The following is a 111640-nucleotide window of genomic DNA, read 5'->3' as shown; positions in this document are numbered from 1 at the left end:
GGCTAGGCGCGGGGTCGGGTCCGTGGTGCGGGCGGTGGTGGAGGTCATGCGACGAGGCTAGGGAGCCGGACCGGCGTCGTCCGCGAGGGTGCGGCCGGCTGAGACGGTGCGGGGACGCCGTCTCGACGCGCGGGCCGGCCTGGCGAACCCCATGCAGCACGGGCAGCGAGACCGCTACGGGGTGTGCGGGCGCTCCCGGAGCCGCCTGATCGGGCTCCGCAAGCGTGCCGGACGGGGCGCCGTCGCCCACACTGGAGGCCATGGACCTGCGACTCGCCCGCGTCTACGACGCACCGGGAGACAGTGACGGCTACCGGGTCCTGGTGGACCGGGTGTGGCCGCGCGGCGTGAGCAAGGAGGACGCGGACGTCGACGTGTGGCTGAAGGAGGCGGGCCCGTCGACGGAGCTGCGGAAGTGGTTCGGGCACGACCCGGAGAGGTTCGAGGAGTTCGCCCGCCGCTACCGGGCCGAGCTGGAGGGCAACCCCGCGCTCGCCGAGCTCAGGGACATCGTGGCGCAGCACCCCGTGGTGACGCTGCTGTACGGCGCGAAGGACACCGAGCACAACCAGGCGGTGGTGCTCGCCGAGGTGCTGCGCGGCTGACCGCCCGCTCCTCGGGCGCCCGTTCCACCGGACGGCCGGCGACGCTAACGTGCTGCCCCGGGAGGGGATGTGCGAGCTGGAACCATGACGCTGCGGCGTGCGCTCGGCACCCCGTGGGGGCGGGCCGGCCTGGTGGCCGTCGTCGTCCTCCTCGTGGCGATCGCCGTCGTGGCTGCGGCAGGAGGCTTCCGCACCGTCGAGGCGAGCGAGCTGCCCGACCGCGCGGCCGGCGAGCCGGTCGACCTCGGGCCCGTCACGGTCACCGTCCTCGACGCCGTCGTCACCGACCAGGTCCGGACCAGCCGCCTGGAGAACATCGACGGCGCCACGGCCTGGCTCGTCGTGCGCGCGCGGGTGGAGGTCACCGGCGACGAGACGCGGGACTCGCTGCCCACGACCGTCGTCCTGCCGCCCGGCGTCGCCCTCTCGTCGGACCCGGCCGCGCCGGGCGCGCCGGCCGACCGGGGCGATCCGCCGGCCCAGCCCGACCAGCAGCTCCTGCTGCGCGACGGCACCAGCCTGCCGCAGGGCCATCCCGGCCTGCCGGAGGAGGTGGCCTACCTGTGGGCCGTCGCGGACCCGTCCGACGTCCCCGACCCGCTCGAGCTCACCCTGCTGGGCTCGACGCCCTACTACAGCCCCATCTACCGGCGCGACACCTGGACGAGCCCCGAGCCGGTCGGGCGGGTGGCCGTCCCGCGCACGGAGCGGGTCCCCGAGATCCTGGTGGAGGAGCAGTGGTGAGCAGCCGCCTCACGGTCGCCGCCCTCACCGCCGTCGTGGTCGCGGGCGGACTGCTCGCCAACCACGCCGAGCGGGCCTGGCCGGCGACGCGCCCGTTCGTCACCCAGGGGGCGCCGGGCGACACGGTGCCCCTCGAGCCGGGCACCGTCACCGTCCACGGCGCCCGCGCCGCCCGCACCCTCGACGACGGCTACGGCGGCGAGCTGACCACCGCCGGGGTGTGGGTCGCCGTCGACCTCTCCGTCAGCGGCACCGAGAAGCCGCTCCGGGTCGGCAGGTTCTCGCTCGTGGACGACGACGGACGGGCCTTCGACGCGACCCGTCGCCTCAGCCCCAACCACCCCGGTGCGGCGCAGCCGGGCTCCCCGATCCGGACCGAGATCGTCTTCGAGATCCCCGAGGACGCGCTGGGCGGCCTGGCGCTGCGCGCGTCGGAGCTGAGCGTCCCGCAGCTGTCCGCCGTCGCGGAGGTGCCCGTGCCCGTCGGCCCGGTCGACGACACACCGCTGGCGCCCCGCGCGGCGACGCTGGAGGAGCCGGCCGAGGGGGACTTGCGATGAGGGCGCGGCGGATCGCGCTCGCCGCCGCGGTGGTGCCCGCGCTCGCCGTCGCCGCCTGGACCGTCAGCGGCCCGGACCGGGCCCGCTGGTGGAGCGCCGAGCCGCACGTCGCCGTCGCGCCCGACGTCGAGGGCTGGGCCCGCATCGACGGCACGGCGGTGCGTGTGGCCGCCCTCGACCCGGTGGAGCAGCTGGTCGACGACTACTCGGGAGAGCCGTGGCGGCCCCCGGCCGGGTACGACCTGTGGCGCGTGGACCTGGACGTGCGCTCCGACCTCACCGAGGCGCGGTACTGCGAGGTCCGCCTGCTCGACGGCGAGGGCCGCGTCTTCACCGCCCCCGACCGCGTCCCGGACCTGCCCGGCGCCGCCCCCTCCTCCGTCCCGTGCGGCGCGGCCGAGGAGGGCGAGACCCCGCACTACGAGACCTGGTTCCTCCTGCCCGAGGGGTCAGCGCCTGCGCGCCTGGACGTCTGGACCACCCGCACCGACGAGCTCGGCCTCGGCCCGGACTTCTTCGCCCTGCCGCTGCACCCGTGAGCCGAGGCGCAGGCCGCCCGGCAGGCCGAGCCCGCGCAGCAGCGAGTCGACGGCGGAGGCCACGAGCGCGAGGGTGAGGACCCGCACGAGCACCACGCCGAGCAGCTCGACGACGGGCAGCAGCGCCGCCCAGGCCACCGGTGTCTGCGGGCCGACCACCCAGCGGGCCACCCCGGTGACGAGGACGTCGGCGTTGTCCGCCACCAGGAACGCCAGGCAGAAGACCAGCACCGGGCTCCAGCCGGCGCGCAGCACGAGGGCCGTGCCACCCACCACGGCGCCGTAGCGGCGGCCGGGGTCGGTCACCATCGCGAGCGCCCGGTCGGTGCGCTCGTCGCCGAGGCGGCCGACGACGTGCCCCGCGACCCGCGCCCGGTGCAGGTCCCGTGCGGACAGCATCCGGGCAGCCTGGACGCCGTAGATGATGCCGGCCAGCGCCAGCCAGGCCACGGGCACGAGGAACGCGGTGGCCGCGGCGGCGAGGAGCAGCTTGAGGCCGGCGAGCAGCGTCCCTGCGAGGGCGCCGACCGCGGGCCACCCGACGACCACGCCCTCCCGCCAGTCCGCCAGCGCGGCGCCGGCGGCGCGGCTGCTCCACCAGCCGCCGGCGCCGTCGACGAGCACGGTGACGACGTACGCGCCCAGCACCAGCCAGACCACCTCGCAGTAGCCGGCGAGCAGCCGCAGCACCGAGGCCCGCACCTCGCGGTCCTGCCGGGCGGCGAGGCGGTCGAGCAGGCGGCGCAGGACGAGGGCGACGGCGACCGCGCCCAGGACGGCGGCCGACGTGCCGGCAGGCAACCGGCTGGCGACGTCGCCCGCCTGGGCGCCGAGGTCCCGGTTGACGATGTCGTCCGCGGTGCCGGCGCCGAAGGTGATGACGTCCTCGGCCAGGTAGCCGTAGTGCTGGTAGATGATCAGGAACGGCAGCATGACGGCCGCCGTGCCCACCACGAGCGAGACGACCGGCCGCTCGGTGCCGCTGCGGCGCCGCATGACGAGCAGCATCCCGACGACGGTGAGCAGCTGGACGAACGGGGCGAGGGCGACGACGAGCTGGCTGAGCAACGACGAGGCGCGGGAGGTCCAGACCGCGGCGTCGAGGGTCAGCTCTCGGGCCAGGGCGCCGGCGACGGCGAGCAGCACGAGCGCCGGCCAGTGCGTGGCGAGCAGCCGTCCGGCGTCGGCGACCACGGCACCGCCCGCGCGCAGCACGTCCGCGGGGGCCGCCGTCCCGCCGGGCGGCGCCGTCCTGCCGGGCGGCGTCGTGCTGCCGGGCGGCGTCGTGCTGCCGGGCGGCGTCGTGCTGACCGGCTGACGGGAGAAGGACGGCTGGCGCACGCCAGCCAGGGTAACGACGCGGCCGCGCGGGCCACGCCGGCGTCCGTGGTGGGGTCAGGGGATGTCTGACCCGCGCTGGGGCGGGTTCGGGTTGTCGCCGCGGTCGAGACGGTCGAGGAGGTCCTCCCGGCCGCGCGTCTCGGGGCCGGCGTACAGCGAGTCGAAGACGTCTCGGTTCGGCTCCGGCATGTCCATGACGGCCACCTCGGGGTGGTGCAGGTCGAACGCGGGACGCTCGGACCGGATCCGCGGCAGGGACGTGAAGTTGTGGCGCGGCACCGGGCACGGGGTGGCCCACTCGAGGGAGTTGCCGAAGCCCCACGGGTCGTCCACGAACACGGTGCGGGGCCCGCGCTGGGTGATGTAGACGTTCCACAGGAACGGCACCGTCGACAGCGCGATGAGGAAGGCGCCGACCGTGGAGATCTCGTTGTAGAGGGTGAACTGGTCCTCCACGAGGTACTCCGCGTACCGGCGGGGCATGCCCTGCACGCCGAGCCAGTGCTGGACGAGGAACGTGGTGTGGAAGCCGATGAACAGCATCCAGAAGCTGATCTTGCCGAGCCGTTCGTCCAGCATCCGGCCGGTCCACTTCGGCCACCAGAAGTGGAAGCCGGAGTACATCGCGAACACGACGGTGCCGAAGACGACGTAGTGGAAGTGGGCCACCACGAAGTAGGTGTCGTGGACGTGGAAGTCCATCGCGGGGCTGGACAGGATGATGCCCGTCAGACCGCCGAAGAGGAACGTCACGAGGAAGCCGAGCGCGAAGAGCATGCCGGCGTCGAAGGTGATCTGCCCGCGCCACATGGTGCCGATCCAGTTGAAGAACTTCACCCCGGTCGGCACGGCGATGAGCATGGTCATGAGCGAGAAGAACGGCAGCATCACACCGCCGGTGGTGAACATGTGGTGCGCCCACACCGACATGGACAGCGCGGCGATCGTGATGGTGGCGAAGACCAGGCCCTTGTAGCCGAAGATCGGCTTGCGGGAGAAGACCGGGAGCACCTCGGTGATGATCCCGAAGAACGGCAGGGCGATGACGTAGACCTCGGGGTGGCCGAAGAACCAGAACAGGTGCTGCCACAGCAGCACGCCGCCGAAGTTCGGGTTGTAGATCTGGCCGCCGATCATCCGGTCGATGATCAGGCCGAACAGCGCCGAGGCGAGCACCGGGAACGCCATGAGCACCAGCAGCGAGGTGATGAGGCTGTTCCAGGTGAAGATCGGCATCCGGAACATCGTCATGCCGGGGGCGCGCATCGTGATGATCGTGGCGATGAAGTTGACCGCGCCGAAGATCGTCGCGAAACCGGTCATCGCGAGCCCGAGCGCCCACAGGTCCCCGCCGAGGCCCGGTGAGAACATCGGGTCCGACAGCGGCGCGTAGGCCGTCCAGCCGAAGCTCGCCGCCCCCTTGGGGGTGAGGAAGCCGCCCACCACCAGGCACCCGCCGAGGAAGTACATCCAGTACGAGAGCATGTTCAGCCGCGGGAACGCGACGTCCGGAGCGCCGATCTGGAGCGGGACCATGACGTTCGCGAACCCGGTGAACAAGGACGTCGCGAACAGGAACATCATGATCGTGCCGTGCATGGTGAACAGCTGGTTGTACTGCTCGTTCGACCGCACGAGGTCCAGGGCCGGGGTGAACAGCTCGGTGCGGATCAGCATCGCGAGGATGCCGCCGATGAGGAAGAAGATGAACGAGGTCGTCAGGTACATGTACCCGATGACCTTGTGGTCCGTGGAGGTCACCCACTTGACGATGGTCTTGCCCCAGCTCTGCCGGTCCGGACGCAGTCCGGGCAGGGGGGCGCTCGCGGCGCGGGACGGCGTCGTCAGGGCCATGGTGCTCTCCAGAGGAAGCTGGACCGGATTACCCACTTCCGTCCAATGTCCTCCCGTTGGGTGGACGGCGCAACGGTTCCGGGCACCCTGAGGCCGGGCGGGCCCGTGCGCTCAGGCCGGGTAGATGGCCACCTCGGCCGTCTTGACCGTGAACAGCACGGCTGCCCCGGGCGTCAGGTCCAGGCCGGCCACCGACGCGGGCGTGATGTCCGCGGCGAGCCGGTGGCCGCCGGGCCCGGCCCCACGCACGCGGACGAGCTCACCCTGGTGCTCGAGCGCCTCCACCGTCACCGGCACGGTGTTGCGCGGGCTGCCGCCGGGCGGGGCCCGGTGCACCGAGACGGCCCTGGGGGAGAAGGCCGCGGCGACGGCGGAGCCGGGCTCGCAGGCGGGGTCCGGCAGGCCGTGCAGCTCCAGGCCGCCGTCGGCCTCCACCACCGCCTCCCCGCCCGTCCCGGCGAGGGACCCGGCGACGAGGTTGACCCCGGCCAGGCGCGCCGCGAACGCCGAGCGCGGCCGGGTCAGCACCTGCAGCGCCGGGCCTCGCTCGACGACCCGCCCGGCCTCGAGGACGACGACGGAGTCGGCCACCGCGAGGACGTCGAGGAGGTCGTGGGTCACCAGCACCGCGGCGCGCCCGGCCTCGCGCAGCACTCGGCGCAGGACCTGCCGGACCTCGGCGGCGGACCCGACGTCCAGGGCGGAAAGCGGCTCGTCCAGCAGCACCACCTCGGGGTCCGGCGCCAGGGCGCGGGCCAGCGCCACCCGCTGCGCCTGCCCGCCGGAGAGCTCCGCGGGGCGCCGGTGCGCCAGGTCGCCCGCCCCCACCCGGTCGAGCAGGTCGTGCGCCACGCGCGCGGCCTCCCGACGCGGGGCGCCCGCCGCGCGCGGGCCGAACGCGACGTTCCCGAGCGCGTCGAGGTGGGGGAAGAGGAGAGGCTCCTGGGCCAGGAGCGCCACCCGGCGCGCGTGCGGCGGCACCCACGTCGCGCCGTCGGCCACCGTCCGGCCGCCGACCGAAACGGTGCCGGCGCCCGGCCGGAGGGTTCCGGCGGCGAGCGCCAGCAGCGTCGACTTCCCGGCCCCGTTCGGGCCGAGGACGGCGACCACCTCACCGGCCGGCACCTCGACGTCGAGCTCGACGTCCCGCTCCGGGACGCCGGCGCGAACGGCCAGCGCGGGCGGGTGGATCGTTGCCGGCGTGGCGGCCGCGTCCGCCCCTCCCGCCCCTCCCGCCGTCCCCGGGGCTCCGGCGGCCCCCGCGGCTCCCGCCGCCGCGGCCGGGCCCCGGCGGGCCGCTCGGTGACCGCTCATCTCCGCCCCTTGCTGCGCCGTCGGGAACCGCCCTGGGTGAGCAGCACCATCACGGCCGCGACCGCCAGGAGGACGACGGCGAGCGCGACCGTGGCGTCCGGGTCGACCTCGCGCTGGAGGTAGATCTCCAGCGGCAGGGTCCGCGTGACGCCCTGGAGCGAGCCGGCGAACGTGAGGGTGGCCCCGAACTCGCCCAGGGACCGGGCGAAGGCCAGCGCGGTGCCGGTGCCCAGGGCGGGCAGGAGCAGCGGAAGGGTCACCCGGCGCAGCACCGTGGCCGGGCGGGCGCCGAGCGTGGCCGCGACGGCCTCGTACCGGGTGCCCGCGGTGCGCACCGCCCCCTCGATCGAGAGCACGAGGAACGGCAGGGAGACGAAGGTCTGCGCGAGGACCACCGCGGCGGTGGTGAACGCGACGGAGATCCCCGCCGCCTCGAGCCGTGCACCGAGCACCCCGGTGCGGCCGAGCGTGGTGAGCAGGGCGATGCCCGAGACCACGGGCGGCAGCACCAGGGGGAGCAGGACCACGGTCCGCAGCGCGCGCAGCCCCGGCAGCCTCGACCTGGCCAGCACCAGCGCCAGCGGGACGCCGAGCAGCACGCACAGCAGCGTCGCCGCGGCGGAGGTGCGCAGGCTGAGCACGAGGGCGGCGAGCGAGGCCGGGGAGGTGACGAGCTCGGGGAAGCGCGACCACGGCACCCGCAGCAGCAGCCCGAGGACCGGGACCGCGACCACGAGGACGCCTGCCGCCGCGACGACGAGGACCGGGCGGGGCAGGTTCCCGGTGCGTGAGGTCGCCGACGTCACGGCAGCACGAACCCGGCGTCGGCGAGGATCCGGCGGCCCTCGGCGCCGGTGAAGGTCGAGATCCACGCCTGGGCCGCCGCCGGTGCGGCCGTGCCCGTCACGACCGCGGCCGGGTAGCGGTTGGTGACCTGGTCGGCCCCCGCCACCGGGACGGTCTCGACGGCGTCCCCGGCCCGGCGGGCGTCGGTGGCGTAGACGATCCCGGCATCGGCCTGCCCGGAGGTCACCTTGCCGAGGACGTCGGTGACGCTCAGCTCCTCGCTCGCGGGGCTCAGCGTGACGCCCGCGCGCCCGGCCAGGTCGGCGGCCGCGGCGCCGCAGGGGACCTGGGGCGCGCAGACGACGAGCACGGCATCCTGGAGGGAGTCGTCGAGCCCCGTGACCCCCGCCGGGTTGCCAGCCGGGACCACGAGGACGGGGTGGTTGAGCGCCACGACGGTGGGCTCCTCCACCGCGCCGGCCTCCACGGCCCGTCCCATCGTCGTCTCGTCGGCGGTCACGAGGACGTCGGCCGGGGCGCCGGCGAGGATCTGGGCCACGAGGTCGGAGGAGCCGGCCGGCGAGATGCTCACCGTCACGCCCGGGTCCTGCTCCTCCACGACGGCGGAGACCTGCTCGGCGACGTCGGCGAGCGAGGCCGCGGCGAAGACGGTCAGCTCCGTGGCCCTCCCGTCGCGCGCGCCGCCGCCTCCCGTGCTGCCCGCCGCCGGTCCCGGAGGGCCGGCAGCGGAGCCGCACGCCGCCAACGACGTCGCGAGGAGGAACGCCGTCGTCACGCGCAGCGCTGTTGTCACCCGCATCGCTGCCGCGACCCGCAGCGCCGACGTCGCCCGCACGGCTGCCGCACGGGAACGGGAGCCCGTCACTCCGCCCCCTCCAGCGCGGCCAGCAGCGCCACGTGCTCGCCCAGCCGGCCCGAGGCGGTGACCGCCCGAACCACGGTCTCGTCGACGACGCTCGTGTACGGCGCGAGTCCCGCGCGCAGCTCCCCGCCCGCGGCAGCGAGCACCGCGGCGTCCAGCGGGGCGAACCCGAACCGGGCGAAGTTCGCCGCGTAGGACGGGATCCCGGCGTAGCGCTCGGCCTCCCGGCGGACGACGGCATGCGCGACCCCGCCCAGCGCGCAACGGACGTAGAGGGCCACCTCGGGGTCCGCGCCGGTCCCGGCGACGTCCCGGTCCTTCTCGGTCGCCGCCCGGCCCGCCGCCGACGGCGTCAGCCAGTTCAGCAGCAGGCCCGCGCTCTCGCGGGCGGCGAGCCGCCGCATGCGGGGGCCCAGCGCCCCGACGACCACGGGCGCGCCGAGCCTGTCGGTCAGCGTGGCGACCGCCTCGCGCACCGTGGTGATCGGGCTCGGCGGAGCACTGGCCCCGACGCCGAGCACGAGCCGGTCGGCGGGCAGGTCGAGGTCACTGACGCGGCGGACGATCTCGTCGGCGGGCAGCCGGTCCACCGGGAGGACCCCCGAGGCGATGCGGAGCGTGCTGGTGACCTCGGCGGCCGCCGCCATGACGGCGAGGGCGTCACCGTGGGCGGGCTGGTTGACCCAGAGCGTGCGCAGCCCGGCGCGCTCGACCTCCGGTGCGAGGCGGCGCACGATGTCCAGGTCGAGGTCGCCCGTGATGCCGTACCCCAGGCGGCCCGGCTCGATCGTCACGACCGCGCCCCGCTCCTGGCCGGCGGCGTCTCGACGATGACGTTCGTGGCCTTGACGACAGCGGTGGCCAGCGAGCCGGGCTCGAGGGCGAGCTCCTCCGCCGCCTCGCTGCTCATCAGCGAGACCACGCGGAAGGGGCCGCACTGCAGCTCCACCTGCGCCATCACGCCGTCGGCCACGACCCTGGTCACCAGGCCGGTGAAGCGGTTCCGGGCGGAGCGTCCGACGCCGTCCCCGGCCGGACCGGGCGCCCGGCCGGCGAGGTCCTGGGCGTGGCGGGCGAGGGACGCGCCGTCGACGACCTTGCGACCGGCGGCGTCCACGGAGGACGCCAGCTGCCCGTCGTCGACCCAGCGGCGCACCGTGTCGTCGCTGACGCCGAGCAGGCCGGCGGCCTCGCTGATCCGATAATGCGGCACAAGTCGCACGGTAACTGCGCAGGTGCGGCGTGACAAGGGGATTCGAAGCGTTTGTGCGACTGGCTCAGGCTGCCTCGCCGTACGCGGCGGTCAGGATCGCGCGCACCTCGTTCTTGCCGACGTGCCGGGGGTTCTCGACGGGCAGCGTCGCGCTCACCCGGTCGACCGCCTCGTCGAGCTGCCGGAGGAGCAGGCCCACCTGGGCGAGCGTCCGCGGTGCCCCGACGGAGGCGACCAGGGCGCGCAGCCCGCTCACCGCCTCCTCCACCTCCAGCGCCCGGGCGACCCGTGCGGCGGTCCGGGGCACCGCGGGAGCGTTGAACGCGAGCACGTGCGGCAGGACCACCGCGTGCAGCGCGGTCTGCGGGAGGTTGAACGAGCCTGTGAGCACGTGGCAGATGCGGTGGTGCAGGCCCGGTCCCGTTGACGCGAAGGTGGCGCCCGCCAGGTAGACGCCGTAGAGCAGCTGCTCGCCCGCGGTCGTGGGGGTGCCGGCCCAGACGGAGACGGGGTCGCTGAGCGCCTTCTCCGGCGCCTGCGCCTGGGCGAGGCTGTCTCGACCGATGCCGCGCAGCCCGGTGGCGAGCGCGTGCATGGCCTCGTCCGCCATCGCGGAGCCGATGGGGCTGGCGCCGGGCGCCCAGTGGGCCTCCACCGCACGGGCGAGGGCGACCAGGCCGGAGGCCACCGCGAGGTCGCGCGGCAGGCGGTCCGTCAGGTCGGGGTCGAGGACGACGGTGCGCGGACGCACCGCCGGGTCGGTGCCCGTCTCCGTACGGCCGTCCCGCGTGGTTCCCCAGACGGGCGTCGCCTCGGAGCCCGAGTACGTCGTCGGCACCGCGAGGATCGGCAGGTGCAGGTCGCGGGCGACGATCTTGGCGGTGCCGGTGGTGGAACCGCCGCCGATGCTCAGGAGCAGGTCGGCACGAGCGTCGCGGGCGCGGGCGACGGCCCGCCGCGCCACCGCTGCGGGCACGTGCTCCTCGACGTCGGTGAAGAACGAGACCACCGCGTCGGCGAAGGGAGCCACGGAGGTGTGCGCGAGCGCCTGGGTGGAGGGGCCGGTGATCACCATGACCCGGTCCGCGCCGAGTCGGGCAACCTCCTCCGGCAGCGCCCTCCGCACGGTCCCGCGGCCGAAGATGACGCGCCCGGGTGCAGTCTCGTACGTGAAATCCACGGTGCCTCCTCGTCCGTCGTGGCGTCGTCGGGGATTCGCGGCAGCGCGCCCCGTGCCCTCCATGATGACCGGTACCCCATGATGGCCGGTCCGGCCGTGAGGTGTGCGCGCCGCGGTGCGCCTGCACCGCAGAAGTGTGCCTCCGCGCCCGCCGACAGGTCCCGGGTCGGGTTCAGCCGCGCGGAGTCCGGTGCCGGGTTCGGCCGCGCGGAGTCCGGTGCCGGGTTGGGCCGCGCGAATTCCGGTGCCGGTTCAGCCGCGCGGAGCTGAGGGGTAGACGTCCAGGGCGCCGCACATGCCCAGACGCCCGCTCTCGACGGGGCCGGGCTGGGCCCGGACATCGGCCGCGAACAGGTGCGAGTGATCCCCCCGCGCGAGGGCGCCGAGCTGTTCGCCGGTGGCCTGGGCGGCGCGGTGCGCTCCCTCGAGCCACCTCCGTCTCCAGCTGTCGAGCAGCGGGGCCGTGAGCGCGGCTGCCGCGGCGTAGAACGGCTCCAGCGCCTCCGGTCCTCGCTCCCGCTGCGCGTCCACCAGGTCGAGGAAGCCCCTCACGGCCAGGTCCCGTCGGTGCCGCGCGGCCGTCTCGGCCTGGGCTCCTGGGGGGAGCGTCGCGGCCCTGCGGTACACCTCAGCGTCGTGCAGCAGCTCGGGCGGAAGCGTGAGCACCGCGTCGCCCGACTCGGGCAGCCCGCTGTTCTGCATGATGACGAGGATCTGGAGATCACCCTGGTTGATCAGTCGATGGATCGTGCCAGGTCCGAACTGCACCACGGCACCCGCCCGCAGCGGGGTCTCCCGGAAGCCGGAGGCCGTCAGGGTCTGCACCAGACCCTGCCCTCCGACGACGTAGTACGCCTCGCTGCAGACGAGGTGCACGTGCGGGCTGCCGCCGGCATGCCCGTCGGCGGCCTCCGTCCGGTACACGGACAGTGCGGAGATCCCCACCGCTCCCGGGAAGCCGGCCAGGGCTTCGCCGGTCGTCGCCGGCAGAGGGGCCGGTCCGCGCGCGGGGGAGTCCTCGGCAACGTCGGTCATCGTGGGCCCTTCCCCGGATCCGCTGACGGAGTTGCGGGAACCGTAGGGTTCTCGACCGGTCGAGTCAACCCTGGATAGCGATTTCCCGTCGACCGTGTCGGTGTGCCCGGGCAGTGCCGCCCGGCTGACGGGCCACCCCCGTCGCACCGTTCTCCGGTGCGCCGGCGCAAGGGGCGCCTCGGCGGACGTGGCGGTCGAGAGATCGGCGGCCCGCAGCACGGCACCGACCCGATCGCGGGGTCCGGAGGGCCGCTCCCAGGGCGCGGGCCCCTTCCTCGACGGTCCGTACCGCCCTGACAGGCCCCGCCGTCCGCGGAGAACCGCGAAATCTCGCGCCTCGGGACGATCGTCCGGAAATGGATGCAACAAATGGCAACTCATTGTCCGGGGGTGCGACGCTCCCTAACGTCGGCCGCAGCGCACTTGGTAAAGCGCTTTCCGCACGTCCCACCACATCCTCGACGGAGAGGCAGCCTGATGGTACGCAGCTCGATTCCCGCATCCACCACGAAGCGTCGGAGCAGGTGGCTCGCCGCCGCCGCGGCCGGCGCCCTGACCCTCCCGCTCATCCCGACCTCGGCGTCCGCAGCGGAGGCCGACGAGTGCACGTACGGCTACTCGGCCGACTCCTCGGTCTTCTTCGGGACCGGCAGCGGCGCTTCCGGCGTGCCCAACTACGACACGGGCAACGGGTGCACCGTGATGGACGAGATCATGGGCGACGCGCCGTTCGCGAGCCATGGACAGTTCGTCAGCAAGGTCGCCGTGACGGCCAGCAGCCTCGCCCGTGCCGGGGTCCTGACCGAGGCCGAGCGCTCGGCGGTCGTGAGCGCCGCCGCCGGTTCGGAGCTGGGCAGGCCGCACCCGGTCACCGGCACCCGCTCGGTCGACCTGAGCAGGATCGGCCTGGTGGCCTTCACAACCCGCACCCAGATGACGGCGGACGCAGAGGGGACTCTCGCCGCCCTCGCGAAGTGCGGCTTCCAGAACGCCGAGTTCTCCGGCAGTGCCGGAAACTTCTACGGCCGGACCGCCGCGGAACTGCAGCCGCTGAGCGACGCGGTGGGTATCGACGTTCCCTCCCTCGGCGTCAGCGTGAGCAACCTCCAGAACGACCTCGACCTCGTCATCGCCGAGGCGAAGGCGATCGGCGCCGAGTACGTGCGCATCTCGGGCAGCAGCCGCTGGACCATGGCGGACTACTCGGCGACGGCGGCCTTCCTCAACGAGGTGGGAGCGAAGCTCAAGGCCGAGGGGATCACGGTCGCGTACCACAACCACGGGTACGAGTTCGAGACCCAGGAGGACGGCGTCACGGGTTATGACGTGCTCGTCCGCGAGACGGACCCCGAGCTCGTCACGATGGAGCTCGACGTCTACTGGGCGGCCAGCGTCGGTCACGACGCCGTGCAGCTGTTCAACACCTACCCCGGTCGGTTCGAGCTGCTGCACCTGAAGGACCTCGCGGAGGACGGCTCCTTCGCCGACGTGGGCGAGGGCACCATCGACTTCGCGGAGATCTTCGCGAACGCGTCGCTCGCCGGGGTCGAGTACGGCTTCACCGAGCACGACCGGCCGACGCCGGACGGCATCACCTCCGCCTGCAACAGCCTCGGCAACCTCTCCGAGCTGCGGTACTGAGAGACGGCTGCCGGTCCGCCTCGGCGAGCGTGGACCGGCAGCCTCCCTCCTCCTCGCGCGACGCCCGTCACCGGTCGCGCGCACCGTCAATGTCGACACGCCAGGACAAGGGGGCATGAAGGTGTGGACGCTCTCGGGTTTCTCTGACGAGATCTCGCCCGACTTCGAGACGCAGTGCAGGGTCGCCGCCGAGCTCGGGCTGAAGTACATCGAGTTCCGCAGCGCCTGGGACACCAACGTCCTCGACCTCGACACGTCGCAGCTGGAGAAGGTGCTCCTGCTCCTGCGCCGGCACGGCCTCGAGGTCTCGAGCATCGGGTCGCCGATCGGGAAGATCCATCTCGACGACGACTTCGAGGCTCATGCCGACCGGATGCGCCACGCGGCGCGGGTGGCGACGTTCTTCCAGGCGCCCTACATCAGGATCTTCTCCTTCTTCATGCGGCCGGGCACCGACCCCGACGCCTGCCGGGACCAGGTCATGAGCCGCATGCTGGCCCTGACCGACGTGGCGGTCGACGCCGGCGTCGTGCTGCTGCACGAGAACGAGAAGGGCATCTACGGCGACATCCCCCGGCGCTGCCTCGACATCGTGGAGTCGGTGGGCTCGGACCATCTGCAGCTCGCGTGGGACGCCGCGAACTTCGTCCAGGTCGGCGTGCGGCCGTACACCGACGGGTACGAGCTGCTGCGCCCGTACCTGGAGTACGTGCAGATCAAGGACGCCCGCAGTGACACGGGCGCCGTCGTCCCCGCCGGTCACGGTGACGGTCAGGTCGTCGAGACCGTCCGTGCGCTCTGGGCGGACGGCTTCAACGGCTTCTTCTCGCTCGAGCCGCACCTCAGCGAGGCGCACAGTCTCGGAGGCTTCTCCGGGCCGGAGCTCTTCACCGAGGCCTGGGAAGCCTTCACCGGCATCCTCAGGGCCGAGGCGGTGCCGTTCCGATGACCGACGAGAACACCTCACCACCGGCCACCCGCCCCACCATCACCGAGGAACTCTCCATGACCACCACACAGGAAGTGCACCCCCAGACCCGGGTCGCCCCACCTACGACGAGGAGCGTTGGGCCACCGGCACGGCGCCCGGCCACGAGGAGGTCGCCCTGGGGTCATGCGGCCAACCTGGCCTCCGCCTCCTGGCGGCCCCTGGCGGTGCTCGCGGTGCTGTTCGCGGGATGGTGGTTCGTCACCTGGCGCGAGCTGGTCCCCGCGTACCTCGTCCCCGGCCCCGGGGCGGTGTGGGAGACCATGGTCGCCGACTGGGCGATGCTGCTCGAGCACACCTGGGTCACCACCATGGAGACCATCGTCGGCTTCCTGCTGGCGACGGTGATCGGCGTCGCGACGGCGGTCCTCCTCGTCTACTCCCGGACCGCCGAGAAGTCGCTGTACCCCCTGATCCTGTTCGCCCAGGTCATCCCGAAGATCGCCATCGCACCGATCCTCGTGGTGTGGTTCGGGTTCGGCCTGACGCCCAAGATCGTCCTTGCGGTGCTGATCGCGTTCTTCCCTGTCGTCGTCTCCGCCGTCGCCGGCCTGCGGTCGGTCGACCCCGAGCTGCTGGAGCTCTCGGCCACGATGGGTGCCTCGCGCTGGAAGACCTTCCGGAAGATCCGATTCCCCGGGGCGCTCCCGCACCTGATGTCGGGACTGAAGGTGGCCGTCACGCTCGCCGTGGTGGGCGCGGTCGTCGGGGAGTTCGTCGGCGCCGACCGTGGGCTGGGGTACGTCCTCCTGCTCGCCAGCGGGAACCTGAACTCTCCGCTGCTCTTCGCCGACCTTATTCTCATGTCTCTCATCGGAGTCATTCTTTTCGTCGCGGTCGAGCTTTCCGAGCGCCTTCTCATCCCGTGGCACGCCTCGCGGCGCGGGAATCTTGTCCTCGCCTCCTCCTGACCGATTGTCTGCTTTCTGCAGGGCCCTGCCGGCCCGGCCATCGCTCCTCATTCTGACCCACCCCTACGTAATGACGTTGCCGCCCCCGGGGCGGCGCCAGAAGAAAGGCTTCTCACGATGCGCGGAATCAAGTACGGAATCTCGTTCGCTGTCGCCGGTCTCGTTCTCGCCGGCTGCTCGGCCGGCAACCAGGCTGGGGCTGACCCGGCGGCGTCCGCCGGCGGCGGCGACGGCGGCGAGCTCACCGAGGTGACGATCACCCTCAACTGGGTGCCTTACGGCGAGCACGCCCCCTTCTACTACGGGGTCGAGCAGGGCATCTTCGAGGAGGAGGGCATCGACCTGACGATCCAGCCGGGCAACGGCTCGGGGAACACCATCCAGCAGGTCGCCCAGAACAACACCGACTTCGGCTGGGCCGACACGCCTCCGTTGGCCAACGCCATCAACTCGGGGATGCCGGTGAAGAGCGCGGGCGTGTTCCTGCAGACCGGCCCCAGCTCTGTCGAGTTCTTCGCCGACCAGGGCATCTCCGAGCCGGCCGACCTGGTGGGCAAGACGGTCGGCGGGACACCCGGTGACGCGATGTACGGCACGTTCCCGGCGTGGTTGGAGCTCAACGGCGTCGACCCGGCGGAGGTGACGGTCGTCAACGTCGATGCGGCCGGCAAGATCGCTGCCCTCATCGAGGGGCAGGTCGACGCGATCCAGGGCTTCCACCACGACCAGGCGCCCACGATCGCGAACCAGACCGGCAAGGAGGTCGAGGCGCTGCCCTTCGCGGACTTCGGCATGAACCTGCTGGGCACCGGCCTCGTCGTCAACGACAGGACGATCGCCGACGACCCTGAGCTCGTCGAGGCCATGGTGCGCGCCACGTCGCGCTCGTTCCTCGAGGCCGGGGAGAACCAGGAGGAGGCCGTCGCCGCGATGGCTGCCGGTGCCGAGCAGGCCCCGGAGGAGAGCGTTCTCGCTGCCCAGCTGGAGAAGACCATCGGGCTGCTCAACCTGGAGGAGGCGCCTGCCCCGGGCGTCAACACCGAGGACCAGTGGACGAAGACGCTCACCTTCCTCGTGGAGAACACCGACTTCGACGGCGACACCACGCCGGCGAAGTACTGGGACGGCAGCTTCGGCGAGGGTCTGTGATGGCATCGACGCAGCTGGCCGACGCGGGCGCGACCGTCGGCACCGACCCCATCATCGAGGTCAAGAACCTCACGATGCGGTTCAGCTCGAAGCGGTCCGAGACCGTGGCTCTGGACGACGTCTCGCTCAGCGTCGCAGCGGGGGAGTTCGTCACCATCGCCGGCCCGTCGGGCTGTGGCAAGTCGACCCTGCTGAAGATCATCGCCGGTCTCACTCTTGCCACCGACGGGGACGTACGCCTCTACGGCCAGCAGGTGACAAGCCCTCAGCGCCAGATCGGCTTCGCGTTCCAGCGCTCGGCGCTGCTCGAGTGGCGCGGGGTGCGCAAGAACATCCTGCTCCAGGCCGAGATGCGCGGGATGGACCGGCGTCGCGCCGAGCAGCGGGCGGACGAGCTCATCGAGCTGACCGGTCTGACCGGCTTCGAGAAGGCTCTCCCGCACGAGCTCTCCGGGGGGATGCAGCAACGCGTGGCCCTGTGCCGGGCGCTGCTGCACGAGCCCCGGGTGCTCCTCATGGACGAGCCGTTCGGTGCGCTGGACGCACTGACCCGCGAGCACATGAACATCGAGATGAACCGGATCTGGCGGGAGACCGGCACGACCATCGTCCTCGTCACGCACTCCGTGCCCGAGGCCGTCTACCTCGGCAGCCGGATCGTGGTGATGAGCCCGCGCCCGGGCCGCATCGTCGAGACGCTCACTCCTGGCCTCCCGGAAGAGCGGGACTACGGCGCCACGCTCACCGATCCGCGCTTCACGCGGGCCGCCGAGCGTATCCGCGACCTGCTCGGCGCCACCCACACACCCGACTGACCCCGACGCGCGCCGCCGGTCCGGATCTTGCCAGACCGGCCCGGCGGCGCGCCTCGTTCCACGCGGGACCGACCAGAACCAGCAGGGAGGACGACCATGACCTCACGCCGTATCGGCGCCGGCATCGTCGGCATGGGCAACATCGGCACGATGCACGCACGCGCGCTCCGCGACCTCGACGACCGGGTGGCGCTGGTGGCGTACAGCGGCGCCCACCGCGCGACGGAGGAGACGCTGGCGGGCTGGCCCGCCGCCTTCGTCACGCCGGAGGAGGTGATCGGCTCCGCCGAGGTCGACGTCGTCGCGATCTGCTCACCGAGCGGCTCCCACGCGGCACTGGCGCTCGCGGCGCTCGAGGCCGGCCGCCACGTGGTGGTCGAGAAGCCTCTCGCCGTCCGGGTGGAGGATGCCGTCCGCATCGCGGAGGTGGCACGTGAGCGCGGGCTGACCGTCTCGATGATCTCCCAGCGACGCTTCGAGCCGGAGCACGCGCGGCTGAAGGAGGCGGTGGACGCCGGGGCCCTCGGCGACATCCGCCTGGCCACCACCCACGTCCACTGGTTCCGTGACGATGACTACTACCGCGCCGCGAGGTGGCGGACCTCCATGGCGGAGGGCGGTGGCTCGCTGATGAACCAGGGCGTGCACAACGTCGATCTGCTGCGCTGGCTCTGCGGCCCCGTCGAGTCGGTGACCGCCCAGTACGGCACCCTCGCCCACGCGATGGATGCCGAGGACACGACTGTCGCCACCCTGCGGTTCGCATCCGGCGCCCTCGGTGTGATCACCACGACGACCGCGACGCCGCCGGGGTCGCCCGCGACGATCGCCCTGCACGGTTCACGGGGGTCGGTCGAGCTCGGCCAGGGCGAGGTGCTCCGTTGGGACGTGCCGGAGGTGTCGGCACCCGGCTCGGGGAGGGCCCCAGCGAGCGGCGCGGCCGACCCGCTCGCCATCGGGCACGTCGGCCACCTCACCCAGTGGCGCGAGATCCTCTCCGCGGTCGAGGGGAAGTCGCCGGCACCGGTCGACGCCGCCGACGCCGTGGAGACGGTCCGGCTGCTCTGCGCGATCTACGAGGCCGCCGCGACGGGACGCGCCGTCCGGCCGGCCGAGCTCGGTTGAGGCTTGCCGGCCACGCGGCCGGGGAGCCGGGGGAGCGACAGGCCCAGCCTCTCGGAAGAGCTCGGGAAAGACTGACCCATCATGCTGCGCGCGTAAATAGAGACTAAAGGCTAGGCGCGGTTTGTGAGAATGGGCGCGCGGGCAGGGGCGACGTCGTTCCCTGCCCGCTTTCAGGTGTGCCGGCGAAAAGCCTTGCAGTATTTCCGGCGACCCTGCTCGCAGGCCGTCCCGCCAAATAGGACGACTGTTGACGCGGTGACTTACTTCCCATTAGATGTCGAATGCGCCTTCTCCCCTCCAGAGGTCGCATATTTTCCGAACAGGCGCCCGTGACTCTCGACGCCAGCCGGCCGACGACGGCCGGTCCAGCGGCAAGGTCGGGACGAGGCATCCATGACGCACGAGGGAGTGTTGATGTCTTCACTACACCGCAGGGCGGTGACCGCGACGTTGGGTTGCGTCGTCGCGGTCGGAGCGCTGGTACCGGCAGCGATGTCGGCAGCGCACGACGGAGGTCCCGACCACCCGGAGTCCTCCAGCTTCGAGAAGGTCCCGCTGGTCACCGAGGGGCTCGCCGACCCGTTCGAGCTGGCCGTGGCCGAGGACGGCCGGGTCATCTTCATCCAGCGCACGGGGGAGGTGAAGGTCGTCGAGCAGGACACGCTCCGGGAGACGACCGCCCTGGACTTCGGCTACACGCTCGACCTCCTCACCCAGTCCGACGGGTTGCTCGGGCTCACGCTGGACAACGACTTCAGCGAGAACGGGTGGCTCTACCTGCTCTGGAGCGACCCGGACGTGCCGAAGATGAACCTCTCGCGGTTCACCATGGGCCCCGACAACATCATCGACAGGGCCTCGGAGAAGCGGCTCCTCGACTTCACGATCTGGCGGGGCGAGGGGCGCGCCAACTCCCACATGGCTGGGTCGCTCGCCATGGGACCGGACGGCAACCTCTACGTCGCCACCGGTGACAACGCCGACCCGTTCGACCAGCAGGGGTACACGCCGATCGACGAGCGCCCGGGCCGCCGTGCCTGGGACGCGCAGGCCACCTCCGGCAACACCAACGACCTGCGCGGCAAGATCTTGCGCATCACCCCGGAGGACGACGGGACCTACTCGATCCCCGAGGGAAACCTCTTCGCGCCCGGGACCGAGGGAACCAGGCCGGAGATCTACGGCATGGGCTTCCGCAACCCGTTCCGCATCACGGTCGACCCCGCGACGAACGCGGTGATGATCGGTGACTACGGGCCGGACGCACGCGTGGCCAACCCGCTGCGCGGACCGGAGGGCATGGTCGAGTTCATCCGCATGACGGAGCCGGGCAACCACGGCTGGCCGTACTGCCACGCGGACAACCAGCCCTACATCGACTACGACTTCGCCACGGGGATCTCCGGCGAGGCGTTCGACTGCGACAACCTCGTCAACGACTCCCCGAACAACACCGGGCTGCGCGAGCTGCCGCCGGCGCAGAAGCCGCTCATCTGGTACGGCTACGGCCTCTCGGAGCAGTTCCCCGAGCTCGCTACTGGCGGTGCGGCTCCGACGGCCGGCCCGGTCTACCGCTACGACGCCGACCTGGACGTGAAGACCAAGTTCCCCGAGTCCTTCGACGGGCACTGGTTCGTCTCCGAGTACTCCCGCAACTACTACAAGGTGCTCTCACTGGACGAGGCGACCGGCGAGCTGCTCTCCATCGACCCGTTCATGGAGCACGAGACGTTCGTGGCGCCCTTCGAGGCCGAGTTCGGCCCCGACGGGTCTCTCTACGTCATCGACTTCGGGCGCGGTCGAGGCGCCGGTCGGGGCAGCACCAACACCGACGCCGGGATCTACCGCATCGACTACGTCGCCGAGGGCAGGCGCCCCGTGTCGTCGTTCACGACGGACGCCGACTCCGGCGCCGCGCCCCTGACCGTCGCCTTCGACGGCACCGCGAGCCACAGCCCGGACGGGCTCGACGTCACGTACGAGTGGGACTTCGAGAACGACGGCGTCGTGGACTCCAACGAGGCCAGCCCGACCCACACCTACGAGGACCGCGGGCAGTTCAGCGCCCGCCTGACCGTCCGGGACAGCGACGGGCTCGCGGGTGTGTCGGTCCAGACCATCACCGTGGGCAACACGCGGCCGGAGGTCTCCTTCGGCTCGCCGACCACCGGCGGCTTCGCGGAGCTCGGTGACACCGTGCCGTACTCCGTCGACGTGGTCGACGCCGAGGACGGCTCCACCGCCGAGGGCACCATCGACTGCGAGAAGGTCGCAGTCAACACCCAGCTCGGCCACGACACCCACGCGCACCCGCTCGCCAACTACACCGGGTGCTCGGGCACGGTCTTCCTCGACCCCGCCGACCACGGACCGGGGCAGAACGTGTACCCGGTGCTCGGCGGCGGCTACCAGGACCAGGGCGCCGACGGCGTGCCGGCCCTGGCCGGGCAGGACATCGTCCGTCTGCAGGTCCGGGACAAGGAGGCCGAGTTCTACTCCGAGGGCTCCGGCGTGACGGTCACCGACGACGACTCCGCCCGCGGCGGCCGCCTCGTCAGCGACATCGACAACGGCGACTGGATCGCCTTCGGTCCCGTGAACCTCAGCGGCATCGAGGGGCTGACCGTGGGCGCCGTGCGCGGCGCGGCCGACGCCACTGTCGAGGTGCGGGTGGGCAGCCCGACCGGACGCAAGCTCGGGCAGGTCAAGGTGGCCGCAGCCACCGGGGCCGGGCAGGTCGTCTCGCCCAGCATCGACATCGCCGGTGAGCAGGGGGCCACGGACCTCTACCTGGTTGTCACCAGCAAGACGCAGCCTGCCGATGGCGCCGACCTGCTCGCGCTCGACTGGCTCGTCTTCCACGGGCGCGGCATCGCCGACGGCAACGCTCCCGTGGTGACCGCAGAGGCCAGCCGAGGTGGCGGCCCCGCTGCGCTCTCGGTGGACCTGTCCGGGTCCGCCGTCGCCCCCGAGGGCCGGGAGATCGTCTCCTACGCCTGGGACTTCGGTGACGGCACCACGGCCGAGGGGCAGAGTGCGACGCACGTGTACGCCGAGCCCGGCAGGTACACCGCGCGCCTGATCGCCACCGACAGCAACGGCACGCGCGACTGGACCACGGTCGAGCTGAACGTGGCCGACGCCAAGCGGTAGGAGCAGGTCCGACCCCATGGGGGTGGGAGAACCAGGTCCGACCCCATGGAGGGAGAACCAGGTCCGACCACAGGAGAAGGCTGGCCCGGAGGCGCCGTGAAGGGGCTTCCGGGCCAGCCCCTTTCGATGAAGCGGTGGTGCCCGTGCCCGGCCGCGTGAGCACCGTCGCTGGCGGCTGGCGGCTGGCGGCTGGCGGCTGGCGGGCGGTCACGGCGGAGACGGCGTGACCCTTTCGGCGACTTCCAGGTAGGCGCGAATTCTGCCAGCCGTGCTGGTACAGATTGCGCACTGAGCGAACCGGCCAGCGCAGCCCGCTTGCTGCCATCTGGGCGCGCGCGAGGTGACCTGGGCGCGCGAGATCGGGCGTGGGTGCATTCGTGAGCGCTGGGCTGTCACCGATCGCGCCGCGCTGGAGGTCGCCGAAAAGATCTTGTCGAGCAGACGCGGATGTCGATCGGAGGACACGCCGTCCCCGCGATGCTTCGCCCCCGTGGTTTCGCCACTCCTGACGGCGTCGGGGCTCAGGTGTTGGTGCTCGTCCGCCGTCGGCGCTCGCGCGGCGCCACGCTCGGCTCCCAGCCGCGCCGCGGCCCACGCGAGCCGCTGGCGCTCGTCTCCTCGCGCGATCGGTACACGATGTACGGCCGGGTCGAGTACTGCACGGGTGCGGAGAAGGCGTGCACCAGCCGGGTGAACGGCCAGATCATGAACAGCAGGAACGCGGCGGCGATGTGGAGCTTGAAGGCCAGCGGCACGTCCGTCATCAGCTCCGGCATCGGCTGGAAGTACAGCAGGGAACGCAGCCACGGCGAGATGGTCTCCCGGTAGTCGTAGCCGTGCGCCCCACCGAGCAGCTGGAGCTGGATCGTCGCCCACATGCCCAGGAGGATCGGGATCGCGAGCATGACGTACATGAACTTGTCCACGCGCGTCGTCGCCAGGAACACGGGACCGGTCACCCGCCGCCGGTAGATCAGCAGCGCCAGCCCGACCAGGGTCGCGACCCCGGCCACGGAACCCATGTAGGTGGCGATGAAGTGGTAGGCCGTCTCACGGAAGCCCACCGCCTCCGTCCAGTCCTTGGGGATGAGCAGGCCCATGAAGTGGCCCAGCCCGACGAAGATGATCCCGAAGTGGAACAGCGGCGACCCCAGGCGCAGCAGCGTCTTCTCGTACAGCTCGGACGAGCGGGTCGTCCAGCCGAACTTGTCGTACCGGTACCGCCAGACCAGCCCGACGACGAACACCGCGATCGCCACGTAGGGGAAGACGACCCAGAGCAGGACCTGACCCGCGCTCATACCCGGACCTCCTTGTCGGCGCCCCCACCGGGGGCGAAGGGCTCGAGCGGTCCCAGGGCGCTGAGACCGACCATCTCCGTCGGCGGCCCCGCCGTGATGAGCTGCAGCAGCCGGTCCTCGACGTCGGCACTCGCCCGCGGCAGCACCAGGCACACCGCCTCGACGACGGCGGCGTAGGGGCTGCCGGAGGACGTCAGGGCCGAGCGCAGCACCTCCACGCCCTCCCGGTGGGCGGCGAGCAGGGCAGTGCCGAGCTCGGTGTCGGCGACGGCGGTGAACTCGAGCACGATCGGCAGGAAGTCGGGCAGCTCCTGCCGGCCGACCTCCCACCCGGCCGCCCGGTACGCCTCCACGAACCGCACCAGCGCCGTGCCTCGCCGGCGGGTGTCACCGGTGAGGAAGTACGACAGGTACATCGTGCACTTCCGTCTCAGGTCGAACGTGTCGACGTAGTGCCGCGCGAGGGCCTGCGGGTCCTCGGCGAGGGCGTGGGCGACGAAGCCCTCCAGGCGCTCGCGGACCGGGCCCGGCAGGTTCGCGACGGCGCCGCCCACCGCGCGCACCCGCTCCAGCTGCTCCGCCGTCGGGTAGTCCAGGAGGACGGACGCGGCCATGCAGGTGACGGCGCGCTGGCGCTCGGTCACGGCCACCGGCGCCAGCGGCGTCAGCGACGGGACGCGGACGAAGGAGCTCATCGGGGCTCCTCCCCGTCGGGCGTCCCGTCGGGCGCGGGCCGGTCGGGCTCGCCGCTGCCGTCGTCGGCCGGGTGCTCACCGGGTGCGGCCGGCTCGTCGGGGGCCGAGCGCCCCTGGCTTCCGTGCGTGCGGGCGAGCCGCTCGACGTCGTCGGTCGGCCGCTCGCTGCCCGTGGCGACCCCGGGGAAGCCGCCGGGGTGCGGGTCGTCGGCGAAGGTGCCGGGTGCGGCGTCGGGGTCGGCGACAGCCAGGGAGGCGGGCGGCGTCTCCAGCGGCCGCTCGGGCGGGAAGAGCCCGTCGGTGGTGCCACCGCGGCCGTCCCAGTTGAGCAGGTTCACCCGCGCGGGCCCGCTGGGGACGTGGGGGCTGTCCGCCGTCTGCCGCTGCTTGAGCGCGTGGAAGGACTCCACGCTCGCCGGTGTCGGCTGCCCGGAGGAGGACCCGAACGGCCCCGCGCCACCCATGCCCGGGCCACCCTCGAAGTCGAGGGAGCAGGCCATCTCCTCCAGGTCGCGTGCGGTCTCGGCGTGCGCGGTGGGGATCACGTACCGGTCCTCGTACTTGGCGATCGCGAGGAGGCGGTACATCTCCTGCACCTGGGCGCCCGTCATGCCGACCGCCGCGGCGATCTCCTCCTGCGGCTCCTGGCCGAGGTTGAGGTCGCGCATGTACGAGCGCATCGCCGCCAGGCGGCGCAGGACCTTCTCCACCGGCGCGGTGTCGCCGGCGGTGAACAGCCCCGCCAGGTACTCCAGCGGGATCCGCATGGTCGAGATGGCGGTGTACAGGGTCTTGTGGTCCTCGCCGTCGTTCCCGGACGACGTCACCACGTCCACCACTGGGCTCAGCGGCGGGATGTACCAGACCATGGGCAGGGTCCGGTACTCCGGGTGGAGCGGCAGGGCCACCTCGTAGTCGCTGATGAGCCGCCAGATGGGGCTGGCCTGCGCGGCCTCGATCCAGTCCTCGGCGATGCCGTCGCGGCGTGCGGCCTCGATGACCTCGGGGTCGTGCGGGTCGAGGAACACGGAGCGCTGCGCGGCGAGGAGGTCGTGCTCGTCCTCCACGGCCGCGGCCTCGCCCACCCGGTCGGCGTCGTAGAGCACCAGGCCCAGGTAGCGCAGGCGGCCGACGCACGTCTCCGAGCACACCGTCGGCAGGCCCACCTCGATGCGCGGGTAGCACAGCGTGCACTTCTCGGCCTTGCCGGTCTTGTGGTTGAAGTAGACCTTCTTGTACGGGCAGCCGGTCACGCACATGCGCCAGCCGCGGCACTGCTCCTGGTCCACGAGGACGATGCCGTCCTCGGCGCGCTTGTACATCGCGCCGGAGGGGCAGGAGGCCACGCAGGACGGGTTGAGGCAGTGCTCGCAGATGCGCGGCAGGTAGAACATAAAGGTCTTCTCGAACTCCATGGCCACGTGCTCGCTCATGTGCTTGAGGACGGGGTCCTTCACGGCGATCTCCTGCGAGCCGCCGAGGTCGTCGTCCCAGTTGGCCGACCACTCGATCTTGTGGTCCTCGCCGGTGAGCAGCGACTTCGGCCGGGCCACCGGGGTGTGGCGGGAGTCGGCCGGCGCGGACAGGAGCATGTCGTACTCGTACGTCCACGGCTCGTAGTAGTCGTGGATCGTGGGGAGCTTGGGGTTGGAGAAGATCGTGGCGAGCTTCTTCAGCCGGCCGCCCGCGCGCAGCTTGAGCTTGCCGCGCCTGCTGCGGACCCAGCCGCCCTCCCAGGTGTCCTGGTCCTCGTACGTGCGCGGGTAGCCGAGCCCCGGACGGGTCTCGACGTTGTTGAACCAGACGTACTCCATGCCGGTGCGGTTGGTCCACGCCTGCTTGCACGTCACCGAGCACGTGTGGCAGCCGATGCACTTGTCGAGGTTCATCACCATCGACATCTGCGCCATGACCTTCATGTCAGTACTGCACCTCCTGGCTGCGACGGCGGATCACGGTGACCTCGTCCCGCTGGTTGCCGGTCGGGCCGATGTAGTTGAAGCCGTAGGAGAGCTGCGCGTACCCGCCGATGAGGTGGCTGGGCTTGAGCAGCACCCGGGTGAGGGAGTTGTGGATGCCGCCGCGCAGGCCCGACGTCTCCGTCCGCGGCACGTCGATGACGCGGTCGGTGGCGTGGTACATGTACACGGTCCCCTCGGGCATCCGGTGGGAGACCACCGCGCGCGCGACCACCACGCCGTTGCGGTTGTACGCCTCGATCCACTCGTTGTCCTTCACGCCGATCTTCCGCGCGTCGGCCGGGGACATCCACACGTTCGGCCCGCCGCGCGAGAGCGAGAGCATGAACAGGTTGTCCTGGTACTCGGAGTGGATGGACCACTTCGAGTGGGGGGTCAGGTAGCGCACCGCGACCTCCGCGTGCCCGTCGGAGCCCGGGGCACCGGTGGGGGTGGTGTCACCCGGGGTGGCGTCGCCGAACAGGCGGTGCATGTCCAGGGGCGGCCGGTAGACCGGCAGCGTCTCCCCGATCTCGCTCATCCAGTCGTGGTCGAGGTAGAAGTGCATCCGGCCGGTGAGGGTGTGCCAGGGCTTGAGCCGCTCGACGTTGACGACGAACGCCGAGTAGCGGCGCCCGCCGTGCTCCGAGCCCGACCACTCCGGCGAGGTGACCACCGGCTGCGGCCGGTACTGCGTGTCCGCGAAGGTGATCCGGGTGCCGGCGTGGTCCTCGGACAGGTCCGCCATCCGGGTCCCCGTGCGCTTCTCCGCGTTCCGGAAGCCCTGCGTGGCGAGGCGCCCGTTCGTGGTGCCGGAGAAGGCGAGAATCATCTCGCACGCCTTGACGTCCTTGTCGAGCAGCGGCCGTCCGGCGGCGACGCCGGAGCTCGCCCGCCCGTTCTTCTCGCCGAGCGCGTGGACCTCCTCCGTCGGGTCGAGCGCGACGCCCTTGACCGCCATGCCCACCTTGTCGGGCAGCGGGCCCAGCGCGTCGAACTTCTCCCCGATGGCGGCGTAGTCGCGCTCGACGACGGTCAGCCGCGGCATCGTCACCCCCGGGACCAGCGGCAGCTGGTCCAGCGCGGCGACGGAGCCGTGCGGGGTGGCGAGCTCGTCCGGGGTGTCGTGCTGCAGCGGGGTGGCGACGACGTCGCGCCGCACCCCCAGATGCTCCCGGCCGAGCTCGGAGACCCGCCGGGCGAGGGACCGGAAGATCGCGTAGTCGGACCGGGTCTGCCACGGCGGGTTGATCGCCGGGGTGAAGGCGTGCACGAAGGGGTGCATGTCGGTGCTGGACAGGTCGTACTTCTCGTACCAGGTCGCCGCCGGCAGCACGACGTCGGAGAAGAGCGTCGTCGACGTCATGCGGAAGTCGAGGCTCGTGAGCAGGTCGACCTTGCCGCGGGCGGCCTCCTCGCGCCACACCATGTCGCGGGGGCGGCGCCCGGGCGGGGACTCCTGGGCCCGGACCGACGCCTCGGTGCCGAGGAGGTGCTTGAGGAAGTACTCGTTGCCCTTGGAGGAGGACCCGAGCAGGTTCGAGCGCCACACGGTCAGCACCCGGGGGAAGTTGCGGGGGTCGTCCGGGTCCTCGACGGCGTAGCGCAGCCTGCCGGCCTGCAGCTGCTCGACGACGTGCTCGGGGACCTCCTTGCCGGCCGCCGCGGCCTCGTCGGTGAGGTCGAGCGGGTTGCGGTCGAACGTCGGGAAGGACGGCATCCAGCCGCGGCGGGTGGCCTCCACGAGAGTGTCGGCCGTGGTGCGCCCGGAGAAGGCGCCGCGGGCGAGCGGGGAGGCGAGGGCGTCCGCGGGCAGGCCGTCGTACCGCCACTGGTCGGTGGCGAGGTACCAGAACGCCGTGGCGATCATCTGCCGGGCCGGCCGCTGCCAGTCCAGGGCGAACGCGTACTGCTGGAAGCCGGTGATCGGCCGGACCTTCTCCTGTCCCACGTAGTGCGCCCACCCGCCGCCGTTGACGCCCTGGCACCCCGTCATCGTCACCAGCGCCAGGAACGTGCGGTAGATCGTGTCGGAGTGGAACCAGTGGTTCGCCCCGGCGCCCATGATGATCATGGACCGGCCCTGGGAGACGACGGCGTTGTGCGCGAACTCGCGGCCGATGCGGATCGCCGCGGCCGCGGGCGTCCCGGTGAGCTCCTCCTGCCAGGCGGGTGTGCCGGGGGAGGAGGCGTCGTCGTACCCGGTGGGCCACGTGCCGGGGAGGCCGGGACGGGCGACGCCGTACTGGGCCAGCAGCAGGTCGTAGACGGTGGTGACGAGACGGCCGCCGACCCGGCGGACCGGGACGCCGCGCCGCACGACGCCGGTGCCGCCGGTGTGCACGCGGGTCTCGTCGGCGGCCGGTCCCGGGGTGAGGTCGAAGCGGGGCAGGTCCACCTCCACCGCCTGGGCGTCCGGCAGGTCGAGGATGCTCAGGGCGGGGTCGACGTCGCCGAGGTCGAGGTTCCACCGGCCCTCGCCCTCGGGGCCGTACCGGTCCGCCAGGGTGCCGTTCGGGACCACCGGGGTGCCGGCGTCGTCGAGCAGGACGGTGCGGAAGGCGGGGTTGGCGCCGCGCGCGAGGTGGCCGTGGTCCGGGTCGTTCTCGAGGTCGGCGGCGGTGAGGAACTTGCCGGGCACCCAGGCGCCGTCGCGCTCCTCGAGGGCGACGAGGAACGGGGAGTCGGTGTAGCGCTTCATGTACTCCAGGAACCGCGGGGTGCGGTCGCGGACGTGGAACTCGCTGAGGATCACGTGCCCCATGGCCATCGCGAGGGCACCGTCGGTGCCCGGGTGCACGGCGAGCCACTCGTCGGCGAACTTGGTGTTGTCGGCGTAGTCGGGGGAGACCGTCACCACCTTCTGCCCGTGGTAGCGCGCCTCGGCCATGAAGTGCGCGTCGGGGGTGCGGGTGACCGGGATGTTCGAGCCCCACATGATGAGGTAGCCGGCGTTGAACCAGTCGGCCGACTCCGGGACGTCGGTCTGGTCGCCGAACACCTGCGGCGAGGCCACCGGCAGGTCCGCGTACCAGTCGTAGAAGGAGAGCATCTGCCCGCCCATGAGCGAGTAGAAGCGGGAGCCGGCGCCGTAGGAGACCATCGACATCGCGGGGATCACCGAGAAGCCCGCGAGCCGGTCGGGGCCGTACTGCTTGGTCGTGTACACGTGCGCGGCGGCGACCATCTCCTCGGTCTCCGCCCAGGTGGCCCGCACCAGGCCACCCTTGCCGCGCGCGGCCTTGTACTGCGCGGACCGCTCCGGGTCCTCGACGATGTCGGCCCACGCCAGCACGGGGTCACCCAGGCGGGACCTCGCCTCCCGGTAGAGGTTGAGGAGCGTGGCCCGCACGTACGGGTAGCGGATCCGGGTGGGGGAGTAGGTGTACCAGGAGAACGCGGCGCCGCGCGGGCAGCCGCGCGGCTCGTACTCGGGGGAGCTCGGCCCGGTGGAGGGGTAGTCCGTCTGCTGCGTCTCCCAGGTGATGATGCCGTCCTTGACGTACACCTTCCACGAGCACGAGCCCGTGCAGTTCACGCCGTGGGTCGAGCGGACCACCTTGTCGTGCGACCAGCGGTCGCGGTAGAACGCGTCGCCCTCGCGGCCGCCGGTGAGGAAGAGCTGGCGCAGGTCCGGCGACGCCTCGCCGCGGCGGAGGAACGTCCCGAGCTTCAGGAGGGCGTCCTCCGGCGCGCTCTCGCGGGTGGTGGGCGTTCCGTCGGGCCGGGTGGCCGTCATGGCGGGTCCTTCCGTGGAGAGTTGTGCGTCGGTCGGGCCGTGGCGGTCAGGCCGGGGCGGTCCGGGCGTCCGCCGCGGCACGGCGGACGGGCCACCAGCAGAAGGCGGCGAGAGCGAGGGCGGTGAGGGCGAGCAGGATGAGGCCGAGGAAGTAGCTGTCGGTCTGGGTGTAGACGGCGCCCATCACGAGCGGCGGGAAGAACCCGCCCAGGCCCCCGGCGGCGCCGACGATGCCCGTGACGGAGCCGACCTTGTCGGGCGGCGCGAGCTTGGCCACGAGGGCGAAGCACGCACCGGAGGCGGACCCGAGCATCATCGCCATGACCAGGAACGCCACCGTGCCGCCAGGCAGCAGCTCGAGCTCCAGGGCGGCCAGGACGGCCATCGCCGCGGTGACGAGGAAGTTGACCACCAGCACCGGGATCGGGTGGAACCGGTCCGAGAGCCAGCCGCCGACCGGGCGGGCGACGACCGCGAGGACGACGAAGCCGGCGGTGCGCAGGGCGGCGTCGGCGCGCTCGAGGCCGTAGGCGTTCACGAGGTAGGTGGGCAGGTACACGCTGAAGGCCACGAACCCGCCGAAGCCGAGCGCGTAGATGAGGGCCAGCTGCCCGGTGGCGCGCACCTTGAGGGTCGCCACGGTGCGCGCGACCAGGGAGCCCGCCGGGGCGGTCAGACCCGGGGCGTCCCGCACGAGCGCGCGGGCGAGGACGGCGTAGGCGGCGAGCAGCACCGCGACGAGGACGAACGGTGCCGGTCGCCCGAACGCCTCGGAGATCCCCACCGTGGTGAAGGAGGCGATGGCGGTACCCGCCGTGCCCATCCCGAAGATGCCGAGCGCCGTCCCGCGGTTCTCCGGCGCGAACCAGCGGTTCACGAACGGCACCCCGATCGCGAACGCCGTGCCGCCGAGGCCCAGGAAGAAGCCGCCGAGGACCAGCATGGCGAAGTTCGTGGCCACCAGGCCGGTGAACAGCACCGGGATGATCGTCAGGAGGCTCACCGCCGGGAACATGACCCGGGCCCCGAAGCGGTCGGTCAGGGCCCCGACCGGGATCCGCCCGAGCGACCCGACGATGACCGGCACCGCCACGATGACGGACACCTGGAACGCGCTGAGCGTGAACTCCTCGCCGTAGGTCGCGCCGAGCGGGCCGATGAGCGCCCACGCCCAGAAGTTGATGGCGAAACCCACCGTGGCCAGGGCGAGCATGAGGTTCGGCCTGCCACCCTCGGCGTTGCGGGTGGTGGCGGCACTTCTGCGGGCGTGCTCGTCGGTCATGGGACTCCCCGTGTCTGACGGTCGGGCACTGCCGCGCGCAGGCCCGGTGCGGCCGATTATGCACGCGGTGTCCCATTGGCAACAGTGGGAGAAATACGTCGGAAATATCGCGGCAATTACGCAACGACGAGCTCACGTAAAATTCGGCGCCAACGCGCGAGAACCGCTTTTTCACGGTATAGGCACGGTCTTGCTGAGGTTATGGCTGTGATTCCCGGCGAGCAGGCGGGCTCCCGCACCCCGTGAAGCAGCCTCGCCGGCCGCCGGTCGAGAGGAGTGTGCTGCGGGTTCCCGGAAATGCCGGGCGGTCGTCGACCGGGAATCTTGACGTCGAAATACTTCGGTGGTCCGGGAGGCGGTCCCGGAAGGCCGTAGAGGGGCGCTGACGGCCTCCCGGGCACGACCGCCAGAGGGTGTCCCGAATCGCTACGGTGAGGTCGTGACTTTCTCCCACGGCCAGGGGCCGGCCGTCGCCGGCGTGGTGATCACCGTGTCGGACCGCTGCGCCAGGGGGGAGGCGGAGGACCGGTCTGGTCCCCTCGCCGCCGAGCTGCTCGCCGCGGCCGGCGTGCGGGCCGAGGTGGTCGTCGTGCCGGACGGGGTGGACCCCGTGCGGCGGGCGGTGCGCGCCGCTCTCGGCCGGGGGGCCCGCGTGGTCCTGACCACGGGCGGCACCGGCATCTCGCCGCGGGACCTCACCCCCGAGGCCACCAGCACCTTGCTCACCCGCGAGCTGCCCGGCCTGGCGGAAGCGATCCGGGCGCGCGGCGCGGCCACCGTGCCGACCGCCGTGCTCTCCCGGGGCCTCGCCGGCGTCGCACCCGGGCGGGACGGTGAGGCCCTCGTCGTCAACGTGCCCGGGTCGACGGGCGCCGTCCGCGACGCCCTCGCCGTCCTGGCCCCGCTGCTGCCGCACGTCCTGGACCAGCTCGCCGGGGGTGACCACGACCGGGCGCTGCCGGTGTGACCCGCTCCCGTCACTCCTCCAGCGCCGCCAGGTCTGCCCACGTGTCGACGTCGGCCGCCTCCGTGGCGGCCGCCCGGACGTGCCGGAGGTCCAGGCCCGAGACGAGCGCGCGCACCGAGCCGCCCGGGTGCTCGCCGAGCCGTTCGTGCAGCGCGGCCGTCCGGTAGAGCGCCGCGAGCCACTGCGGGCGGTCCTCGGCGTCGACGAGCACGGCGCCGTCCGCGCCCTGCGCCCCCTCCGTCACCGCCGACCGGAGCCGCGGCACGGCGCTGCCGGCGTGCGGCACGTCGCAGGCGAGCACGAGCACCCACGGGGCGGCGCCGTCACCCAGGGTGGCGAGCCCGGCGGCGATACCCGCGACCGGGCCGCCGTAGGGCGGGTCCTCGAGGGTGTGCAGGACGCCGTCGGGCACGGCGACGTCCTCCGGGGCGACGACGACCACCCGCCTCCCGCCCGTCGTGGCGGCCAGGGCGTGGTCGAGCAGCCGGCGTCCTCCGAGGCGGACGTCGGGCTTGGAGGCACCGCCGAGCCGGCGCGCGGTGCCGCCGGCGAGGACGACCGCGTCGAACATGTCAGTCCGGCCGGCGCCAGTCGCCGGAGCGGCCCCCGGACTTGGCGACGACCTTCACCCCGGTGATCTCGGCCGAGCGGTCGACGCCCTTGACCATGTCGACCACGGCAAGGGCCGCGACGGAGACGGCGGTGAGGGCCTCCATCTCCACCCCGGTGCGGTCCGCGGTGCGCACGGTGGCGGTGACGACCACGCGGTCCTCGGCCAGCTCCAGGTCCACCACGGCGCCGTGCACACCGATGGTGTGCGCCAGCGGCAGCAGCTCGGGGGTGCGCTTGGCCGCCGCGATCCCAGCGATCCGGGCCACGGCGAGCACGTCGCCCTTGGGCACGGTCCCCTCGCGCAGCGCCGTCATGACGGCCGGCGAGCAGCGGACCTGCCCGGTGGCGACCGCCTCGCGGACGGTGGGCTGCTTGGCGGTGACGTCGACCATCCGGGCGTGCCCGGCGTCGTCGAGGTGGGTCAGGCGGATCTCGCTCACGGCACCATCATGACGGTCACGACGTCGCCCTCGGTGACGGCCTGGACCTCTGCGTCGACGATGGCGAGGGCGTCCGCCTCCGCCAGGGACGCCACCAGGTGGGAGCCGGAGCCGCCGCGGGAGGCGGGGCGGGCGAGCAGGTACGGTCCGCCGTCGTCCTCGGGCCGGTCGTCCAGGACCACGGGCATGTACTGCCGGCGGCCGGGCGGGCACCGCCAGCCCTCGCCGACGAGGGCGTCGACCAGGACCGGCTGCAGCGTCTGCGGCGCCTCCGCCGTCCCGCGGCCGGCCATGACGCGCAGCGCTGGCTCGACGAAGACGACGAAGCTGACGAAGACGCTGACCGGGTTGCCGGGCAGGCAGAAGATCGGCACGCCGCGGCCGTCCTCGTGCAGCACCCCGAAGCCCTGCGGCTTGCCGGGCTGCATGGCCACCGTGGTGAACGCGACCTCCCCGAGCGGCGCGAGGACCTCCTTGACCACGTCGTACGCCCCGGCGCTGACGCCGCCGGTCGTGACGATCGCGTCGACCCGGGCCAGGCTGTCCTGCAGACGACGGCGCAGGGCGTCCGGGTCGTCGTCGACGGCGCCGAGGGGCACGGGGGTCACACCGAGCGTCTCGGCCAGCGCCGCCACCATCGTCGTGTTGGAGTCGGGGATCTGCCCGTGGGCCAGGGGTGCCCCGGGGTCGACGAGCTCGGACCCCGTGGAGAGCACGCCGAGGCGCGCCCGCGGGTGGACGGGCAGGCTGCCGTGGCCGGTGGACGCCGCGGTCGAGAGGTCACGCGGGCGCAGCTCGATCCCGGCGGGGACGACGACGGTGCCGGGCGTGACGTCGTCGCCGGCGCGCCGGACGTGGGCGCCGGGGGCCGCCGGGGCCTGGATCGCCACGACGTCCGGCAGCGCGCTGCCCGCGCCGGGCCCGGCCGGCTGGTCGGTGCGCTCGACCGGGACCACCGCGTCCGCCCCGGGTGGCATGGGGGCGCCGGTCATGATCCGCACGGCGGTGCCGGGCAGGACCTCGGGCCGCTCGCCGGAGCCGGCGGGCAGGTCGGCTATCACGCGCAGGCGGACCGGCTCGGCCTCGGTGGCCGCGGCGACGTCCTCCGAGCGCACGGCGTAGCCGTCCATCGCGGAGTTGTCGAAGGGCGGGACGGACAGGACGGCGACGACGTCCTCGGCGAGGACGCAGCCGAGCGCCTCCGCCAGCGGGACGCGGCGGGCGGGCAGCCGCGAGACGGCGGCCAGCACCGCGGCGCGGTGCTCCTCGACGGTGATCATGCGGCCTCCGTAGGTCCTCAGCAGCTCGGCAGGGTCAGTAGCTCGGCAGGGTCAGTAGCTCGGCAGGGTCAGTAGCTCGGCAGTGTCGGGTCGACGTCGGTGACCCAGGCCAGGACGCCGCCCTCGACGTTCACGGCGCGCGCGCCGGCGTCGGTCAGTGCCCGGACCGCCTGGGCGGAGCGCTGCCCGCTGCGGCAGTGCACCACCAGCTCGCGCGCGACGCCGCCCGGGTGGCCGAGGTCGAGGCGGTGGACCACGCCGTCCGGGTCGGCCAGCACCTCGGCGAGCGGGACGCTCACCGCGCCGGGGATGGTGACGATGCCGCGCTCCGGGGTCTCCCGGACGTCGAGCAGGACGAAGTCGTCGGTGCCGCGCTCGCGCTCGCTCAGCCGCCTGGCAAGGTCGCGGGCGGTGATCGCGGGCAGGGCGCCGGCGGAGGTGCCGCCGTCGGGCGCCGCGGGGCCGTCCGCGCCGGGGGAGGGGTCGTACCCGAGCGCCTCGACGGTGCGGGGCAGGTCGTGACGGCCGGGGCGCGGCCGGACCGGCAGCTCGCTCCAGCGAGCGCCGAGCACGTCGAGGACGAGCACGCGGCCGAGCAGCGGGTCGCCGGTCCCCGTGATCAGCTTGACCGCCTCGGCGGCCATGATGGAGCCGACCTGGCCGCACATCGCGCCGAGGACCCCGGCCTGGCCGCACGAGGGGGTGGTGCCCTCTGGGGGTGGGGTGGGGAAGAGGTCGCGGAGGGTGACGGCGGGCTCGCCGCGGGACCAGAACACCGAGACCTGGGCGTCGAAGCGCAGGATCGACCCCCACACGAGCGGGATGCCGAGCTCGGCGCACACGTCGTTGACGAGGTAGCGGGTGGGGAAGTTGTCGGTGCCGTCGATGACGAGGTCGTGCCCGGCGAGGAGCTCGCGCGCGTTGGCGGCGTCCAGGCGCAGGTGGTGGGTGGTGACCTCCACGTCCGGGTTCAGCGCGCGGACGTGGGCGGCCGCGGAGTCGACCTTGGGGCGGCCGACGTCCGCGGTGGAGTGGATGACCTGGCGCTGGAGGTTCGAGGGGTCCACGACGTCGTCGTCGACGATCGTCACGTGCCCGACGCCGGCCGCGGCGAGGTACTGCAGCACCGGCGAGCCCAGGCCGCCGGCCCCCATGACGAGCACGCGGGCGGCGAGCAGACGGCGCTGGCCGGCCTCGCCGAGCTGCCCGAGCAGGAGGTGGCGGGAGTACCGCTGGACCTGCTCCCGGGTCAGCGGCGGCCCCGGCTCCACGAGTGCGGACGTGCGCATGGCCCCACTGTAAGGTCCTGGCCGGGACCGACCGTCCCAGGACCGCGCCGCCGGGAGGGGATATGGCCATCGAGCCGGACACCAAGGACTGGACGTGGGTGCTGCGGCGCCGCTGCGACGAGTGCGGCGCCGAGGTCGCGGCGCTGGCGCCTCCCGACGTCGCCCGGCTGGTGCGCGATGCGGTCCGGCGCTGGCAGGCGGTGCTGGCGCGGCCCGGTGCGGGGGAGCGGCCCGACGCGTCGACCTGGTCACCGCTGGAGTACGCCGCCCACGTGCGCGACGTCTGCCGCGTGTTCCGCGAGCGGCTGGCGCTCATGCTGGAGCAGGACGGGCCGACCTTCCCCGACTGGGACCAGGACGCCGCCGCGGTGGCCGACCGCTACGGCGAGCAGACCCCGACGGCGGTCGCGGCCGGGCTCGTCGAGGCGGGGTCCGCCGTCGCCGACGCCTTCGAAGCGGTTCCCGAGGGCGACTGGGAGCGGCCGGGGCTGCGGTCCAACGGGTCGGCGTTCACGGTGCGCACGCTCGGGCAGTACTTCGCCCACGACGTCCTGCACCACCTCCACGACGTCCGCGGCTGAGCCGCCCGGCCGGACCGCGGACCCGCCAGACCGCGGGCCGCGACCAGGCCGCAGCCGCCCCCGGTCGCTGCGAGGGTGAGCGAGACCACGCCCGACCCAGATAGATGCATGCTGCATGTAAGCGTACGGTTGGGGGCATGTCCGATTCCTCCCCTTCCCGGCTGGACGCGTCCTCGCGCGTGCTCGAGGAGCTCAGCGCGCTGGGCCGCCGCAGCCGCGGCTCGGGCGCTCTCGTCGCGCAGGCGTGCGGGCTGCAGGGTGCACAGGTCCAGCTGCTCTTCGCCCTGTGGCGCACGGAGGAGTGCCGGGTGGCCAGCCTCGCCACCCACCAGCTCGTCGACCCGTCGGTGGTCAGCCGCCAGGTCACGGCGCTGGAGAAGCTCGGGCTGATCGCCCGCCGCACCGACCCCGACGACGGACGCGCCTCGCTCATCTCGCTCACCGAGGCGGGCCGGGACAAGCTCACCGAGGTGCGCCGGATGCACCTGGAGGCGGTGATCGACTCGATGCAGGACTGGCCCGTCGAGCGGATCAGCCGCCTCGCCGACGACCTCGCCGATCTGGGCACCGCGTCCGCGGCCGCCTACGCCAAGCTCTCCGGCGCCGTGCCGGCTGACACCGAACCGAAGGACCAGGGTTGAAGAAGAAGGACCTGACCTCCCGGCGTGCCTACGCCGGGATGACGACCGAGCAGGCGGTCCTCGCGCACGAGGAGCACCGGCGGGTCCTCAAGATCCTCACCGGCCTGCTGATGGCGATGTTCGTCGCCAACCTCGCCGGCACGGTCGTGGGCAACGCCCTGCCGGTGATCGTCGCCGAGATCGGCGGCACCCAGCAGCAGTACACGTGGATCGTCACCTCGACGATCCTGGCGTCGACGGCGGTCACGCCGATCGCCGGCAAGCTGGCCGACCTCTTCGACAAGAAGAAGCTGCTGCTCGGCTCGATCGCGCTCTTCGCCCTCGGTTCGCTGCTGGCGGGACTGTCGACGTCGGCCGGCATGCTCATCGCCGTCCGCGTGCTCCAGGGGATCGGGATGGGCGCCAACATGGTGCTCACCCAGATCATCATCGCCACGATCATCCCGCCGCGGCAGCGCGGGCGGTACAACGGCTACATCGGCGCCGTCATCGCGGTCGCGACCGTCTCCGGGCCGCTCCTGGGCGGGCTCATCGTCGACGTGCCCTGGCTCGGCTGGCGCTGGTGCTTCTGGGTGGCGATCCCGTTCGTGGCCGCGGCGTTCGCGGTCCTGGTGAAGAACCTCAAGGTGCCCGGCGAGGGGCGCCCGGGCGCCAAGGTGGACTGGGCCGGGGCCGCGCTCATCTCCCTCGCGGCCACCCTGCTGCTGGTGTGGGTGTCCTTCGCCAACCACGAGTTCGACTGGGTCTCGTGGCAGACCTTCGCGATGGTCGGCGCCGCCCTGGTCGCCGCGATCGCCTTCGTCCTCGTCGAGCGGCGCGTGAGCGAGCCGGTGGTGCCGCTGCACATCCTCACCGAGCGGACGACGGCGCTGGCCATCGTCGCCAGCCTCGCGGTGGGCACGGTGATGTTCGGGACGAACATCTTCCTCGGCCAGTACTTCCAGATCGGCCGCGGCTACTCGCCGACGATCGCCGGCTGGCTGGGACTGCCGATCATGCTCGGCCTGCTGGTCTCCTCCACCGTCGCGGGCAACCTCGTCACGCGCAGCGGCCGGTGGAAGCCGTACGTGGTGGGCGGGCTCGCGCTGCTCACCGTCGGCATCGGCCTCATGGCCACGGTCGGGGCGACCACCCCGCTGTGGCTGATCAGCCTCTACCTCCTCCTCGCCGGCCTCGGGCTGGGCGCCTCCATGCAGAACCTCGTGCTGGCCGTGCAGAACACCGTGCAGCTGGCCAACGTCGGCGCGGCCACGTCCACCGTGACGTTCTTCCGCAGCCTGGGCGGCGCCGTCGGCATCCAGGTGCTCGGGGCGGTCTACGCCGCCCGCGTCACCTCCCTGACGGTCGCCGGCTACACGGAGCAGGGGCTCGACGTCGCGGGGCTCGACGCCTCGACGTCCTCCCTCGACCTCGGCGCCCTCCCCGCCGAGATGGCTCGGGTGGTGCACCAGGCCTACGGCGACGGCATCGGGACCGTCTTCGGCGTCGCCGCGCTCATCTCGGTCCTCGGCCTGCTCGCCGTGCTCTTCATGCGCGGGACGGAGCTGCGCAACTCGTGGGAGGTGCCGACCGAGGTCCGGGAGGTGCTGGAGACCGACGACGGCCCCGGGACGACGGCGGCCCCCGGCGACGTCACCCCGACGACCACCGCGATGGTGGACCAGACGGGAGAGCCAGGAACCCGGGACGGCGTCAGCGGCCGCTAGCGTCGCCGCCCGCCAGCCGGGCGTCCGCCCACTCGATCGCGCTGCGCGTGTAGTACTCCCGGCTCGTCGGGGCCGAGAGCGCGAGGTCGTGGACCCCGCCGGGGACCTGGAGGATCGTGACGTCCTCGCCGATCATCGGCGCGCGGCTGATCATCTGCCCGACGTCGAGCACGACGTCGGAGGTCGACAGATCCGCCGGCCCGGGGTGCCTGTTGTCGCCGGAGCGCGTCGAGCAGCACAGCAGCACAGGCACCGAGACCTCCAGGCCGCGGCCCACCTCCGCGTGGGCGCGGCGCACCGTGCGGACGAACCCGGCACGCGCGGGGAAGCCCTCGTGCGGCTTGAGGGTGAGGTCGTAGTCCCAGTCGCCCCCGGTCCCGGTGTGCAGGTAGCGGCCGTACGCCTGGTTCAGGCTCCCGACCGGGAGGCTGGGCAGCCAGCCCCCGAGCCGGTCGATGACGGCGGTCAGCGGCCCCCGCTGGAACCACCCGGCGTTGAGGTCGAGCCACGGGGAGTTGAGGACGACGGCGTCGATGCTGCCGGGGTGGTCGGCCGCCCAGAGCACGGCCTGCAGGCCGCCGGTCGAGTGCCCGAGCAGCACGACCGGGCGCGGGCCGCCCTCCTGGACGACGGCGAGCGCCTTGCCGATCTCCTCGTCGTGCACCCGGAGGTCCCGGACGTCGTCGGGGCGCGGGTGCCCGTTGGTCGAGCGGCCGGAGCGGCGCATGTCGAGGCCGTAGAAGTCGTAGCCGGCGTCGATCCAGGCCTGGGCGTGCTCGGCCTGGAAGAAGTAGTCGACGAAGCCGGGCAGGTAGAGGACGGCCCGCGGCGCGGAGCCCGCGTCCTCGTGGTGCACGAGGGTGGCGACGTCGGGGGCGGCAGGTTCCTCCCCGCCGTCGGAGATGTCTCCCAGCGGGATCGTGCGGGCCACCCACGGCGGACCGAGCAGGTCCTCGACGACGACGGGTGCTGGGGCCGCATGACGGCCTGAGGTGGTCATGGCACCCGATCATGTCAGGCGTGCCGCGGGGCGGCCCGGCGGCGGCGCCCGCTCCGTGCGCCCGGCCGGGGCCGGCGGGGGATGCGTCCACGTGGTGGACGGTGGCCGTCCGCAGTCTCAGGATCCGGCCCCGCCCCGGGCCGCGCGGTCGGGAGCCTGGGCCGGCTCGTTACCGTCGGATCAACGATCCGACGCGGCCGAGGGACCTGGCTCGACGACGCTGCGGCACCGGCCACCCTGTGGCGCGGGGCCACCCGCCAGGACAGATGAGGAGCCCGACATGTCCGACCTGCCGCACTGTCCGTCCGACCCTCTCTGTCCGCCCCCGCCCGAGAACGTCCGGCCGGTCCTCCAGCCCGTCCTGCCGCGGCCCGCGACCGACCCCACCGGGCTGCGCGCCGCCACCCTCGCCGTGCGGGGCGGGCAGTACCGCAGCGCCTTCCAGGAGACGGCGGAGGCGCTGTACCTCACCCAGGGATTCGTCTACGACCGCGCCGCCGAGGCCGAGGCCGCGTTCTCCGAGGAGATCGAGCGGTACACGTACTCGCGCTACACCAACCCCACGGTGACCACGTTCGAGGAGCGTCTGGCCCTGATCGAGGGGGCGGAGGACTGCTACGCGACGTCGACGGGGATGTCCGCCGTGTTCAGCGCCCTCGCCGCGCTGGTGAGCAACGGCTCGCGCATCGTGGCGGCCCGTGAGCTCTTCGGCTCCACGCTGTGCGTCTTCGACGACGTCCTGGCGCGCTGGGGGGTGCGCACCGACTACGTCACCGGGACGAACCTCGACGAGTGGGAGGCCGCTCTGGCCACCCCGGCCGACGTCGTCTTCCTCGAGTCGCCCTCCAACCCGATGCAGGACGTCCTCGACCTGCCGGCCATCGCGAGGCTGGCCCACGCGGCCGGCGCGACCGTCGTCGTCGACAACGTTTTCGCCACCCCGGTGCTGCAGCGTCCGCTGGAGCTCGGCGCCGACCTCGTCGTCTACTCCGCCACCAAGCACATCGACGGGCAGGGTCGTGTCATGGGCGGCGCGATCCTCGGTCCCCGCGACATCGTGCGCGGGCCGGTGCAGTCCCTGATCCGCAGCACCGGGCCGAACCTGGCCCCGTTCAACGCGTGGGTGCTCGCCAAGGGTCTGGAGACGCTGCCGCTGCGGGTGCGCGCCCAGACCGCCGCGGCCCTGGAGCTCGCCGGCTGGCTCGAGGAGCAACCGGGGGTCGCGTCCGTGCGCTACCCGTTCCTGCCGTCGCACCCCCAGTACGAGCTCGCCCGGGCGCAGATGAGCGGCGGCGGGACGGTGGTGACGTTCACGCTGGACGGCTCCGCGGCCGGGAGCGGGGGCCTGTCCGCCCGGGCCGACGTCGAGCGCACCTTCGCGTTCCTCGACGCCCTGCGCGTCATCGACATCTCCAACAACCTCGGCGACGCCAAGTCGATGGTCACCCACCCGGCCACGACGACGCACCGGCGCCTCGACCCCGTCACGCGTGACGCGCTCGGGATCGCGCCGACCACCGTGCGGTTCTCCGTGGGGCTGGAGGACGTCGAGGACCTCAAGGAGGACCTTGCGACCGCGCTCGGGGTGTTCCGCGGTTCCCGAGCGCCGGAGACCGTGCACGCCTGACGCCGGCGGTTCCCGGCGGCGTCGGGGCGGCGGGTTCCGGCGCCGCGCGGGAGCCTTAGCCGACGACGCCGTACAGGCGGTCCCCGGCGTCGCCGAGGCCGGGGACGATGTACTTCTGCTCGTTCAGGCGCTCGTCCACCGAGGCGGTGACGATGGTGACGTCGCCGCGCTCGCCGATGGCCTCGTCGAGCGTGCGCAGGCCCTCCGGGGCGGCCAGCAGGCAGATGGCGGTGACGTCGCGCGCGCCCTTCTCGAGCAGGTACTCGATCGCGGCGATGAGCGTGTGCCCGGTGGCGAGCATCGGGTCCAGCACGAAGCACTGGCGGCCCGAGAGGTCGTCCGGGAGACGGTTGGCGTAGGTGATCGCCTCGTACGTCGTCTCGTCGCGCTGCAGGCCGAGGAACCCGACCTCCGCCGTCGGCAGCAGGCGCGTCATGCCCTCGAGCATCCCGAGTCCGGCGCGCAGGATCGGCACCACGATCGGGCGCGGCGCGGCGAGGTGCGTCCCGGTCGTGGTCGCCACGGGGGTGGTGACCTGGACCTGGGTCACCCGCACGTCGCGCGTCGCCTCGTAGGCGAGCAGGGTGACGAGCTCGTCGACGAGGAGCCGGAACGTCGGGGACTCCGTGGTCTCGTCGCGCAGGACGGTGAGCTTGTGGGCGATCAGCGGGTGGTCCGCGACGTGCAGGCGCATGCGCCAAACGTACCGTCCGGCGCGTGCGGCACCACGTCGGCCGTCCGGGGGAGCGGGCGCCGGTGCGACATCATGACCCCATGACGTACGAGGCGGCCATGGACGAGGCCCTCACCCTCGCCCGTGAGGCCGTGCTCGACGGCGACGTCCCGGTCGGGGCGGTCGTCCTCGGCCCCGACGGCTCCGTCGTCGGACGGGGCCGCAACCGCCGGGAGGCCGACGGCGACCCCACGGCCCACGCCGAGATCCTCGCCCTGCGGGAGGCGTCCGCCGCGCTCGGGACCTGGCGGCTCGAGGGCTGCACGCTCGTCGTCACGCTCGAGCCCTGCACCATGTGCGCGGGGGCGGCGGTGCTGGCGCGGGTGGACCGGGTGGTGCTCGGAGCCTGGGACCCCAAGGCGGGGGCGACGGGGTCCGTGCGCGACGTCGTGCGGGACTCCCGGCTGAACCACCGGGTCGAGGTGGAGGCCGGGGTGCGCGGTGACGAGAGCGCCGCGCTGCTGCGGGAGTTCTTCGCGCAGCGGCGCTGACGGCGCCCGCCGCGGTGGCCCGGCCGCCGCGGCCGGACCAGACTGAACCGCATGATCCGCCGCCGTCTCGTGGTCCACGGCCGGGTGCAGGGCGTGGGCTACCGCTACTCCTGCGAGCTCCAGGCCGAGCGGCTGGGCGTGAGCGGATGGGTGCGCAACAACGACGACGGCACCGTCGAAGCGGTGGCGGAGGGCGCCGAGTCCGCCGTCGAGTCGCTGATCGAGTGGGCCCGCCAGGGGCCGCGGCACGCCGACGTGAGCCGGGTCGAGGTCCGCGAGGAGGAGCCCGAGGGACTGCGCGGGTTCACGTCCGGGTAGGGGGAACTAGGCGCCCAGCTCTCGCGCCAGCACGGGCAGCGCCTCGCTGGTGCCCACGTGGACGCGCACGCTGGCCAGGTCGTCCCCGCGCGTGGGGCCGCGGTTGACGACGGCGACCGGCTTGCCGGCCTTGTGCGCCCGGCGGACGAACCGCAGCCCGCTCATCACCGCGAGCGACGAGCCCGCGACCAGCAGCGCCTCGGCGTCGTCGACGAACGCGTACGCCCGGTCGACCCGCTCGCGCGGGGTGTTGTCGCCGAAGAAGACCACGTCCGGCTTGAGGACCCCGCCGCAGCGGGGGCAGTCGGCGACCCGGAAGTCCGCGGTGGAGTCGAGGACGACGTCGGCGTCGGGCGCGACCTCGAGGTCGGCGACGTGCTGGAACCGTTCGCGCCAGTGCGGGTTGAGCGCCACCAGGGCGGCGTCGTGCTCCTCGCGCGGCACGACCGCGCCGCAGTCCAGGCACACCACGCGGTCGTAGCGGCCGTGGAGGTGGATGACGCGGCGGGAGCCGGCCCGCAGGTGCAGCAGGTCGATGTTCTGCGTGATCAACCCGGACACGAGGCCGGCGTCCTCCATGCGGGCGAGCGCCCGGTGGCCCCGGTTCGGCCGGGCGGCGAGGAGGTGGCGCCAGCCGAGGTGGTTGCGGGCCCAGTAGTGGCGGCGGAACGCCGCGGAGGCGACGAACTGCTGGTGCGTCATCGGGTGCCGCGGCGGCGACCCGGGGGAGCGGTAGTCCGGGATGCCGGAGTCGGTGGAGAGTCCGGCGCCGGTGAGGACGGCGAGCTTCCGCCCCGCGAGGAGGGCGACCACGGGTGCCAGAGCGGCTCCGACGTCGTCCGGGTCGGGAACGTGGCCCGCGGCGGGAGGTGCGACAGGGGCCGGCTTGATCACCAGCCGCGGGGACGCCTCGGCATGGGTGCGCGGGAAGAGCTCGGCCACGCTGTGGTGGCCGTGCCGCGGCAGACGCACCTGATCCTCTGGCTCGCTCACGCGCTCCAGGCTACGTCGCGGTGGGCGTCGTCTGCGCGCGCGCCCCTGCCCCGCTACGGTGGGGACGAAGCTGCCGGGGGACGGCGGCTTTTCCGCTGCACGAAGGCGGATTTCGCGCGCCGCGCCGGGGTTTGCCCGGCGGGTGGCGGAGGGTCGTGCCGAGGCGATGGGTCGCTGAGGGGGCAGACGGCGCGCCGCTGGTGCGCGCTCCGGCGGGTCGGCCTACCGTCCTGTCATGGACACGGAGCGCAAGGCGCCGGAGGACCTCTACACGCGTGGCCGTGACCTGGTGACCTCCTACCTCGCCGGTGTGGACGTGACCTGGCCGGCCGAGGACGAGGATCTCGTGGAGATCCTCAACGAGGCGGGCGAGCACCGCCGGATCCGGGTGTCTGTCACCGACTCGGCCGGGTGGCTGGTGCCGTGGGCCTATGCGCGGCGTCCTCCGACCGTCTTCCCCGACGGCTGGTGGGCGTTCGTGCGCTTCGGCGGCGACCAGTCGAAGCAGCCGCAGGTCTATCTCGCCCGTGAGAATCAGGTGCGCGAGCTGCTCCACACGATCGTCACGGCGGACGACTTCGCCGAGGACGACGCCGAACGTGTGGAGGGTGAGGCCGTGCGGCTGTTCGACGACGACCTTAGGCCGCTGCTGCGGTCCTGGGGCGAGCTGACCCAGGGGTTCTGACCGCGCCCGACGGGCGAGGTCGACGGGAGGCGGAAACCTGGCCTGCGGGCGAAGCGGGCCCGAGGGACAACCCGGCCGTGGGGCTCCTGACAGGCGGCGACTAACCTCGCCGGTATGCGATGCATCGTGGTGGGGGCCGGAGCGTGGGGTCTGCCTGCGGCGGCCGAGCTGGTCGGGCGCGGGCACGATGTCGTCCTCCTGGACCGGTACGGCGTCGCGAACGCGCTCTCCTCGTCCTCCGGCCCGACGCGGATCTGGCGCCTGACCCATCCCGACCGGGTGCGCGTGCGGCTCGCCCGACGTGGCGTCGAGGCCATGGAGCGGCTCGCGAGCCGCTCGGGCACCGAGGTGTTCCTGCGGCGCGGCCTGCTGTGGCGCGACGACGCGAGCATCCCGGCCGTGGTGGAGGCGCTCGGCGCCGAGGGCGTCGCTCACGAGCTCGTCGAGCCGGACGACGTCGGACGGTACTTCCCGGGCCTGCGCCCGGACGGTCGCCGCGCGGTCTGGCAGGCCGACGCCGGGCCTGTCCTTGCTGCCGGGTCGATGCGGGCCCAGGCGGGGCTGCTCGAGGCGGCGGGCGGGACCGTGGTGACCGGGGCCGAGGTGCGTGAGGTGCGCACGACGCCGCACGGACCCGAGGTCGTGTGCGTGGACGGGACGACGTACGCGGGGGACGTCGTCGTCCTCGCGCCTGGGCCCGGGGCGCAGCCGCTGCTGGCAACGCTGGGACTGGACCTGCCGCTGCGGCCCCGGCTGGAGCAGGTCGTCCACGTGGGCGACCCCGCGGACCCGCATGCGGCGGACGGGATGCCGTGCCTGTTCGACGGACCGCGTCACGCCCGGGATGACGTGGCTGGTGCCGACGGGGCGTCAGGGGAAGGCGCCGACGCAGTTTCCGGGGCGGGTGCCGACGAGCCCGGCATGTACGCCATGGCCACGCCGGGCGTCGGCTACAAACTCGGCCTTGACCGCTCCTTGCGTGACCTGGTGCCCGGCGACGAGGACCGCACGCCCGAGGAGACGCTGACGGAACTGATCGTCGAACGGGTGCGCCGTGACCTCGGCGCGCTCACGCCGCGCGCGCTCGACGCGCAGGTGTGCTCGTGGACGATGTCGCCTGACGGCCGCTTCGTCATCGACCGCCTGCCCGGTGGGGTGGTCCTGGCGTGCGGGGACTCCGGCGAGGGCTTCAAGTTCTCCGCCCTCATGGGGATCGTCCTCGCCGACCTCGCCGAGGGACGGACCCCGGACGACGACGTCGCCTCGTTCTCGCTGCAGCGTTTCGCGGGCGGTATCGAGGTGCGGGAGCACGTGCTGGGACTCTGACTCACCAGGGCCCGGGGGACTCACCAGGGCCCGGGGGGACTCACCAGGGCCCGGGGGCGTACGGCCGTGTCCAGAGCGCGACCTGGAGGATGACCGCCTTCCGCCACGACTCCTGCATCGCGTCGACCTCGTCGGCGGTGCGGCCCGACTTCTCGAGGAAGGGGCGGACCGTCGCGGTGATGGGGTAGATCAGGGCGATGAGGTAGCGCAGCGGGACGTGGGTGGTCGACTCGACGCGGTCGGTGCGGTTCTTCTTGTACGGGGTGTGCCGCAGCCCGATCTCGTTCTGGTAGGCCAGCCACTGCTCGTCCCACGGGCGCTCGCAGGTGTCCCAGATCCACTGCCCGAACCTGCCGCGGACCGCGTCGAGGTACCGGCTGACCGGCTCGCCGTCCGGTCCGGAGAACTGGGCGCGCAGGTGGTGATGGGACCCGATGAAGCCGTACCAGACGTCGAGCACGTCCTCGATCTGGTTGGCGAGGACCTCGCCCGCCTGACGCAACGCCGCCTCGTCCGCCGGCCCGAACAGCACCGATGCCTTGAGGAGCTGGAGCTCCTCCGGCGTCACCGGCGACGTGGTGACGGTCTCGTACTCGTAGCCAGAGATGGTCGTCATGTCTCCTCCTTGAGCAGGACGTCCTCGACCCGGACGGTACGCCCGGTGTGCCGGGCAGGGAAGTGCCGGCACGGACGACCGACGGGCGGTGCGAGGAGTCTGAGCAGGTGAGGGTGACCGGTCGCACTCCGGCCGAGTTTGGGCGGCGACGACGGCACCGGTAGCATCGTCCGGCGAGGTAGCGTGTCCGAGCGGCCTAAGGAGCACGCCTCGAAAGCGTGTGAGGTTAACAGCCTCCGTGGGTTCAAATCCCACCGCTACCGCCAGCCGAAGGGCCCCGGATCCCGGGGCCCTTCGTCATTCCTGTGGTGCGTCCTCTTCCCGGACGTCCGGGCGACGCACATTCCTTCGGTGTCCCGCCCTCGGTTTCTGCCACGGACCCCGGTTCCCGCGCCAACCCGATTCATGGCATTCCCCGGTTCGTGACGCCCACCCGTTGGCCGACTGTGCCGGTGAGGAGCCGCCGTGCTTCGCACCGGCGCGAGCGGGAGATCTCTGCTCGGGGAGCGTGGCGTCGCACTGGCATCAGTGTGCTGCTGTGACTCTTCCGGACCGTCTAGAACGGCGGTGGGTCGTCGTGGTCGTGGTGCGTGGGCTCCGGACTGGCGTGACGGGGTGGGCCGATGGCGATGAGGGTGGTGGTGCCGTTGGTCTCGCGGCGGTAGGTGTGGCCGGAGGGGGTGGTCCAGACGAAGATGCCGGGTTCGGGCTGGGTGAACCGCCCCGGGTTCCGTGGAGGGTTCCTTCCTTGGAAGGATCGATCTCATGTCGAAGACGACGAAGCGGTACCCGGAGGAGCTCAAGCAGCGCGCTGTGCGCATGGTCCTGGAGCACCGGCAGGACTACACCAGCGAGTACGAGGCGATCAGGACGATCGCGGAAAGGCTGGGGGTCGGGCACGAGACGCTGCGTAAGTGGGTGCGCCGGGCCGAGGTCGACGCCGGCGCAAGACCCGGGGTGACCAGCGCCGAGGCGACGCGGATCAAGGAGCTGGAGAAGGAGAACCGCGAGCTGCGGCGGGCGAACGAGATCCTGAAGTCCGCGGCGTCTTTCTTCGCGCGGGAGCTCGACCCGCCACAGCGGTGATCTGCCGGTTCATCGACGAGAACCGGGCCAGGTTCGGGGTCGAGCCGATCTGCCGCGTGCTGACCGAGCACGGCTGCAAGATCGCCCCGAGCACCTACTACGCCTACCGCTCCCGCCGGCCCGCGGCGCGGACCGTCTCCGACGCCACCGTCCTGCACGAGCTGCGCCGGCTGCGCCTCGACGCCCACGGCCGCCCGACCCCGGAGAGCCTGTACGGGTACCGCAAGACCTGGCACGCCCTGCGCGCCCGCGGCGTGACGGTCGCCCGCTGCACTCTCGAGCGGCTCATGCGCGAGCACGGGATGCGCGGAGCGGTGCGCTCGGGGAAGGTCCGCACCACCGTCCCGGGCAAGGACGGCAGCCGGGCCGGGGACCGGCTCAACCGCGACTTCACCGCCGCGGCCCCCAACCTGGTCTGGGTCGCCGACTTCACCTACGTGCGGACCTGGGCCGGGTTCGTCTACGTCGCCTTCGCCGTCGACGTCTTCTCCCAGGCCGTCGTCGGCTGGCACGCGATGACGACCAGGCACACCGACCTGGTGCTGACCTGCCTGCGCATGGCCACCTGGGCCAGGAGCCACCAGGGACACCCCGTCACCACCGGGCTGATCCACCACTCCGACGCCGGCAGCCAGTACACCTCGCTGCGCTTCACCGAGCACCTCGACCTCGAGGGCATCGCACCCTCGATCGGCAGCGTCGGCGACGCCTACGACAACGCCCTGATGGAGTCGATCGTCGGCCTGTACAAGACCGAGTGCATCAAGCCCGACGTCTTCCACGCCGGCCCCTACCGGTCGATCGCCGACGTCGAGTACGCCACCATGGCCTGGGTCGAGTGGTACAACACCCGACGACTCCACTCCGCGCTCGGCTACCTCACCCCGACCCAGCACGAAGCCAACCACTACGCCAAGCACGACTCCGTCCAGCCGGTCGGAGCCAACAACTGAACTCTCCACGGAACCCGGGGCGGTTCACGGCGGGTTCGGGGCCGGTGTGGCCGGTGAGGAGGGCGGCGTGGGTCAGGGCGAGGAGGGCGTCGGCGCGGAGCTGGTCGATGGTGCGGGGGTCGCCGTCGTGCTTGGCGGTGTGGGCGATGGCGTCCAGGGTCAGGTCGACCTGGACGCAGTCCTGGGCGGGCAGGACGGCGTAGATCGAGCCCATCCCGTCGGGCAGGGCCCGGGTGTGGTTGACGTGCCGTTTCGCCCGGGCGCGGGCGTGACGGGCCTGGGCGTCGGCGGGGTCGACGGTGACCAGGGCCTTGGCCAGGTCCCGGCGGACCTGGGCCACGGTGCGCCCGTCGGCCTCCTCCAGCACGTCGTGCTCGACCTGGACGGCGACGGGGACGGGGGAGGTGGCCAGGGTGGTCACGATGGCCCGGGCCTTGGGGTAGTCCACCACCCCGGCGGCCACGGCGGCGGCGGTCTCGGTGAAGGTGCGGGTCAGGCCGTGCCCGACGGTGATGAGGGTGCGGGCCTCCTGGCGGGAGACGGCCAGGCGCATGGCGATCTCCTCGGCGGTGACGTCCACCGGTTTCTCGACCGCCGGGTGGGCGAAGAAGGTCGCCGCGTCGGACAGGCCGGCGGCGGCGCGGGCGACCTGCCCCGCGGCCCAGCTCTCGATGCGGCGGTGGGCGGCGAGGACCTCGATCCCGGCCGCCCGCCCCAGGGTGCGGGTCTGCGTGCCGGTCAGCACCGCGGCCAGGTCGGGCCCGGCGCGCATCCCGGCCAGGGCCGCGATCCCGACCCCGAGCACCGAGACGTCCTCCCCCGGGTCGAACACCGTCTCCATCCGCCGCCGCAACGCCCGCGACCACGCCGGCCCGACCTCCTCCGCGTCGACTGCATCGTCCGCGTCGGCGCCGGCAGCGTCGGGGGCGGCGTCGACTGCGTCGGCCGTGTCGGCCGTCTCGTCCGTCTCGTCCGCGCCGGGGGGAGTGTGGGGCGGGGCGGCCGCGTCGTCGTCCGGGAGGGGGCCGGTGCGGGTGAACCCGGCCGGGGCCAGGCCTGCCAGCACGGCCGCGCCCTCGCCGTCGCACGTCGGTGCCGCCGGGCCGGGGTCCTCGTCCGGGCCGATCAGGTCCGCCAGCACCTCCTGCGCCCACGGGTCCCCGGCCTCGAGCAGCACCCCCAGCCCCGCCAGCCCCACGGTCGACAGCTCCCGCGCCCGGGCCACGCGTTCCTCCGCGCCCGCCCGCCCTGCCAGGGCCCGCAGATGCTCGCACGGGCCACGCCACCCGTCCTGCGGGCAGCACCACCCGCCGACCTGCCGACCCCGCTCCGCATCCATGTATCGAACACTAGTACGACCCACCGACATCGGCCCCGACAAGGTGGTCCGCTGTGGAAACGGTGGCAGTCGGGGCCAGCTAGGAGCCATAGCTGGGAGGCGACCATAGCCAGAGACGGCCGGGGCCCTGGTGAACGCCGAGCTATCGGGCGGCTCGCGCCCCGAACGCCGAGCTATCGGGCGGCTCGCGCCCCGAGCGGCGAGTTACCGGGCGGCTCGCGCCGAGCGACGAGCTACCGGGCGGCGGCGCGTGCCCTGAGCAACGCCTCGACCAGTTCTGCCACGGCCTCGTCGGCGTGATGGCCGATCTCGAGCCGTGCCACCTCGCGGACCGGCTCGCGGGCGTTCCCCATGGCGACCGGGAAACCGACGCGAGAGAGCCACACGACGTCGTTCTCGCCGTCGCCGATCCCGGCGCAGCGCTCCGGCGGGATGCCGATCCGCTCGAGGATGGCGCTCAGCGCGACCCACTTGTCGGCGCCTGCGGCGCTCATCTCGAAGGCCGTGTCCATCGAACGGACCATCCGTGGGAACTTGGCGCGGATCTCGCCGTCGAGGGCGTCGAGGGTGGCGGGCTCACCGAAGATGCATGCCTTCGTCGCAGCGGTGAAGGGCAGCTCCCCAGGGGGGACGGCGCGGGTCGGCGCGGTGGGGTCGGCGCGGACGAGGAGGTCGTGCACCACGCTGCCCTCCTCGACGACCATGGTGTCGACCGTGAACAGCGACGGCTCCACCGCCCGGCCCTCGCAGAAGGCGACGACGGCCTGTGCCTCGTCGGGATCCATGACGGCGGCATGGAGGGGATCCGGGTCCCGGGTGTCGACGGCGACCGCCCCGTTGGACGCCACCGCGTAACCGTCGATCCCGGCGTCCGCGAGGATGGCGGTGGCCGATCCGACGATCCGGCCCGTCACGATGATCGGCTCGACGCCCGCTGCCCTGAGGTCGGCCAGCGCCTGCAGCGTCCGCGGGCTCACGCGGTGGTCGCCGCCGGCGAGTGTGCCGTCAACGTCGAAGGCGACGGCGCGCACGCCGAGCAGGTCGTCATGCAGGTTCATGGGCGTCCTCGGTAGAGATGGCTGCGGGCTGAGGCGGGGTCCTCCACGGTAGCTGCCACCGACAGGCGATCGGAAAGAGCCGAGGGAAGGCGGTCACCGGGGCAGGCCGTGCGACGGAAGTCGTGCGGCGGGACAGGCGATCCGAAGTAGCCGGGCATCAGGCAGCGATGAGGGCTTCGGTAGATCTCGTGGGCCTCGGCGTAGGCCATCGGCGGGCACACCACCGGAGACGGGGCACCGGTCCCTCACCCGACCCGGTCGCCCCCGCCCCCCTCCGCCGGGCTCCGCATCCGTTCGGCGAAGCCGCGGCGCAGGGTACGAAACGTCAGGGAGGAGCGGGGCTCGCGCACCGCGGGGATGTGGTGCTGCCACCGCGTCCGGACCGGGCCGGCGAGCACGTACGCCGACCGGGGCTCGAGCCACTGCTCCCACACCCGGCGCTCGTCCCCCTTGCCGAGCTGGAAACGCATGGGCGACGGCGAGCCGAGCGAGACCCCGACGACGTCGCCGAACGCCGGTGCGTCCCGGTGCCAGCCGATCGACGCGCCCGGCGGGTAGTAGGTCGCCAGGGCCTCGGCCAGGTCCGCCGTCGGCCTCTCGAGGAGAGCGGCGCAGCGTTCCCGGACCGGCTGGAGCCAGTCGGGGATCGGTTCGCCGGGCGTCACCGACCCCGTCTCGAAGTGGTAGCTCGCGCCGTAGTGGCGCACCACGCGGCGCGCGACCTGGCCGTGCATGCGCACCTCGCCGTACTCCAGCTCCGTCAGGCGCGCGAGGAGCCACTCCTCCTGGGCCTGCGTGAGGAAGTCGGGCACGTAGCGCAGCCCGGCCGGCTCCTCGACGACGCCCCGCATCCGTCCCATCGGACCTCCCCGGTCTGCCGGCCGACTCCCCTCCGGTCTACGCGCTGAGCTCGACGGCGTCCAGGACGTCCCAGACGTACGTGGGAGGCTCCATCCGCTGTGCGAGCAGAGAGACCCGCTGCACGGTGAGCGCCGGCGGCCCCGCCGGATCCTCCGCCGCGACGGCGAGCGCCTCCCGCGTCGATTCGCCGGTCGCCTCGGTGGTGGAGTAGGCGAGCGTGACGTGCGGCCACCAGTCGTCACCGTCAGAGATCTCCAGGCCGGCGTCGGCGACGCCGGCACGGATCGCGGCCCGCAGCTGCTGCAGCGCGGTGTCGTCGCGCACCCCGACCACCACGCCGTCCTCGACCACCTCCGGCCGGGTCAGCTCCACCGTGACCGGCCCCAGGCCGCGCAGTCGGTCCCGCACCGCCGACGCCACCCGTGCCGGAGCGTCCGCCGGCAGCGCGTCCAGAAGGCCCACAACCTGCATGGTCAGGTGGAGACCCTCGTCCGCCACCGGGGCCAGATGCTCCGCCCCGGCCAGGGAGCCGCGCCACCGGGCCAGCGTCCGGACGACCTCGGGGTCCTCGATCAGCAGGTGCCACGTGAGCTCGGCCTGGCCCGCGCGCAGGTCCGTACGGGCGAAGTGGTCCCGCATCTGAAGTTCTGCCGTGTGTCTGCCCATCGTCCGAGCGTATGGCCGGCCCCGCGCCGTCGCTCGCGTTGCACGTGCGCTTCGGCCGGTCCACGACAGAATCGAGAGCATGTGGACCGCCTACTGGACGACATCGCCACGCCACGGCGAGCTGCGCACCGAGCCGGGCCGCGAACCGGGGGAGGGCGAGGCCCTCGTGCGCACGCTGCACTCCGGCATCAGCCGTGGCACGGAGATGCTCGTGCACGGCGGCGCCGTCCCGGCCGAGGTGGCCGACAGAATGCGGGCGCCGTTCCAGGAGGGGTACCTGCCGGGTGCGGTGAAGTACGGCTACCTCTCGGTGGGCGTGGTCGAGAAGGGGCCCGAGGAGCTCGTCGGCCGCCGCGTGTTCTGCCTGTACCCCCACCAGGACCGGTACGTCGTCCCGGTGAACGCGCTCACCCTCGTTCCCAACGACGTCCCCTCCGACCGCGCCGTCCTCGCCGGCACCGTGGAGACCGCCGTCAACGCGCTGTGGGACGCCGCCCCGCGCCTCGGCGACCGGGTCGCCGTCGTCGGGGCCGGCATGGTGGGCGGCGCGGTGGCGGCGCTGCTGCGCGCCTTCCCCCTGGACCGGCTGCAGCTTGTCGACGTCGACCCCGCCCGCGAGCGGCTGGCGCAGGCGCTCGGGGTGGACTGGGTCCGTCCCGACGACGCCGCCGGCGAGTGCGACCTCGTCATCCACTGCTCGGCGTCCGAGCAGGGCCTGGCCCGGGGGCTGGAGCTGCTCGGCGACGAGGGCGAGCTGATCGAGATGTCCTGGTACGGCACCCGGGCTCCGCGCGTGCCGCTCGGCGGCCCGTTCCACTCCCGCAGGCTGAGCGTCCGTGCCAGCCAGGTCGGCGCCGTCGCCGCCGCCCGCCGTGCCCGGCGGACGACGGCGGACCGCCTGGATCTCGCGATGCGCCAGCTCGCCGACCCCGCGTTCGACGCGTTCCTCACCAGCCGCTCCGACCTCGCCGACCTCCCGGCCGCGATGGAGCGCCTCTACGCCGGGGAGGGATCCCCGTTGTGCCACGTCGTCGTCTACCCCGAAGGAGCCTGATGTTCGCCCTGACCGTCCGTGACCGCATGATGATCGCCCACTCCCTGCCGCACCCTGCGTTCGGGCCTGCGCAGGCCCTCCACGGCGCTACCTACGTCGTCGAGCTGACGATCCGGCGGGCGGAGCTGGGGGAGGAGGGCATCGTCATCGACATCGGCGAGGCGACGACGCTCCTCAAGGACGCCCTCGCGGACCTCGACTACACCAACCTCGACGAGCACCCCGAGCTCGCCGGGACGCTGACCACCACGGAGGCGCTGGCGAAGCTCGTCGCCGACCGCGTGGCGGACCGGCTGCCCGCCGGCCTCTACGCCGGGCTGGACGTCACCCTGCGCGAGCACCCCGACGCCTGGGCCACCTACACCCGCGAGCTCTGACCAGGACGACAGCGCGATGGCGGACGGGACGGCGGGCCGGGCGACGGCGGGAGGGAAGCCCGCGGACGGGACGGCCGGCCGGGCGACGGCGGACGCGGGGCCGGGCGCCGGTCACCTCGGCTTCGTGACGTGGGACCGCACCGGCCCGAGCGGCGGCAACACCTACAACCGCGAGCTGGTGGCGGCCCTGCGGGCGGGTGGCACCGGCGTCGTCGTCCATGCCCTGCCCGGGTCCTGGCCCGACCCGGCCGGCCCCGACCTCGACCGCCTCGCCGAGGCACTCGCAGCCCACCCGGTCTGCCTGGTCGACGGCATCGTCGCGAGCGGGGCACCCGGACCCGTGGCGGAGGCGGTGGCGGCCGGGCACCGCGTCGTCGTGCTGGTGCACATGGCGACCGCCGACGAGGTAGGTCTCCCGCCCGCCGTCGCCGCGCGCCGCGAGGAGGCCGAGGGACGGGCGCTGCGGGCGGCGTCGACCGTCGTCGCGACCAGCAGCACGGCGGCCCAGGACCTCGCCGCCCGTCACGGCCTGACCGACGTGCGCGTGGCCCGGCCGGGCGTACGCCGGGCCGCCCCCGCCCGAGGCTCGGCGCCGCCGCGCATCCTCGCCGTCGCGAACCTCACTCCCACCAAGGACCCGCTGACTCTCGTGCGCGCGCTCGCGGAGGTGCAGGACCTCGCGTGGACGGCCGTCCTCGTCGGCTCCCACGACGTCGACCCCGACTACGCGGGCACCGTCCGGCGCGCGGCCGATGCGCTGGGAGACAGAGTGAGGTTCGCCGGGGCGCTGATGGGCGACGCGCTGGAGGAGCAGTGGGCGGCGGCCGACCTGCTGGTGCTCACCTCCCGCACGGAGACGTTCGGCATGGTGGTCCTCGAGGCGCTCGCACACGGCGTGCCGGCCGTGGTGGGCGCGGGTACGGGCGCGGTCGAGGCCCTGACCCGCGGCGCCCCGGACGGCGGTGCGGGCGAACCGTCCGGGGTGGTGGTCCCCGCTCCGGGGATCCCCGGGACGGCGGTGCCCACCGGGGACCCCCACACCCTGGCGAGGGTGCTGCGGCGGTGGCTCACGGACCCGGCCCTGCGCAGCACCTGGCGCCGCACGGCCCAGGACCGACGCGCCCGGCTGCCCGGCTGGGACGTCACCGCAGCGATCGTCGGCCAGCTGCTCGACGACCAGCGCCGTCCCGGTCAGGTCTCGCTCAGGCGCGCACGGCCGCGAGGTTGAGCTCGGTGCAGATGTCGTCGCCGAGCACGAAGCGCCGCACCGGCGCCGACAGCGCGTCCGCGAGGCGGTCAGAGCCGTCGAACCGGATGCCGGGGACGCCGTCGCCGATGAGCAGCGGCGCCACGGTGAGGAACAGGCGGTCCAGAAGCCCGGCCGCGAGGAACGCCGAGACGATGCGCCCCCCGCCCTCCACGAGCACCCGCCCCAGCCCGCGCTCGCGCAGCGCGGCGAGCACGACCGCGGGCTCGAAGCCGGACGGTCCCACCGGGAGCCGCAGCACGCTGACGTGGGTGGCCACCTCCGGCGCGGCGGCGTCGGGGCCGACGACCCACAGGGTCGGCGCGTCGCCCGTCGTCAGGACGTGGGAGCTCCGCGGCGCCCGGGCGCTCGGGTCGAGCACCACCCGCACCGGCGAGGTGCCCGGCACCGCCCGCACGGTCAGGCGCGAGTTGTCGGCGACGATGCTCTGCACGCCGATCACGACGGCGTCGACCAGTGCGCGCAGGCGGTGCAGGTGCTCGCGGTCCTGCTCGCCGCTGACGTACTCGGCGTCCCCGGAGCGCGCCGCGATGAAGCCGTCCAGGCTCTGCGCCAGCTGGCCGACCACGAGCTCGCTCCCGGCCGCCACCAGCGGCCCGTAACGGTCGAGCAGCGCCGAGTCCGTGCCCGCGACGCCGTGCTCCGGCACGCGCCCCGCCACGAGCTCCGACCACGCGTCGGGCACGGCGCCGACCGAGTCGTGGCGCATGCGGCGCCGCTTGGTCTCCAGGTAGAAGGCGTTCTCCGGCCGGTCGGCGACGGGCAGCATCTGCCGGGCCACCACCTCGATGCCCAGCTCGCCCAGCCGCTCCGCCTTCTCGGGGTTGGCGGACATCAGGCGCACCCGCGTGGCGCCGAGGTCGTGGAGGATGTCGGCCACCTCGTCGTACGTGCGCGCGTCGGCGGGCAGCCCCAGCTCGAGGTTGGCGTCCACCGTGTCCAGGCCGGCGTCCTGAAGGGCGTACGCCTGCAGCTTCGCCAGGAGGCCGATGCCGCGCCCCTCGTGGCCGCGCACGTACACGACGGCACCGCGGCCCTCGCGGGCGATCGCGGCCAGCGCCGCGTCCAGCTGCTCGCCGCAGTCGCAGCGGCGGGAGCCGAACGCGTCACCCGTGAGGCACTCGGAGTGCACGCGGACGAGCGGTGCGACGTCGTCCACGCCCTCGCCGGCGATGTCGCCCATCACCAGTGCGACGTGGCCCAGGCCGCCGGCGCCGTCGTACCCGTGCATCGAGAAGGTCCCGTGCTCCGTCGGAAGCGTCGTCGACACCGTCCGGCGCACGGCCAGGCGTGGGAGGTCGGTCATCGCCAAAGACTGACACAGAACGGACACCGCTCGCGTGCGCATCGCCCGGCGCACGTGCGGATCGGCTCCCTCAGGAGGCGACGGCCTCGGTGGCGCGCGCCGGCTCGGGGGCGAGCGGACGACGCCGGAGCACGGCCGCCAGGATCGCGCCGGAGACGTTGTGCCACACCGAGAAGACGGCACCCGGTAGCGCGGCGAGCGGGCCGAAGTAGGTGGCGGCCAGGCCGGCCGCGAGCCCCGAGTTCTGCATGCCGACCTCGACGGCGACCGTGCGCCGCACCCGCTCGGGCTGCTTCGTCACCGCGGCGAAGCCGTAGCCGATCGCGTACCCGAGGCAGTTGTGCAGCACGACGGCCGCGAGGACGAGCAGGCCCGCCTCGACGATCTTGTCCGCGCTGCGGGAGACGACCGCGACGACCACGAGAGTGATCGCGATCACCGAGATCCACGGCAGCACCGGCAGCGCACGGGTCACCACGCGCGGGAGCAGCGCGCGCACCACCAGGCCCAGCGCCACCGGGACGAGAACGATCTGCAGGATGGACTTCGCCATGCCGACGCCGTCGACGGGCATGTACTGCCCGGCGAGCCACAGCGTGAGCACCGGGGTCAGGAGCGGGGCCAGCAGCGTCGAGACGGACGTCATCGTCACGGACAGCGCGGTGTCGCCCTTGGCCAGGTACGTCACGACGTTCGACGCCGTCCCGCCCGGCGCGCAGCCCACGAGGATCACGCCGGCGGCCAGCTCCGGCGGCAGCTGCAGCACCCAGGACACACCGAGCCCGAGCAGCGGCATGATCGAGTACTGGGCGACCACGCCGAGCAGCACGGGCACGGGGCGCGTGACCACGAGCCGGAAGTCCGGCAGCGTGAGGGTCAGCCCCATCCCGAACATGATCACGCCGAGGAGCGGGTTGATCGCGTCGCCCAGCGGCGTGAATGTTCCGGGCCTGAGGAACGCGATCCCCGCGCCCGCCAGGATCAGGAGTGGGAACAGCGTCACCGCGACGCGTGCGCTGCGGTCCTCGGCGTTCGGGCCGGAGGTCGTGCCTGCCGTGTGCGTCGTCATGGGCGCCGATGATGCCGGGCGCCCCGACGGCGTCGCGGGGCGGGTCAGGATACGGACGAATCGCCCAGGCCCGGCTGAGGGGCGCGGAGGGCCGCCGCCGATGGCGGCCCGGTCAGTCCCGCGCGTACCGGTTGACGAAGTTGGCGAGGATCCGCTGCGGGACGGTGATCTCGACGTCCCGCACGGACGCCTCCACCTGCGCCTGCTCGGCCGGGTCGAAGTACCCGGCGTCGCGGTAGATCCGGATGCGCTCGAGGATGCCGTGGACGTCGAGCTCCGGGTGGAACTGCGTGCCGTAGAGGTTGGTCCGCACCCGGAACATCTGCACGGGGCAGGCCTCGCCGCGGGCGAGGAGGACGGCGCCGTCGGGAAGGTGGCTGGCCGCCTCCTTGTGACCGACGAAGGCCTGGAAGCTGTCCGGGAAGCCCTCGAGCAGGGGGTCGGCCGCGCCCTCCGCGGTGACCTCGATCGTGGCGGCGGAGATCGGCTCCGAGTACGTGCCGTCGAGCGTCGCCCCGAGGTGCCGGGCCAGCGTGCCGACGCCGTAGCAGGCTCCCAGGAACGGGTAGTCGGCGGGAATGAGCACCTCGAGAAGGCGCCCGAGCTCGTGCTCCACCCGCAGCTGGGTGTCGGACTTGTGCTCCTCCGGGATGGAGCTGGTGAACGGGCTGCCGCCCAGCATGATCCCCGACCAGTCGTCGAGGTCCAGCGGCGGCAGCGGGGTCGACTCGAGGCGGATCCGGACGAGCTGGTCCTCGGTCAGGCCGCCGTAGCGCAGGAACGCCTCGTACTCGCTGTCGGCGGCGGCGTCCTCGGGGCGGGTGGCCACGAGCAGGAAGGGCTTCACGCAGCGATCCTAAGGTTCTGGACGACCGCTGCCGCGCGGCCCCCTCCCGGCGCGCGGCCTGCGCCAGGCTCTGCCACCGTGGGCGTTTCGGTCCGTACGTGGCGGAGGAGGAGACGTGAACGTTCTCTGGGGTCTGGGCGGCATGGTGGTGATCCTCGCCATCGCGGTCCTCTTCTCGGCCGACCGCCGGCGGATCAGCGTGCGGACGGTCGGGCTGGCGCTGGCGATCCAGGTGATCTTCGGCGTGCTGGTCCTCTACGTCCCGGTCGGCAAGACCGTCCTGGGGGCGATGACGCAGGCCGTCCAGGCGGTCATCAACTCCTCGCGCGCCGGCATCGACTTCCTCTTCGGCCCGATCCTGCCCGACGAGGGATCCGTGTTCGCCTTCCAGGTGCTGCCGGTCATCGTCTTCTTCGCGTCGCTCACCGCGGTGCTCTACCACCTCGGGATCCTGCAGTGGGTCGTGAAGATCATCGGCGGCGGACTCGCGAAGCTCCTCGGCACCACCCGGCCGGAGTCGATGAACGCGGCCGCGAACATCTTCGTCGGGCAGACCGAGGCACCCCTGGTCATCCGGCCCTACATCTCGGGCATGACGCGCTCCGAGCTGTTCGCCGTCATGGCCGGCGGACTCACCACGGTCGCGGGGTCGGTGCTCGTGGGCTACTCCCTTCTGGGCGCCAACCTCGACTACCTCATCGCCGCCAGCTTCATGGCGGCGCCGGCCGCGCTGATGATGGCCAAGATCCTCGTCCCGGCGGGGGCGCTCGAGGACGACGGACCGGCGGTGGAGGCCGCGGCTTCCGGGTCCGTCGAGCGTCGTGCCGCGACCGCCGCCGACGCGGATTCTCGCAGGGGCGCCAGGGGCGCCAGGGGCGCCAGGGGCGGGCTCGTGGCCCGGTTCGTCGCCGGCGGCAGCCGTGGGGCCTCCTCGGCGGCGACGGCGGAGCTTGCCCGCCGTCGGGGCGCTCAGGACCGCGCGGGCACGGTCTCGGGTGACGATGCCCGGTGGTCCGACGCCGACGCCGACGGCGGTGACGGCGACGACCTCGGCCCGACCGACCGCGGCCGCCCCGCCCGCGAGAGGCGGACGGTCATGACCGACACCGCAACGCCCGGCAGCGGCCCCGAGACCGACGACGCCGGTCCCGACGACGAGGACGACGGCCCCACGAACGTCATCGACGCTGCGGCGAAGGGCGCGTCGGACGGGCTGAGCCTCGCCCTCAACGTGGGCGCGATGCTGCTGGCCTTCATCGCCCTCATCGCGCTGGCGAACCTCGTCCTCGGCGCCGTCGGCGGCCTCTTCGGCGTCGAGCTGACGATCCAGCAGCTGCTCGGGTACGTCTTCGCCCCGATCATGTTCGTCGTCGGGGTGCCGTGGAACGAGGCGGTCGACGCGGGCAGCTTCCTGGGGCAGAAGGTGGTCCTCAACGAGTTCGTCGCCTTCTCCGACTTCGCGCCCCGCGCCGAGGACTTCTCCGCGAAGACCCAGGCGATCGTCACGTTCGCCCTCACCGGCTTCGCGAACCTCGGCTCGCTCGCGATCCTCATCGGCGGCCTCGGTGGCATCGCCCCGGACCGGCGTTCCGACATCGCACGGCTGGGCATGCTTGCCGTGCTCGCCGGCACGCTCGGCAACCTCATGAGCGCCGCCATCGCCGGCGTCCTCATCGGCTGACAGGCGAGCCTCAGGCTGCGAAGAGGTCCCGCACACCCCAGACGGCGAGCACGAGCAGCACCCACAGGGCCGTGAGCACGTAGCCGAGCACGAGGCCCGCCACGGCCAGCCCGCGGCCGCCCGCGTAGCCGTCGGCGAGGCGCCGCAGCGCGAGGTGCCCGCACACCACGGCGGCCACCCCCAGCCCGGGAACCACCGCGAGCACCCCGAGGATCAGGGCGGCGACGGCGAGGGGGTCGTTGCGTACCACGGCCGAGGTGTAGCCGGGCCCGGCGAGGACCGCGCCGCGGTCCACGAGCTCGCTGCCCGGGAAGGCGACGGGTGCGCCGTCGTCCATGGACGTTTCGGGCCCGGGAGAGGTCATGTAGGGCGACGGTCCGGCGCCCGGGAGCGGCGCGGCCGCGTAGTCGGGCAGGAAGGCCCGCGGTGGAGGGGCCGGCCGTGCGGAGGGCGAGGCGAACGGGTTGTCCGGCCGCGGGGCGCCCGCGGCGCCGCCGTGCTGGTTCTCGCCCCAGCTCATCCGTCCCCCTCGTGGCCCGGCCTGCACGCCAGCGCCCAGAATGGCACAGCGCGGAACGGGCCGAGGCTCATCGGCGTTAGCCTGTCCTCCCGAACCGGCCCCTCGACGATGCGGGAGCAGGCGCAACGGACAACGGGGAGGGCTGCGATGAACGCACGCAAGGGCTTCGGCAGATGGACGGTCCACGGGGACGGCCGGCACATCGGCCCCGGCGAGGTGGTGGCCCCGCAAGAGCGGCTGAGCTGGCCCGCCACCATCGGCATCGGCGCGCAGCACGTGGTCGCCATGTTCGGCGCGACGTTCCTCGTGCCGCTCCTGACCGGGTTCCCGCCGGCGACCACCCTGTTCTTCTCCGCCGTCGGCACGGTGCTGTTCCTGGTCGTCACGGCCGGGCGGGTGCCCAGCTACCTCGGCTCGAGCTTCGCCCTGATCGCCCCCATCACGGCCGCTACGGCGTCGCAGGGCAGGTCATCCGCGCTGGGCGGCGTCGTCGCCGTCGGCGTCCTGCTCGCGATCATCGGTCTCGTCGTGCACTTCGCCGGCTCGCGGTGGATCGACATCGTCATGCCGCCCACCGTCACCGGCGCCATCGTGGCCCTCATCGGCTTCAACCTCGCGCCGTCGGCGTGGGGCAACGTCCAGAAGGCACCGGTGACGGCTCTCGTCACCGTCGGAGCCATCCTGCTGTCCACCGTGCTGTTCCGGGGGCTGCTCGGCAGGCTCTCCATCCTCCTCGGCGTCCTCGTCGGCTACGCCACCGCGCAGCTGCGTGGCGAGGTCGACTTCAGCGGGGTGAGGGAGGCGGCCTGGGTCGGGCTCCCCGACTTCACCACCCCGACGTTCGACCTGGCCCTCATGGGCCTGTTCGTGCCGGTCGTGCTCGTCCTGGTTGCCGAGAACGTCGGCCACGTGAAGTCCGTGGCGGCGATGACGGGGGAGAATCTCGACGACGTCACCGGCCGGGCGCTCTTCGCCGACGGCGTCTCCACGATGCTCGCAGGCGCGGGCGGCGGGTCCGGCACCACGACGTACGCCGAGAACATCGGCGTCATGGCGGCCACCCGCGTGTACTCCACCGCCGCCTACCTGGTGGCCGCGGTGGTCGCGTTCCTGCTGAGCATGTCGCCGAAGTTCGGCGAGCTGATCGCGACGATCCCGGCCGGAGTGCTCGGCGGGGCGGCGACCGTCCTCTACGGGATGATCGGCATGCTCGGCGTGCGGATCTGGGTGCAGAACCGCGTCGACTTCTCCGACCCCGTCAACCTCAACACAGCGGCTGTCGCCCTCATCCTGGGCATCGCCAACTACACCTGGGTGGTAGGCGAGATGCGTTTCGAGGGCATCGCGATGGGGTCCGCCGCGGCGATCGTCGTCTACCACCTCATGCGGCAGATCTCCCGCGCCCGGGGCACGAGCCAGGAGGCGGCGACCCCCGCGTCGGCGCCCGCAGGGGCAGAGCTGAACCCCGGCGAGCTGCGGCGCGAGAGCTGACGAGCCGCCGGACCGGCCGTCGCGGAGGGCTGACCGCGAGGAGGTCAGCCCTCCGCGGGCTCCTCGGTGGGCGCTGAGACGGGCGTGCAGCCCTCGGGCGACGTCAGCGCCGCCTCCGGGTCGAGCGCGGCGATCTCGTCGGCGCTGATCATCTTGGTGTAGCCGGACCCGAGCACGACGTCGACCGACTCGTCGGAGCGGCCGTCCAGCGTGACGACGGCGTCCGGGAACAGCCGGGCGAGCGAGTAGCCGGCCGTCACCCCGAGCGGGCCCGTCACGATCTGCACCGTGCCCTCGTACGTGCCCTGCGGCCAGTTTGCCTGCTGGTTGACCAGCACCCCGGCGGCACCCAGCGCCTCGCCCGTGGTGGCGGCGAGGCCGGCGGTGTCCGTGCCGTTGTAGACGTTCGCGGTGATCGAGCCGAGCGGCACCGCCGTGGCGCCGTCGGGCAGGCACGGCTGGAGCACCTGTCCGTCGGAGCTGTCCTCGCGCGAGAAGTCCCGTGTGAACGGCGCCGGCAGCAGGCCGGACCAGACGGCGCCGGCGAGCAGGGCGGCGACGAGCAGGACGGTGATCAGACCGCCGAAGATGACGGTCTGGCGCTGCTGGAGCCGGCGGCGCCGGGCCGCACGTCGCAGGGCGGCGTCGTCGTCGAGGGTGGTTCGCTCCGTCACAGGAGGAACGGTAACGGAGTCAGACCTGCTCACGGATGCGACCCTCGGCGTCCAGCTCGAGAACGCGGGCGTGCAGCACGAGCCGCTGCTGCAGCGCGGCACGCAGGGCCCGGTGCAGGCCGTCCTCGAGGTAGAGGTTCCCGCGCCAGGACACCACGTGCGCGAAGAGGTCGCCGTAGAAGGTGGAGTCGGAGGAGAGGAGCGAGCGCAGGTCCAGGGTGCTCTTGGTGGTCACGAGCTGGTCCAGCCGGACCTGGCGCGGCGGGATGGCCGCCCAGTCGCGCGGGGTCGTCAAGCCGTGGTCCGGGTAGGGGCGCCCGTCCCCGACGGCCTTGAACATCACCCGAGGGATCCTAGACGGCCCGGCAGGATCCTCGGCGGAGGTGTCGGGGCGTGCCGGGCGGGACGAGAGCGGAATGCGTCGGACGAGAGCGATACGACTTCTCCTTGGACGGCGACGGCCCGCCCCCTCGAGGGGGCGGGCCGCCGGCGTGTGCGGTGGGCGGCCGTGGGCCGCGGGTCACCCGGGTGGGTGCGTCAGGCGACGCGGATGAAGACCGGGTTGGAGATGTAGATCGGGGACTCGTACAGCGCGGTGCCCGGGCTGCGGGCCGCGATGTGCTGCCCGTTGCCGGTGTAGATGCCCACGTGCCCCGGGCCCCAGACCAGGTCGCCCGGACGGGCCTCGGCCGCGGAGACCACGGTCCCGGCGTAGCGCTGCTCCCCGGAGGTGCGCGGGAGGCTGATGCCGACCTGGGCGAAGACGTACTGGGTGTACCCCGAGCAGTCGAACCCGGCCGGGGTCGTCCCGCCCGAGACGTACGGGGTGCCGACGTACTGGCGGGCGATGTTCACGATCGCCGACGCCGACGCCGAGGGGGCCGGCGCGGCCGGGGCGGCGGCGGGGGCCGCGGCCGCGGCGGGGGCGGCCGCCGCGGGCAGCGGGGCCCGCTCGGCCGTGCGGGCCGGCGCGGACGCACGCTCGACGACCGGGGCCGGCTCGGGCTCGGGCTCGGGGGCGGGGGTCGCCTCGGCGGCGACCTCCTCCACCGACCAGGTCACGTCCGCCGGCACGGACACCGACGGGGTCGTCACCATCGCCGAGAGCGCCTCGGAGGTCAGCGAGGTCACGTCGACCTGGGGCAGGGCCTGGGTGGACCCGGACTCCGGGGCCGCCGCGGCGGTGGTCGCGGCCATGGTGATCGCCAGCCCGGAGGACGCCACCGTCAGCAGCGAGCGGCGGGCCGTGGGACCGGAGACCAGGGACGACAGCGGGGTGGACGGGCGCCGGGCGGCGCGGTGCCGCGCACGCGCGGCGGAGGTCATGGCGGTGCTGGTCAAGACGAAGGCCTCTCCTGGCTGCCTACGAGGTGAGCTGTCGGGTTCGGGCGGGAGAACGCCCGGCACGCACCCGGCCCCGAAGGACCGGCCACGCACTTCACCCCAAGACCCGGACCAAGATCCGGGCCACGAACACTGGGTCCCCCGTCCCTGCCGCGGGATCTCGCACCGACCCCGGGCGGCGGCAGGGTTCGGCATCCCGCCCGGAGACTCCACGAGGAGGGTTCGTGAAGCGATGCAGACGTTAGCGCGTCGATACCGCCAATGTCACGTTTAGATCACGGACTGTGGACGGCGGGTTCGCGGCAGGCCCGGAAAGACGCCGGATCCGCGGCGGTGAAGTAGGTCACGGGAGCGCGCGGCGGCGTGTCGTCGACGGGCGAACCGGGGGGACCGTGGGTGGGTCGCTCCACCCACCCGTCCCGCTGGGTCGACAACCTGCTGGTCGCCGCCGAGTACTTCCGCCTGGCGTCGCTCGACGGCTCGGCGCCGGACCCTCGTACGGCCGACGACCACGGGCCCGGGCGCGCGCGGGAGGCGAGGGCGCGCACGCGGGCAGAAAGACGAATCGGGTGCCCGCCGGAGCGGGCACCCGATTCGATCGGCGGAGGATGGGGGATTCGAACCCCCGAGGGCGTTAACCCAACACGCTTTCCAAGCGTGCGCCATAGGCCACTAGGCGAATCCTCCTGGGGAAAGACGCCTTGCGGCGGACTTTCGAGTGTCGAGGATACCCGACAGGGCGCGGCGCCTCGACCACGGGGGTGCGGCCGCCAAGGTGGGCTTGGTCACCCGTGCACACACAGCCTCGACGGTCCGTTAGACTTGCTCGCGACCCCTCGTGCGGCGTCATCTTGCCGAACTCCCCCAGGGCCGGAAGGCAGCAAGGGTAGGTGAGCTCTGGCGGGTGCACGGGGGGTCCTTACATTCCCGGCCGGCCGTGCACAGCCCTGACGAGGGCGTGTGCCAGGTGTGGGTGCGCGCGGCTAACCTCGGTGCGTGAGCACAGCCCTGTACCGCCGCTACCGGCCGGAGACCTTCCAGGAGGTCATCGGCCAGGAGCACGTGACCGAACCGCTGATGGCGGCGCTGCGCGCGGACCGGGCCAACCACGCCTACCTCTTCTCCGGCCCGCGCGGCTGCGGGAAGACCACCTCCGCCCGCATCCTGGCCCGCTGCCTCAACTGTGAGCAGGGCCCCACCGACACCCCGTGCGGCACCTGCCCGTCCTGCGTCGAGCTGGCGCGCGGCGGCCCCGGCTCGCTCGACGTCGTCGAGATCGACGCGGCCTCGCACAACGGTGTCGACGACGCCCGCGAGCTGCGCGAGCGCGCCAGCTTCGCCCCGGCCCGGGACCGCTACAAGATCTTCATCCTCGACGAGGCCCACATGGTGACGGCGCAGGGCTTCAACGCCCTGCTCAAGCTCGTCGAGGAACCCCCCGCCCACATCAAGTTCATCTTCGCGACGACGGAGCCGGACAAGGTCATCGGCACCATCCGGTCCCGCACCCACCACTACCCGTTCCGGCTGGTTCCGCCGGAGCAGCTGCTCACCTACCTCGAGCAGCTGTGCGCGTCCGAGGGCGTCCACGTCGGCGGCGGAGTGCTCCCGATGGTGGTGCGGGCGGGCGGCGGCTCCGTCCGAGACACCCTCTCGGTGCTCGACCAGCTCATCGCCGGCGCGCAGGACACGGGCCTCGACTACGAGCGGGCCGTGGCGCTGCTCGGCTACACCGACTCGGCGTTGCTCGACGACGTCGTGGACTCCCTCGCCGCCCGTGACGGCGCGAGCCTGTTCCGGGTGGTCGACCGCGTCATCGAGACCGGTCACGACCCGCGGCGTTTCGTCGAGGACCTGCTCCAGCGTGTGCGTGACCTCGTGGTCATCGCCATGGCCGGCGACCACGCCGCCGCCGCGCTGCGAGGCGTGCCCGCGGACCAGCTCGAGCGGATGCGTGCCCAGGCGCGCCACCTCGGGCCCGCGCAGCTCTCCCGTTCCGCCGACCTCGTCAACGACGCCCTCACCGAGATGAGCGGCGCCACCTCCCCGCGCCTGCAGCTCGAGCTGCTCTGCGCCCGCCTCCTGCTGCCGGGTGCCGACGGGGGCGACGCCGGCTACGGGGCCCGCCTCGACCGTCTCGAGCGCCAGCTCGTCGACGGCGGAACCAGCCTGCCGCCCGCCGCGCCGCGGCCGATCCGGGAGGTCGCCGCACCGGTCACCCCGCCACAGGTCGCCCCGGCGCCGCCGGCCGCTGCGCAGAGCGTGCCCGCGCCCCCGGCCACGCCCGCCGAGCAGACGCCGGTGCCTCAGCCGACCCCTGCGGCCCAGACGCCTGTCGCGCAGGCGCCCGAGCCGCAGACCGCCCCGGTGGCCGCCGGGCCGGTGGGGGAGCCGGCGGGAGAGGTCGCTCCGGCGTCGTCTGCGGTATCGGCGTCGCAGGAAGCGCCGGAGGACCACGCGGCTCGCCCGCACGAGAACGCGCCGGGCGCGCAGGCCGGGCCGGGAGCGCCGAGCGCGCCCGCAGCCCAGGGCGCGCCGGCCGGGCGGGAGACGCCACCGCCGGCCGATCGGCCTGCCGCGCCTCGCGCAGCGGCAGCCCCGCCCGCGCCCGAGGCGGGGGCGGACGCCGAGATGATCCGGCACCGCTGGCCCGAGGTCATCGACATGCTGGCTCGGCTGAAGCGCTCCACGTGGGCGCTCGTGAAGCAGAACGCCCAGCCCGGCCCGGTGGCCAACGGCGCCCTGCGCCTCATCTTCAGCACGCCCGGTCTCGCGAGCACGTTCCGCAGCGGACCCCACGCCGAGTTCGTCCAGCGCGCCCTCGTCGAGACCCTCGGCGTGCAGCTCCGCGTGGAGGGCGTCGTCGACGACGGCGGGCCCGGCGGTGGCCAGTCACGGCCCTCGGCGGGTCCCGCCCCCGCGGGGGGCACGCCGGTGAGCGCACCCACGCCGTCCAGCGCGGTGGCCGACGCCCGCAGCAGCTGGGCGAGCCCCGCCCCGGCACAGGCGACGACGACCGGTCCGGCCACCCGGTACGCCGGGGCCCCCGTGGCCGGCGCCCCACGCCCCGGCACGGCGGCGCCCGCCGCCGCAGGTCGAGGCTCCGCGGTTCACGGCACGGCGCGCCCGAACCAGACAGGCCCCGGCCCGGCAGGCCCCGGCCCCGCGGACCCCGGCTCTGCTGCGCCCGGCTCCGCCGTCGGCCCGACCGCAGGCTCCGCCGCCTCGGCCCCGACGGGGGTGACAGCCGCGGCGGTCCCCGCGGGCCCGGGTGAGCCGGACTACCCGCTGCCGCCCGAGCCCGTGGACGACGACCCGGGCGAGCCGGGGTACGTCCGCTCGGCGCCGTCGGCTCCGGAGGCGTCCGTACGGCCCGCGCCGGAGCGTGTCCACCGGCCTACCGTCGCCCTCGCCGACGACACCCCGTCCCGCGACGACCCCGACGCCGAGGGATCGGGCATGGTCGGGGCGCCCCTCGTGGCGCAGGTTCTCGGCGGCACCGTGATCGAGGAGATCACCGTGTCCGCCGACGGCCCGGCCGCGCCGTAGGCTGGTACGCGTGTACGAAGGTGCGGTCCAGGACCTGATAGACGAGCTCGGCCGGCTGCCCGGCGTCGGCCCGAAGAGCGCGCAGCGCATCGCGTTCCACATCCTCTCGGCCGACGCCGAGGACGTCGGCCGGCTCGCGCACGCGCTCACCGAGGTCAAGGCCCGGGTCCGCTTCTGCGAGATCTGCGGCAACGTCTCCGAGCACGCCCAGTGCCGCATCTGCACCGACCCGCGCCGCAACCCCGCCGTGCTGTGCGTGGTGGAGGAGGCCAAGGACGTCGTCGCTATCGAGCGCACCCGCGAGTTCCGCGGCAAGTACCACGTGCTCGGCGGCGCCATCAACCCGATCGACGGCGTGGGCCCGGACGACCTGCGCATCCGCGAGCTGATGAGCCGGCTCGCCGACGGTGCCGTCGAGGAGGTCATCCTCGCCACCGACCCCAACATCGAGGGCGAGGCGACCGCCACCTATCTCGCGCGCATGCTGCGGGGCATGGACATCCCCGTGTCCAGGCTCGCCTCCGGGCTGCCCGTCGGCGGCGACCTGGAGTACGCCGACGAGGTGACGCTGGGCCGCGCGTTCGAGGGCCGCCGGCGCATCGAGGCCTGACCCCGGAAACCGGACGGCGGTCATCGGCGACCGCGTCGGCATGGTGGGATGGCCCACGTGCTCGAGATCGACGCCCTGACCATCATCCTGCTGGTGCTCGCCGGGCTGACCGCCGGCTGGGTCGACGCGGTGGTCGGCGGCGGCGGCCTCATCCAGCTGCCGGCCCTGCTGCTCGTCCCGGGCATCGCGCCCGTCCAGGCGCTCGCCACCAACAAGGTCGGCTCCATCATGGGCACCTCGATCAGCGCCCTGACGTACTACCGGCGGGTCGGCCCGGACCTGCGCACCGCCGCCCCGATGGCCGTCGCGGCCTTCGTCGCGGCGATCGCCGGGGCCGCCGTCGCCAGCCGTATCCCGGCCGAGGCGTTCACGCCGATCATCCTCGTGGCGTGCGTCGCCGTCGCCACCTGGACGCTGGCGCGGCCCTCCGTCGGCCGCACCACCGTGCTGCGTTGGGAGGGCAACCGGCACGTGGGGGCCGCGCTGGGGCTGGGGTTGCTCATCGGCGCCTACGACGGCCTGCTCGGCCCGGGCACCGGGAGCTTCCTCGTCATCTCCCTGGTCGGGGTCCTCGGCTACGCGTTCCTCCCCGCCTCCGCGATCGCGAAGATCGTCAACTTCGCCACCAACGCCGGCGCGCTCGTCTTCTTCGTCCCGCACGGCGCCGTGATCTGGTCGCTCGGGCTCGCCGTCGGGGCCGCGAACCTCGTGGGCGGCTACATCGGGGCCCGCATGGCCGTGGCGAAGGGGAGCGGGTTCGTCCGCGTCATCTTCATCGTCGTCGTCGGGGCGCTCGTGCTCCGCCTGGGCTACCAGACGGTCCAGCAGTACTGGGGGTGATCTTCGTCATCCCGGCCGACGACGGCGGAGCCTGGCCTGCGAAGGTCGTCGGCGGCGGGGCGAGATTCCCGCGGCTCCGGGCCGTTCCGGCCCTCCGGCGCTCCGCCGGCGGGGCGTACCCGTGCCGGGTCCGCCATGCGGGCGGACCTGGGCCCGCAAGATGAGACGTCACTACACTGGCCCAGTCCTCTCGGCCGCCCGGAGCGGCCCGCGTGTACCCCTCTTGAGTTCCGGAGATCCCCCCGTGGCCCTCGTCGTGCAGAAGTTCGGCGGCTCCTCCGTCGCCGACGCCGCCAGCATCCAGCGCGTCGCCCGCCGGATCGTCGAGACCAAGCGGGCCGGCGACGACGTCGTCGTGGTCGTCTCCGCCATGGGCGACACCACGGACGAGCTGCTCGACCTCGCGGGCCAGATCACCGCCGACGCGCCCGCGCGCGAGATGGACATCCTGCTGACCGCCGGCGAGCGGATCTCGATGTCGCTGCTCGCCATGGCCATCAACGAGCTCGGGGTCAAGGCCCGGTCCTACACCGGCCAGCAGGCCGGGCTGCGCACGGACACCCGCTACGGCAAGGCCTCGATCGTCGGCGTCGTCCCGGAGCGCATCCTCAAGGCGATCGACGCCGGCCAGGTGGCGATCGTCGCCGGGTTCCAGGGCGTCAACGAGCTCAACGACGTGACCACGCTCGGCCGCGGCGGGTCGGACACGACCGCCGTCGCCCTCGCCGCCGCCCTGCAGGCGGACGTCTGCGAGATCTACACCGACGTGGACGGCCTGTTCACCGCGGACCCGCGGATCGTGCCCGCGGCCCGCCGGGTCGACCGCATCACCTACGAGGAGACGCTCGAGCTCGCCGCCCACGGCGCGAAGATCCTGCACCTGCGGGCGGTGGAGTACGCCCGCCGCTACGGCGTCCCGCTGCACGTGCGCTCGTCGTTCTCGAACAAGGAAGGCACCTGGGTCACCGACAAGCCCGTCGGGACCGAGGCCGAGGAGGAAGCCATGGAAGACCCGATCATCTCCGGCGTCGCCCACGACCGCAGCCAGGGCAAGATCACCGTCGTCGGTGTCCCCGACGTCCCCGGCATCGCCGCCAAGCTGTTCGAGGTGGTCGCCGGCGCCGAGGCCAACGTCGACATGATCGTGCAGAACATCTCGACCCAGCGCACCGGCCGCACCGACATCTCCTTCACCCTGCCGGAGGCCGACGGCCGCGCCACCATGCGCGCGATCGAGGAGGCCGAGGACACGCTGCAGTTCACCGAGGTCCGCTACGACGACCAGATCGGCAAGCTCTCCCTCGTCGGCGCCGGGATGCGCTCGCACCCGGGCGTCTCGGCCAAGCTGTTCGGCGCCCTGTCGAAGGCCGGCATCAACATCGAGATGATCTCGACGTCGGAGATCCGCATCTCCGTCGTCACCAGGATCGAGGACCTCGACGCCGCCGTGCGCGCGGTCCACACCGCGTTCGACCTCGACTCGGACGAGTCCGAGGCAGTCGTGTACGGAGGGACGGGCCGATGAGCCAGAACAACGTCGGGATCACTGTCGCGCTGGTGGGAGCCACCGGCCAGGTCGGCCGGGTCATGCGCCAGCTGCTCGAGGAGCGCGACTTCCCTGCCCAGGCCGTGCGCTTCTTCGCCTCCGCCCGTTCGGCCGGCACCACCCTGCCCTTCCGCGGCCAGGACGTCGTCGTCGAGGACGTGGCGACGGCGGACCTCGCCGGGATCGACGTCGCCCTCTTCTCCGCCGGGGCCACCGCCTCGCGCGGGCACGCCCCCCGCTTCGCCGCGGCCGGCGCGGTCGTCGTCGACAACTCCTCCGCGTGGCGCAAGGACCCGGAGGTGCCCCTCGTGGTCTCCGAGGTCAACCCGCACGCCATGGCCGACCGCCCCAGGGGCATCATCGCGAACCCGAACTGCACCACCATGGCCGCGATGCCCACGCTCAAGGTGCTCGACGCCGAGGCCGGCCTGCAGCGCCTGGTGGTCTCCACCTACCAGGCCGTCTCGGGCTCGGGCGTCGCCGGGGTCGAGGAGCTGGAGGGGCAGGTCCGCGCCGCCGTCGACCAGGACATGACGAAGCTGGCGCTCGACGGCTCCGCAGTGACCTTCCCGGAGCCGAACAAGTACGTGGCGCCGATCGCGTTCGACGTCGTCGCCCTGGCCGGCTCGATCGTCGACGACGGCTCGGAGGAGACGGACGAGGAGCAGAAGCTCCGCAACGAGTCCCGGAAGATCCTCGAGCTGCCCGACCTCGCCGTGGCCGGCACCTGCGTGCGGGTGCCCGTCTTCACCGGCCACGCCCTCTCGATCAACGCCGAGTTTGCCCGGCCGATCAGCCCCGAGCGGGCGCGTGAGCTGCTCGCGGACGCCGCGGGCGTCGAGCTGGCCGACGTCCCGACGCCGCTCCAGGCCGCCGGGGCCGACGACACCTTCGTCGGACGCATCCGTACCGACCAGTCGGTGCCGGACGGCCGGGGTCTGGCGATGTTCGTCGTCGGGGACAACCTGCGCAAGGGCGCCGCGCTCAACGCCGTGCAGATCGCCGAGCTGCTTGCCAAGGAGCTCGTCGCCGCCTGAGCGATGGGGCAACGCCCCGTCGCGCCCTTCATCCGCCGAGGCAACGCCCCCGTCGCGTCCTCCGCCCGCCGCGGCGACGCCCCGGCGCGCCCTCCACCCGCCGCGGCAACGCCCTGCCGCGCCCTCCACCCGCGAGAACACCCTGACTGCTCATTTCCAGCTTGGAACGGGCAGTCAGGGCGTTCTCGTCACCTGAGGCAAGGGTGGCCCCGGCACGTGAGGAAGGCCGAACCACGCGAGCGGGTTGTACACAGGGACTGCGATGACCGCCGCTCCACAGCTGCCGCGAGGGTACGGCCTCCTGGCGGTGCGGAGATGGTCGTCTGGGGCGATGACGCGTTCCGTGCCGGCATCGCTGCACCACCTGGCTGAGCGGCAGAGCGGCCTCGTGTCGGCGAGGCAGGCCGAGGCGCACGGTCTGACCGCACCGGTCCGGACCCGCCTGTGCCGCTCCGGCACCTGGTCCCGGGTGTGCCGTGGCGTGTTCGACGTCGACCCGACGAAGCCTCGCGACTGGTCGGAGCGCGGGCGGAGGACGGCGCTCACCGGGCTCTTGCGTCATGGCCCCACGGCTGCGGCGGTGGGCACCACGGCACTCGCTCTGCTGGGCGCAGAAGGGCTTCCGTCGACCGACACGTCGCAGGTGGCGATCTATGGCACTCAATGGCGTAGGACGCCGGCACCTGTCGCGCGCGCGACCGTCGCGCCGGCCACGGACGTACCGTCACGAGACGTCGAGGGTTCTGTCAGCGTCGTCGTGAGGCAGTTCGACTCCGGTATGCGCACCGTGCTGGCGGGCGGGTTCCGCGTCGCAGCTCCGGAGTGGGCGCTGGCGCAGGCGGTGCCGGAGCTGCCGCATCGAAACGCTGTCGCGGTGATGGACTCCATGCTGCGTCGTCGTCTCATCGACGGACCGGGACTCGAACGCGCGCACGCACTTGCACGCGGCCGACGCGGAGTGGCGCGGACGCACGAGTGGTGGGCAGAGGCGGACGGCCGAGCAGAGTCACCGCTCGAGAGCTTCGGCCGTGTGGACTGCATCGAGCACGGGGTACCGCCCGACGACCTCCAGGTGGAGATTCTCGACGGCGACGGAATCCTGCTCGGACGAGGCGACATGGGGTGGCGTCTCGACGGCGGCATCTGGCTGCTGGGCGAGCTCGACGGGCGGGACTACCACGAGGCCCCCAAGGCGCTGCTGCACGACAGAAGTCGTCAGGACCTGCTCCTGCTGCACGGTGGGGCTCGCCTCCTGCGCTTCACGGCCCGTGAGGCTGCCGTACCTGGACTGATCGCCCGGACGGTCCGTCGCGCGCTGGACAGGTGGGCGTCCGCGCCGGCTCGGCACCTGTAGTGGCCTCTCACCGAGGGGGAACCGGCCGAGCTGCCCGGGGCTGCAGCTCTGCCGGCCGTGACTGCCACGACAACGCCCTAAGTGCCCGTCCGCGCTCGCCGATGAGCACTTAGGGCGTTCTCGCGAGGGGGCAGGGGCACAGCCGGTCGCGCCCAGGGAACGGTGCGCGCCCGTGGGGATGGGGCAGGGTCAGAGGTCAGCCGTCGCCCACGTGGAGGACGCCGTCGCAGTCGTGGGCGGGCTCCACCGGGGTGGTCGCGCGCAGCCCGAGTGCCGGGCTGAGCTGGACGACGGCGCTCCCCGGCACACCGAGCACGGTGGTGGCGAGCGCGATCTCAGCGCGCTCGACGCCCGAGCCGGCGGCGAAGGCGGCGCACCGCGGCCACTCGACCGTCACCCGCACCGCGACCTCTCCGCCCGCCGGGACGGTGCGCGACGGCACCGCCACCCCGGTGAGCAGGTCCGCATCGGTGACGGCCCCGTCGAGGACGTCTGCCGCTCCGCCGTCATCCAGAGGCCCGGAGTGGACGGTGACCGGCAGCAGCCCGGCGTTGCGCACGGAGTAGACGGCGGCCGCCTCGTCCGGGTCCGTGAACGTGTACGCGTCGGCCGTGGCGTCCAGCGTCGACCCGACGGCCCCGCTGGCCGGACCCGGCTCCAGGCGCGGGCGCACCAGCGCGACGGCAAGGACCACCACGGACAGCACCAGCGCGACGATGCCCAGCCGGACGGCGAGCCGTGCCAGTCCCGGGTCGTCGGGCCGGGGCACGAGTGCTCGCCACCTTGCTGACGCCGTCGTCGGCTGCGCGGACATGGCCGAAGCATGGCAGCACGCGTGCGGTTGTGTCTGCCCTCGGGCGTGCCGTTCCCGTGCCCTTGCCGACCGTCCCGCACGAACTGTGCAGGACGCTCAGCCGGTCGGCAGGTGGCGGGCCACGAAGTCCAGCTGACGGCGCAGCTGCGAGACCTCCTCGTCGTCCACGACCGAGCCGTGCCCGGCCCCGTACGTGTACAGCTCGACCGCGGCCCCGTGGTCGGGACGGGCCCGCAGCGCGCCCACGTAGGAGTCGATCTGCCCGAGCGGGCACCGAGGATCGTTGCGGCCCGCCGTGATCAGCACCGGCGCGCGGACGGCGTCGACGTAGGTCAGCGGGCTGGACTCCCGGTAGCGGTCCGGCACCTCCTCGGGTGAGCCGCCGAACAACGAGCGGTCGAACGCCTGCAGGTCCGGCATCTCCTCGTGGTACGCCGTCAGGTAGTCCGCCACCGGGACGTCCGCGAGCCCCAGCGCCCACCGGTCCGGCTGCGTGCCCAGCCCGAGCAGGGTGAGATACCCGCCCCACGACGCCCCGACGAGCACGGACCGCGCCGGGTCCACCACCCCCTCGGCCACCAGCGCGTCGTGCACCGCCGCGACGTCCTCCAGCTCCGTCAGCCCGACGCGGCCCTCGAGCGCGTCCCGCCACGCGGTGCCGTACCCCGTGGACCCGCGGTAGTTGACCGAGACGACGGCGAAGCCGTGGTCGACCCAGGCCGCCAGGTAGGGGGAGAAGGAGTCGGACCGGTGCCACGCCGGCCCCCCGTGCAGGTCGACGACGGTGGGGTACGGGGCGGAGCCGGCCTCCGGGACGCGCAGCAGCGCGTGCACCCGGCCGCCGGGCCCGTCGGCCCACACGTCGCGGACCGGCACCGAGGGGGCGGGACGGTGCCCGCCGGCGCTGACCACCTCGCGGCCGGTGCGGGCGGAGATGACCTGCCGCGGCTGGGCGGCGGAGGACCAACGCAGCCACACGTCGCCGTCGGGCCGCGGGCCGGCCTCGGCGACGGAGCCGTCCGGGGGGCCGAGCGGCGTCGTCGTGCCGGTCGCCAGGACGTGGCGGTACAGGCGCGTGCGCGCGAGGTGGTCGACGGCGACCAGCAGCTCCCGCCCGCCGGGGTACCACCACGCCTCGGTCACCTCGCCGGGCAGCGGGTCACCGGCACCGTCGGTCAGCCGCACGTCCTGCACCAGCGCGGTGCCCAGGTCCCACACGGCGAGCTCGGACCGGCCGCGCCGCTCGTGGCCCACCAGGAGCCGCAGGTCGCCGTCGAGCGGGGCGAAGTCGATGGCGCTGAGCGCCCGGCCCGGGCCGTCGTCCAGGTCGGCGACGACGGCACCCGTGTCGGAGCGCACCACCCGCAGCGCGGGGCGGCGGTTGTCGCCGCGCTCGGAGTGCTCGACCGCCACGAGGTTGCCGTCGTGCGACAGCGCCGCGGCGACGGCGTCGTTGGTGTGGCGGTACAGCAGCACCGGGGTGTCCGTGCCGTAGCCGGCACCGCCGACCACCACCTGGTGCACCGTGGTGCCGCGGTCGTCGGTCCGGCCGACGACGGCGGTGCCGTCCCGGGCGAGCAGCAGCCCCGCGGGGTAGGAGTCGGGCAGGTTGATCGGGTCCTGCACGCCCTGCCCCGGCGGGGAGCCGAACGGCTGGCGGCGCCACCGGCCGAACTCGTCGCCGTCGGTGTCGTCGAACCACCACACCCACGCGCCGCGCGGGTCGATGGCGCACGTGGTGGTGCCCTGCGGCCGGTCCGTGGCGGGGACGAGCCGGCCCGTGGAGACCTCGAACGAGTGCACCTGCAGCACGCCACGGTCGGTCGCGACCACGACCGCCCGGTCCGGGGCGTCCTCCGCCCACTCGGGCAGCTCGACCTCCCGGGCCCGCAGCCGCAGCTCCCACTGGGGCGGCGGCCACACGTTCGGGTCGGTGCGCGGGACGGGGGAGGTGGTGCTCATGGTCGAAGCGTAGGGCGCGGCACCGACGCCGGAGGCTGGGCCGACCTGCCTGCGCCCCGCGCCGTCGCCGTCACGCGGCCGCGCTCGCGGGCGGCACGTCCGGCGGTGCCGTGGCCGGCGGGGCCGTGGCCGGTGGAGCGGTGGCCGGTGGGGCGACCGGTGGGGCAGTGGGCGGTGGGGCGACCGGCGCCGGCGCGGAGACCGTCGGGCCCGCGCCCGGCCGACCGTCGCCCGCGGCGGTCGCGCGGGTGGGGTCGAGCGTGCGCAGGAACTCCATGGGGATGGGGAAGGCGATCGTGGAGTTCTGCTCCGACCCCACCTCCAGGAGGGTGCTCAGCACCCTCAGCTGCAGCGCGGCGGGGTGGGCCTCGAGCACGACGGCGGCCTCGCCGAGGTTCGTGGCAGCCTCCTTCTCGCCGAGCGCGTGGATGACCTTGGCGCGCCGGTCGCGCTCGGACTCGGCCTGCCGGGCCATCGCGCGCCGCATGCCCTCGGGCAGGATGACGTCCTTGACCTCGACGATGGTGACCTTCACGCCCCACGGGTCGGTGACGGAGTCGATGACCTGCTGCAGGCGCTGGTTGACCTCGTCACGCTTGGTCAGCAGGTCGTCCAGCGCCGTCTGGCCGAGGATCGAGCGCAGGGTGGTCTGCGCGATCTGCTGGGTGCCGAAGCGGTAGTCGTCGATGGACAGCACCGAGCGGATCGCGTCGATGACGTTGAAGTAGGTCACCGCGTTGACGCGGACCGTCACGTTGTCGCGCGTGATGATGTCCTGCGGCGGGATGTCGTAGGTCTGCGTGCGCAGGTTCACCCGGGTCAGGCGGTCGACGACCGGGACGATGACGATGAGGCCCGGCCCCTTCAGCGGCTGGATGCGCCCGAGGCGCAGGATCACGCCGCGCTCGTACTCGGGCAGCACGTGCACGGCCGCGGCGAGGAGGAGCAGGACGACGAGGGCGGCCACCCCGAGGCCGACGAGAAGTGCGGTGCTCATGCGGAGTCCTTCCTTTCGGTCCCCCAGGCCGTTCCGGTGGTGATCGGCTGCTGCGTCCCGGCCGGCCGGTCGACGACGGCGGGGCCCGGGACCACCCGCTCGTCGACGGCGACCGCCGGGTCGGGCACGACGCGCGGCTCGACGACGGTGGCTGCGTCGTCGTCGAGCGGTGCCCCGGGTTGGGCGCCTACCGGCGGCGCCGACGGCAGGACTTCGGCCGAGCCAGGGGCCGGGGACTCCGAGGCGCGGGTCTGCGGCTCCGGGGCGGACGCCTGCGGCTCGACGACCAGCGTGAGCCCGTCGAGCCCGACCACGGTGACGTCACCCCCGGGCACGAGGGTGGCACCGGTGCTGCGCACGGACCACCAGGTCCCCTCGGTGAACGCACGGCCCGTGGCGCCGTCGGCCTCGGCGAGCCGCACGGTGCGGCCCGTGAGCAGGTCGCCCCCGGTGGTGGTCGAGGGCAGGTGCCGCGTGCGCATGACGAGCCGGCCCGCGAGGACCGCGCCGACGAACAGCACGGCGGCCAGCGGCACGGCGACGGCCGGGTCGACCGAGACGCCCTCGGAGGAGTCGAAGAGGAAGAACGAGGAGAGCACGAGCACGACGGCACCTCCGAGGGCGAAACCGGCGGTCCCGGGCGCGAACGCCTCGGCGGCGAACAGCCCGACGGCGAGCAGGAGCAGCAGGACGCCGACGGCCGCGACCGGAAGGACGGAGAGGGAGAAGAGGGCGATGACGAGCGACACCGCGCCCACGGACCCGGCGATCCCGACCCCAGGGGTCGCCAGCTCGTAGATGAGGCCCAGGGCGCCGAGGACGAGCAGGAGGAACGTGAGGTCCGGGTCCACGAGGACCTGCAGGACGCGCCGGAACAGGCTCAGGTCCTGGCGGTCGACGGTGGCGTCGGCGGTGGCGACGGTGACCGTGCGGTCGCCCGCGACGGTGACCTCGCGGCCGTCCGCGACCCTCAGGGCCCCGGCCAGGTCGGTGGCGCGGCCGTCGGCCACGCCGAGCCGGAGCGCCTCCTCCACCGCGATGCTGCGCCCGTCGCGCACGGCCTCCTCGGCGAAGCCCGCGTCGCGCCCGCGCAGGTTCGCCAGGGCGCCGGCCTGGGCGGCGGCGTCGTTGACGATCTTTCCGGACACCTTCTCGCCCTGGGGCCCCACCGGTGTCGCGGCGCCGATGGTGGTGCCCGGGGCCATGACGAGCACGTGCGACGCGAGGGAGATGATCGCCCCGGCTGATCCTGCCCGGGCACCGGCGGGGGAGACGTAGACGATCACGGGTACGTCGCTGCCAAGGATGTCCCGGACGATGTCGCGCATGGCAGTGACGAGCCCGCCCGGGGTGTCGAGCTCGATGACGTACGCGGCGTAGCCCCCGTCGTGCGCCCGGCGGATCCCCTCGGCGACGTGCTCCGCGATCACGGGCGTGACGGGGGTGGCGAGGGTGGTCGCGAGCACCCGTGGGGCGGTGGCCGCGTTCCCGGGCGGTGGGGCGGCCGCGCTCGCGCCCAGCCCGGCCAGGAGCGCGAGCAGGCCCAGCAGCACGGCCACCAGCCGGCTCGCATCGTCGCGACGGGCACGCATCTCGGTCAGTCCCTCGCCACCCATGCTAAGGCTCCGTGACGCCGTCGTCCGCGGGGGTCGCGCAGCGGGCGCCGACCGCCTCTCGGTGCTGGAGGAAGCGGCCCTTTTGGGGCGGGGGACAAGTGATTTTCAAACGGGGGACGCGCCCTCACTCCCCATCTGATACTCGCTTCAGCCGGGGGGGAATGGGGCGACGGAATGGTTGCGTACACCTCGGAGCGGATGGGGCATGCCCCCTGGCCTGATGGGGACGGATACGTCCGCGTCGGGGGGCGGTGCGTCCCCGGGAAGGTCCGCTGACGTGGGGGCCACGGCGCGCAGGCGCGCCCTCGTGGCCGCGGCGCTCGTCGCGGTGCTCGCGGGCGTGGGGTGGGGTGTCTCCGCCTCGCGCGACGGCGGTGGGCCCGCCGGGGTCGACGACGCCGCGCCGTCGGCGGTCGCCACAGCGTCCGCCACCCCGTCGGCGACGGCGACGGCGACCGGGGCGCCACCGCAGCCTGCCCCGACCACGATGCCGGACGGCTCCACCATCCCGTCACCGAGCCCGGGTGCGCCCAGTACGCCCGGGCAGGGCAGAACCGTGCCGGTCGGGTCGGTGCGCACGCAGGCCCCGGTCGACCTGGACGGGACCGGCGACTTCGGCACCGGGCTGACCGTGCGGCTGGCCGGGGTCCGTGGGGTGCAGGGGGTCGCGCGTGCACCGGGTGAGGTCGCCGGTCCCGCGCTGGAGGTGACCGTCCGCGCCACCAACGGCTCGGACGCGCCGATCGCGCTGGACGGCGTGGTCGGCTACCTCTCCTACGGCGGGGACCGCACCCCCGCCACCGACTTCGGGCAGGGCAGCGCGCCTCTCCAGGGCGAGCTGGCGGCCGGCGCCTCGGCCACCGGGACGTACGTCTTCGCCGTTCCCGAGGACCAGCGTGACGACGTCCGCGTCGAGATCAGCTACACGGGCGAGGCGCCCACCGTGGCCTTCGAGGGCGCCGTCGACTGACAGGGGAGTCACGGACCGGAAGCTCTCTCCACCCGTGGCGGCCGCCACGGGCACCCCGCTCGCTCCACGCGACGCGGACCCTTACCACTCTCAGCGAATGTGGGGTTGATCGAGGTGATCAGTTCGAGCGCATTGCCGGCAGCACCCGGGAGGGTGCTGCGGCTCCTCCTCGCCGCGGTTCTGGCCGCGGCACTGTCCGTCACGGGTCTCAGCCTCGGTGGTGTGCCGAGGGCGCAGGCGGACACGGCGCCGGCCGACCCCGGCGACCCCGCGACGCCGGTCACGGTCTCCGCGGACGAGCTGCCCACGCCGCAGATCAACGGTGTCGTGTGGGCGATGGCGATGGTCGGGGACATCGTCTACGTGGGCGGGAACTTCACCGACGCCCGGCCGGCGGGGGCGGCGCCCGGGCAGAGCACCGTTCCCCGCGGCAACATGCTGGCCTTCAACGTCACCACGGGGCAGATGACGTCCTTCGCGCCGACGTTCAACCAGCAGGTGCGCTCGATCGCCGTCTCCCCGGACAAGAGCCGCATCTACGTCGGCGGCGAGTTCACGTCCGTCAACGGGCAGACGCGGCGCCGCGTCGCCGCCTTCGACGCGGCGACCGGAGCGCTCGTCGCGAACTTCGCGCCGCCGGTCAACTACGACGTGGCCGCCGTCGTGGCCACGAACGACAAGGTCTACGTCGGCGGGTCCTTCCTCGGGGTCGGCAGCGTCAACCGCCAGAACCTCGCGGCGTTCAACGCCTCGAACGGCGCGCTGCTCGACTGGGCGCCGCAGGCCACCGGCGGGACGGTCGCGGCGCTGACGATCAACCCCGAGGGCACCAAGGTCGCCGTCGGCGGTGGCTTCACCGCGCTCAACGGCTCGAGCAACCCCGGGTACGGCCTGGGGATGGTCGACGCCACCACCGGCGCGAGCCTGCCGTTCCAGACCAACCAGTACGTGCGCAACGGCACCGTCGACGGCGCGATCGACACCCTGGCCACCGACGGCGAGTACATCTACGGCGGCGGCTGGACCTACGGGCGCACGGGCGGCACCTGGGAAGGGGTGTTCGCGGCGAGCTGGAACGCCGGCGAGGTCCGCTGGCTCGACGACTGCCACGGGGACATGTACGGCGTCTACCCGATCGGCGACGTGGTGTACGGCGCCAGCCACACCCACTACTGCGAGAACATCGACGGCGTCCGGCAGGGGGCCGGCGGCGTCGGCGACTACCCCTACTACCGCGCCATCGCGCTCGGCAAGGAGCCGACGGGCACCGTGACGTGGGAGCCCGACCAGGGCCGGTACGCCAACTTCGAGGGCCAGCCCCGATCCTCGATGCTCGGCTGGTTCCCGAACATCAACGCCGGCACGTTCACCGGCCAGGCCCAGGGGCCGTGGAGCGTCGTCGGGAACGACGACTACGTCGTCCTGGGCGGGGAGTTCACCCGGGTCAACGGCACCAGCCAGCAGGGCCTCACCCGGTTCACGTTCAGCGGCAAGGCGCCCAACAGGAAGGGCCCGTCGCTGTTCAACGCGACCTACCCGCTCAACGTGCGCTCCACCGAGGCGGGCAAGGTGCGCGTCAACTGGCGCACCAACGAGGACATCGACAACGAGCACCTGACGTACCGGGTCTACCGGGACACGCAGAACGCGGCCGGGCTCATCCACACCCGCAGCACCACCGCGCGGTTCTGGAACCCGTTCACGATGGGCGTCACCGACACGGGGCTGGCCCCCGGGTCGACGCACCAGTACCGGGTCGTGGTGACGGACCCCTTCGGCAACGTCGCCAACTCTCCCTGGACGAGCGTGACGGTGGCGTCCAGCGGCGCGGACAGTGCGTACGTCAAGGCCGTCTACGACGACGAGCCCACCGACTACTGGCGGATGGGTGAGGCCTCCGGCACCGCGATGGGTGACACGGTCGGCTTCCTCCCGCTCACCGCGAGCACCGGGGTCACCCGCGGCACCCCGGGAGCGATCGGCGGCGACACCGACGGCGCAGCCACCTTCAACGGCACCACCGCCGGGTGGGCGGCCACCGGCACGCAGGGACACCCGCCGGACGAGTTCACGGTCGAGACCTGGTTCCGGACCACCACGACCACGGGCGGCCGCCTGGTCGGCTGGAGCAACCGCAACACGGCGGGCAGCTCGAGCCGGCACGACCGGCAGCTGTACATGGACAACGCCGGCCGGATCCACTTCGGGGTGCGGCCGAACGCCAGCAGGCTCGTGGTGAGCAGCACCGCCAGCTACAACGACGGGGCCTGGCACCACGCGGTGGCCACCCTCTCGCCGAGCGGCATGAGGCTCTACCTCGACGGCCGGCAGGTCGGCGCGCGCAGCGACGTCACCGTCGGCCAGCACCTGGCCATCGGGTACTGGCGCGTCGGCGGCGACACGGTGACCGGGTGGCCCTCGGCGCCGACGAGCGGCTACTTCGCCGGCAGCCTCGACGAGGTCGCCGTCTACAAGAAGGAGCTCCCGGCGGCTCGCGTCGCGGCGCACTACGCGGCCGGCTCGTCGACGACGGCGCCCAACGAGCCCCCGGTGGCGGCCTTCGGGTCCACCAGCGACGGGCTGACGGTCAACGTCGACGGATCGGCGTCCACCGACGACGGCACCATCGCCTCCTACGCCTGGACCTTCGGTGACGGCGGCACCGCGACGGGCGCGACGGCGTCGCACACCTACGCGGCGGGCGGCACCTACGACGTCACGCTGACGGTGACGGACGACCGCGGGGCGTCGAGCTCGGTGACGAAGACCGTGACGGTCGCCCTGGCGAACGCGGCGCCGACGGCCTCGTTCACGGCGGCTCCGGACGGCCTGTCGGTGGCCGTCGACGGTTCCGGCTCGAGCGACCCGGACGGCACGATCGCCTCGTACGCCTGGACCTTCGGCGACGGCGGCACCGCGACGGGCGCGACGGCGTCGCACACCTACGCGGCGGGCGGCACCTACGACGTCACGCTCACCGTCACGGACGACGCCGGTGCCACGGGCAGCACGACGAAGCAGGTCGCCGTGAGCACCACCGCGGGCCCGTTCGCGCTCGACACCTTCACCCGCTCGGTCACGGGCGGCTGGGGGAGCGCCGAGACGGGCGGGGCCTGGACGCGGATCGGCACGGCCACGAACTTCTCCGTGGCCGACGGCGTGGGCCGGATCCGCATGGGTACCGCCGGCAGCGGCCCGGGCATGCAGCTGCTCGGGGTGTCCGCCACGGACACGGACGTCCGGGTGCGGGTGGGCTCGGACAAGGCCGCGACCGGCGGCGGCACCTACCTGACGGTGCAGCCGCGGCTCGTGAGCACCGGTGACCGCTACTACGCCGACGTCAGGATGCTGTCGACCGGCGGCGTGTCGCTCATCCTCGGCCGCAACGTCGGTGGCACGGAGACGGCCCTGCAGACCCGCACGGTCACCGGGCTCACCGTCCAGCCGGGCCAGCTCGTGCAGGTACGGGCGCAGGCGTCCGGCACCTCGCCGACGACGTTCCGGGCGAAGGTGTGGGCCGACGGCACACCGGAGCCCGACGCGTGGACGGCGTCGGTCACCGACTCCACCGCCGCGCTGCAGGTGGCGGGCGGTGTGGGGCTGCGCACCTACCTGTCCGCCTCGTCGACGAGCGCGCCCGTGACCGGGCTGTTCGACGACCTCTCGGCCGGCCCCGCGCAGTGACGCCGACGGCGGTGCGCCCGGGTCAGACCAGGTCCGGGTGCACCGCCGTCAGCGTGAGCCAGCCGCCCGAGATCACGACGATGCGACGGGTCGGCTGCGTCACCGGCGGACCGCCCCGCCGGCGCGCTGCCAGGCGCCGATGCCGCCGGAGAGGCTGGCGGCGTCGAGGCCGAGGGACCTCAGGTGCTTGGCCCCGGTGCGTGAGCGCATGCCGGACGCGCACATGACGACCACCGGCCTGTCCTTCGTCAGCCGACCGGGCGCCTTGTCCAGGTCGGCGAGCGGGATGTGCACGGCCTGCGGTGCGTGGCCGGAGCGCCACTCGGAGCGCTCGCGCACGTCGACGAGGTTCGCGCCGTCTCGGACGAGCTCGACGGCCCTGGCTGCGCTCACGCTGGAGCCGAGCCGCTCGTCGGACCCGCCGCCGAGGAGCCCGCGCAGCCGGCTGAGGAGGGAGGGGGCCTGGGATGAGGTCATGCTGGTTCCTTCCATCGAGAAGTGATACCCCGTAGGGTATACCTCGAGGGCGGCGAGCGCGCCGCCACCGACGAAAGGAACGTCCATGACCTACGGGATCACCGTCACCCTCGACCAGCCGTTCGACGCCGCGGTCGCCGCGGTGCGGGCGGCCCTCGCCGGGCAGGGGTTCGGCGTCCTCACCGAGATCGACATGGCGGCCACCCTCAAGAGCAAGCTCGACGTTGACGTGCCCGCGCAGGTGATCCTCGGGGCGTGCAACCCGCCGCTCGCGCACCGGGCCCTCCAGGCCGAGGACTCGATCGGGCTGCTGCTGCCGTGCAACGTCGTCGTGCGAGCTGCCGACGACGCCGTCGTGGTGGAGGCGCTGGACCCGCAGGTCATGGTGGGCGTCACCGGCAACCAGGCGCTCACGGCGGTCGCGGACGAGGCCGCCGGGCGTCTGCGCGCCGCCCTCGACGAACTCTCGGCGTGAGTGCCGAGGTTGGACCGGGTACCCCGCCCGGTATCCTGACGGGCAGAGAGAACCGAGGAGGTCGCATGGAGCTCGATCCGGCCGACATGGGCAAGGTCGTCAACCGTCTCAAGCGCGCGCAGGGGCAGCTCTCCGGCGTGCTCCGCATGCTCGAGGAGGGCAAGGACTGCGCCGACGTCGTCACCCAGCTCTCGGCCGTGAGCAAGGCGCTCGACCGGGCCGGGTTCGCCATCATCGCCTCCGGCATGCGGCAGTGCCTGGTGGAGTCCGACGGCGAGGAGACGCTCGACGTCAAGAGGCTCGAGAAGCTGTTCCTCTCCCTGGCCTGAGATGGACCCTGCGGCCTGGGACGCCCGGTACGGCGAGGCGGGACGTGTCTGGTCCGCCGAGCCGAGCCGGTTCCTGGTGGAGACCTTCTCCGCCCTGCCGGCGGGCTCGGTCCTCGACGTCGGCACGGGGGAGGGGCGGCACGCGACCTGGTTGGCCTCGCGGGGCTGGACGGTGACCGCCGTCGACTTCTCCGCCGAGGCGATCCGCAAGGCTCGCGAGCTGCAGAGGGACCACGCGCCGGCGACCGTGGGTCGCATCGAGTGGGTCCGCGCGGACGTCGTCGCCGAACCGCCGCGGCCGGCCGCCTACGACGCCGTCGTCGTGCTGTACCTCCACCTGCCCGCCCAGCACCGCCGCCAGGTGCTGCGCGGGGCGGCGGAGGCACTGGCGCCGGGCGGGACCCTCCTCGTCGTCGGGCACGACTCCGCCAACCTGGCCGAAGGGGTCGGCGGCCCGCAGGACCCCGCCGTCCTCTTTACCGCGGGCGACGTGGTCGAGGACCTCGCCGGCGCGCACGTGCGCATCCTGCGGGCGGAGCGCGTCGCCCGACCCGTCGGCGACGACGGCGCGGCGGCGCTCGACGCGGTGGTCGTGGCGCGCCGCCCCTGAGCTGGCGCCGTCCTCGCCTCAGATACCCCCGGGGTAGGACGAACGGCCCTCGAGAGCACCCCGCCGCCGGTCGCACCATGGAGGTGATGCGACGGAGCGGAGAGACCGATGAAGCACGTGGTGATCCTCGGGGGCGGCACGGCCGGGACCATGGTGGCGAACAAGCTGCGGCGGCGCCTGCCGCGGAGCGAGTGGCGGATCACGGTCGTCGACCGCGACGACGTCCATCTCTACCAGCCGGGCCTGCTCCTGTTGCCTTTCGGCGTCTACGAGCCCAAGGACCTCATCAGGCCGCGCGACAGGTACCTGACCGACGGCATCGAGCTGGTGCTCGGTGAGATCGACCGGGTCGAGCCCGGCGGGAACCAGGTGCTGCTCGAGGACGGGCGCGTCCTGCCCTACGACCAGCTGGTCGTCGCGACCGGCACCTCTCCGCGGCCCGCGGAGACGACCGGCATGGCCGACGGTGAGTGGCGGCGCAGCATCTTCGACTTCTTCACCCTCGACGGCGCCCTCGCCCTGCGCGACCGGCTCGCCTCGTGGGAGGGCGGCCGGCTCGTGGTCCACGTGACCGAGATGCCGATCAAGTGTCCGGTCGCCCCGCTGGAGCTGACCTTCCTCGCCGACGCCTTCTTCGAGGAGAGGAAGATGCGCGACAAGGTGGAGATCGTCTACGTCACCCCGCTCGAGGGGCCCTTCACCAAGTCGGTCGCGTCGGCGCACCTGGGCACGATGTTCGAGGACCGGCACATCGCCATCGAGCCCGACTTCTACGTCGAGCACATCGACCCCGACGCCAGGACGCTGGTGTCGATGGACGAGCGCGAGGTCCCCTTCGACCTCCTCGTCACCGTCCCGCTCAACATGGGCGCGGACTACGTCGCGCGCTCCGGACTCGGCGACGAGTTCAACTACGTCCCCGTGGACCGCGGGACGCTGCTCTCCCGTGCCCACGACAACATCTTCGCGATCGGGGACGCCAACGACATCCCGGCCTCGAAGGCCGGCTCGGTGGCGCACTTCGAGTCCGACGGCTTCGTGAACAACTTCCTCGACCACGTCCACGGCCGACCGATGACGGACCTGTTCGACGGGCACGCCAACTGCTTCATCGAGTCCGGTCACGGCAAGGGCCTGCTCATCGACTTCAACTACGACACCGAGCCGCTGCCCGGCGTCTACCCCTACCCGAGAGTGGGGCCGCTCAGCCTGCTCCGGGAGACCCGCGCGAACCACTGGGGGAAGCTCGCCTTCCGCCACGTGTACTGGAACGTCCTCCTGCGCGGGCTGCCCATGCCTGTCCCGTCCCACATGTCCATGGCCGGCAAGGAGACCGCCGGCACGAGCGGAAGGTGACCACCATGCCCGTCGTCGAGATCGGGTCCAGGCCCGTCCACGTCAACGAGGAGGGCTTCCTCACCGAGTACGACGAGTGGGACGAGGACATCGCCCGCGCGCTCGCCCGGCAGATCGGCATCGAGATGACCGACGCCCACTGGAAGGTGATCCGGTTCCTGCGCGAGGACTTCCGTGCCCAGGGCGAGACCCCCACCACGCGGCGCGTCAACACCGTCGGCGGGGTCCCCGTCAAGGAGCAGTTCGCCCTCTTCCCCAAGAAGCCCGGCCGGAAGATGTCCTACATCGCCGGCCTGCCCAAGCCACACGGCTGCGTCTGAGAGGCACCGTCATGACCACCGAGACCGCACCGCTCATCGTCCCGAGCTTCGACGACGAGGAGACCGACCGCAAGCTCGCCATCATCTGCTCCAAGGGCACCCTCGACATGGCCTACCCCGGGCTCATCCTGGGCAACGCAGCCCTGGGTGAGGGCGTGGAGACGCACCTGTTCTTCACGTTCTGGGGCTTCGACATGATCATGACGTCCCGGGCCCGCGACCTCACCTTCTCACCGGTCGCCAACACCGCCATGCACCTCCCGCTCAAGGAGGTGCCGCGGCCGGGTCCCCTCTCCCGGATGAGACTGCCGGACGAGGTGCGGATGCCCCAGGCCCTGGCGCCCGCGCCGGGGGTGTCGGCGATGGCCACCCGGATGATGAAGAAGCAGCTGGCGGCCCTCGACGTGCCGGAGGTCCCCGAGTTCCTCGACCAGATCGTCGCCGCCGGCGGGCACCTGTGGGCGTGCCGGCTCTCCGCCGACATGTACGACCTCGACGCGTCCGACTTCCGCGACGACGTCGAGGGCATCATCTCCGCGGCGGACTTCATCGAGATGACCGCGGGGGCCCAGCTGCTGTTCATCTGAGCAGCGGCGGCCGACGCCCGGGCGCCAGGGGGGCGCTCGGGCGGCGGCTCGGTCTCGTGCGTCGGCTCGGTCTCGTGCGTCGGCTCGGGCTCCGCGCTCAGCGCGTGAAGGCGGGACCCGCCGTCGGGTCGTCACGGTAGGCCAGCGTGGCGGCCAGGCGGTGGCGCGAGCTCGCCGTCATCCTCTCCGGCAGCCTGTCCAGCCCGAACCAGCCGACCTCGGTGGACTCGTCGTCGGCCACGAAGGCCTCGCCGTCGACGTGGCGGCACAGGAACGTCAGGTCCAGGTACTGCGAGACGTCCCCGTTGGGGTAGGTGACACGGTCGCCAGAGCCGACGGAGGTGAGCGCGACCACCTCGGCCCGCACACCCGTCTCCTCGGCGATCTCCCGGACGAGACCCTGCGCGGGCTCCTCGCCGGGCTCCAGGATGCCGGAGATCAGCGCCCACAGCCCGTTGTCGGCGCGGCGGCCCAGCAGGAGGCGGTCGTCGTCGTCCAGGACGACGCCCGTCACGCCGGGCAGCCAGAGGAGGTCGTGGCCGATGCGGGCGCGCAGCGCGGTGATGAAGGGAGGGACGGGCACGTCCCCGACCCTACCGAGACGGCCGACGGCGGCGACGGGTCCCGGCGGGCGTCGGCGGCGCGACGGTCCCTGAGGTGCGACAGCGAGGGCCGCCGCCTCCCGGGGGAGGCGGCGGCCCTCGCGGCAGCTGTCGGCCGGGTCAGGCCTGGCCGACCTTCTTGCCGTCGGCGCGGTAGGCGACCACGATCGCCGGACGCGGGACGGAGGTGCCGCCGTCGGGCCAGTTCGACAGCGGGTTCTCGTAGGAGGCGCCGTCGATCTCGCCGGGGTGCTGGACCGCGACGAGCACGCGCTTGTCGGTGATCACCGGGCCGCAGGTCTCCCCGCCGCGCGGCACCGCGAGGAACTGCCGGACCTCCCCGCGGTTCTTCCCGCGCACGGCGACGCCGTAGAGCGCGTCGTTCGTGCCGAGGGTGCCGGGCTGGCCGTCGGTGCTGATCCACAGGTTGCCGTGGTCGTCGAACGCGAGGTTGTCCGGGCACGAGATCGCGGAGACCTGGGTCTTGTCGAAGCCGGCGAAGTAGGTGCTCGGGTCCTCGGGGTCGCCGCAGAGCAGCAGGATGCGCCACGCGAAGGTGGTCGCCGCGGCGTCCGCACCGGCCTCCTCGAGCTCGAGGACGTGCCCGTGCTTGTTGGAGCCGCGCGGGTTCGCCTCGTCCGCCTGCGCCGCGGTGCGGCGGGTGTTGTTCGTGAGCGCCACGTACACCGTGCCGGTCCTCGGGCTGGGCTCGACGTCCTCGGGGCGGTCCATCTTCGTGGCGCCGACGGCGTCGCCCGCCTGACGGGTGAAGATCAGGACCTCCTCGGCGCTCATGCCGGGCACGTGCGAGACGTTCCCGGTGACCAGCGGGATCCACTCGCCCGCGCCGTCGAACGCGCCGTCGGACGGGAGGACGCCGGTACCGTCGATCTCGGAGGCGGGGGAGTCGCCGGTGAGGCGGGCGACGTAGAGGGTGCCGTTGTCGAGCAGGGTGGCGTTGTGCGCGGCGTCGTTCTGCCGGTAGCGGTCGCGTGAGACGAACTTGTAGAGGTAGTCGAACCGCTCGTCGTCGCCCATGTAGGCCACCGCGCGGCCGTCGGCGGCGATGCGGATGGTCGCGGCCTCGTGCTTGAAGCGGCCCAGCGCGGTGCGCTTCCTCGGGGTCGACGTCGGGTCGAACGGGTCGACCTCGACGATCCAGCCGAAGCGGTTGGCCTCGTTCGGCTCCTGGGCGAGGTCGAAGCGGGAGTCGAAGCGCTCCCACCTGCGCTCCGACGTGCCGCCCGGCAGGCCGTAGCGGCGCATGCGCTCGCGCGCCACGGGGTCGGTGACCTGGTTCGCGTTGGCGAAGTACTGGTTGAAGTTCTCCTCGGCGGTGAGCCAGGTGCCCCACGGGGTCAGGCCGCCGGCGCAGTTGTTCAGGGTGCCGAGGACGTTGCGGCCCTCCGGGTCGGCGGAGGTGCGCAGGTGCTCCGAGCCGGCCGCCGGGCCGGTGAGCTCGAAGGGGGTGCCCACGTGGAGTCGGCGGTTCAGCGGGTGGTCGACGACGGGGTCGAGGGCGCCGGAGCGCGGGCCGCGGTGCTTGCCGGTGACGCCGACGACGGTGAGCCCATGTGCCGCCCAGGCGATCCGGACCTGCTCCTCCGTGGGGTTCTCCGGGTCGTAGTCGGGGAACATCATCGGCTCGGAGGTGTACTCGTGGTTGACGACCATGACCTGCTCGTCCTGGTTGTTCAGGGGCAGCAGACCGACGTGGTCGTTGTTGTAGCCGAACTGGCGCAGCTGGGCGGCCTCGGTCTGGTTCGCCGGGTCGAACGCGGGGGCGTCGGAGAAGAGGGGGTCGCCCCAGCTCAGGACGACGTCGTGGAGGTAGCCGGCCGGGACGGTCACGGCGTCGTCGGTCTGCTGGGCGATGGGGGTGAAGCGCAGGCCGACGGCGGCGCCGGTACCGGCACCGGGCGCGCCGGCCGCGGGGGCGGCGACGGCGTTCTGGCGGCCCAGGGCGGTGGTGGCGGCCCCGGCCAGGGCGACGACGGCGCCGGCCTTGAGCACGCTGCGGCGCGAGAACGCGCTCGCCGCGACGTCACCGAAGTAGGAGTTGTCCGAGGTGTTCGGCACCGCGTGGAAGCAGGCGTCACCGCAGCGGTAGCGGCACGTGAGGGCGGACCGGCCCGTGCCGTGGCCGGCGACGAGGGCGAGCAGGGGGCGACGCGAGGTCGGGTTGGGCATGACGGCTCCTCGAGGAAGGTGGGTGTCGCCTGCACGTTAGGGACCGCAGGTGTCCGGCAGGTGCGGCGGAGGGTGAACGCTGGGCGAACGAGCAGACGTCGTTGCGCGGTCCGCGCGCTCGGCCGAGACTGAGGCCACGCGAAGCTCGTGACCTGCTGCGGGAGGAGGAGTGATGTCCGAAGAACGGAGGACGGCCGACGACCCACGGCCCGTCCCGGAACCTCGACGCCCCCGGCCCGGGGTCGCGGTGGTCGTCGTGGTTCTCCTGGTCGTCGTCGTGGCGCTCGCACTGCTCCTGCTGCTGTAGCTCAAAACAGCCCGGGAGCGTCCGTCGCGGGGTAGTGTCCGGCCGAAAGCAGGCGAGCTGATGGGGGCAGCGCGGACACAAGGAACCGAGATGACTGAAGTGGTTGCGCTGCAGCCCACCGAGCAACGCCGTCGCGGACCGGGACGCCCCCGGCACGCCGACACCGAACCACGCGCCTACCGCGCGGCGCTGGAGCTGTTCGGGCGGCGCGGCTGGTCCGGTCTCACGCTCGACGGCGTCGCGTCCCAGGCGGGCATCGGCAAGTCGTCGATCTACCTGCGCTGGAACGACAAGAGCGAGCTGCTGCTCGACGCCCTGCGGGACCTGCAGGCGCGGGTGCCCCTCCCGCAGACCGACGGGCTCGGGATCCGGGACCAGCTGGTGGCGCACGCCCGGGCCCGCGCCGAGCTGCTGCTGGGCGAGTACGGCCCGACGATGGCCTCCCTGTGCACGGCGGCGGCCGCCAACCCGGAGGAGCTGCGGCAGCTGCGCCAGGTCGACCTCGCCCGCGGCGTGTGCGCGTTGGCGTCGCAGGTGGAGGACGCGGTGGCCGCCGGCGAGCTCCCGCCCGGCACCGCGGTGCGACCGCTCCTGGAGGCGATCGAGGGGGCCATCCTGGTGCACATCCTCGTCGCACCCACCCAGACGGTGCCGGAGATGCGGGCGGACCTGGACCGCTACGTCTGCGAACTGGTGGACACCCAGCTGCGCGCCCTGCGTCCGTAGCCGGCACCGGCCGGGGACCGGGATGCGAGAAGGGCCACCGCTCTGCACGTAGCAGGGCGGTGGCCCTTCCTTCCGTCGGGGTGGCGGGATTTGAACCCACGACCTCTTCGTCCCGAACGAAGCGCGCTACCAAGCTGCGCCACACCCCGGAAGCAACCGGTTCAGGATAGCGGAGCCGACCCCCGGTCGTGAAACCGGTCCGCTGTGATGCGGCGCACGCCGGGCGTGCGGGCGGTGCCGCGCGTCTCGACGCGGCACCCGGGCACCGTCACGACCCGCGCGCCACGAGCGTGAGCAGGGAGGCCTCGGGCCGGCACGTGAAGCGCACCGGCGCGTAGGGGCTCGTGCCCAGTCCCGCGGAGACGTTCAGCCACGTCGAGCCCTCGCCGCCGGCGGCGTCGGGCCGGGCGCCGGGCCAGCCGTGGAGACCGGACGCGCGCGAGCGGTCGAGATCGCAGTTGGTGACGAGGGCCCCGTAGAAGGGCACGCAGAGCTGACCGCCGTGGGTGTGCCCGGCCAGCACCAGGTCGCAGCCGTCGCGGTGCATGGCGTCGAGCACGCGCGTGTATGGCGCGTGCGAGACGCCGAGGTGCAGCGCGACGTCGGCAGGGGACGCCCCGGCGGCCCGCACGGCGGTGCGTGGCTCCCGGGCTGGGAAGCGGTCGCGGTCAAGGTGCGGGTCGTCCACCCCCACGAGAGTGATCCCGGTCCCGGCGACCTCCACCCGGTCCCGGCGGTTGGTCAGGTCCTTCCAGCCAGCCGAGCGGAACGCGTCGGTGAGCTCGTCCGACGGCAGGGGCGCATGGTTCGTCTCCGTGCGGGCGTCCGGCAGGAGGTACCGCGCGGGGTTCTTGGGCTTCGGGGCGTAGTAGTCGTTCGACCCGAGGACGAACGCGCCGGGCAGCTCGAGGAACGGTGCGTACGCCTCGAGGACGCCGGGCAGGGCGTCCGGGTGCGCCATGTTGTCCCCCGTGGTCACCACGAGGTCGGGCTCGTTCCTCGCGAGGTCACGGACCCAGGCGACCTTGTCCCGCTGGCTCGGCACGAGGTGCAGGTCGGACAGGTGCAGCAGCTTCAGCGGCCGGCTGCCGGCGGGGAGCAGCGGCACGGTGTGCCGGCGCAGGGTGAACATCGACGTCTCGGCGAGGGCCCACCCGAGCGCCCCGGCGCCCACGAGCGTGAGGGCGCCCAGGCCTCGGACCAGGCGCCGGGGGTCGGCGGCGCTCAGTCGTCGCCCCCGTCGTTCTGTCCGGGAGGACCGTCGCCGTTTGGTCCGCGGCCCGGGTTGCCGCCACCACCGCCGCCGCCGTCGCCGCCGCCGGAGGGCTGCTGGGCCGGCGGTGCGGGTGCGGGTGCCGGCGCGGGGCCGGCGCTGGGGATGATCGTGACGCGGGTCCCCGGCGAGACGCGGGTGCCGGCGGACGGGTTCGTCGCGACGGCGGCGCCGGCCCGCCAGCCGGAGCTCACCGGGGAGCCCAGCTGCACCTGGAAGCCGGCCTGCTCGAGGACGCTCTGCGCCGCCGACGCGCTCTGCCCGGCGACGTCCGGCACCGGGACCCGGTCGCCGAAGAGGGCACTGGCCGGCGCAGCCGCGAAGGGCTGGTGCGGGGTGCCCTCGAGCGCCTTGGCGACGTAGTCGCGCCACGTCGGGGCCGGGATCCTGCCGCCGTAGACCAGCTTGTGGAACTGACCGTTGATGGTCGAGTCGAACATCGACTTGGTGCCCTCCTGGTACCCCATCCACACCGCTGCGGCGAGCTCGCGGGTGTAGCCGACGAACCAGGCGGCGGAGTCGTCGTTCGCGGTACCGGTCTTGCCGGCGGCCGGGCGGCCGTCGGGCAGGACGGCGTTCGACCCGGTCGAGCCCGGCTGCTTGGACACCACGGTCTGGAGAGCGTGGGTGACGCCCTGCGCGACCTCGGGCGTGATCGCCTGCTTGCACGTCGGCTGCGGCGCGGCGATCTCGTTGCCGTTGCGGTCGGTGACCTTGGTGATCGACATCGGGTCGCACGCCTTGCCGTCCGCGGCGAGCGTCGCGAACGCGACGGCCTGGCTCAGCGGGGTGACGGTGTTCGAGCCGAGGACGGCGGCGGGGTTCGGCGTCAGGTGCTCGCCGGAGCCCGTCCGGACGCCCATCTTCTCGGCCGTGGCCACGATGTCGCACATGTCCATCTGGTTGGCCATCTCGACGAACGTGAGGTTGACGGAGCGGCGGGTGGCCTCGATGACCGGCAGCGGGCCGGAGACGTTGGAGCTCTCGAGGTTCTTGGGCTCGTAGTTGTCCTCGTACTTGCCGCAGGAGATGTTCCAGCTGGAGCGGGGGTAGGACCGCCGGGTGGACTCCACCATGTCGTTCAGGCTGTGGCCCGTCTCCAGCCACCGGACGAGCGTGAAGACCTTGAACGAGGAGCCCGACTGGAAGCCGTGGCCGCCGCCGTGCGTGAGGCCGACGTTGAGGTTGACCTTCGTGGCGCCAGGTTCCTCCGCCGACGGGGTGCCCCACTTGGTGTTCTGCACCATCGCCTGGATCTTCCCGCTCCCGGGCTCGACCGAGGACAGCGCCATCTTGATGTTGGACGGGTCGTTGACCGGGACGTTGGCGGTGACGGAGTCGTAGGCGGCCTGCTGCTTGGCGGGGTCGAGCGTCGTGTGGATGACCAGCCCGCCGCGGTACAGGGCCTGCTGCCGGTCTGCCCGGTCCTTGCCCCAGTTCTCCGACCGCAGAAGGTCGTCGACGACGTACTCGCAGAAGTACACCGAGATCCCGGCCGCTGCGCACCCGTTGGGGGTGGGGGAGACGTTGAGCATGTCCTCGATGGACAGGGCCACGGACTCGTCGTACTCGGCCTGGGTGATGTAGCCCTGGTTGAGCATCTGCCTGAGGACGACGTCGCGGCGCTTCTTGGCGTTCTCCGGGTTGCGGACCGGGTCGTGACGGGCCGGCGACTGGGTGATGCCGGCCAGCATCGCCGCCTCCGGGATGGTGAGGTCCTTGGCCGACTTGGAGAAGTAGTACTTCGACGCGGTCTCGACGCCGTACTGCGACGGACCGAACTGGGCGATGTTGAGGTAGCCCTCGAGGATGTCGTCCTTGCTGACCTTCTGCTCCAGCCCGATGGCGAGGCGTGCCTCCTCGAGCTTGCGGCCGACCGTCGTCTCGGTGGCCGCGTCGATGGCCTCGGGGTCGCCGGAGATGCGGCCCGCCTCGACGAGCACGTTCTTGACGTACTGCTGCGTCAGCGTGGAGGCCCCCTCGAGCGGTCCGCCCGAGAGGTTGTTCACCAGGGCACGGAGCATGCCCTCCGGGTCGACCCCGCGGTGGTCGTAGAAGCGCCGGTCCTCGATCGCGACGACGGCGTCGCGCACGTACGGCGACATCTCCTCCAGCGGCACGACGATGCGGTTGTCGGCGTAGATCGTCGCCAGCAGCGAGCCGTCGGCCGCCAGGATCTGGCTGCTCTGCGACGGCTCGGGGATGGCGAGCTCGCTCGGCAGGTCCTCGAACAGGTCGGTCGTGGACTGGCTGACCGCCCCCGCCGCCCCGACCGCGGGCATGACCAGCCCGGCGGTGAGCACGCCGCCGACCCCGGCGACCAGGAGGAAGGCGAGCAGCATGACGAGCAGCTGCATCGGCTTGACGGCGCGCCCCGGCGCCGACGAGGGAGACGACATAGGCATAGGGTACGTGGCCCCTCCGACGGCAGCCCTGCGTGGTGGCGCACGCCACGCCGGGCAGGAACCCACGCGCCCGCCTGCGCGACGACCTGCACCGTTGCTCCCGGCGGGGACCAAGGTCGCGTTTCGATCACGGCCCTTCCGTGTCAACTGCATCACGGATAACGTCACCGGTGGACGAATTCACCCGGCGGTCCCGCCGGGGCGGCGGGGGGCGTCGCAACGAGGAGGTCCGGTGATCAACGAGGATCAGACATGGGCGTCGGGCGCAGCGTGCGCGGGGCTCGAGCCTGACGCGCTGTTCGTCCGCGGGGCTGCGCAGCGGCAGGCCCGCCAGCTGTGCTTCACCTGCCCGGTGCGGATGCAGTGCCTGGCCGAGGCGCTCGGCTCCAACACCTCGTTCGGGGTGTGGGGAGGGCTCACCGAGCGGGAGCGGCGCGCCCTGGTGCGCCGGTACCCGGAGGTACGCGACTGGGAGGCGTGGCTGCGCCGCGAGGACGACGACCTCATCGCCGAGCTCCGCGCCCAGCGGCCGCCCCGCATCATCGCGCGCATCCGTGCCGCCAGCAGCGCCTGAGCCGCCCGGCGGCGGGGCCGGGGGCGGCCCCTAGGATGGCGCCATGACCACATGGGAGTACGCGACGATTCCGCTGCTGATCCACAACACCAAGGCCATCCTCGACCAGTGGGGCGAGGACGGCTGGGAGCTCGTCCAGGTGGTGCCGGGCCCCGCCGGCTCCAACAACCTGGTGGCGTACCTGAAGCGGCCGAAGGGGGAGCGGTGAGCGTCACCGAACGTCTGGCGGAGCTCGGGATCGAGCTGCCGGCCGTGGTCCCGCCCGTGGCGGCCTACGTGCCGGCGGTGCGCCACGGCGACCTCGTGCACACCTCCGGGCAGCTGCCGATGGTCGACGGCGCACTGCCCCTCACCGGCAAGGTCGGGGAGTCCGCCGGTGCGGTGACGCCGCAGCAGGCCAAGGACGCGGCCCGCACCTGCGCGCTGAACGCCCTCGCCGCCGTCGCCGCCGAGGTCGGCGGTCTCGAGAACGTCGTGCGCGTGGTCAAGGTGACCGGCTTCGTCGCCTCGGAGCCCTCCTTCACCGGTCAGCCCGGTGTGGTCAACGGGGCCTCCGAGCTGCTCGGCGAGGTCTTCGGTGACGCGGGCCGGCACGCCCGCTCCGCCGTCGGGGTGGCCGCCCTGCCCCTGGACGCACCGGTCGAGGTGGAGATCGTCGTCGCCGTCCGCTGACGACGCCACGGACCACGACGACGGCGCCCCCTCCCGCTCGGGAGGGGGCGCCGTCGTAGGGGCCGGGTGCCGCCGGGGTCAGCGGGCGCGGCGGCGCAGCCGGTCGAGGTCGATCAGCAGCACGGCGCGGCCCTCGAGGCGGATCCAGCCGCGGGAGACGAACTCCGCCAGGGACTTGTTCACGGTCTCGCGCGAGGCGCCCACGAGCTGGGCGAGCTCCTCCTGGGTGAGGTCGTGCGGGACGTGGACGCCCTCGTCGGTGGGCTGCCCGAACCGGTCCGCCAGGTCGAGCAGCGCCTTGGCGACGCGCCCGGGGACGTCGGAGAAGACCAGGTCCGCGAGCGACTCGTTCGTGCGGCGCAGCCGCTGGGCGAGCGCCTTGAGCATGTGCCGGGACAGTGCCGGCCGAGAGTCGGCGAAGTTCATCAGGGCGTCGTGCTCGAGGGCCAGCAGCCGCGTGGGGGCCACGGCGGTCGCGGTGGTCGAGCGGGGGCCCGGGTCGAAGAGGGTGAGCTCGCCGAGCAGCTCACCGGGGCCCAGCACGGCGAGCAGGTTCTCGCGGCCGTCGCTGGCCGTGTGACCGAGCTTCACCTTGCCGTCGACGACGAGGTAGAGCCGGTCGCCCGGGTCGCCCTCGTTGAAGAGGATCTCGCCACGACGCAGCGTGGTCTCGGACATCAGGGAGCGCAGCTCGGCCTGGTCCTGCTCGTCGAGCGCGTCGAAGAGTGGCACGGTGCCGATCACGTTCTGTTCCACAGTGGGCTCCCATCTGCCGCCGGTCATCGTCCTGCGGCCCGCTGACGAGCCGCGACATCGGCTACATCCTGCCACCACCGGTGAGTACGGGCACGGGCGCGTCCGCCACGGGCGCAACTACCCTGACCGCATGAGCCCCGCGACGCCACGCACGCGCCCGGCCCGCGCGCCGCGCCCCCGGTCCAGGAAGGCGGCCCGTGAGCAGGCGCTCGCGGTCGACGAGCTCCTCGCCGCCGCGTGGCCGGACGCGCGCTGCGAGCTCGACTTCACCAGCCCGCTGGAGCTGCTGATGGCGACGGTGCTCTCCGCGCAGACCACCGACAAACGGGTCAACCAGGTCACGCCCGCCCTGTTCGCGCGGTACCCCGACGCCGCCGCCTACGCCGGCGCCCGTCGGGAGGAGCTGGAGGAGATCCTCCGCCCGCTCGGGTTCTTCCGCGCCAAGGCCGCCTCGGTGCAGGGGATCGGCGCCGCCCTCGTCGCCGAGCACGGCGGCGAGGTGCCCGCGACCCTCGAGGAGCTGGTCAAGCTGCCCGGCGTCGGCCGCAAGACCGCCAACGTCGTGCTCGGCAACGCGTTCGGCGTCCCGGGCATCACGGTGGACACGCACGTCGGCCGGCTCGCGCGGCGGCTCGGGTGGACGAGGGAGAAGGACCCGGTGAAGGTGGAGAAGGCCGTCGCCGAGCTGCTCCCGCCCGAGGAGTGGACGATGGCGTGCCACCGGCTGATCTTCCACGGGCGGCGCGTGTGCCACTCCCGCCGCCCCGCGTGCGGGGCCTGCGTGCTCGCCGAGCTGTGCCCGTCCTACGGCGAGGGCGAGACCGACCCCGAGAAGGCGCGCGCCCTCGTCACGGTGTGAGTGCCGGCCCGAGGCGGGTCAGGGGCGGCCGGTCCCGGTCGGGTCGAGGTCGGCGAGAAAGTCCAGCAGCAGCGCCGTGACCCGGTCGGGGGCCTCCTCGGGCAGGAAGTGCCCCGCGCCGTCGACCACCTCGTGGCGCAGCGGGCCGGTGACGTATGCGGCGTCGTGGGCGAACATCCGGGCGGGCAGCAACGGGTCCTGGGCGCCCCGCACGGTCAGCGTGGGCACGGTGACGGGGGCGCTCACCTGCGCCAGGTACCGGCGCCCGTCGGCGCGCGGGGTGGACCGGACGAGCCAGCGGAAGTGCTCCATCGTCGAGTGCGCGGCGAACGGCAGCCCCATCGCCTCGGTGTAGAGGCCGGCCTGGGAGGTGGCGCCGTCGTTGCCGGGCGCGGACCAGGCACGCAGCAGCCGGGCGACGAGATCGCCCTTGCGCAGCGCCTGCTCCGGGAACCACGGGAGCTGGAAGCGCAGCAGCGTGCCGACCGCCCGTGCGGGGAGGAGGTTGCGCAGCCGGTGCAGCGGCACGGGGTGCGGGTTCGCCAGAGCCGCGACGGCGCGGGTCAGGTCCGGGGCCACGTGCGGCATCGCCCATGCCACCGTGCCGCCGAACCCGTGCCCGACGACGACGGCGCTCGCGGCCCCGAGGGAGCGGACGACGCCGGCGACGTCGCGGGCGAGGACGGCGGTCTCGTGCCGGTGCGGCGGCTTGTCGGAGCCGGCGAAGCCCCGCAGGTCCATGGCGGCGACGGCGTGGCCCGCCTCGGCGAGCGCAGGGATCTGGTGGCGCCACGCCCACCAGAACTGGGGGAAGGCGTGCAGCAGCAGCACCACCGGCCGGTCCGGGCGGAACTCGCCCGCCGTCACGACGTGGAACTGGGCGCCGTTCGCCGGGACGTCACGGTGCTCCCAGGGACCTGGGACCAGCACGCAGCTCGAGTCGGCGACCACGGACGGCACGCTACCGGCTGCCCGGCCGGCCCCGGACGGTATCGCCCGGTAACGTTCGCCACCCTCACAGGACGGCGACCAGGGCCATGTACGTCCCGGTGCCGCCGATGATGCTCAGCATCGCGTTGCGCCGCCACAGGTGCAGGGCGGCGGTGACGCCCACGCCGGCGAGCTCCGGGAGCCCGTGCGGCGCGGCCGTCAGGTCCACCGTCGAGAGGGTGTACACCACGAGGATCGCCATCACGCCCAGCGGCATGGTGCGGGCGAGGTGGTCGACGACGGCGGAGTCCCGCACCCGCCGCAGCGCGACGAACGGCGCCAGCCGCAGGGCGTAGGTGACGGCGAAGATCACCAGCAGGGTCAGCAGGACCTGGCCGGCGTCAGGCATCGGTGCCTCCCACGTGGTGGCCGAGGTCGCCGGCCGGGGCGGCCCCGTCCCGGCGGCGCAGGAGCAGGCGGGCCACGAGGACGACGACGAAGGCGGTCAGCGCCAGCACCAGCATCCCTCCGGGCGCGACGGCGAGGGCGAGGCCGGCGCACGCGAGGGCCATGAGCAGCGTCGGCAGGTCGGGTGCGGCGCGGTAGGCGTCGATGGTCAGGACCACGAACAGCGCGGTGAGCGTGAAGCCGAGCCCCTCGGCGTCGAGGCCGAGGCGCGCGCCGAGAAGCGCCCCGACGGTGGAGCCGGTCAGCCAGTACAGGTGGCACAGGATCTGTGTCGCCAGCACCCGGGTGCCGGTGAGCCCCTGCTGGGGGCGCGTGGCGAGCAGGGCGTACGCCTCGTCGGTCAGGGCGTGCACGCCGTAGAGCCGGCCGATGCCGGAGCGCACCTTGCGCAGCGGGAAGCTCAGCCCGTAGAAGACGTGCCGGAAGTTGACGAAGAACGTCGTGGCCGCGACCTGCGCGAGGCCGACGCCGCCGGTGACCAGGCCGATCGCGAGGAACTCCATCGAACCGGCGTAGATGAGCACGGAGAACACCGGCGCCCACCACCACTGCAGCCCGCTGGCGGACAGCAGCACGCCGAACGCGGCGCCGAGCGGGAGGTACCCCATGCCGACGCCGACGGTGTCCCTGGCGGCCAGGGCCACCTGGTGCCGCCGGTAGGCGCGGCGGTCGTGCCCGGTCCCTGCGTCGCCGTCGTGCGACCCGTCAGGTCCCAGGCCGGCCTGGTGCGTCCCGTCGTCGCCCTCTGAGGTGGGGAAGGCGGGCGTGGACATGCCGCCAGGTTAGGTCGGCCCCTCGGGGTGAGGCGGTTGCTGCCCATGCTTCGGGAGGACACCTCCGCGCCCCGGCACCGACCGCGCCTCGACACGTCGACCGCTACTGGTGTGCCAGTAGCGGTCGACGTGTCGGGCAGCGATCGTGCCGGCCCACCGCGCTGGGGTGCCGGCCGCCGGCGGCGGAACCAGCGGGTGCTGCTAGCGCTGCATGCCGCGGCTGATCTGGTCCATGACGGAGGAGTCGGCCAGCGTGGTGACGTCGCCGGCCTCGCGACCCTCGGCGATGTCCTTGAGCAGGCGGCGCATGATCTTGCCCGAGCGGGTCTTGGGCAGCTCGGCGACCACCAGGATGGAGCGCGGCTTGGCGATCGGGCCGATCTCCTTGGCGACGTGGTTGCGCAGCTCGGCGACGACGTCGGCCCCCTCGCCCTCCTCGTCGGCACGCTCGACGGCGTCGGAGCGCAGGATGACGAACGCGACGACGGCCTGGCCGGTGGTGTCGTCCTTGGCGCCGACCACCGCCGCCTCGGCGACGATCGGGTGGGAGACGAGCGCGGACTCGATCTCCGTCGTCGAGAGGCGGTGCCCGGAGACGTTCATGACGTCGTCGACGCGGCCGAGGAGCCAGATGTCGCCGTCCTCGTCCTTCTTGGCGCCGTCGCCGGCGAAGTACATGCCCTCGAAGCGCGACCAGTAGGTGTCCTGGAAGCGCTGCGGGTCGCCCCAGATGCCGCGCAGCATCGACGGCCACGGCTCGGTGAGCACGAGGTACCCACCGCCCCCGTCCGGCACGGACTCCCCGCGCTCGTTGAGGACGTCGGCGGCGATCCCGGGCAGCGGGGTCTGGGCCGAGCCCGGCTTGGCGGCGGTGACGCCCGGCAGCGGGGAGATCATGATGGCGCCGGTCTCGGTCTGCCACCAGGTGTCGACCACGGGGGTCTTCCCGCCGCCGATGTTGTCGCGGTACCAGATCCACGCCTCGGGGTTGATCGGCTCGCCCACGGAGCCCAGCACCCGGAGGGAGGACAGGTCGTGGCGGCCGGGGTACTCCGTGCCCCACTTCATGCACGTGCGGATCGCGGTCGGCGCCGTGTAGAGGATGGAGACCTTGTACTTCTCCACGATCTCCCACCACCGGTCCTTGTCCGGGGTGTCGGGCGTGCCCTCGTAGATGACCTGGGTGGCCCCGTTGACCAGCGGCCCGTAGGTGACGTAGCTGTGCCCGGTGACCCAGCCGATGTCGGCGGTGCACCAGTACACGTCGGTCTCCGGCTTGAGGTCGAAGACGTTCCTGTGCGTGAACGCGGACTGGGTGAGGTACCCGCCGGTGGTGTGCAGGATGCCCTTCGGCTTCCCGGTGGTCCCGGAGGTGTAGAGGATGTACAGCGGGTGCTCGGCCTCCACGGCCACGGGCGTGTGCTCCGGCGAGGCGGCCGCGAGCGCGTCGGCCCACTTCTTGTCCCGGCCCTCGGTCCAGGCGACCTCCTGGCCGGTGCGCTCGACGACGAGCACGTGCTCGACGGGGGTGCCCTTGGCCAGCGCCTCGTCCACGGCGGGCTTGAGCGCGCTGGGCTTGCCGCGGCGGTAGCCGCCGTCGGCCGTGATGACCACGCGGGCGTCGGCGTCGTTGATGCGGCTGTGCAGCGCCTCGGCGGAGAAGCCGCCGAAGACCACGGAGTGGGGGGCGCCGATCCGGGCGCAGGCCAGCATCGCGACGATCGCCTCGGGGATCATCGGCAGGTAGATGGCCACGCGGTCGCCGGTCCGCACGCCGAGCTCGGTCAGGGCGTTGGCCGCCCGGGACGTCTGCTCCTTCAGGTCGGCGTAGGTGATCGTGCGGGTGTCGCCCGGCTCACCCTCGAAGTGGATGGCCACCCGGTCGCCCAGGCCCGCCTCCACGTGCCGGTCGACCGCGTTGTAGGTGGCGTTGAGCTGGCCGTCGGCGAACCAGCGCGCGACCGGGGCGCCCGAGAAGTCGAGGACCTCGGTGAAGTCCTTCGACCAGGTCAGCAGCTCACGCGCCTGCTCCGCCCAGAACCCCTCGCGGTCCGCCGCCGCCCGCTCGTACATCTCGGCGGTGGCGTTGGCCTGCGCCGCGAACTCGGGGCTCGGCGGGAACGCCCGGGTCTCGCGGAGAAGATTCTCGAGGTCCGCCTCGGCGGCCTGGGGTGTGGTGGTGGCGTCCTGCTGGGACATCTGCGTCCTCCTGGGGCGAGGGTCTTCGTGCGTCGCTGCAGTGCTGCGGGTCACACAAACTGTCGCATGCAACATAGCGAACTCGCCCGGGCCCGACAGCCCCGGGGTGCCTGCCGGGACGGCCGGCGTGACGTCGGGGGTTCAGCCCCGGCCGTTGCCGTGGCGTGCCGAGCGGCCCGTGCTGCGGGCGTAGGCCTCCCGTGTGCGCTCCTCGGCGCGCCCGCGCCGGCGGGCGCCGCGCGCGACGACGCCCGTCAGGAGCAGGCCGAGACCGTAGAGCGCCAGGCGCCCGGACGGCCCGTCGACCATCAGGTGGTGCGCGACGTTGCCGCCCAGGGCGTTGAGGTTCCACAGCCAGGTGGTCACCGGCTCGAGGAAGGCCGCGGTCTCCGCGGGCACCACCACGAACGTGAGCCCGGCGAGCAGCACGAGCGTGCCCGTGACCAGTGCGCCCAGGGAGGACCAGCGGGCGGTCAGCAGCACCACGGCGGTGACGAGGAAGCCGGCGGCGAGCTCGGCGACGGCGGCCGGGTTCAGCTCCCCGCGGGCCCACGGGCTGTTGTCGCCGAGCGTGAGGCGGGCACCGGCGTCGGCCACGAGGTACCAGGCGACGGGCGACAGGAGGAGCGTGAGGAGCAGGCCCCACCAGTGGGCGGCCGCGCGCGAGCGTGGGGTGGCCTGGGTGGCGCCGTCGAGCAGTGCGTCACCGGTCGGTGCGGGCCGCTCGCGCCAGCGGTCGCGCAGGGCGGCGTCCTCGGGGCTGGGCGCGGACCTCGTCGGGGTGCGGGTGCCGGTGGCCGGCACGTCGGTGGAGGTCGGAGTGCCGGCGGCCGGCGCGTCGGGGGAGGTGGCGGCGCCGGCGTCGCGGGCACCTGCCGTCGCGTCCGTGGCGTCGCTCCGCGGCGTGGGGGCGTCGCCGCGCACCCCCAGGAAGCCCTGCCGGCGCACGGCCGTCGTCTCCAGGTCCGAGGTGTCGTCCCACCCGGCACGGCGGCCGGTCCTGCCGTCCTCGGGCGCTCCGACGGCGGAGCGGTCGTCTGCGGAGCCGTCCCGGCGGGTGCGGGCGTCGTCGGAGCTGGGCGTGGTCACGAGGGCCTCCTGGATCGGTCGCCGGTCCCGGGTCGATCGCCGTCACGGTAACGGACGGGGACCGCCCCGCACGCGGGGCGCGCCGCCGTGGCCACCGGGCGTGGCGGCTGCTCGCCGACGGCGCGGCCGGCCGGGGAGGAAGCTGAGTTACGCGTCCGCGGAGGTCAGCCCGAGGTCGGTGCGCTCGTAACGGCGCCCCGAGCGCCGCGCCCAGTGGGCGGCGCCGCCGCAGACCACGAGGACCGCCCCCAGCAGCAGCCACGCGCCGGACACGAGCAGCTGGAACCCACCGGGCAGGGCGCTGAGCGCCTGGAGCAGGGGGGCGAGCCACTGCCAGCCGTGCGCGTGGAGCACCGGGAGCGCGCCGACGACGAGCAGCAGCCACCCGGCCAGCTGGGGCCCGAGCGAGGACAGCGCAGCGAGCAGGACGACGACGGCCAGCAGGCCGGCGCCGGCGAGGAGGCTGGGTTCCCGCCAGGGCTGGCTGGTCATGCTCATGCCGAAGACGAGGGCCGCCGTCGTCCCGCGTCCCAGCAGGACCGCGATCGGCGGGAGGAGCACGAGGGAGAAGAAGACGCTGACCAGGTGCCCCCACATCCGGGAGCGGGGCGGCACCGGGGCGTCGGGCGTGCCCGTCCCGGCGCCGAGGGAGGTGCTGAGGCGGCCGGTGCCGGTGCCCGCCAGGGTGGCCTCCTCGCGCTCCTGGACCCGCCCCGCGCGACGGGCGAGGTGGCACGCCGCACCGCCCGCCGCGAGCGCGGCGCCGGCCACCAGCAGCACCCCGGAGGCGAGGGGCCGTAGGAGCGGGTCCACGAGGGCGGCGGGGGTGCCGGTGCCGAGGAGGGGCCCGAGCACGGGCAGCCCGACAAGCCCGGGCAGCACGCCCCACACGAGCCCTCCCACGCCGAGGGCGAGACTCGAGCCCCAGGCCGCCACCGCGGCGAGCGCGGCGAGCAGCAGCGCCCCGAGCAGGAAAGGACCGGCGCCGGCGAGGTTCGACGGGCCCTCCAGCGGCAGCATCGTCCCGATGCCGTACAGCGCCAGGTAGAGGGCGACCGGGGTGACCACGAGGCCGGCAACGACGGCGAGCACGTGGGCGCGCATCCGGGACCGGGGCGGCGCGGGCGGCCCGCCGGGACCGGCCGGGGAGTCCGGGGACCCGTCGGACTGCTGTCTGTGCTCGCTGCTCACACGGTCCTCCATCGCCTGGCAGCCTACGCGTCCGGCCCGGCGGGGATGGCCGCGGACCGGCGCGCGCAGACCCGGGCGCGCCTAACCTGGGCCGGTGAGTACCGACGTCGCCGCAGCCCTCGACTCCCTCGCGCACCTCGACGGCGTGGCGGAGGCGGCGGACCGCGCCCGCGAGGCGACGACCCGGCTGCGCTGGCACGAGGGTCTGCGACGCCGGTGGCGGGAGGCGCGTGCGGAGGCGGCGGTGCGCTCCGCCGTCGCGACCGTCGCCCCGGAGGGGGTGCGGGCGGACGCGGCCCGGCTGCGCGGACTGGTGGCCGCGGGCGAGACGGCGCAGCCGGCCGGCGCCGGGGCGAGCGCCGGCGGGGCCGAGGAGGCGCTGGTGCTGGCGGCGTGGCGCGCCCAGGTGCACGTGGGGCAGATGCTCGGCGAGCTCGGTGGTCGTGGCCGCCCGCCGCTCGTGCCGTCGGGAGAGCTGCTGGCCGGCCTGCACCGCGACCTCACCGCCCACCTCGCCGGGGCCGGCGTGCTGCCGCCGGACGCCGTCGGGCGGCCGCGCACGGTCGACCAGCCGCGCGAGGGCGGCCCGCTCGACCCGCCCGCCACCCTGCGGGGCGGTGCGAGCGCCACCCCGGCCCCGGTGGGGGCGGAGCTGCGTGCGCGGACGGCGGCGGTGCTGGCGGTGCTCGCCGCGGACGACACCCCCGCCCTGGTGCGCGTGGGAGTGGTGCACGGCGAGATCGCCACGCTCCGGCCCTTCGTCACGGCCAACGGCCTGCTCGCCCGGGCGGTGGCGCGCCTGCTCGCCGTGCGCAGCGGGCTGGAGCCGACCGGGGTCGCCGTCCTCGACGCCCACGCCGCGGCCCGGCCGGGCGCCTACCGGGAGGCGCTCGCGGCCTACGCCGGCGGCACCCCGGCCGGGGTGGCGCACTGGCTCCGGTTCCAGGCCGAGTCCGTGGTCACCGGCGCGGAGGAGGGCGCCCGGGTGGCGACGGCGGTGCGTGCCGGCCGCGTCGACCTCTGAGCCGCCCGGGCCGGTGCGGCGGGCGGCCGCGCCGCCGCAGCCACCAGCCGGTCAGCCCGGCCGCCACGCACAGCGCCAGCAGCCCGAGGGAGACGTCCCGGCCGGGCAGCAGCGGCACCGGCCGGACGAAGCGGCGCACCTCCCAGCCGCGCTCGCGGGCGAGCCGGAGGAGGGCGCGGTCGGGGTTGACGGCGACCGGACGGCCCACCGCCTCCAGCATCGGCAGGTCGGTCACCGAGTCGGAGTAGGCCCAGCACCGGGACAGGTCGTAGCCGCGGTCGGCCGCCAGCTCCCGGACCGCCGCCGCCTTGGCGGGGCCGTACGCGTAGTAGTCGATCTGCCCGGTGTAGCGGCCGTCGACCACCTCCATCCGTGACGCCACCACATGGTCGGCCCCGACGAGGCGTGCGATCGGTGCGACCAGGTCCTCGCTCGAGGCGGAGACGATGACCACGTCGCTGCCCTCGTCGTGGTGGCGGGCGACGAGGTCGATCGCCTCGAGGTAGACGTACGGCTCGACGAACCGCTCGACCGCCTTCTCGACCACCGCCTGCAGACGGGCGACCTCCCAGCCGTCGACGACCCGGGAGAGCTGCTCGCGCACCCGCTCGCTGCGGCGGTGGTCCGCGGCGAGCAGGGCGTAGCCCAGCTGCGCCGACGCGGACCGGGCGACGTCGGCCCGGGTCAGCAGACCGGCGGCGAGCAGCGGGCGGCCCAGCGCCAGCGAGGACGACCTGGCGAGGACGGTCTTGTCGAGGTCGAAGAAGGCGGCGGTGCGTGCGGCGGGACGCCCCTCGGTCGGCATGGCTCACTGTCGCACCCGGGGCGCGGATCCGTCCTGCGGCCGGGGGCTCGTCCACACCCGCTGCCCGGCCGCGGTCCGTCCACAGGGCCGCGGCGCGACCCCGGGGCACGGAGGGATGCTCGGGCCGAGCCTGAGGAGGTCCTATGACGACGACGACGACCGAGACGGCCGTCGCCCTGCGCAGCGACGACGCCGCCCTCGCCGAACGGGTCAGGCGCCTGACCGACCTGGCCGGGGTGGGGCTGACGGTGGTGCCGACCGACCGTGTGCTCCCGGATGCGCCGGTGGTCCTCGACGGTTCCGTCCCGGGCGGGCTGGCGGTCCGGGTGGACCCCGGACGGACCGTGGCCGCGGACGTCCGGCTGCCGGGCGCCGTCGTGCTCCCGGGCGACGAGGCCGCGCTGCTCGACGTGCTCGTCACGGCCGCGACCCCGCACCGGGCGCGGACGATCGGGGTGGTGGGCGCCCACGGCGGGGCGGGCGCGTCGGCGCTCGCGGCGGTGCTCGCGAGGGCGTGCGTCGCGGCGGGTGCGGCCACGGCGCTGGTGGACCTCGACCCGGCCGGTGGCGGGCTGGACGTGCTGCTCGGCCTGGAGTTCGACCCCGGGCGCCGGTGGGCGGACGTGCTGGAGGAGCGCGGGGCGCTGCTCCCGGAGCGGCTCGCCCTCGCCCTGCCGACGTGGCACCTGGTCCGGGTGCTCTCGGGAGACCGGCGCGGTGGCGCCGGCGCCGACGACCTCGTGGTGCGCTCGGCCGTCCGCGCCCTCGGCCAGGGGCACGACGTCGTCGTCCTGGACCTGCCGCGCCAGGTGCTCGCGCCGGGCGCCGCCCAGGAGGTCTGGCTCGACCGGTGCAGCGACGTCGTCCTCGTCAGCACCGGCGGGGTGCGGGCGGGCGCGGCGGCCATCGCCGCCGCCCCGCTCCAGCAGGCCGGCTGCACGGTCCACCTCGTCGTCCGGTCCGCGCCGGCCGAGGCCGGCGAGATCGCCGAGGCGGCCGGGCTCCCGCTGGCGGCGGTGCTGCGGGAGGAACGGCACCTCGCGGCGGACGTCGAGCGCGGAGCGAGGCCCGGGGACCGGCGGCGCGGCCCCCTCATGGCGACGGCGCGCGCCCTCGTCGAGCGGCTGGGGCTGGGGCAGTGAGCACCCCGGTGGCGCAGGTCCGTGACGCCCTGGTGCGCGGGGTGCCGCTCGCGGGGGCGCTCGGCGCCGCCGACGCGGGCCTCGGCGCGGGCGGCCTGCTGCGGCTGGAGACCGAGGTGCGCGCCCACGTGCGGGGCGCCGGGCCGCTGCAGCGGTTCCTCGACGACCCGGCCGTGACCGACGTGCTCGTCAACGGCGGCGACGGCGTGTGGGTGGACCGCGGCGGCGGGCTGGAGCGCGCCGAGGCCGACGACCTCCTGACCGACCCCGCCACCGTCCGGGCGCTGGCCACCCGGCTGGCCGCGGCGTGCGGTCAGCGGCTCGACGACGCCAGCCCCGTGGTGGACGGGACGCTGCCCGACGGCACGCGCCTGCACGCGGTGCTGCCGCCTCTCTCGGCGAGCGGCACCCTCATCTCTCTGCGCACCCACCGCACCCGGGTGCTCACGCCGGACGAGCTCGTCGCCGGCGGCACGGTGCCCGCGGAGCTCATGCCGGTGCTGCGGGCACTGGTCGACCGGCGCGCCAACGTTCTCGTCTCGGGGGCGACCGGGTCGGGCAAGACCACGCTCCTGGCGGCGATGCTCTCCCTCGTCGGGCACGGCGAACGGATCGTGTGCATCGAGGAGTCCGCCGAGCTGCGCCCCGACCACCCGCACGTGGTGCACCTGCAGGTGCGGCGGGCGAACGTCCAGCACGTCGGGGAGGTGCCCCTCGCCGAGCTGGTGCGGGCGGCGATGCGCATGCGGCCGGACAGGATCGTGCTGGGAGAGTGCCGCGGCGCCGAGGTGCGCGACGTCCTCGGTGCCCTCAACACCGGGCACGACGGCGGATGGGCGACCGTGCACGCCAACACCTCCGCCGACGTGCCGGCACGGCTGGTCGCCCTCGGTGCCCTGGCGGGCATGACGGGTCCGACGATGACGGCGCAGGCCGTCAGCGCCCTCGACGCGGTGCTCCACGTGCGCCGGGACGACGACGGCGTCCGTCGCCTCGCGGAGGTCGGGATCCTGGAGCGGGCGGGTGACGAGCTCGCCTGCCGGCCCGCCCTCACCGTGGACGTGGCCGGCACCGTCACGCGAGGGCCGGCATGGGCCCGGCTCGCGGACCGGCTCGGCCTGGACGGGGCGGGCGGCGGCGGGCGGGGCCGGCACGCCGCGGGCCCGTGAGCGCGGCGCTGGCGGTCGCCGTGCTGGTGGCCGCCGCCGCACTGCTTCTTCTCCGGCCGGGCCGGCGACCACCGGGCCGGCAGGCCGGCCGTGGGCGCGGTGCTGCGCCGCGGCGGTCGCGCCGCCCGCGCCCCGGCCGCGAGGCGGACCTCGGCGTCCTGGTGACGGAGGTCGCGACGCGACTCGGCGCCGGGGCCGGCGTCGAGTCCGCCTGGGAGCAGACCTTCGCGCGGGCGGGGATCGGTACCCGGGTCGGCGCCGGGTCCGGCGCGACGCCCGCGCACGAGGACGGTGTGCCGGTCCAGCTGCTCGAGCTGGCCGCCCGGCAGGCGGAGCGCGACCGGCTGCCGCGGGTGCTGCGTCCTCTGGTGCGGCGCCCGCCCGGTCTGGGGCCCACCACCGCCGGGGCGCTGCCCGGCGCGATCGCGGCCTGCCGCCTCACCCACGAGCTCGGCGCGCCGCTGGCGGAGGTGCTGCAGCGGTGCGCGGAGGGGCTGACGGAGGCCGGTCACGCGCGGGCCGCCCGGGCGGTGGCGCTCGCCGGTCCGCGGGCGACCGCCCGCCTGCTCGGCTGGCTGCCGCTCCTCGGCCTGCTGCTCGGGGCCGGGATCGGTGCCGACCCCGTGGGCGTGCTGCTCGGCGGCGGCCTCGGCAGCGCGTGCCTCCTCGCCGGCGTGGCACTGATGGTGCTGGGCAGGCGCTGGGTCGCCGCCCTCGAGCGGGCGGCCGGCAGCGCGGGGGTGCCGCGAGCGCCGAAGCGCCGGCCACGGGGCGGGCCGCGGTTCCGGGGGCCGGGCGGGCCGCCGTTCGGAGGGCCGGGCGGGCCGCGGCTCGGAGGGCCGGGCGGGCCGCGGCTCGGAAGGCCGGCGCCAGCACGTACCCGCCGGGCGGTTCCATGACGACGCTCGCGCTGCTCCTCCTCGCCGTCGTCGCGGCGCTGCCCTGGACGGTGACGGACCGCTCGCCGGCCGGAGCGCCCCGCCGTCGTGGGCAGGCACCGCCTCCGGTCCCGCTCGGCGAGGTCGACGTGGCCGTGCTGCTCGACCTCGCGGACGCCGCCCTCGGCGCCGGAGCCTCCGTGCCGGGCACGCTGCAGGCCCTCGGCCGTGCGATCGGCGACCCGCGGGCGCCGGCCGGCCCGGCAGCTTCGCCTCCGGCCGCGGACCCGGCCCCGGCGGACGAGGACCGCGGGGCCGGGGCGGCGATGCGCCGGGCCGGACGGGCGCTCCTGCTCGGGGCCACGTGGACCGAGGCCTGGGCGGACGCGCCGCAGGTCCTCGCACCGCTCGCCGACGCGCTCGAGCCCGCGTGGGTCGACGGCGCCGCTCCCGGGCCCCTCCTGCGTCAGGCCGCCGCGTCCGTGCGCTCCACCCGTCACCGGGAGGCCCAGGAGGCCGCGGCCCGGCTCGGCGTCCGGCTCGTGCTGCCGCTGGGCCTGTGCTTCCTGCCGGCGTTCGTCCTGCTCGGTCTCGTCCCGGTGGTGCTGGCCGCCGGCGGCGCCGTGCTCGGGGGATGACCCTCCACATCCCGCGCGGGCGCCAGGCTCTCCACAGCCCGCCCGCGGCAGCCGCACCTCGTCCGGGCAGGCCGCGCAGGCTCGGTCCTGACGGACGGCAGACGCCGGTCCGCGACCGAGAAGGCGCCTCAGGGCGCAGGAGGGAGAGCACGATGAGCGTTCGTCGGCGTTGGGGGAGGGTCCGGGTCGCGCTGACCCGGCGCGTGAGCGCGTTGCGCGCCGCCGGGGAGGCAGGCATGGCGACGGCCGAGTACGCGATCGGCACGGTGGCGGCCGCGTCGCTGGCCAGCATCCTGCTGTGGATCCTCAAGAGCGACTGGGTCCGCGAGCTCGTCTCGGACCTGATCCGCAAGGCGCTCGGGCTGGGATGAGACCGCAGCAACGTCCGCCGGCGGGCGGGGCCACGTGCTCCCGCCCGCCGGCAGGCGGCCGGGAACGTGGCGGCGTCACCGCCGAGCTGGCACTCGTCCTGCCCGGGGTCGTCCTCCTCCTCGTGGTGCTGCTGACCGCCGCAAGCGCCGCGGTCACCCAGGTGCGCGTGGCGGACGCGGCACGGGCCGGCGCGCGGGCCGCCGCGCTCGGGGAGACCCGGACCGCGGTGGGGGACGTCACCCACCAGCTTGCCGGCGACGGTGCTCGGGTGCGGGTGTCGGAGTCCGGCGGGTACGTCGTCGTGGAGGTCTCCCGAGACCTCGCCGGCCCGCTCGCGCTGGCCGGCCTCGTCGCCAGCTCGAGCTCGCGTGCGCTGCCGGAACCGGGGAGGTGAGAGCGATGCGGTGCCCGTCGGGGGGCCGCCCGCCCCGGGGGTGCGCGGCCGGACCCGGCGGACCCGACCGCGGCGCCGGGTCGGTGCTCGGGCTGGCGCTCGTGGCGGTGCTGCTCACCCTCACGCTGGCGGTCGTCGGCGTCTCCCGCGCCGTGCACGCGCGCGGGACCGCGCAGGTGGCGGCGGACCTGGGCGCGCTGGCGGCGGCGCAGGCCCGTCACGACCCGGCAGGCGTGTCCCGCGACCCGTGCGCCGTCGCCGCCGAGGTCGTCGCGGCGAACGGCGCGGAGATCGTGCGCTGCCGGGAGGTGGGAGGCGACGTGGTCGTCTCGACCCGGGTGCCGCTCTCGGACGGCACCGGGCTGGCGGCACGGGCGGTCGCGCGGGCCGGTCCGGCGGACTGAGGCCCGCCGCGGCGTCAGTCCCGGCCCGGCGGCGCGCACCGCAGGAGCAGCGACAGCACCCGCAGGGCACCGGTCTTGTCCAGCGGGGAGTTGCCGTTGCCGCACTTCGGCGACTGCACGCACGCCGGGCACCCGTCCGTGCAGCCGCACGAGGAGATGGCGTCCCGGGTGGCGCGCACCCACCCCAGCGCCGCCCGGTAGCCGCGCTCGGCGAAGCCGGCGCCGCCGGGGTAGCCGTCGTGGACGAACACCGTGGGCTGACCCGTCTGCGGGTGCACCGCCGTCGAGAGGCCGCCGATGTCCCACCGGTCGCACGTCGCGAGGAGCGGCAGCAGCCCGATGGAGGCGTGCTCCGCGGCGTGCAGCGCGCCGGGCAGGACGTCCTTGCCGACGCCGGCCGCCTCGCACGCGTCGGCCGACAGCGTCCACCACACGGCGGTCGTCGGGAGCACCCGTTCGGGCATGTCCAGCGGGTAGGACCCGACGATGTCCATGCCGGGCAGGCGCCGCCTGTCGTACCCGGTCACCTGGCTGGTGACCTCCACGTCGCCGAAGTACCAGGCCACCTCGGTGCCGTCGCGGCCGCGCCACACCTCCTGGTCGCGCACGGACAGCACCCGGACGGACGACGACGACCGGGCCTTGGTCCGGTGCCCGACGTCCTGGTCGGCGTGGACCAGGGCGACGTCGTCCTCGAGCGCGTCGACGACGAACGTGCGCCCCTGGTGCAGGTACACGGCACCGGGGTGGACGGTGGCGTCGGCGCGGGCGCCGTCGACCGTCCCCAGCACGGTGCCCGTCCCGCTCTCGACCACCTGCACCGGACGGTGCCCGCCGCCCCGCAGGTCCGTGAGGTCCTGCGGGCGCTCGGGGCGGGAGAAGTTCCAGAACCAGCCCGTCGGGCGGCGCCGCAGCAGGCCCCGCCGGGTCAGCTCGTCGAGCAGTGCGGCGTCCGGGA

The 111640-nt window shown here is 73.7% G+C and carries 106 protein-coding genes, 3 tRNA genes, 1 other RNA gene, 1 pseudogene, 1 riboswitch and 1 other annotated feature (2 of these 113 running past the window's edge); of the genes and pseudogenes, 57 read left to right on the top strand and 54 right to left on the bottom strand.

The annotated features are described in order from the left end of the window. Window positions 1–48, bottom strand: the start of a protein-coding gene (locus ATJ97_RS08995; RefSeq protein WP_098483461.1) for an OsmC family protein. Its footprint begins 438 nt before the window's first position; the window shows 48 of its 486 coding nt (coding positions 1–48); the start codon lies at window positions 46–48; its stop codon lies beyond the left edge, outside the window. 212 nt (window positions 49–260) lie between these two features. Between ATJ97_RS08995 and ATJ97_RS08990 the strand changes: the two genes are divergently transcribed. The 4 genes from ATJ97_RS08990 to ATJ97_RS08975 all read left to right on the top strand — a co-directional run bounded on the left by ATJ97_RS08990 (window position 261) and on the right by ATJ97_RS08975 (window position 2448). Then, on the top strand, window positions 261–605 hold the full coding sequence (locus tag ATJ97_RS08990) for a DUF488 domain-containing protein (protein ID WP_098483460.1): 345 nt from the start codon (window positions 261–263) through the stop codon (window positions 603–605). 84 nt (window positions 606–689) lie between these two features. After that, the gene (locus tag ATJ97_RS08985; protein WP_098483459.1) at window positions 690–1349 is read left to right on the top strand and encodes a DUF4352 domain-containing protein; all 660 of its coding nucleotides are present in this window, start codon (window positions 690–692) and stop codon (window positions 1347–1349) included. Further along, entirely contained in the window at window positions 1346–1909 is a 564-nt protein-coding gene (locus ATJ97_RS08980; RefSeq protein WP_098483458.1) for a DUF4352 domain-containing protein, read from the top strand. Before ATJ97_RS08985 ends, ATJ97_RS08980 begins: the two co-directional genes overlap by 4 nt. Further along, window positions 1906–2448, top strand: a complete 543-nt coding sequence (locus ATJ97_RS08975; RefSeq protein ID WP_098483457.1) for a hypothetical protein — start codon at window positions 1906–1908, stop codon at window positions 2446–2448. Before ATJ97_RS08980 ends, ATJ97_RS08975 begins: the two co-directional genes overlap by 4 nt. Here ATJ97_RS08975 and ATJ97_RS08970 read toward each other — a convergent pair. The 9 genes from ATJ97_RS08970 to ATJ97_RS08930 all read right to left on the bottom strand — a co-directional run bounded on the left by ATJ97_RS08970 (window position 2359) and on the right by ATJ97_RS08930 (window position 12054). Continuing rightward, window positions 2359–3789: a hypothetical protein gene (locus tag ATJ97_RS08970; RefSeq protein WP_143426962.1), complete on the bottom strand. Its 1431-nt coding sequence runs from the start codon at window positions 3787–3789 to the stop codon at window positions 2359–2361. The two genes, ATJ97_RS08975 and ATJ97_RS08970, sit on opposite strands and share 90 nt — an antisense overlap. A gap of 54 nt (window positions 3790–3843) precedes the next feature. Continuing rightward, window positions 3844–5643, bottom strand: coding sequence for an aa3-type cytochrome oxidase subunit I (gene ctaD / locus ATJ97_RS08965; protein ID WP_098483455.1), 1800 nt, complete (start codon window positions 5641–5643; stop codon window positions 3844–3846). Between the two features lie 111 nt (window positions 5644–5754). Continuing rightward, window positions 5755–6957, bottom strand: coding sequence for a sulfate/molybdate ABC transporter ATP-binding protein (locus tag ATJ97_RS08960; protein ID WP_098483454.1), 1203 nt, complete (start codon window positions 6955–6957; stop codon window positions 5755–5757). After that, the gene (locus tag ATJ97_RS08955; RefSeq protein ID WP_098483453.1) at window positions 6954–7763 is read right to left on the bottom strand and encodes an ABC transporter permease; all 810 of its coding nucleotides are present in this window, start codon (window positions 7761–7763) and stop codon (window positions 6954–6956) included. Before ATJ97_RS08955 ends, ATJ97_RS08960 begins: the two co-directional genes overlap by 4 nt. Beyond that, window positions 7760–8629: a molybdate ABC transporter substrate-binding protein gene (gene modA / locus ATJ97_RS08950; RefSeq protein WP_245862309.1), complete on the bottom strand. Its 870-nt coding sequence runs from the start codon at window positions 8627–8629 to the stop codon at window positions 7760–7762. Before modA ends, ATJ97_RS08955 begins: the two co-directional genes overlap by 4 nt. Further along, on the bottom strand, window positions 8626–9420 hold the full coding sequence (locus ATJ97_RS08945; protein ID WP_245862308.1) for an LLM class flavin-dependent oxidoreductase: 795 nt from the start codon (window positions 9418–9420) through the stop codon (window positions 8626–8628). The genes modA and ATJ97_RS08945 overlap by 4 nt, the downstream gene beginning before the upstream one ends. Next, window positions 9417–9839, bottom strand: coding sequence for a TOBE domain-containing protein (locus ATJ97_RS08940; protein WP_098483452.1), 423 nt, complete (start codon window positions 9837–9839; stop codon window positions 9417–9419). The genes ATJ97_RS08945 and ATJ97_RS08940 overlap by 4 nt, the downstream gene beginning before the upstream one ends. A gap of 64 nt (window positions 9840–9903) precedes the next feature. After that, window positions 9904–11019: a maleylacetate reductase gene (locus ATJ97_RS08935; protein ID WP_098483451.1), complete on the bottom strand. Its 1116-nt coding sequence runs from the start codon at window positions 11017–11019 to the stop codon at window positions 9904–9906. A gap of 252 nt (window positions 11020–11271) precedes the next feature. Next, on the bottom strand, window positions 11272–12054 hold the full coding sequence (locus ATJ97_RS08930) for a cupin domain-containing protein (RefSeq protein WP_098483450.1): 783 nt from the start codon (window positions 12052–12054) through the stop codon (window positions 11272–11274). Between the two features lie 477 nt (window positions 12055–12531). On the opposite strand from ATJ97_RS08930, the gene ATJ97_RS08925 reads away from it, so the two are divergent. The 7 genes from ATJ97_RS08925 (at window position 12532) to ATJ97_RS08895 (ending at window position 21836) form a co-directional block, all read left to right on the top strand. Further along, a complete protein-coding gene (locus tag ATJ97_RS08925; protein ID WP_098483449.1) occupies window positions 12532–13695 on the top strand; it encodes a sugar phosphate isomerase/epimerase family protein in 1164 nt (387 codons plus the stop codon). 121 nt (window positions 13696–13816) lie between these two features. Beyond that, complete coding sequence (locus ATJ97_RS08920) at window positions 13817–14644, top strand: sugar phosphate isomerase/epimerase family protein (RefSeq protein ID WP_098485337.1); 828 nt, start codon at window positions 13817–13819, stop codon at window positions 14642–14644. Between the two features lie 56 nt (window positions 14645–14700). Then, window positions 14701–15594 (top strand): ABC transporter permease, encoded by an 894-nt coding sequence (locus ATJ97_RS08915; protein WP_098485336.1) that lies wholly within the window; start codon window positions 14701–14703, stop codon window positions 15592–15594. A gap of 117 nt (window positions 15595–15711) precedes the next feature. Further along, on the top strand, window positions 15712–16743 hold the full coding sequence (locus ATJ97_RS08910; RefSeq protein WP_098483448.1) for an ABC transporter substrate-binding protein: 1032 nt from the start codon (window positions 15712–15714) through the stop codon (window positions 16741–16743). Next, window positions 16743–17558: an ABC transporter ATP-binding protein gene (locus tag ATJ97_RS08905; protein ID WP_098483447.1), complete on the top strand. Its 816-nt coding sequence runs from the start codon at window positions 16743–16745 to the stop codon at window positions 17556–17558. The genes ATJ97_RS08910 and ATJ97_RS08905 overlap by 1 nt, the downstream gene beginning before the upstream one ends. A 96-nt stretch (window positions 17559–17654) precedes the next feature. Further along, window positions 17655–18683, top strand: coding sequence for a Gfo/Idh/MocA family protein (locus ATJ97_RS08900; protein WP_098483446.1), 1029 nt, complete (start codon window positions 17655–17657; stop codon window positions 18681–18683). A gap of 414 nt (window positions 18684–19097) precedes the next feature. Beyond that, the gene (locus ATJ97_RS08895) at window positions 19098–21836 is read left to right on the top strand and encodes a PKD domain-containing protein (RefSeq protein WP_098483445.1); all 2739 of its coding nucleotides are present in this window, start codon (window positions 19098–19100) and stop codon (window positions 21834–21836) included. A 521-nt stretch (window positions 21837–22357) separates the two neighbouring features. Here the strand turns inward: ATJ97_RS08895 and narI are convergent. Genes narI through ATJ97_RS08870 form a run of 5 tightly spaced genes read right to left on the bottom strand, consistent with a single transcriptional unit; the run spans window position 22358 to window position 30811 of the window. Further along, a complete protein-coding gene (narI, locus tag ATJ97_RS08890) occupies window positions 22358–23137 on the bottom strand; it encodes a respiratory nitrate reductase subunit gamma (RefSeq protein WP_098483444.1) in 780 nt (259 codons plus the stop codon). Then, window positions 23134–23832 (bottom strand): nitrate reductase molybdenum cofactor assembly chaperone, encoded by a 699-nt coding sequence (gene narJ / locus ATJ97_RS08885; protein ID WP_098483443.1) that lies wholly within the window; start codon window positions 23830–23832, stop codon window positions 23134–23136. The genes narI and narJ overlap by 4 nt, the downstream gene beginning before the upstream one ends. After that, window positions 23829–25751, bottom strand: coding sequence for a nitrate reductase subunit beta (gene narH / locus ATJ97_RS08880; protein WP_281254939.1), 1923 nt, complete (start codon window positions 25749–25751; stop codon window positions 23829–23831). Before narH ends, narJ begins: the two co-directional genes overlap by 4 nt. Window position 25752: 1 nt before the next feature. Beyond that, window positions 25753–29529, bottom strand: coding sequence for a nitrate reductase subunit alpha (locus ATJ97_RS08875; protein ID WP_098483442.1), 3777 nt, complete (start codon window positions 29527–29529; stop codon window positions 25753–25755). A 46-nt stretch (window positions 29530–29575) separates the two neighbouring features. Further along, window positions 29576–30811 (bottom strand): MFS transporter, encoded by a 1236-nt coding sequence (locus ATJ97_RS08870; RefSeq protein ID WP_098483441.1) that lies wholly within the window; start codon window positions 30809–30811, stop codon window positions 29576–29578. Window positions 30812–31250: 439 nt separating this feature from the next. Between ATJ97_RS08870 and ATJ97_RS08865 the strand changes: the two genes are divergently transcribed. Further along, complete coding sequence (locus ATJ97_RS08865) at window positions 31251–31778, top strand: MogA/MoaB family molybdenum cofactor biosynthesis protein (RefSeq protein WP_098483440.1); 528 nt, start codon at window positions 31251–31253, stop codon at window positions 31776–31778. 10 nt (window positions 31779–31788) lie between these two features. Here ATJ97_RS08865 and mobA read toward each other — a convergent pair whose 3' ends face one another. The 4 genes from mobA to moeB all read right to left on the bottom strand — a co-directional run bounded on the left by mobA (window position 31789) and on the right by moeB (window position 35399). Beyond that, complete coding sequence (gene mobA / locus ATJ97_RS08860; RefSeq protein WP_098483439.1) at window positions 31789–32349, bottom strand: molybdenum cofactor guanylyltransferase; 561 nt, start codon at window positions 32347–32349, stop codon at window positions 31789–31791. Between the two features lies 1 nt (window position 32350). Beyond that, the gene (moaC, locus tag ATJ97_RS08855) at window positions 32351–32821 is read right to left on the bottom strand and encodes a cyclic pyranopterin monophosphate synthase MoaC (protein ID WP_098485335.1); all 471 of its coding nucleotides are present in this window, start codon (window positions 32819–32821) and stop codon (window positions 32351–32353) included. Window positions 32822–32826: 5 nt separating this feature from the next. Further along, entirely contained in the window at window positions 32827–34110 is a 1284-nt protein-coding gene (locus ATJ97_RS08850) for a molybdopterin molybdotransferase MoeA (RefSeq protein WP_098483438.1), read from the bottom strand. Between the two features lie 68 nt (window positions 34111–34178). Further along, window positions 34179–35399, bottom strand: coding sequence for a molybdopterin-synthase adenylyltransferase MoeB (moeB, locus tag ATJ97_RS08845; protein WP_098483437.1), 1221 nt, complete (start codon window positions 35397–35399; stop codon window positions 34179–34181). A 62-nt stretch (window positions 35400–35461) separates the two neighbouring features. Here moeB and ATJ97_RS08840 point away from each other — a divergent pair, with 62 nt between their 5' ends. The 3 genes from ATJ97_RS08840 (at window position 35462) to ATJ97_RS08830 (ending at window position 38327) form a co-directional block, all read left to right on the top strand. Further along, window positions 35462–35980, top strand: coding sequence for a DinB family protein (locus ATJ97_RS08840; protein WP_098483436.1), 519 nt, complete (start codon window positions 35462–35464; stop codon window positions 35978–35980). A 137-nt stretch (window positions 35981–36117) separates the two neighbouring features. Continuing rightward, complete coding sequence (locus tag ATJ97_RS08835) at window positions 36118–36621, top strand: MarR family winged helix-turn-helix transcriptional regulator (RefSeq protein WP_098483435.1); 504 nt, start codon at window positions 36118–36120, stop codon at window positions 36619–36621. Then, on the top strand, window positions 36618–38327 hold the full coding sequence (locus ATJ97_RS08830; RefSeq protein WP_245862301.1) for an MFS transporter: 1710 nt from the start codon (window positions 36618–36620) through the stop codon (window positions 38325–38327). The genes ATJ97_RS08835 and ATJ97_RS08830 overlap by 4 nt, the downstream gene beginning before the upstream one ends. Here ATJ97_RS08830 and ATJ97_RS08825 read toward each other — a convergent pair. Next, window positions 38314–39327: an alpha/beta hydrolase gene (locus ATJ97_RS08825; protein ID WP_098483434.1), complete on the bottom strand. Its 1014-nt coding sequence runs from the start codon at window positions 39325–39327 to the stop codon at window positions 38314–38316. The two genes, ATJ97_RS08830 and ATJ97_RS08825, sit on opposite strands and share 14 nt — an antisense overlap. A 280-nt stretch (window positions 39328–39607) precedes the next feature. On the opposite strand from ATJ97_RS08825, the gene ATJ97_RS08820 reads away from it, so the two are divergent. Further along, complete coding sequence (locus tag ATJ97_RS08820) at window positions 39608–40954, top strand: O-succinylhomoserine sulfhydrylase (protein WP_098483433.1); 1347 nt, start codon at window positions 39608–39610, stop codon at window positions 40952–40954. A gap of 55 nt (window positions 40955–41009) precedes the next feature. Here ATJ97_RS08820 and upp read toward each other — a convergent pair whose 3' ends face one another. Next, on the bottom strand, window positions 41010–41648 hold the full coding sequence (upp, locus tag ATJ97_RS08815; protein ID WP_098483432.1) for a uracil phosphoribosyltransferase: 639 nt from the start codon (window positions 41646–41648) through the stop codon (window positions 41010–41012). An 80-nt stretch (window positions 41649–41728) separates the two neighbouring features. Between upp and tadA the strand changes: the two genes are divergently transcribed. Further along, entirely contained in the window at window positions 41729–42178 is a 450-nt protein-coding gene (gene tadA / locus ATJ97_RS08810; RefSeq protein ID WP_098483431.1) for a tRNA adenosine(34) deaminase TadA, read from the top strand. Window positions 42179–42229: 51 nt separating this feature from the next. Next, window positions 42230–42496 (top strand): acylphosphatase, encoded by a 267-nt coding sequence (locus ATJ97_RS08805; protein ID WP_098483430.1) that lies wholly within the window; start codon window positions 42230–42232, stop codon window positions 42494–42496. Between the two features lie 6 nt (window positions 42497–42502). Here the strand turns inward: ATJ97_RS08805 and ATJ97_RS08800 are convergent, their stop codons facing one another. Further along, window positions 42503–43318: an NAD-dependent protein deacetylase gene (locus tag ATJ97_RS08800; RefSeq protein WP_098485333.1), complete on the bottom strand. Its 816-nt coding sequence runs from the start codon at window positions 43316–43318 to the stop codon at window positions 42503–42505. A gap of 406 nt (window positions 43319–43724) precedes the next feature. Here ATJ97_RS08800 and ATJ97_RS08795 point away from each other — a divergent pair, with 406 nt between their 5' ends. Continuing rightward, window positions 43725–44174 (top strand): hypothetical protein, encoded by a 450-nt coding sequence (locus ATJ97_RS08795; protein ID WP_098483429.1) that lies wholly within the window; start codon window positions 43725–43727, stop codon window positions 44172–44174. A gap of 114 nt (window positions 44175–44288) precedes the next feature. Beyond that, complete coding sequence (locus tag ATJ97_RS08790; protein WP_098483428.1) at window positions 44289–45500, top strand: FAD-dependent oxidoreductase; 1212 nt, start codon at window positions 44289–44291, stop codon at window positions 45498–45500. A 40-nt stretch (window positions 45501–45540) separates the two neighbouring features. On the opposite strand, the gene ATJ97_RS08785 is transcribed toward ATJ97_RS08790, so the two are convergent. Next, window positions 45541–46116, bottom strand: coding sequence for a protoglobin domain-containing protein (locus ATJ97_RS08785; RefSeq protein WP_098483427.1), 576 nt, complete (start codon window positions 46114–46116; stop codon window positions 45541–45543). A 177-nt stretch (window positions 46117–46293) separates the two neighbouring features. Here ATJ97_RS08785 and ATJ97_RS08780 point away from each other — a divergent pair. Both ATJ97_RS08780 and ATJ97_RS08775 read left to right on the top strand, forming a co-directional pair. Beyond that, window positions 46294–46382: transfer RNA gene (locus ATJ97_RS08780), tRNA-Ser, on the top strand. Between the two features lie 499 nt (window positions 46383–46881). Beyond that, window positions 46882–48155 (top strand): IS3 family transposase gene (locus ATJ97_RS08775; protein WP_425432714.1). Its coding sequence is split into 2 segments (ribosomal slippage): window positions 46882–47164 and window positions 47164–48155, totalling 1275 coding nucleotides; the frame shifts between segments, so codons are not numbered across the junction. Continuing rightward, window positions 47160–47291: a sequence feature (AL1L pseudoknot), on the top strand. (Overlaps the previous gene by 132 nt.) Here ATJ97_RS08775 and ATJ97_RS08770 read toward each other — a convergent pair. From ATJ97_RS08770 to ATJ97_RS08755, 4 genes are all read right to left on the bottom strand, one after another. Continuing rightward, window positions 48082–49494 (bottom strand): DUF222 domain-containing protein, encoded by a 1413-nt coding sequence (locus ATJ97_RS08770; protein WP_143426961.1) that lies wholly within the window; start codon window positions 49492–49494, stop codon window positions 48082–48084. The genes ATJ97_RS08775 and ATJ97_RS08770 overlap by 74 nt on opposite strands. 233 nt (window positions 49495–49727) lie before the next feature. Further along, window positions 49728–50552: an HAD family hydrolase gene (locus tag ATJ97_RS08765; RefSeq protein WP_098483425.1), complete on the bottom strand. Its 825-nt coding sequence runs from the start codon at window positions 50550–50552 to the stop codon at window positions 49728–49730. 245 nt (window positions 50553–50797) lie between these two features. Beyond that, complete coding sequence (locus ATJ97_RS08760; protein ID WP_098483424.1) at window positions 50798–51412, bottom strand: alpha-ketoglutarate-dependent dioxygenase AlkB; 615 nt, start codon at window positions 51410–51412, stop codon at window positions 50798–50800. Between the two features lie 37 nt (window positions 51413–51449). Continuing rightward, window positions 51450–52079: a 2'-5' RNA ligase family protein gene (locus tag ATJ97_RS08755; RefSeq protein WP_170037321.1), complete on the bottom strand. Its 630-nt coding sequence runs from the start codon at window positions 52077–52079 to the stop codon at window positions 51450–51452. A gap of 79 nt (window positions 52080–52158) precedes the next feature. Between ATJ97_RS08755 and ATJ97_RS08750 the strand changes: the two genes are divergently transcribed. The 3 genes from ATJ97_RS08750 to ATJ97_RS08740 are packed head-to-tail and all read left to right on the top strand — an operon-like array spanning window position 52159 to window position 54738. Continuing rightward, window positions 52159–53133, top strand: a complete 975-nt coding sequence (locus ATJ97_RS08750) for a zinc-dependent alcohol dehydrogenase (RefSeq protein ID WP_098483422.1) — start codon at window positions 52159–52161, stop codon at window positions 53131–53133. Then, window positions 53133–53510: a 6-pyruvoyl trahydropterin synthase family protein gene (locus ATJ97_RS08745; protein WP_098483421.1), complete on the top strand. Its 378-nt coding sequence runs from the start codon at window positions 53133–53135 to the stop codon at window positions 53508–53510. Before ATJ97_RS08750 ends, ATJ97_RS08745 begins: the two co-directional genes overlap by 1 nt. Before the next feature lie 16 nt (window positions 53511–53526). Beyond that, window positions 53527–54738, top strand: coding sequence for a glycosyltransferase family 4 protein (locus tag ATJ97_RS08740; protein WP_098483420.1), 1212 nt, complete (start codon window positions 53527–53529; stop codon window positions 54736–54738). Here ATJ97_RS08740 and ribA read toward each other — a convergent pair. The 3 genes from ribA to ATJ97_RS08725 form a co-directional block, all read right to left on the bottom strand. Next, the gene (ribA, locus tag ATJ97_RS20675) at window positions 54713–56083 is read right to left on the bottom strand and encodes a GTP cyclohydrolase II (protein WP_098483419.1); all 1371 of its coding nucleotides are present in this window, start codon (window positions 56081–56083) and stop codon (window positions 54713–54715) included. The two genes, ATJ97_RS08740 and ribA, sit on opposite strands and share 26 nt — an antisense overlap. Before the next feature lie 70 nt (window positions 56084–56153). Next, on the bottom strand, window positions 56154–57152 hold the full coding sequence (locus ATJ97_RS08730) for a bile acid:sodium symporter family protein (RefSeq protein WP_098483418.1): 999 nt from the start codon (window positions 57150–57152) through the stop codon (window positions 56154–56156). A 112-nt stretch (window positions 57153–57264) separates the two neighbouring features. Beyond that, the gene (locus tag ATJ97_RS08725; protein WP_098483417.1) at window positions 57265–57999 is read right to left on the bottom strand and encodes a glutamine amidotransferase; all 735 of its coding nucleotides are present in this window, start codon (window positions 57997–57999) and stop codon (window positions 57265–57267) included. Between the two features lie 142 nt (window positions 58000–58141). Between ATJ97_RS08725 and ATJ97_RS08720 the strand changes: the two genes are divergently transcribed. After that, window positions 58142–59680: a nucleoside transporter C-terminal domain-containing protein gene (locus ATJ97_RS08720; protein ID WP_098485332.1), complete on the top strand. Its 1539-nt coding sequence runs from the start codon at window positions 58142–58144 to the stop codon at window positions 59678–59680. A 10-nt stretch (window positions 59681–59690) separates the two neighbouring features. On the opposite strand, the gene ATJ97_RS08715 is transcribed toward ATJ97_RS08720, so the two are convergent. Next, window positions 59691–60200, bottom strand: a complete 510-nt coding sequence (locus tag ATJ97_RS08715) for a DUF4190 domain-containing protein (RefSeq protein WP_098483416.1) — start codon at window positions 60198–60200, stop codon at window positions 59691–59693. Between the two features lie 147 nt (window positions 60201–60347). Between ATJ97_RS08715 and ATJ97_RS08710 the strand changes: the two genes are divergently transcribed. Continuing rightward, on the top strand, window positions 60348–61691 hold the full coding sequence (locus ATJ97_RS08710) for a uracil-xanthine permease family protein (RefSeq protein ID WP_098483415.1): 1344 nt from the start codon (window positions 60348–60350) through the stop codon (window positions 61689–61691). 44 nt (window positions 61692–61735) lie between these two features. Here the strand turns inward: ATJ97_RS08710 and ATJ97_RS08705 are convergent, their stop codons facing one another. From ATJ97_RS08705 to ATJ97_RS08690, 4 genes are all read right to left on the bottom strand, one after another. Beyond that, the gene (locus ATJ97_RS08705) at window positions 61736–62365 is read right to left on the bottom strand and encodes a LytR C-terminal domain-containing protein (protein WP_170037309.1); all 630 of its coding nucleotides are present in this window, start codon (window positions 62363–62365) and stop codon (window positions 61736–61738) included. Window positions 62366–62384: 19 nt separating this feature from the next. Beyond that, window positions 62385–62708, bottom strand: coding sequence for a type II toxin-antitoxin system VapB family antitoxin (locus ATJ97_RS08700; protein WP_098483413.1), 324 nt, complete (start codon window positions 62706–62708; stop codon window positions 62385–62387). Window positions 62709–62902: 194 nt separating this feature from the next. Then, window positions 62903–63706, bottom strand: a complete 804-nt coding sequence (locus tag ATJ97_RS08695) for a C40 family peptidase (protein WP_245862230.1) — start codon at window positions 63704–63706, stop codon at window positions 62903–62905. 4 nt (window positions 63707–63710) lie between these two features. Next, window positions 63711–63884, bottom strand: a riboswitch (cyclic di-AMP (ydaO/yuaA leader). Between the two features lie 427 nt (window positions 63885–64311). Continuing rightward, a tRNA-Ser gene (locus ATJ97_RS08690) sits at window positions 64312–64396 on the bottom strand. 140 nt (window positions 64397–64536) lie between these two features. On the opposite strand from ATJ97_RS08690, the gene ffs reads away from it, so the two are divergent. The 8 genes and pseudogenes from ffs (at window position 64537) to ATJ97_RS20340 (ending at window position 72645) form a co-directional block, all read left to right on the top strand. Continuing rightward, window positions 64537–64633, top strand: an RNA gene (gene ffs / locus ATJ97_RS08685) — signal recognition particle sRNA small type. 72 nt (window positions 64634–64705) lie between these two features. Beyond that, window positions 64706–67258 (top strand): DNA polymerase III subunit gamma and tau, encoded by a 2553-nt coding sequence (locus tag ATJ97_RS08680; RefSeq protein ID WP_098483412.1) that lies wholly within the window; start codon window positions 64706–64708, stop codon window positions 67256–67258. 10 nt (window positions 67259–67268) lie between these two features. After that, window positions 67269–67868, top strand: coding sequence for a recombination mediator RecR (recR, locus tag ATJ97_RS08675; RefSeq protein ID WP_098483411.1), 600 nt, complete (start codon window positions 67269–67271; stop codon window positions 67866–67868). Between the two features lie 48 nt (window positions 67869–67916). Beyond that, window positions 67917–68708 carry a TSUP family transporter gene (locus ATJ97_RS08670; RefSeq protein ID WP_098483410.1) on the top strand — a complete coding sequence of 264 codons (792 nt, stop codon included), beginning with the start codon at window positions 67917–67919 and terminating at the stop codon, window positions 68706–68708. Between the two features lie 244 nt (window positions 68709–68952). Further along, on the top strand, window positions 68953–70233 hold the full coding sequence (locus ATJ97_RS08665) for an aspartate kinase (RefSeq protein WP_098483409.1): 1281 nt from the start codon (window positions 68953–68955) through the stop codon (window positions 70231–70233). Further along, window positions 70230–71291 carry an aspartate-semialdehyde dehydrogenase gene (locus ATJ97_RS08660; RefSeq protein WP_098483408.1) on the top strand — a complete coding sequence of 354 codons (1062 nt, stop codon included), beginning with the start codon at window positions 70230–70232 and terminating at the stop codon, window positions 71289–71291. The genes ATJ97_RS08665 and ATJ97_RS08660 overlap by 4 nt, the downstream gene beginning before the upstream one ends. Before the next feature lie 262 nt (window positions 71292–71553). Then, a pseudogene (locus ATJ97_RS20750) lies at window positions 71554–71766 on the top strand (type IV toxin-antitoxin system AbiEi family antitoxin domain-containing protein); the annotation flags it as partial. Window positions 71767–72048: 282 nt separating this feature from the next. Next, the gene (locus ATJ97_RS20340) at window positions 72049–72645 is read left to right on the top strand and encodes a hypothetical protein (RefSeq protein ID WP_245862296.1); all 597 of its coding nucleotides are present in this window, start codon (window positions 72049–72051) and stop codon (window positions 72643–72645) included. 196 nt (window positions 72646–72841) lie between these two features. Here the strand turns inward: ATJ97_RS20340 and ATJ97_RS08650 are convergent, their stop codons facing one another. From ATJ97_RS08650 to ATJ97_RS08635, 4 genes are all read right to left on the bottom strand, one after another. After that, entirely contained in the window at window positions 72842–73459 is a 618-nt protein-coding gene (locus ATJ97_RS08650) for a hypothetical protein (RefSeq protein ID WP_143426958.1), read from the bottom strand. Window positions 73460–73555: 96 nt separating this feature from the next. Beyond that, on the bottom strand, window positions 73556–75421 hold the full coding sequence (locus tag ATJ97_RS08645) for a S9 family peptidase (RefSeq protein WP_098483405.1): 1866 nt from the start codon (window positions 75419–75421) through the stop codon (window positions 73556–73558). Between the two features lie 70 nt (window positions 75422–75491). Then, window positions 75492–76418: a slipin family protein gene (locus ATJ97_RS08640; RefSeq protein ID WP_098483404.1), complete on the bottom strand. Its 927-nt coding sequence runs from the start codon at window positions 76416–76418 to the stop codon at window positions 75492–75494. Then, the gene (locus ATJ97_RS08635) at window positions 76415–78034 is read right to left on the bottom strand and encodes an NfeD family protein (RefSeq protein WP_098483403.1); all 1620 of its coding nucleotides are present in this window, start codon (window positions 78032–78034) and stop codon (window positions 76415–76417) included. Before ATJ97_RS08635 ends, ATJ97_RS08640 begins: the two co-directional genes overlap by 4 nt. A gap of 277 nt (window positions 78035–78311) precedes the next feature. On the opposite strand from ATJ97_RS08635, the gene ATJ97_RS08630 reads away from it, so the two are divergent. Further along, on the top strand, window positions 78312–79004 hold the full coding sequence (locus tag ATJ97_RS08630; RefSeq protein ID WP_098483402.1) for a hypothetical protein: 693 nt from the start codon (window positions 78312–78314) through the stop codon (window positions 79002–79004). A gap of 222 nt (window positions 79005–79226) precedes the next feature. Then, window positions 79227–82688 (top strand): PKD domain-containing protein, encoded by a 3462-nt coding sequence (locus ATJ97_RS08625; protein WP_245862295.1) that lies wholly within the window; start codon window positions 79227–79229, stop codon window positions 82686–82688. Window positions 82689–82787: 99 nt separating this feature from the next. On the opposite strand, the gene ATJ97_RS08620 is transcribed toward ATJ97_RS08625, so the two are convergent. Beyond that, window positions 82788–83165, bottom strand: a complete 378-nt coding sequence (locus ATJ97_RS08620) for a rhodanese-like domain-containing protein (RefSeq protein WP_098483400.1) — start codon at window positions 83163–83165, stop codon at window positions 82788–82790. A gap of 85 nt (window positions 83166–83250) precedes the next feature. On the opposite strand from ATJ97_RS08620, the gene ATJ97_RS08615 reads away from it, so the two are divergent. From ATJ97_RS08615 to ATJ97_RS08590, 6 genes are all read left to right on the top strand, one after another. Further along, window positions 83251–83640 carry a DUF302 domain-containing protein gene (locus ATJ97_RS08615; protein WP_098483399.1) on the top strand — a complete coding sequence of 130 codons (390 nt, stop codon included), beginning with the start codon at window positions 83251–83253 and terminating at the stop codon, window positions 83638–83640. 65 nt (window positions 83641–83705) lie between these two features. Next, a complete protein-coding gene (locus ATJ97_RS08610; RefSeq protein ID WP_098483398.1) occupies window positions 83706–83969 on the top strand; it encodes a metal-sensitive transcriptional regulator in 264 nt (87 codons plus the stop codon). A 1-nt stretch (window position 83970) separates the two neighbouring features. Next, entirely contained in the window at window positions 83971–84579 is a 609-nt protein-coding gene (locus ATJ97_RS08605; protein WP_098483397.1) for a class I SAM-dependent methyltransferase, read from the top strand. A 108-nt stretch (window positions 84580–84687) separates the two neighbouring features. Continuing rightward, window positions 84688–85935, top strand: a complete 1248-nt coding sequence (gene sqr, locus ATJ97_RS08600; RefSeq protein ID WP_098483396.1) for a type III sulfide quinone reductase, selenoprotein subtype — start codon at window positions 84688–84690, stop codon at window positions 85933–85935. A gap of 5 nt (window positions 85936–85940) precedes the next feature. Continuing rightward, window positions 85941–86255: a TusE/DsrC/DsvC family sulfur relay protein gene (locus ATJ97_RS08595; protein WP_098485331.1), complete on the top strand. Its 315-nt coding sequence runs from the start codon at window positions 85941–85943 to the stop codon at window positions 86253–86255. An 11-nt stretch (window positions 86256–86266) separates the two neighbouring features. After that, window positions 86267–86842, top strand: coding sequence for a DsrE/DsrF/DrsH-like family protein (locus ATJ97_RS08590; RefSeq protein WP_098483395.1), 576 nt, complete (start codon window positions 86267–86269; stop codon window positions 86840–86842). Window positions 86843–86939: 97 nt separating this feature from the next. On the opposite strand, the gene ATJ97_RS08585 is transcribed toward ATJ97_RS08590, so the two are convergent. Both ATJ97_RS08585 and ATJ97_RS08580 read right to left on the bottom strand, forming a co-directional pair. Continuing rightward, on the bottom strand, window positions 86940–87425 hold the full coding sequence (locus tag ATJ97_RS08585; protein WP_098483394.1) for an NUDIX hydrolase: 486 nt from the start codon (window positions 87423–87425) through the stop codon (window positions 86940–86942). Window positions 87426–87564: 139 nt separating this feature from the next. Then, window positions 87565–89634 (bottom strand): PhoX family protein, encoded by a 2070-nt coding sequence (locus tag ATJ97_RS08580; protein ID WP_098483393.1) that lies wholly within the window; start codon window positions 89632–89634, stop codon window positions 87565–87567. 172 nt (window positions 89635–89806) lie between these two features. Between ATJ97_RS08580 and ATJ97_RS20545 the strand changes: the two genes are divergently transcribed. Together ATJ97_RS20545 and ATJ97_RS08575 are read left to right on the top strand one after the other, a co-directional pair. Then, window positions 89807–89941, top strand: a complete 135-nt coding sequence (locus tag ATJ97_RS20545; RefSeq protein WP_281254938.1) for a hypothetical protein — start codon at window positions 89807–89809, stop codon at window positions 89939–89941. A gap of 90 nt (window positions 89942–90031) precedes the next feature. Further along, window positions 90032–90667 (top strand): TetR/AcrR family transcriptional regulator, encoded by a 636-nt coding sequence (locus ATJ97_RS08575; protein WP_170037300.1) that lies wholly within the window; start codon window positions 90032–90034, stop codon window positions 90665–90667. A gap of 75 nt (window positions 90668–90742) precedes the next feature. Here ATJ97_RS08575 and ATJ97_RS08570 read toward each other — a convergent pair. From ATJ97_RS08570 to ATJ97_RS08560, 3 genes are all read right to left on the bottom strand, one after another. Further along, a tRNA-Pro gene (locus ATJ97_RS08570) sits at window positions 90743–90816 on the bottom strand. Window positions 90817–90935: 119 nt separating this feature from the next. Beyond that, window positions 90936–91841, bottom strand: coding sequence for a metallophosphoesterase (locus ATJ97_RS08565; protein ID WP_170037297.1), 906 nt, complete (start codon window positions 91839–91841; stop codon window positions 90936–90938). Window positions 91842–91891: 50 nt separating this feature from the next. Beyond that, a complete protein-coding gene (locus ATJ97_RS08560) occupies window positions 91892–94339 on the bottom strand; it encodes a penicillin-binding protein (protein WP_211287122.1) in 2448 nt (815 codons plus the stop codon). Between the two features lie 238 nt (window positions 94340–94577). On the opposite strand from ATJ97_RS08560, the gene ATJ97_RS20335 reads away from it, so the two are divergent. The 3 genes from ATJ97_RS20335 to ATJ97_RS08545 are packed head-to-tail and all read left to right on the top strand — an operon-like array spanning window position 94578 to window position 95591. Then, window positions 94578–94919 carry a WhiB family transcriptional regulator gene (locus ATJ97_RS20335; protein ID WP_098483390.1) on the top strand — a complete coding sequence of 114 codons (342 nt, stop codon included), beginning with the start codon at window positions 94578–94580 and terminating at the stop codon, window positions 94917–94919. 43 nt (window positions 94920–94962) lie between these two features. Further along, a complete protein-coding gene (gene sp36 / locus ATJ97_RS20330) occupies window positions 94963–95127 on the top strand; it encodes a Sp36 family protein (RefSeq protein WP_098483389.1) in 165 nt (54 codons plus the stop codon). After that, entirely contained in the window at window positions 95124–95591 is a 468-nt protein-coding gene (locus tag ATJ97_RS08545; RefSeq protein ID WP_098483388.1) for a RidA family protein, read from the top strand. Before sp36 ends, ATJ97_RS08545 begins: the two co-directional genes overlap by 4 nt. Window positions 95592–95669: 78 nt before the next feature. On the opposite strand, the gene ATJ97_RS08540 is transcribed toward ATJ97_RS08545, so the two are convergent. Continuing rightward, a complete protein-coding gene (locus ATJ97_RS08540; RefSeq protein ID WP_098483387.1) occupies window positions 95670–96374 on the bottom strand; it encodes a Crp/Fnr family transcriptional regulator in 705 nt (234 codons plus the stop codon). A 103-nt stretch (window positions 96375–96477) separates the two neighbouring features. On the opposite strand from ATJ97_RS08540, the gene nth reads away from it, so the two are divergent. Next, a complete protein-coding gene (gene nth, locus ATJ97_RS08535; protein WP_098483386.1) occupies window positions 96478–97206 on the top strand; it encodes an endonuclease III in 729 nt (242 codons plus the stop codon). A gap of 18 nt (window positions 97207–97224) precedes the next feature. Here the strand turns inward: nth and ATJ97_RS08530 are convergent, their stop codons facing one another. The 6 genes from ATJ97_RS08530 to ATJ97_RS08505 form a co-directional block, all read right to left on the bottom strand. Beyond that, a complete protein-coding gene (locus tag ATJ97_RS08530; protein ID WP_098485329.1) occupies window positions 97225–98157 on the bottom strand; it encodes an alpha/beta fold hydrolase in 933 nt (310 codons plus the stop codon). Between the two features lie 64 nt (window positions 98158–98221). Continuing rightward, window positions 98222–98545: a branched-chain amino acid transporter permease gene (locus tag ATJ97_RS08525; RefSeq protein WP_098483385.1), complete on the bottom strand. Its 324-nt coding sequence runs from the start codon at window positions 98543–98545 to the stop codon at window positions 98222–98224. After that, the gene (locus ATJ97_RS08520; RefSeq protein ID WP_098483384.1) at window positions 98538–99377 is read right to left on the bottom strand and encodes an AzlC family ABC transporter permease; all 840 of its coding nucleotides are present in this window, start codon (window positions 99375–99377) and stop codon (window positions 98538–98540) included. Before ATJ97_RS08520 ends, ATJ97_RS08525 begins: the two co-directional genes overlap by 8 nt. A gap of 201 nt (window positions 99378–99578) precedes the next feature. After that, complete coding sequence (acs, locus tag ATJ97_RS08515; protein WP_098483383.1) at window positions 99579–101576, bottom strand: acetate--CoA ligase; 1998 nt, start codon at window positions 101574–101576, stop codon at window positions 99579–99581. A 141-nt stretch (window positions 101577–101717) separates the two neighbouring features. Further along, window positions 101718–102665, bottom strand: a complete 948-nt coding sequence (locus ATJ97_RS08510; RefSeq protein ID WP_098483382.1) for a hypothetical protein — start codon at window positions 102663–102665, stop codon at window positions 101718–101720. A 147-nt stretch (window positions 102666–102812) separates the two neighbouring features. Further along, on the bottom strand, window positions 102813–103856 hold the full coding sequence (locus tag ATJ97_RS08505; RefSeq protein WP_143426956.1) for a hypothetical protein: 1044 nt from the start codon (window positions 103854–103856) through the stop codon (window positions 102813–102815). A gap of 94 nt (window positions 103857–103950) precedes the next feature. Here ATJ97_RS08505 and ATJ97_RS08500 point away from each other — a divergent pair, with 94 nt between their 5' ends. Continuing rightward, window positions 103951–104880, top strand: coding sequence for a Fic family protein (locus ATJ97_RS08500; RefSeq protein WP_098483380.1), 930 nt, complete (start codon window positions 103951–103953; stop codon window positions 104878–104880). On the opposite strand, the gene ATJ97_RS08495 is transcribed toward ATJ97_RS08500, so the two are convergent. Further along, window positions 104816–105685 (bottom strand): HAD family hydrolase, encoded by an 870-nt coding sequence (locus ATJ97_RS08495; RefSeq protein ID WP_098483379.1) that lies wholly within the window; start codon window positions 105683–105685, stop codon window positions 104816–104818. The genes ATJ97_RS08500 and ATJ97_RS08495 overlap by 65 nt on opposite strands. 143 nt (window positions 105686–105828) lie before the next feature. Between ATJ97_RS08495 and ssd the strand changes: the two genes are divergently transcribed. The 7 genes from ssd to ATJ97_RS08460 all read left to right on the top strand — a co-directional run bounded on the left by ssd (window position 105829) and on the right by ATJ97_RS08460 (window position 110682). Then, entirely contained in the window at window positions 105829–106827 is a 999-nt protein-coding gene (ssd, locus tag ATJ97_RS08490; protein WP_098483378.1) for a septum site-determining protein Ssd, read from the top strand. Continuing rightward, window positions 106824–107996, top strand: a complete 1173-nt coding sequence (locus ATJ97_RS08485) for a TadA family conjugal transfer-associated ATPase (RefSeq protein WP_098483377.1) — start codon at window positions 106824–106826, stop codon at window positions 107994–107996. Before ssd ends, ATJ97_RS08485 begins: the two co-directional genes overlap by 4 nt. Further along, complete coding sequence (locus tag ATJ97_RS08480; RefSeq protein ID WP_143426954.1) at window positions 107993–108895, top strand: hypothetical protein; 903 nt, start codon at window positions 107993–107995, stop codon at window positions 108893–108895. The genes ATJ97_RS08485 and ATJ97_RS08480 overlap by 4 nt, the downstream gene beginning before the upstream one ends. Next, window positions 108892–109512: a type II secretion system F family protein gene (locus ATJ97_RS08475; RefSeq protein ID WP_098483375.1), complete on the top strand. Its 621-nt coding sequence runs from the start codon at window positions 108892–108894 to the stop codon at window positions 109510–109512. Before ATJ97_RS08480 ends, ATJ97_RS08475 begins: the two co-directional genes overlap by 4 nt. A gap of 152 nt (window positions 109513–109664) precedes the next feature. Continuing rightward, window positions 109665–109883: a DUF4244 domain-containing protein gene (locus ATJ97_RS19775; protein WP_170037294.1), complete on the top strand. Its 219-nt coding sequence runs from the start codon at window positions 109665–109667 to the stop codon at window positions 109881–109883. After that, on the top strand, window positions 109880–110278 hold the full coding sequence (locus ATJ97_RS08465; protein ID WP_098483373.1) for a TadE family type IV pilus minor pilin: 399 nt from the start codon (window positions 109880–109882) through the stop codon (window positions 110276–110278). The genes ATJ97_RS19775 and ATJ97_RS08465 overlap by 4 nt, the downstream gene beginning before the upstream one ends. A 5-nt stretch (window positions 110279–110283) precedes the next feature. After that, a complete protein-coding gene (locus ATJ97_RS08460; RefSeq protein ID WP_098483372.1) occupies window positions 110284–110682 on the top strand; it encodes an Rv3654c family TadE-like protein in 399 nt (132 codons plus the stop codon). Window positions 110683–110696: 14 nt separating this feature from the next. Here ATJ97_RS08460 and ATJ97_RS08455 read toward each other — a convergent pair whose 3' ends face one another. Then, window positions 110697–111640, bottom strand: partial view of a DEAD/DEAH box helicase gene (locus ATJ97_RS08455; RefSeq protein ID WP_098485328.1) — the 3' end only. Its footprint extends 1516 nt past the window's final position; only the last 944 of its 2460 coding nucleotides appear in the window; its start codon lies off the right edge, out of view; the stop codon is at window positions 110697–110699.

This window comes from Georgenia soli (genome assembly GCF_002563695.1).
GTDB classification, from domain to species: domain Bacteria; phylum Actinomycetota; class Actinomycetes; order Actinomycetales; family Actinomycetaceae; genus Georgenia; species Georgenia soli.
Note: the sequence above shows the minus strand (reverse complement) of the source record. Positions and strands in the feature narration are given on the sequence as shown.

Coding starts and splice junctions, on each gene's coding strand:
- ATJ97_RS08990 (WP_098483460.1), top strand. CDS start 261: ATGGACCTGCGACTCGCCCGCGTCTACGACGCACCGGGAGACAGTGAC.
- ATJ97_RS08985 (WP_098483459.1), top strand. CDS start 690: ATGACGCTGCGGCGTGCGCTCGGCACCCCGTGGGGGCGGGCCGGCCTG.
- ATJ97_RS08975 (WP_098483457.1), top strand. CDS start 1,906: ATGAGGGCGCGGCGGATCGCGCTCGCCGCCGCGGTGGTGCCCGCGCTC.
- ctaD (WP_098483455.1), bottom strand. CDS start 5,643: ATGGCCCTGACGACGCCGTCCCGCGCCGCGAGCGCCCCCCTGCCCGGA.
- ATJ97_RS08960 (WP_098483454.1), bottom strand. CDS start 6,957: ATGAGCGGTCACCGAGCGGCCCGCCGGGGCCCGGCCGCGGCGGCGGGA.
- ATJ97_RS08930 (WP_098483450.1), bottom strand. CDS start 12,054: ATGACCGACGTTGCCGAGGACTCCCCCGCGCGCGGACCGGCCCCTCTG.
- ATJ97_RS08925 (WP_098483449.1), top strand. CDS start 12,532: ATGGTACGCAGCTCGATTCCCGCATCCACCACGAAGCGTCGGAGCAGG.
- ATJ97_RS08915 (WP_098485336.1), top strand. CDS start 14,701: ATGACCACCACACAGGAAGTGCACCCCCAGACCCGGGTCGCCCCACCT.
- ATJ97_RS08910 (WP_098483448.1), top strand. CDS start 15,712: ATGCGCGGAATCAAGTACGGAATCTCGTTCGCTGTCGCCGGTCTCGTT.
- ATJ97_RS08905 (WP_098483447.1), top strand. CDS start 16,743: ATGGCATCGACGCAGCTGGCCGACGCGGGCGCGACCGTCGGCACCGAC.
- ATJ97_RS08900 (WP_098483446.1), top strand. CDS start 17,655: ATGACCTCACGCCGTATCGGCGCCGGCATCGTCGGCATGGGCAACATC.
- ATJ97_RS08895 (WP_098483445.1), top strand. CDS start 19,098: ATGTCTTCACTACACCGCAGGGCGGTGACCGCGACGTTGGGTTGCGTC.
- narI (WP_098483444.1), bottom strand. CDS start 23,137: ATGAGCGCGGGTCAGGTCCTGCTCTGGGTCGTCTTCCCCTACGTGGCG.
- narJ (WP_098483443.1), bottom strand. CDS start 23,832: ATGAGCTCCTTCGTCCGCGTCCCGTCGCTGACGCCGCTGGCGCCGGTG.
- narH (WP_281254939.1), bottom strand. CDS start 25,751: ATGAAGGTCATGGCGCAGATGTCGATGGTGATGAACCTCGACAAGTGC.
- ATJ97_RS08875 (WP_098483442.1), bottom strand. CDS start 29,529: ATGACGGCCACCCGGCCCGACGGAACGCCCACCACCCGCGAGAGCGCG.
- ATJ97_RS08870 (WP_098483441.1), bottom strand. CDS start 30,811: ATGACCGACGAGCACGCCCGCAGAAGTGCCGCCACCACCCGCAACGCC.
- mobA (WP_098483439.1), bottom strand. CDS start 32,349: ATGTTCGACGCGGTCGTCCTCGCCGGCGGCACCGCGCGCCGGCTCGGC.
- ATJ97_RS08850 (WP_098483438.1), bottom strand. CDS start 34,110: ATGATCACCGTCGAGGAGCACCGCGCCGCGGTGCTGGCCGCCGTCTCG.
- moeB (WP_098483437.1), bottom strand. CDS start 35,399: ATGCGCACGTCCGCACTCGTGGAGCCGGGGCCGCCGCTGACCCGGGAG.
- ATJ97_RS08840 (WP_098483436.1), top strand. CDS start 35,462: ATGGCCATCGAGCCGGACACCAAGGACTGGACGTGGGTGCTGCGGCGC.
- ATJ97_RS08835 (WP_098483435.1), top strand. CDS start 36,118: ATGTCCGATTCCTCCCCTTCCCGGCTGGACGCGTCCTCGCGCGTGCTC.
- ATJ97_RS08825 (WP_098483434.1), bottom strand. CDS start 39,327: ATGACCACCTCAGGCCGTCATGCGGCCCCAGCACCCGTCGTCGTCGAG.
- ATJ97_RS08820 (WP_098483433.1), top strand. CDS start 39,608: ATGTCCGACCTGCCGCACTGTCCGTCCGACCCTCTCTGTCCGCCCCCG.
- upp (WP_098483432.1), bottom strand. CDS start 41,648: ATGCGCCTGCACGTCGCGGACCACCCGCTGATCGCCCACAAGCTCACC.
- tadA (WP_098483431.1), top strand. CDS start 41,729: ATGACGTACGAGGCGGCCATGGACGAGGCCCTCACCCTCGCCCGTGAG.
- ATJ97_RS08805 (WP_098483430.1), top strand. CDS start 42,230: ATGATCCGCCGCCGTCTCGTGGTCCACGGCCGGGTGCAGGGCGTGGGC.
- ATJ97_RS08795 (WP_098483429.1), top strand. CDS start 43,725: ATGGACACGGAGCGCAAGGCGCCGGAGGACCTCTACACGCGTGGCCGT.
- ATJ97_RS08790 (WP_098483428.1), top strand. CDS start 44,289: ATGCGATGCATCGTGGTGGGGGCCGGAGCGTGGGGTCTGCCTGCGGCG.
- ATJ97_RS08785 (WP_098483427.1), bottom strand. CDS start 46,116: ATGACGACCATCTCTGGCTACGAGTACGAGACCGTCACCACGTCGCCG.
- ATJ97_RS08770 (WP_143426961.1), bottom strand. CDS start 49,494: ATGGATGCGGAGCGGGGTCGGCAGGTCGGCGGGTGGTGCTGCCCGCAG.
- ATJ97_RS08765 (WP_098483425.1), bottom strand. CDS start 50,552: ATGAACCTGCATGACGACCTGCTCGGCGTGCGCGCCGTCGCCTTCGAC.
- ATJ97_RS08760 (WP_098483424.1), bottom strand. CDS start 51,412: ATGGGACGGATGCGGGGCGTCGTCGAGGAGCCGGCCGGGCTGCGCTAC.
- ATJ97_RS08755 (WP_170037321.1), bottom strand. CDS start 52,079: ATGGGCAGACACACGGCAGAACTTCAGATGCGGGACCACTTCGCCCGT.
- ATJ97_RS08750 (WP_098483422.1), top strand. CDS start 52,159: ATGTGGACCGCCTACTGGACGACATCGCCACGCCACGGCGAGCTGCGC.
- ATJ97_RS08745 (WP_098483421.1), top strand. CDS start 53,133: ATGTTCGCCCTGACCGTCCGTGACCGCATGATGATCGCCCACTCCCTG.
- ATJ97_RS08740 (WP_098483420.1), top strand. CDS start 53,527: ATGGCGGACGGGACGGCGGGCCGGGCGACGGCGGGAGGGAAGCCCGCG.
- ribA (WP_098483419.1), bottom strand. CDS start 56,083: ATGACCGACCTCCCACGCCTGGCCGTGCGCCGGACGGTGTCGACGACG.
- ATJ97_RS08730 (WP_098483418.1), bottom strand. CDS start 57,152: ATGACGACGCACACGGCAGGCACGACCTCCGGCCCGAACGCCGAGGAC.
- ATJ97_RS08720 (WP_098485332.1), top strand. CDS start 58,142: ATGGTGGTGATCCTCGCCATCGCGGTCCTCTTCTCGGCCGACCGCCGG.
- ATJ97_RS08715 (WP_098483416.1), bottom strand. CDS start 60,200: ATGAGCTGGGGCGAGAACCAGCACGGCGGCGCCGCGGGCGCCCCGCGG.
- ATJ97_RS08710 (WP_098483415.1), top strand. CDS start 60,348: ATGAACGCACGCAAGGGCTTCGGCAGATGGACGGTCCACGGGGACGGC.
- ATJ97_RS08670 (WP_098483410.1), top strand. CDS start 67,917: ATGGCCCACGTGCTCGAGATCGACGCCCTGACCATCATCCTGCTGGTG.
- ATJ97_RS08660 (WP_098483408.1), top strand. CDS start 70,230: ATGAGCCAGAACAACGTCGGGATCACTGTCGCGCTGGTGGGAGCCACC.
- ATJ97_RS08650 (WP_143426958.1), bottom strand. CDS start 73,459: ATGTCCGCGCAGCCGACGACGGCGTCAGCAAGGTGGCGAGCACTCGTG.
- ATJ97_RS08645 (WP_098483405.1), bottom strand. CDS start 75,421: ATGAGCACCACCTCCCCCGTCCCGCGCACCGACCCGAACGTGTGGCCG.
- ATJ97_RS08640 (WP_098483404.1), bottom strand. CDS start 76,418: ATGAGCACCGCACTTCTCGTCGGCCTCGGGGTGGCCGCCCTCGTCGTC.
- ATJ97_RS08635 (WP_098483403.1), bottom strand. CDS start 78,034: ATGGGTGGCGAGGGACTGACCGAGATGCGTGCCCGTCGCGACGATGCG.
- ATJ97_RS08620 (WP_098483400.1), bottom strand. CDS start 83,165: ATGACCTCATCCCAGGCCCCCTCCCTCCTCAGCCGGCTGCGCGGGCTC.
- ATJ97_RS08615 (WP_098483399.1), top strand. CDS start 83,251: ATGACCTACGGGATCACCGTCACCCTCGACCAGCCGTTCGACGCCGCG.
- ATJ97_RS08610 (WP_098483398.1), top strand. CDS start 83,706: ATGGAGCTCGATCCGGCCGACATGGGCAAGGTCGTCAACCGTCTCAAG.
- ATJ97_RS08605 (WP_098483397.1), top strand. CDS start 83,971: ATGGACCCTGCGGCCTGGGACGCCCGGTACGGCGAGGCGGGACGTGTC.
- sqr (WP_098483396.1), top strand. CDS start 84,688: ATGAAGCACGTGGTGATCCTCGGGGGCGGCACGGCCGGGACCATGGTG.
- ATJ97_RS08595 (WP_098485331.1), top strand. CDS start 85,941: ATGCCCGTCGTCGAGATCGGGTCCAGGCCCGTCCACGTCAACGAGGAG.
- ATJ97_RS08590 (WP_098483395.1), top strand. CDS start 86,267: ATGACCACCGAGACCGCACCGCTCATCGTCCCGAGCTTCGACGACGAG.
- ATJ97_RS08580 (WP_098483393.1), bottom strand. CDS start 89,634: ATGCCCAACCCGACCTCGCGTCGCCCCCTGCTCGCCCTCGTCGCCGGC.
- ATJ97_RS20545 (WP_281254938.1), top strand. CDS start 89,807: ATGTCCGAAGAACGGAGGACGGCCGACGACCCACGGCCCGTCCCGGAA.
- ATJ97_RS08575 (WP_170037300.1), top strand. CDS start 90,032: ATGACTGAAGTGGTTGCGCTGCAGCCCACCGAGCAACGCCGTCGCGGA.
- ATJ97_RS08560 (WP_211287122.1), bottom strand. CDS start 94,339: ATGTCGTCTCCCTCGTCGGCGCCGGGGCGCGCCGTCAAGCCGATGCAG.
- sp36 (WP_098483389.1), top strand. CDS start 94,963: ATGACCACATGGGAGTACGCGACGATTCCGCTGCTGATCCACAACACC.
- ATJ97_RS08540 (WP_098483387.1), bottom strand. CDS start 96,374: ATGACCGGCGGCAGATGGGAGCCCACTGTGGAACAGAACGTGATCGGC.
- nth (WP_098483386.1), top strand. CDS start 96,478: ATGAGCCCCGCGACGCCACGCACGCGCCCGGCCCGCGCGCCGCGCCCC.
- ATJ97_RS08525 (WP_098483385.1), bottom strand. CDS start 98,545: ATGCCTGACGCCGGCCAGGTCCTGCTGACCCTGCTGGTGATCTTCGCC.
- ATJ97_RS08520 (WP_098483384.1), bottom strand. CDS start 99,377: ATGTCCACGCCCGCCTTCCCCACCTCAGAGGGCGACGACGGGACGCAC.
- acs (WP_098483383.1), bottom strand. CDS start 101,576: ATGTCCCAGCAGGACGCCACCACCACACCCCAGGCCGCCGAGGCGGAC.
- ATJ97_RS08495 (WP_098483379.1), bottom strand. CDS start 105,685: ATGCCGACCGAGGGGCGTCCCGCCGCACGCACCGCCGCCTTCTTCGAC.
- ssd (WP_098483378.1), top strand. CDS start 105,829: ATGACGACGACGACGACCGAGACGGCCGTCGCCCTGCGCAGCGACGAC.
- ATJ97_RS08475 (WP_098483375.1), top strand. CDS start 108,892: ATGACGACGCTCGCGCTGCTCCTCCTCGCCGTCGTCGCGGCGCTGCCC.
- ATJ97_RS19775 (WP_170037294.1), top strand. CDS start 109,665: ATGAGCGTTCGTCGGCGTTGGGGGAGGGTCCGGGTCGCGCTGACCCGG.
- ATJ97_RS08465 (WP_098483373.1), top strand. CDS start 109,880: ATGAGACCGCAGCAACGTCCGCCGGCGGGCGGGGCCACGTGCTCCCGC.
- ATJ97_RS08460 (WP_098483372.1), top strand. CDS start 110,284: ATGCGGTGCCCGTCGGGGGGCCGCCCGCCCCGGGGGTGCGCGGCCGGA.